This is a genomic window from Klenkia soli (assembly GCF_900103975.1).
Lineage (GTDB): Bacteria > Actinomycetota > Actinomycetes > Mycobacteriales > Geodermatophilaceae > Klenkia > Klenkia soli.
This window is the reverse complement of sequence record NZ_FNIR01000006.1, coordinates 1-112,055: the sequence shown is the minus strand read 5'-3', so window position 1 is coordinate 112,055 and position 112,055 is coordinate 1. Positions and strand designations below refer to the sequence as shown.

Sequence of the window (112,055 nt, the reverse complement as noted above, 5' to 3'; positions counted from 1 at the left end):
CCCCGGGCGCTGGTCCGGCTGGTCGTGCCGCTGCTGGTCTCGGTGCTGCAGCTGGCGCACACGGTGGGCGAGGCGCTGGACGCCCGCGGCGCCGACACGGCCTAGCCGACCGACTCCACCACGACCGCGACCCCCTGGCCCCCGCCGGCGGCGACCGCCGCGAGCCCGTACCGGCCGCCGGCCGCGCGGACGAGCTGGCTGAACAGCCGGACGACGAGCACCGCACCCGACGCACCCCACGGGTGCCCCAGCGCCAGTGCGCCGCCCTCCCGGCAGACCCGCTCGGGCTCCAGGTCCAGCGCCCGGCAGCAGGCAAGCACCTGCCCGGCGAACGCCTCGTTCAGCTCGACGACGTCCAGGTCGGCCAGGCCGAGCCCGGCGCGCTGCAGCGCCAGGCGGACGGCGGGCACCAGCGAGAGCCCGGGCAGCGCGGGGTCGGCACCCGCGGTGGCCGTGGCGAGCACCCGCAACCCCGGGACGCCGAGCCGGGCGTGGGTGGCCGCGTCGACCAGCGCCACCGCTGCCGCACCGTCGTTCACGCCGCAGGAGTTGCCGGCCGTCCCCGTGCCGCCCCACGCCGGCCGCAGCCGGGCCAGTCGCTGCTCGGTGAGCCCGGGCCGGGGCCGGTCGTCGCGGGTGGCCCCGCGCACCGGCACGATCTCGGCGTCGAACACGCCGGCCTGCTGCGCGGCGGAGGCCCGGGCGTGGGAGCGGGCGGCGTAGGCGTCCTGCTCGGCGCGGGTGATGCCGAACTGCCTGGCCAGGGTGTCGGCCGCCGGGCCCATGTCGGGGTCGCCGAGCTCCGCGGGGGCGAAGGAGGCACGCCCCGGCCGCGGCGAGGTGGAGGCCGACTCGACCCCGCCGGCCAGCACCAGCCCGGGCTCGGCACCCAGCAGCTGCGCGCCGAGGACGACGGCGGCCAGGCCGCTGGCGCACTGCCGGTCCACGGTCAGCCCGGGCACCTCGACCGGCAGCCCGGCGGTCAGCGCGGCCACCCGGGCCAGGTCGCCGCCGGGACCGGTGCAGTTGCCCAGGACCACCTCGCGCGGCAGTTCCGGCACCGCGGCGGCGACCGCGGCGAGGACCGGCGCGGCGAGCTCGGCGGCCGGGACGTCGGCGAAGGAGCTCCCCGCGGTGCCGATCGCGCTCCGCAGTGCGGCGACGACGACGGGCCCGCCGCTCACGCCCGCCCCTGCCGGGCCGTCATCCGACGGCAGGGACCCGTTCCCGGGCTCGAACGGGTCCTGGGCGTCATGTGACGCCTGCCGCGAGGCGCTCGAGGCGACCGTCGGCGGCCAGGTCGGCCACCGCGCGGCGGTCGACCTTGCCCGCGGCGGTCAGCGGCCACCGCGGCAGGTGGAACCACCGTCGCGGGCGCTGGGCCGCCGTCAGGTCCGCGACCCCGGCCCGGGCGGCGGCGAGGGCGGCCGCATCGGTGCCGACGGCGGCCACCAGCTGACCCAGCCGGGGGTGCGGTACCCCCACGACGACGACGTCCCCTCCCCCGGCCCGGCGCAGCGCCTGCTCCACCTCGGCCACCAGCACGGTCGCGCCGGCCGTGGTGACGGCGTCGGCCCCGCGCCCGGCGACCAGCAGCACGCCGTCCTCGGTGAGCGTCCCGCGGTCGCCCACCGTGGCCCAGCCGTCGGGAGCGGTGCGGAAGGGGCCGTCCTGCCCCGGGGCGTAGCCCGCCGACAGGTACGGCGACCGGGCCCAGACGACGCCGTCGCGGACGGACAGCTCGACACCGGGGAAGGCCCGCAGGTCGTCCTCGGCGGTGCCCCAGGCCAGGAAGGACAGCTCGGCGGCCCCGTAGTAGTGCCCGACCCGGGCGCCCGCGGCGATCGCCCGGTCGGCGAGCACACGGCCCAGCCGGTCGCCGGCCACGACCAGCTGCCGGCCGGCGAGCGGGACGCCGTCGTCCAGCGCCGCGGACAGCGCGGCCGGGGTGAGGACGGCGTGCGTAGCCGCGTCCGGGCCGTCCACGAGCAGGGCGCCCGCCCAACGGGCGTGCACGGCGGCGAACAGGTTCATGGACGCCTGCAGCGGGCCCGGCAGCCACAGGCGAGCTCCCGTCCCGAGCGCGGTCAGCTCGGACACCGCCGGGAAGGAGGTCCACCAGGACGCGGTGCTGCGGACCACGGCGCGCGGCTGCGAGGTGGTCCCCGAGGTGCGCAGGGCGATCGGTCCCCCGGCCGCGTGGGCGGCCAGCACCGCGGCGACCGGGTCCGCGGCGGCCAGGACGTCGACCGGTGCGGTCACCCCGCGGCCGGCTCGTCCAGCCACTGCTGCAGCCAGGCCTTCTCGTCGGGAGTGATCCGCCGGGGTCGGTTCAGCGCGAAGTCGAAGGGCACCAGCACGGTGCTCCCGGTGACCGCCAGGACGCCGTGGTCGAAGAGCTCGTAGTGGCAGGTCAGTGCGGCGGCCCGGACGGTGGACACCCAGATCTGCACGGTCAGCGGCTCGGCGTCGTAGACCACCGGCCGCTTGTACTGCACCTGGTGGGAGTGCACGACCAGGCCGCGGCGCATGCCGGTCTCGGCGTCGTGGGTGGGCTGGTCGAAGAACAGCGCCACGCGCGCGGACTCGAAGTAGCCGAGGAACGCGACGTTGTTGATGTGCTGGTAGGCGTCCATGTCCGCCCAGCGCATGGGCACCTGCACCGAGAACCTCACGGGAGGACACCCTGCCGTACGGGGGTCGTCCTACGGTGACCCGGTGAGCTGGCACCTGGGTGACGCCGGTGTCGTCGAGCTGCCCTCGGGCCGGCTGGTCCGCGGCCGCGGGCGCCGCGACCGGCTGCCCCCGGGGCCGCTCCCCCAGCTCGGGGTGTACCTGCTCGGCCGGCGACCCGACCCCGTCGACTGGGAGGAGCGGTGGGTGCGGTGGCCGGACTTCCGGCTGCCGGCCGAGCCGGAGCTGCTGCGCACCGTCCTGGTCGACGCGCTGGCCCGGTGCGCCGAGGAGCGGGTCGAGCTCGCCTGCCGGGGTGGCACCGGGCGGACCGGGACGGCGCTGGCCTGCCTGGCGGTGCTGGACGGGGTGCCGCCGTCCGGGGCCGTCGACTGGGTGCGCGCCCGCTACCGACCGCGCGCCGTCGAGACGTGGCCGCAGCAGCGCTTCGTGCGGCGGTTCATCGCCGGGTGACGGCTGAGGGGGCGTGCCCGACCGGTGCACGCCCCCTCAGCCGTCGCCCTCGCTCAGTCGCGGGTGAGCTTGCGGTAGGTCGCCCGGTGCGGGCGGGCCGCGTCGGCGCCCAGCCGCTCGATCTTGTTCTTCTCGTAGTCGTCGAAGTTGCCCTCGAACCAGAACCACTGCGAGTTGCCCTCGTAGGCCAGGATGTGCGTCGCCACGCGGTCGAGGAACCACCGGTCGTGGCTGACCACCACGGCGCACCCCGGGAACTCCAGCAGCGCGCTCTCCAGGCTGGTGAGGGTCTCGGTGTCCAGGTCGTTGGTGGGCTCGTCGAGCAGCAGCAGGTTGCCGCCCTGCTTGAGCGTCAGCGCCAGGTTCAGCCGGTTGCGCTCACCGCCGGAGAGCACGCCGGCCTTCTTCTGCTGGTCGTGCCCCTTGAACCCGAAGGCGGACACGTAGGCCCGCGAGGGCATCTCGACGTTGCCGACCTTGATGTGGTCCAGGCCGTCGGAGACGACCTCCCACAGGCTCTTGGTCGGGTCGATGCCGCTGCGGTTCTGCTCGACGTAGGAGATCTTGACCGTCTCGCCGACCTTGATGTCGCCGCCGTCGGGGGTCTCCTGGTCGACCAGCATCTTGAACAGCGTGGTCTTGCCGACGCCGTTGGGGCCGACGATGCCGACGATGCCGTTGCGCGGCAGCGAGAACGACAGCCCGTCGATGAGCACCCGGTCGCCGAAGCCCTTGACCAGCTTGTTCGTCTCGATGACCACGCTGCCCAGCCGCGGGCCCGGCGGGATCTGGATCTCCTCGAAGTCCAGCTTGCGGAACTTGTCGGCCTCCGCGGCCATCTCCTCGTAGCGGGCCAGCCGAGCCTTGCTCTTGGCCTGGCGGGCCTTGGCGCCCGAACGCACCCACTCCAGCTCGTCCTTCAGGCGCTTGGCGCGCTTGGCGTCCTTGGCGCCCTCGACCTTGAGCCGGGCGGCCTTGGTCTCGAGGTAGGTGGAGTAGTTGCCCTCGTAGGGGTAGGCCCGGCCGCGGTCGAGCTCGAGGATCCACTGCGCCACGTTGTCCAGGAAATACCGGTCGTGGGTGACGGCGACGACGGTGCCGGCGTACTTCTCCAGGTGCGCCTCGAGCCAGGCCACCGACTCGGCGTCCAGGTGGTTGGTGGGCTCGTCGAGCAGCAGCAGGTCCGGCGCCTCGAGCAGCAGCTTGCACAGCGCGACGCGGCGCCGCTCACCACCGGAGAGCACCTTCACGTCGGCGTCGCCGGGCGGGCAGCGCAGCGCGTCCATGGCCTGCTCGATGCGGTTGTCGAGCTCCCAGCCGTCGCCGTTCTCGATGACCTCCATGAGCTCGCCCTGCTCGGTGAGCAGCGAGTCGAAGTCGGCGTCGGGCTCGCCCATCGCCGCGCTGACCTCCTCGAAGCGGGTCAGCGCCGCGCGGAGGTCCTTGACGGCCTCCTCGACGTTGCCGCGGACGTCGAGGTCCTCGTTCAGCGGCGGCTCCTGCTGGAGCATGCCGACGGTGGCGTCGGGGGCCAGCGTGGTGTCGCCGTTGGAGGCGTGCTCGAGGCCGGCCATGATCTTGAGGACCGTCGACTTGCCGGCGCCGTTGGGGCCGACGACGCCGATCTTGGCGCCGGGCAGGAACGCCAGCGTGACGTCGTCGAGGATGACCTTGTCGCCGTGCGCCTTGCGGGCACGCACCATGGAGTAGATGTACTGGGCCACGGGAGCCTTCCGTCGGGATCGGGGATCGTGCTGGTCTCGTCGGCGGGGGCAACCCACCAGGGTCCGCACGCCACGCCTGGGGTCCAGTCTCCCAGCCCCGGGCAACCCCGACGGCGCCGGGACCGGGAGGCCCGGCCCCGGCACCTGGCTCAGAACGGGGCCGCGGCCGCGTCGGCGAGCTCGCCGGTGCGTGCGTCCACCTGCTCGCCGTCCTCGGTGACCACGTGCGAGGGCTCGTCGGCGGCCGGCACGGGGTCGGCCGTCGCGCGCGGGGTGCGCTTGAAGACCGCGCTGCCCCGGCTGAGGTCGTGACCCACCGCCGCGGCCTTGATCACCGGGCGGCTGCGCTTGGCGCCGTCGACCTCGTACTCGGAAGTAGCGATCTTGCCGACGACCACGACCGGGTCGCCCTTGAAGACGCTCGCCGACACGCTCGCACCCAGGGCGTTCCAGGCGTCGACGTCGACGTAGAAGGTGTCGCCGTCGACCCACTGACCGGCGGCCGAGTCGAAGTACCGGTCGGTGGCCGCCATCCGGAACTTCGTCACCTCCCCGGAGCCCGCTCGACGACGGATGGGCGAGTCGACGACGTTGCCGACGACGGTGATCTGGTTGCTCATGGCGCTCCTCCAGGGTGGGCCGGCGACGTCCGCCGGACACCGCTGACGGTCGCCGCCGGTGCCCTGCTGCGGGGCCCTCGGCGGTGATCTGTGGACGAGCACCCCGGATGTGGACGACGGCGAGCACGTCGCACCCGGAGCAGCTAGAGCGGATGGGATGATCGGCGCCGCCGAGCGCCCGTAGCTCAGCGGATAGAGCAGGGGCCTTCTAATCCCTTGGTCGCAGGTTCGATTCCTGCCGGGCGCACCACGCGGTCAGGACGGCGGGGCGAGCCGCCGGTCCCAGGCCGCCAGCAGACCGGTGAGCGCCGTGTCGCCGCCCGCAGCACCGAGCAGGGCCAGCCCCACCGGCAGGCCGTCGACCAGCGCCGCGGGGGCGACCGCCGAGGGCAGTCCGCCGACCCCGGCCAGGCAGGTCAGCCGGAGCGTCGCAGCACGGTAGGTCGCCTTGCGCTCGGCGGTCGCGCCCACCAGCGGTGCGGTCGAGCTGGCGGCCGGCAGCAGCACCGCCGTGCCCCCGGGCAGCCGCGCCCGGAGCGCCGCGCGACCCTCGGCGAGCACCGCCGCCGCCTCGACCAGGTCGTCCGAGCCGACCTTCGACCCGTCGACGAAGCGCTGGGCGATGCCCGGCCCCAGCACGCCGGGGTTCGCGGTGATCCACGCCCCGTGCGCCGCCCACGCCTGCGCGCCCTGCACGGTGCGGAACGCGGTGAACCACCGCGCGTGCTCCTCCGGCGTGACCAGCGCCTGCCGCGAGAGGGCGAGTCCCGACGCGGCGGCCAGCTCGGCAGCCGCCGCCGACAGCGCCGACGCCACCGCCTCGTCGGCCAGTGCCACCAGGTCGGAGGCCAGCACCAGCGCGGTGATCGGCGTGGCCGCCGGCAGCAGCTCCGACGCCACCCGGTGCAGCAGGCCGGCGTCCCGGGTCAGCCAACCCACGGTGTCGAAGGAGGGGGCCAGCGGCAGCACGCCGTCCAGGCTCAGCACCCCGTGGGTGGGCCGCAGCCCGTGCAGCCCGCAGTAGCTCGCCGGCACCCGGATCGACCCGGCGGTGTCGGTGCCCAGGCCCAGGTCGGCCTGCCCGCGCGCGACCGCCGACGCCGGGCCGTTCGTCGACCCACCGACCACGAGTCCGGCGCCCCACGGGTTGGCCGGGCTGCCGTGGTGCACGTTGGTGCCCGACAGGCTGTAGGCCAGCTCGTCGGTGCGCGCGATGCCCCGCACGTGCGCGCCCGCGGCGAGCAGGTCGGCCAGCACCGGGGCGTGCGCGCCCGCGGGCACGGCCTGCGCCAGCCGGACCGGGTTGCCCGCGCCGACCGGGTGCCCCGCGACGTCCACCAGGTCCTTGACCGCGATCGACACGCCGTCCAGCGGGCCACCCGAGGAGGGCGCGACCAGCGGCGAGCCGACCACCCGCCAGGTCGCCGGGTCGGCCCGCTCGCACGAGGCGTCGGCCGCCGTCCTCGTCGTGGGGGCCGGGCCGGAGCTGACGTGCGCCACCCGCACCTGCCAGCCCACCGCACCGCGCTCCCACACCTGGGTCTGCAGGCCGCGGGTGCCGTCCGGGCGCAGCGTCTCCGCCACCGCCGTCGCGAGGTCGCCGGTGTGCACGACGACGTGCAGCGCGGTCACCGTGCGCGCCGGGGCACCGCCCCGGCCGCGGCGGTAGTCGCTGATCGCGCCGTGCGAGACCAGCACTCCCCCGGCGTCGGCCCGCAGCGTCGTGTCCCCGGGGGCGAAGAGCGCGTCGAGCTCGGCCAGGTCGTCCGCGGCGAGCGCGGACTCGTACCGCCCGACGGCCGCGCGGACCTCGTCCTCGACGTCCCAGCCGCCGACGTCCGCGATGGTCACGCCGGGGTCAGGACGGCGCCGAGCACCGCGGCGTCCGCGGCGTCCAGGAAGGCCTCGGGGCCGGTCAGGATCAGGTCGGCGAAACCGCCGTCGTTCTCCATCACGGTGATCGTGTAGAGCCGCTCGGACTCCGACGTGTTGACGATGTGGTGCACCGAGGTGGCCGGCAGGACGATGACGTCGCCCGGGCCCAGGTCGGCCACGTGCTGGTCGCTGTGCGCCCGCGCCGTGCCGCGCAGCACCACGAAGGTCTCGGTGGAGGCCTCGTGCGAGTTGTCCGGCTGCGAACCGCCGGGCTCCCAGATCTCCAGGACGACGGTCGTGCCGGAGCCGTCGGCGGGACCGGAGAGCACGGCCAGCCGCACGGACCGGTTCTCGCCGATGTAGTGCGGGGTGATGTCCGCCAGGGACTTGACGACGGGGGCGAGGGCCACGGGGTCTCCTACGGGTGCAGGCCGGCGAGCAGCTCGGCCGAGGTGGTGGTGAAGCCGAAGCACTGCCGCACGTTGTAGAGGGTCGCGGCGGTGCAGAAGTCGGGGGACGTCGTGCCGCAGAGGTCCTCCACGAGGACGACGTCGTAGCCCAGGTTCGCGGCGTCCACCAGCGTGGCCAGCACGCACTGGTCGGTGTTGACGCCGGCGAACAGCAGGGTGTCCACCCGCAGGTTGCGCAGCACGGAGTCCAGCGGGGTGTCGGGGAACCCGCTCATCCGGTACTTGGCGACCTGCAGGTCACCGGGCTCGGGGACCAGCTCGTCGACCAGCCCGGCCGACCAGGAGCCGAGCTCCAGCACGCGCGAGCCACCGGGCAGCGGGTCGCCGATGCCGGTCGAGGCGCCGTCGGGGTCGTAGACGTGCCGGACGCCGGGTGGGAGGTTGGCCCGGTCGGGCCGGTTGCCCCAGTTCACCCACACGACGGGGACGCCGGCTGCGCGCAGCGGGGGCAGCGCGGTGGCCAGGGCACCGATCGGCCCGGCCGCCCCGGACACGTCGACCCCGATCGAGGCCAGCCAGCCCTCGGGGTGGCAGAAGTCGTTCTGCAGGTCGACCGCGACCAGGGCGGTGCGGGCCAGGTCCAGGGTCAGCCGCTGCGGCAGCGCGCCCACATCGACCGGCCGCGGTTCGAGGACCGGCCGGCGCAGGTCGACGGCGTCGCGGGACAGGGTCCAGTCGTTGCGGGTCAGTGGGTCACCATCCCGCCGGCCACGTTGAGCGCGTCGCCGGTCAGGTAGTCCGAGTCCGACGACGCCAGGAACAGCGCGACCCGGGCGACGTCCTCCGGTTCCCCGAGCCGGCCCAGCGGCGACTTCGTGGCCCACCGGGCGACGTCCGCAGGCGTGCGGGTGCCGGCGCCCATCTCGGTGAGCACGTACCCCGGGCACAGGCAGGTCGCGGTGATGCCCAGCGGGCCGAGCTCCTCGGCGGTGGCCCGGGTGAGGCCGATGACCGCGGCCTTGGACGCCGCGTAGTGCGCCTGCCCGGCCCCGCCGGCCTTGCCGCCCATCGAGGCGGTGTTGACGATCTTGCCGACGACGTCCCCCGGGTGCGCCGGTGCCCGCTCGGCCGCCATCGCCGTCGCGGCGACCTGGGTGGTCACCAGCATCGCGCGCACGTTGACCGCGAAGACCTCGTCCCACTCGTGCGGTTCGAGGTCCAGCAGCGAGGCGAACCGGAGGATGCCGGCGTTGTTGACCAGCACGTCGACCCCGCCCAGGGCGTCGATGGCCGTCGACGTCGCCGCCCGGGTGGCAACGACGTCGGCCAGGTCGACCTCGACCGCGTGCCCGCCGACCTCGGCGGCCAGCTTCCCGGCCTCGTCGGCGAGCCGGTCGAGCACCGCGACGACGGCGCCCTCGGCGGCGAAGGTGCGGACCATCGCCGCGCCGATCCCCCGGGCACCCCCGGTGACGACGACCCGCTTGCCGGCCAGCCTCACGCGCGGGGGCCGGGGTCGAAGGCGGCGACCTCGGCGAACGCCTCCCCGAGGTAGGCCAGCATCGCCTCGACCTTCTCCTTGCCGTGCTCGGCGGTGGCGGTGCTCGCGTCGCCGATCACGCCGTCGGGCCCGAAGTCGTCCGAGGTCCAGCCGAAGCTCACCGACCCGCCGAACCGCACGTGCCGGTACTCGGTGAGCTGCTCGGGCACCCAGCGCTGGGCCTTCTCCATGTCCACCAGCTCGGGGCGCAGGTGCAGCATCAGCGACGTCTCCTCGTGGCCGCCGTGGATGCCCAGGCCCAGCTCGCTCTCCGGGCTCTTCCCGCCGTGGTCGGCCGGCAGCGAGGGGTGCAGGGTGAAGGTGCGCAGGCCGTGGGCGATGCGCAGGTCGCGGGCGGCGACCTGGAGCAGCGCGGAGTTGCCGCCGTGCCCGTTGAGGAAGGCCAACCGGCGGGCCGGCGTCTTGACCATCGAGGCACCCAGGTCGTGCAGCACGCTCAGCATGGTCTGCGCCGAGAGCCAGAAGGTGCCGCAGCTCCAGTGGTGCTCGTTGCTCTTGGTGTAGGCCAGCGGCGGCAGCAGCCAGAGGTCCAGCTCCTCGCCGAACTCGGCGACGGCCAGCTCGGCCATGCTCTGGGCGGTGATCAGGTCGGTCGCGACCGGCAGGTGCGGACCGTGCTGCTCGATGGCCCCGGTCGGCAGCACCAGCACCGAGTCCGGGCCGAGCGCGTCGGCGATGGCGGGGGCGGAGAGCTCGGTGAGCAGTCGGACGGTCACGCCGGGGACGCTAGGGCCGGGTGATTGCGGCCGGGTGTCGGCGGCGTTCCAGCCGTCACCTGCGCGGAACACGGGGCTGCCAGGGTGCTGCGCATGCTGACCGTGCGAGGCGCCGTGGCCGTGCTGGGCGGGGACGGTGCCGGGGACATCACCTGCGGGGACGACGGCAGGTTCGGGCCGGCGTCCGGCGCCGAGGTGCTCGACGCGACCGGCTGCGTCGTCACCCCGGGCCTGGTCAACGCCCACCACCACCTGCTGCAGACCGCGTTCCGCACGCTGCCCGCGACCCGCGGCGTGCCGATGGCGCAGTGGCTGCCGACCATGGCCGCGGCCTACACCGCGGTCGGGGTGGACGCCGAGCTGGCGCACGCCGCTGCCTCGGCCGGGCTGGCCGAGGCGCTGCTGTGCGGGGTCACCACCGTCGCCGACCACCACCTGACCTGGCCCGCGCTGACCGACGGCGGGGTGGGCATCGCCTCGGCCACCGCGGCGGCCGCCCGGGAGCTGGGTGCCCGGGTGGCGTTCGTCCGCGGCAGCGCCCGGGACGACGCCGAGACCGCCGCCGCCTCGGCCGACGCGATCGCCGCGGCCCTGGTGCCGCACGGCGGGGTGTCCGACGACGGCGTCGTCCAGGTCGCCGTCGGCCCGGCCGGGGTGCACTCCGACTCCCCCGACACCTTCCGGCTGATGGCCGAGGTGGCCGCGGCCCGCGGCCTGCGCCGGCGCACCCAGGCCAACGAGCAGGTCGACGTCGCGATCGCCGTCGAGAAGTACGGACGGCGGCCGCTGGACCTGCTCGACGAGTGGGGTTGGCTGGCCCCCGACGTCACGCTGGCCCACCTGTGCGACCTCACCCCGGCCGAGCTCGAGCTGGTCGCCGGCTCCGGGGTCACCGCCACCCACGCGCCCGGCTGCGACCTGCCGATGGGCTGGGGCATCGCGCCGGTGGCCGCCCTGGCCGACGCCGGGGTCACCGTCGGGCTGGGCACCAGCGGCGGGGGGTCCAACGACGCCGGGCACCTGCTGGCCGACGCCCGGCTGGCCATGCAGGTCGCCCCGCTGGTCGGCCGGCCGGTGAGCGCGTGCGAGGTGCTCGGCTGGGCGACCACGGGTTCGGCGGACGGGCTGGGCCGGCCCGATCTGGGCCGCATCGCGCCCGGCGCCCGCGCCGACCTGGTCTGCTGGGACGTCACCGGGGTGGCCGACACCGGGGTCGCCGACCCGGTCGCCGGGCTGCTCTGGGCCTCGCCCGGGCGCCGCCCGAAGCACGTGGTGGTGGGCGGCCGGGTGGTGGTCCGCGACGGCCGGCTGGTCACCCGCGAGGAGTCCGACGTCGTCCGCGAGCTCACCACCCTCCTCGCGGCCCGCTCATGACGACGGTGGTGGTGGTCGGGGGCGGGCACAACGGGCTGGTCTGCGCGGCGTACCTGGCCCGGGCCGGGCTCGACGTCACCGTGCTGGAGGCCGGCCCGGACACCGGCGGCTGCGCCGCCACCGTCGACGCGCTGGACGGCGCCCGGGTCAACATCTGCAACTGCGACCACACGATGGTCCGGACGACGACCATCGCCGACGAGCTGGACCTGGCCGCGCACGGCCTGCGCTACCTGGACGTCGACCCGCAGGCGCTGCACGTGAGCTGGGACGACGCGGCGGGCCCGGCGTTCGTGCAGTTCCGCGACACCGAGCGCACCCTCGACGCCCTCGCGGTCACCCACCCCACCCAGGTCGCCGGGTACCGCCGCTACCTGGCCGACGCCACCCCGGTGGCCCGGCTGCTGGTCGAGCTCACCTCGACCCCGCCCACCCCCGGCCGGGTGCTGCGGAAGCTCGCCGACCGCAAGGCGCTCGCGCTCCCCCGGTTGCTGGACTGGTCCCGCCGCAGCGTCGCCGACGTGCTGGGCCGGTACCTCACCGACGAGTTCCTGGTGGCCGGTGCGTTCACCACCGGCCCCGCTGTCTGGGGCGTCGCGCCGTCCACCCCGGGCACCGGGCTGGGCGCGACCGGGATCGCGATGCGGCACCTGGTCGGGATCGGCCGCCCGGTCGGCGGGTCCGGCGCGCTGCCGACGGCCCTGCGCGGGGCGCTGGAGTCTGCGGGTGGCGTCGTCCGCACCGGCGCGCGGGTCGCCCGCGTGCTCGTGGAGGGGCCAGCCGTCCGCGGGGTGCTGCTGGACACCGGGGAGGAGGTCCGCGCCGACGTCGTCGTCAGCTCGGTCGACCCGCGCACCACCGTCGTCGACTGGCTGGGCCCGCACCCGCCGTCCGGTGCCGAGGCGATGGTCGCCCGGTGGACCGGCCGGCCGCAGCCCGACGGCTACGAGTCCAAGCTCGACGCCGTGATGGGCACCCTGCCGGTGCTCCCGCAGGTCGCCCGCCTGCAGGACCGGGTCGGCCCGTTCGACGGCCACGTGCCGACGACGACGCTCGCGCCGTCCCTGACCTCGATCGAGGCCGCACACGGCGCCGGGACCGTCGCGGCCCGCCCGATGGCTCTGGTCAACACCCCGTCGGTGCTGGACCCGACGATGCGCGTGGGCGCGGACCACCTGCTGTCCCTCGAGGTGCTCTGGACCCCGTACGCCGTGCCGGGCGGCTGGGCGTCCTCGGCGGAACCGCAGCGGTGGCTGGACCTGCTCGCCGCCCAGGTGGGTCCCGGGTTCGCCGCGGGCATCCGGCGGTGGCGGGTGGTCACCCCCGAGGACTACGAGCGCGACCTCGGCATGCCGCGGGGGTGGGCGCCGTCCTTCTCCGGCGGTCCGCTGGCCGCGCTGGTCGGCCGGGACCGCGAGCTCACCCGGTACGCGACCCCGGTCCGCGGGCTGTACCTCACCGGCGCCGGCACCTTCCCCGGCGCCGGCGTGTGGGGCGCCTCGGGTCGGAACGCCGCGGCCGTCGTCCTCGCGGGCGTGCAACGGGCCTGAAACGGTGCCGCAACCCGCGGAGGGCAGCGTGACCGCGGGGCCGCGCGAACCACGCGAGCGGCCCGTGCGAGACCAGGACGACCCATGACCGCACTGCAGGAGAACCGCGTCACCCGGCACGCCGGCCCCGACCACCTCGTGCTCTCCGAGCACCCCGTCTTCCGCCACTTCTGGTACGTCGTCTGCTCCGTCGACGACCTCACCACCGAGCCCGAGCCCGGCCGCCGCGGTGTCGCCCCGCTGCACCGCCGCGTGCTCGGCACCGACCTCGTCGTCTGGCGCCCGGACCCCGCCGGGCCGGTGAGCGTCGCGCACGACCGCTGCGCCCACCGGGACGCCCCGCTGTCGATGGGCTGGGTGACCGGGTGCCACCTGGTCTGCGCCTACCACGGCTGGGAGTGGGACGCCGACGGGACGACGAAGCGGATCCCGCAGTTCCCCGACTCCCCGCACCCCACGAAGTCCGGCCTGACGATGGTGGCCAGCGCCGAGCGCTACGGGCTGGTCTGGGTGTGCCTGGCCACCGAGGCCGAGGGCGGGCCGGTGGCCGGCATCCCCGAGGTCGCGGAGTGGGACGACCCGGCCTGGCGGCGGGTGCCCGAGGGCTCGTGGGACTTCGACTGCACCGCCATGCACCTGGTGGAGAACAACATCGACCCCGGCCACGTGGCCTTCGTGCACCGGAACTCCTTCGGCAACCCGGACAACCCCGAGCTGACCGACCAGAACGTCGAGCGCAGGCCGTACGGGCTCGTCACGTGGACCGACGTCCCGGTCGAGGGCCGGCCCGGTGAGGACGGCGCGACCGTGCGGCACACCTGGAGCCAGGTGCACCTGCCGTTCTTCATGCACCTGCTCATCCGCTACCCCGACGGACTGGGCCACGTGATGCTCAAGGCCATCACCCCGGTCGACGACCGCAGCTGCGTGATCCACCAGGTCGTGCTGCGCACCGACACCGAGGCCGACCGCCCGGCCGCCGACATCCGCGCCTTCGACCACCAGGTCGAGCTCGAGGACAAGGACCTGCTGGACCGGTTGCCCGACGAGTTCCCGCTGGCCCAGCACCTCAACGCGCACGCCAAGGCAGACAGGAACAGCCTGCTGCTGCGCCGCATGTACACCGAGCTGGTCACCGGCCAGTGGACCCCGGGAGCCTCTCAGTGACCACCAGCATGACCACCCTGCTCGTGCACGGCGCCACCCTGCTCACCGTCGACCCCGACCGACCGACGCCGTTCGTCGGCTGGTTCGCCGTCGGCGCCGACGGCCGGCTCACCGCCGTCGAGCCGGGGACGCCGACCCCGGAGCAGCTCGCGGACGCCGACGAGGTGCTCGACGCCACCGGCACCCTGATCGGCCCGGGCTTCGTCAGCGCGCACAGCCACCTGTTCACCTCGGGCAGCCGCGGCCTGGGCATGGACGAGACGCTGTACGGCTGGATCGAGGCGATGCTGCGCTACGTCATGCCGGCGACCCCGGAGGACATGTACTGGTCCACCCGGCACGGCGCCCAGGACTTCCTGCGCAACGGCATCACCACCGCCTACGACTTCACCGACGGCGGCCTGCAGTTCGACAAGACGATCGCCAGCTTCGGCGACCGGCTGCCCGACACCGCCCGCCAGGACGCCCAGCTCCGCGCCAAGCTCGACGCCGGCCTGCGCAGCCTGCACTCGGTGATGCTGGCCCAGGGTGCGGTCCCCCGGTCCGAGGCGCTGGCCCACGTGCAGGACGTCGTCGCGAGCGCCGCGGACGCCGATCCGTCGCTGCTGCTGGGGGTCGCGGTCAGCGGCGCCGTGCAGTGGGCACCGAGCCCGGACACCGCCGCCCTCGAGGTCCAGGTGATGCGCGAGTACGGGCTGGTCAACCAGGCGCACTTCCTGGAGACCGCGGAGATGCTGGAGCTGCAGCGGTCCAAGTTCGCCTGGTACGCCGACGCCGGCGCGCTCACCCCGCAGCTGGTGTTCGGCCACTTCATCCAGACCACCCCGGAGATCATCGCCGCGGCGGCCGCCGGGGGCTGCGGCATGAGCTGGCAGCCGATGAGCAACGGTCGCCTGGCCAGCGGGGTGGCCTCGATCCCCGAGCTGCGGGCCGCCGGGATGCGGGTGGGCATGGGCCTGGACGACCAGTCGTGCACCGACGTCGCCGACCCGTGGAACAACATGCGCACCGGCATCGCCATGCTCCGCGCGCAGTACAAGGACCCGCTGGCCGCACCCGTCGCCGACGTGCTGATGATGCACACCCGCGGCGGCGCCGAGGCCCTCGGGGTGGACGGCGACGTCGGCTCGCTGCGGGTGGGCCGGTTCGCCGACTTCTGCGTCGTCGACCCCCGCAACCCGGACACCGGGCCGGTCTGGGACGCCGTCGGCACCTACGTGCTGGCCTGCTCGCTGCGCAACCTGCGCTCGGTCTGGGTCGGGGGCCGGATGGTCGCCGACGGAGCCGTGCTGACCGACCCGCGGGCCGACGAGGTGGTCGACCAGGTGCACGAGCGCATGGCCCGGTTGGCCGCCGAGGTCGCGGCCCGGTGACGTCGGTCCTCCAGCCCGGGCGCGGGCCGATCCCGGCCGCCACCTACCTGCCCTCGACCCCCGAGCACGTGCTCTGGGGCCGGCTGCCGTGCGCCGCCGACGAGCCGGTGCTGACCGTGGAACCGGGCACGTCGGTCACCCTCGACACGGTCAGCCACGAGGGCATCCTGGAGGACCAGGGCCGCGACCCGGCGGCGTTCTTCGGCCGGCACGGCGTCGCCGAGGTGCTCGAGGACGCCGTCGCCCTCGCCGGCAGCGCCCACCCGCACCGGTTCGGCGTGGACGGTCCGCACGTGGTGAGCCGGCCGATCGCGGTGCACGGCGCCCGGGTCGGCGACCTGCTCGCGATGACGGTGCTCCACACCACCCCGCGGGTGCCCTACGGCGTCATCTCCAACCGGCACGGCAAGGGTGCCCTGCCCGGTGAGCACCCGCGGGACGGCGCCCCGCTGTTCAGCACGTTCGCCGCGGTGTCCGACGACGGCGAGCACGGCCTGCTCCCGCTCACCCCCGGCGCCCCGCCCACCGTGCGGTTCCCGCTGCGGCCGTTCCTGGGGATCATGGGCGTCGCCGTCCCGGGCCCCGACCGGCCGCACTCGGTACCACCCGGATCGCACGGCGGGAACCTCGACATCAACCTGCTGACCACGGGCGCCACGCTGTACCTGCCGGTCCAGGTCGACGGCGGGCTGGCCTACGTGGGCGACCCCCACTTCGCGCAGGGCGACGGCGAGGTGTCGCTGACCGCGATGGAGGCCAGCCTCCGGGCCACCGTCCGGTTCGACGTCGTGCCGCGGAAGGACGCGCTCGCCCGGTTCGGCGACCTCGCCGGACCGCTGGCGGAGACCGCGGAGTTCCTGGTGCCCACCGGGCTGGACGAGGACCTCGACGTCGCGGTCGCCGACTGCGTGCGGGCCGCCGTCGCCCTGCTGCAGGCCCGGTTCGGGATGGACCCGTCGCTGGCCTACGCCTACCTCTCGGCGGCCACCGACTTCCGGATCAGCCAGGTGGTCGACGTGGTCAAGGGCGTGCACGCCACCATCAGGAAGGCGGACTTCGGAAGGTGACCAGCCCGGCCTGCTCGGCAAGGCGGGCGACGGCGAGCGGGGTGCGGTCCTCCAGGTAGGCGCCCAGCAGCTGCGCCCCGACCGGCAGACCGCTGTCGGCACCGGGGCCCAGCGGGACCACGGTGGCCGGCAGCCGACCGAGGCTGGACAGCCGGGCCCAGTCGCACACGGTGTCGATCGGGACCCGGCGGCCGTCGACGTCCACGAGCTCCGGGGCCTTCCGGTCGGGCGTGTAGGCGGTGGCGGTGCGGGACACCGCCGGGCACAGGACGACGTCCACCCCGCCGAACACCTCGGCCCACCGGGCCGTCGCCGCGCGCTGGGCCTCCAGGTCGTGCAGCGCCGCCCAGACCGACTGGTGGTAGGCGGCCGGGGCGTCGGCGAGGTCCTGCGCGGTGAAGCCGTGCACCACCTCCGCCGCCTGCAGCCGCTGGTAGAGCGCGAGGTCGTCGGACCCGCCGACCGGCGGGGCGGCCAGCTCGGTGACCCGGGCGCCGGCGTCGGCCAGCCGGTCGGCGAAGCCGCGGATCGCCGTCCGCACCTCGGGGTCGACGGGCAGCGCCGGGTCGTCGGTCCACACCGCGACCCGGGTGCCGGCCAGGTCGGTGACCCGGGCCGGGGGCAGCCGCAGCTGCCAGCCCACGGCGTCCAGGCCGTCGGCGCCGAACAGCACCTCGCTGAACAGCTCGGCATCGGCCGCCGACCGGGTGAACGGGCCGATCGCGGACACCATCGGCTCCAGCAGGCCGCCGTCCGGCCAGGGCAGGTTGCCCAGCTTGGACACCGCGCCGTTGCTGGGTCGGTGCCCGAACAGCCCGCACCAGGCGGCCGGCACCCGCAGCGACCCGGCCAGGTCGCTGCCCAGGTCGGCCACCGCCAGGCCGGCGGAGACGGCCGCCGAGGACCCGCCGCTGGACCCGCCGCTGGACCGCGAGAGGTCCCACGGGTTGAGCGTCGCGCCGAACAGGTCGTTCTCGCTGTGCATGCTGGCCAGCCACACCGGCACGTTGGTCTTGCCGAGCACCACGCACCCGGCCTCCCGCAGCCGCCGGACCGCAGGCGCGTCGGCGACGGCCACCCGCCGGTCGTCGGCCCGGCCGTGCGAGCTGGGCAGCCCCCGGACGTCGACGGAGTCCTTGACCGTGATCGGCAGGCCGGCCAGCGGACCGGGCGGCCGACCGGCGGCCCGGTCGGCGTCGACGCGCCCGGCTGCGGCGAGCGCACCCTCGGCGTCGACCACCACGACGGCGTTCAGGGCGGCCCCCGGACCGGCGATCCGGTCCAGGTGCGCCCGGGTCAGCTCGACCGCGGACACCTCGCCGGACGCGAGGGCGGCCAGCATCGCGGTGGCCGGGGCATGCGTGTCGATCGTCGGCGTCCTCACGGTCGGGTGGCACGACTCCGGCGCCCCGTCGGGTGACGGGGCGCCGGAGGGGTGTGCGGGATCAGCTGGCGGGGACGCCGATGGAGTCGTCGATGAACTGGTTGGTCACCAGGTCGTCGGCGGTCAGGCCCTCCTTCGGGGGCGTGCCCTGCTCGTCGAAGATCGGCGTGGTCTGCTCGATCAGCGTGTCGACGCGGTCGGTGTCGAAGTTGCCGTGGGTGTCGTCCGGGCCGTTGCCGACCAGGCCGAGCTCCTGCTGGGTCTGCACCGAGTAGTCGGCCACGCCCTGGGAGTAGACCCAGCCAGTGTCGTACTGGTCGACCAGGTCGAGGATGATCCCCGTCGCCCGGGCCGGGTCGGCCAGGTAGTCGACGTCGGCCTGCTGCATGAGCGGCACCAGCGCGGTCAGGCAGTCCGACATGCCGTCCAGGTCGTCGGAGCGGACCGAGATAGAGCTCTGGTAGGGCTGGAAGCCGGCGTCGTAGACGAGCTGGTAGTCGACGTCCTTGCCCCAGTCGGCGACCTCGTTCTTGTAGATGTAGGGCTCGGCCGAGGCGAAGCCCTGCTGCGCGACCTCACCGCCGGCGGCCACGAAGCCGGCCGGGGTGCCGTCGTAGGAGCCGTCGACCTGGTCGGCGTCGAGGATCCCGGCACCGGTCAGGTAGGCCATGTAGGCCGAGCCGTCGAAGTAGCGGACCGTCGTGCCCGCGGCCTTCAGGTCGGCGATGCCCTTCACGTCGGGGTAGGTGGCCGGGTCCCACATGATCATGGTCGGCGACTTCTCGAGAGGTGCCAGCACCGCCGTCGTCGGCTGGTCGGCCGAGTTCTGGATGGCCTCATCGGTGGCGATGTAGCCCAGGTCGATGTCGGTGTCGGAGTACATCTGCGCGGTGACGGTCTGGAAGCCGATGGCCGGGCCGCCGGCCCGGATCTCCAGGGTGACCCCGGTGCTGTCGCCGTTGCCGTCGATGAGCGTCCCGCTGACGGACTTGTTGCTGGCGTCCACGACGTAGTCGTCGCCGAGGGACTCGTAGAGCCCGCCGTGCTCGGCCTCGGGGTTCCAGTCGGTCTGGACGACGATGTTGCTGGGGCACCCCGCGGCGGCGAGGTCGTTGCTGCCGACCTCGCCGGACGGGGCGGCCGCGGCCGAGTCGCCGTCGTCGCTGCCGCAGGCGGCCAGGGACAGGGCCAGCAGTGCCGTGGCCGCGAGGGCCGACGTGGTCCGGGTGATGCGCACACGTGCTCCTAGGGAGGGGTGGGGCCGGCACCTCAGGCTCGGGGTGCCGGTGGACCGGGGCCGACGGCGGCGGGGCTCCGGGTGGTGCAGTACAGGGGGGACGGGCGGACCGGCCGGCTCAGCCGGCGTCGCGGGACTGGTCGTACCAGCGGCCGACGGCGAGCTTCGCCAGCAGGCCGAAGAGGAAGAAGACCGCGAAGCCGAGCACCGCGGTGACCACGATGGTGAAGAACAGCGGAGCGCCCTGCAGCCGCGAGCTGAAGTTCGACAGCAGGATGCCCAGGCCCGGGTCGCCCTTCTTGAAGAAGAGGTCACCCACGATCGCGCCGACGACCGAGAGCCCGGCCGAGATGCGGAACCCGGCGAAGATGGCCGGCAGCGCGGCCGGCAGCTGCAGCTTCACCAGCCGGGTGATCCGGCCCGCCCGGTGCAGCGTGAACAGCTCGTGGTGCCCGCGGTCGACCGACTGGATCCCGAAGAGCGTGTTCGACACGATCGGGAACAGCGCGATCATCACGCAGACGATCACCCGGGACTCGAAGCCGAAGTCGAACCAGAACCCGATGAGCGGCACCAGGGCCAGGATCGGGATGCACTGCAGGGCTACGGCGTAGGGGTACAGCGACGCCTCGACCGCCTTGCTCTGGCTCATCGCGATCGCCCACAGCATGCCGATCACGATGGCGATGCCCAGCCCGGCGAAGCTGACCACGATGGTGCGGCCCAGCGCCGGCCAGACCTTGTCGGTGATGACCGGGTCGAGCAGCGCGTCGGTGATCAGGGTGTGCGGGGCCGGCATGAGGAACCGCTTGCCCGGCTCCAGGAACAGGTAGGTGATCGCGTACCAGACCCCGATGAGCGCCGCGAAGACGACGACCGGGAGCAGGTAGCTGGTCAGCTTGTTCCGGCGGCGCCGTCGCACCAGCGGGGCCGGGGTGGCACCGGCGGCCACCGGGGCCTGGGTCGGGCTCTCCAGGGTGGTCGTCACGCGGGTCTCCTCGGCGGTGGGCAGGGTGGCGGTCACGAGTGGCCCTCGCGCAGCGCGTGGGAGACCTCGCCGGCGAGCTTGGCGAACTCGGGGGTGAACCGGAGCTCGGGGGTGCGGTCGGTGCCGAACGGCACCTCGAAGGAGTCGACGATGTGGCCCGGCCGGCCGGACATCACCAGCACCCGGGTCGACATGTAGACGGCCTCCGAGACCGAGTGGGTGATGAACAGCGCCCCGAAGCCCTTGGCCACGAACAGCCGGATCAGCTCGTCGTTGAGGCGCTCGCGGGTGATCTCGTCCAGCGCGCCGAAGGGTTCGTCGAAGAGGAACAGGTCGGGGTCGAGGGTCAGCGAGCGGGCCAGCGAGGCACGCATCTTCATGCCCCCCGACAGCGCCCGGGGCAGCTTCTTCTCGTGCCCGCGCAGCCCGACCAGCTCGATCGCGTCGAGGGCGGCCTGGTTGGTGGCCGTCTTGCTCATGCCGTGCAGCTCGGCGAGCAGCTCGACGTTCTTCTGCACGCTGCGCCAGGGCAGCAGCGTGGCGTCCTGGAAGACGTAGCCGATCCGCCGGGCGTCGACCGTCGCGGTGCCGGCGGAGGCCTCGTCCAGTCCGGAGGCGATCCGCAGCAGGGTGCTCTTTCCGCAGCCCGAGGGGCCGACGACGGTGACGAACTCACCGCGCTGGATCGTCAGGTCCACGCCCTCCAGGGCGACGGTGCCGTCCGGGAACTGCCGGGCCACGTCGGTGAACTGCAGGACGGTGGTGCCGGTGGCGGCGGGCGGGGCGGTGGGCGCAGGAGCGCTCACGGTCACCTCCGGTGCGAAAAGGGAGTCGGTGCGCCCGGCGGTACCGGGCGATGTCGTCACGATGGGCCGGGTCTGTTTCGGTTGCGTGTGCCGTCGGTGAACGGAGTCGACCGTCTGGTCACGACTGGGCCACAGCCCTCGCGGGGAACACCCGCTGCACCGTCGTGCTCGCCACCACCCGCCCGCGGCTGATCACCGTGCGCGAGGTCCCGGCCCCGGCCACGGCCGCGTCGAGGCTCTCCGCCTCGACTGCGAGGAACTCGGCCACCGAGCCGATCGCGACGGCGGGCACCGGCAGGCCCATGCACCGCCGGGCACCGGAGCTCACGGCGTGCCAGGCCTCGCGGGTCGAGAGGTGACCCGAGGTGACCAGCAGGGATGCCGCCTCGCAGGCGTCGGCCCGGCCCATCGGGTTGAACGGGTCGCGCAGGTTGTCCCCGCCGGCGCCCAGCGTCGCCCCGGCGTCCAGCAGCGCCCGGACGGCGGTCAGCCCGCGCGGGGTGGCCACCGTGGACTCCCGGCCCTGCAGGTAGAGGTTGGTCTGCGGCAGCGCCACGACCCCGACCCCCGCCGCGGCCACCTCCGCCGCGGTGGCCCGGGCGACCTCGAGGGGGTGCACGCCGAGCGAGACGCAGTGGCTGGCCGTGGCCCCGTGCGCGAACCCCGTGGCCCGCACGCGCTGCGCCAGGTGCAGCAGGCCCTGCGCGGTGGGGTCGAGGGTCTCGTCGGTGTGCAGGTCCAGCGGCAGCCCGCGACGGGCGGCGACCTCGAAGGACAGCTCCAACCCGGCGGCCCGGTCGGGCCACATGTGGGGCGCCCCGCCGACCAGGTCGACGCCGAGGTCCACGGCCTCCTCCAGCAGCCGGGCGTTCGCCTGGGCCTCGCCCGGCGCCCACGGCGCGCTGGCCAGGGCGACCACCTGGACGTCGACCAGCCCGGCCAGGGCCTCGCGCACCTCGAGCAGTGCGCGCACGTGCCGGGTGCCCGAGTGGGCGCCGACGTCGGCGTGGGTGCGGATCGCCGTCGTCCCGTTCGCCAGGTACTCGTGCGCGGCGCGGGTGGCCCGGTCGACGAGGTCCTCGTGGGTGAAGGCCGCGGCGATCGTGCGGATGGCCTCGATCGCACCGGCCAGGTCACCGGTGCGGTTTGGCGCGCGGTGGCTGGTGAGCGCCTTGTCCAGGTGGGCGTGCGGCTCGGCGGGTGCCGGCAGCAGGTGGTGGCCGGCCAGGTCGTGCACCTCGTCGTCCGGGCGCACCTCCAACGCACCGGCCGGCGCGACGTCGGTGACGACGTCGTCGGTCCGGACGTCGAGGAGTCGTCCGTCCAGGTCGGTGACCGACCTCAGCAGCATGCTCAACTCAGTCGTCTCCCGATCTCGGCCAGGGCCGTGGCGGTGGTCAGCTCGGTGCCGGGGGCGGCCACCCCGGACAGGTCGACGCCGCGGACGCCGGGCACGGCCAGGTACTCCTCGGCGAGCGCGGTGGCCGCGGCGATGCCGGCCCGGGCCGGGTCGTGGGCGGACTCGATGCCGGCCAGGTAGCCCGCGGGCAGCCGCAGCCCGGTGAACCGGCGCAGCTCGGCGACCGACCCGGGGTCGGTCGCCACCGCTACGCAGGCGACGAACGGGACGTCGGCCCCCGCGTCGGTGGCCCGCTCGACGAAGTCGCGCAGCTCCTGCACCGAGCCGGTGTGGTTGACGAAGCAGACGTCGGCCCCGGCCCGGACCTTCTCCACGAGCCGGTGCGGACGGCGTTCTGCAGGCGGGCCGTGCGGGGTCTCCCCCACCGACACCAGCACGCCGGCCGCCCGGGCCGCGGCCGCCAGCTGGGTGGAGTCCCAGTCGAAGACCGGTCGGGCGTCGGGCCGGTCCCCGGTGGCCGTGTGGTCGCCGGTCACGCAGTGCACCGCGCCCACACCGAGGTCGGCCAGCCCCGCCAGCTCGCCCTCCAGCGCGACCCGGTTGCGGTCCCGGCAGTTGAGGCCCTGCCACACCGGGAGTCCGCGGGCCTGCACGACCGAGGCCCGGTAGGTGGGCGAGAACTGCACCCGCGCGGCACCGTGGTCACCCAGGAGCACGGCGTCGACGTGGCCCACGACCACGTCGGCGGACCGCTCGAGGGAGGCCCGGTCCAGCGCCACCGCCGGCAGGTCGGCGACGACCACCGGCCGTTGCCGCATGAGCGCCAGCAGGCGGGGTTCCGGCGCCGTGCGGACCGCCGTCGGACCGCTCCACCGCATCGTGGGCAGGGGCAGGAAGGAGCACGGCACGGGTGCGACCTCGCAGCGGCCGTCCTCGGCGACCCCGCCGCACGGCCCGTGGGTCATCGCCTTCGGGCAGGCCGGTGCGGTGAGCGGTGCCGTCACAGGTCGAGCACGAGCCGCGGGCCGGCGGCACGGGAGACGCAGACCATCATCGCGGTGTCCTCGGCCTGCTCGCCGGGGCTGAGCACGGAGTCGCGGTGCTCGACGGCGCCCTCCAGCACCGGGGTCTCGCAGGTGCCGCAGGTACCGACCCGGCACGAGGACAGGACGTCGACCCCGGCGCCGGCCAGCGCGTCGAGCACGCTGGTGCCCGGCTCGACGACCACGGAGGTGCCGGTCAGGGCCAGCTCGACCTCGAAGGGCCCGGGCCACACCGGTGCGCCGAACTCCTTGGCCTCGAACCGCTCGACGTGCAGCGTGCCCGCCCAGCCGGTGGCGGCGGCCTCGAGCGCGTCGAGCAGCTTGGCCGGCCCGCACGCGTGCACCGCGGTGGCGGCGTCGACCTCGAGGGTGGCGACGTCGAGCCGGTCGCCCTCGTCGGCGACGTGCAGCCGCACGCGCCCCGGGTACGCGGCGAGCAGCTCGTCGGCGAACGCCATGCGGCCCCGCGTGCGGCCGCAGTAGTCCAGCGACCAGTCGGCCCCGGCCGCGTCGGCGGCGGCCACCATCGCCCGCAGCGGGGTGATGCCGATGCCGCCGGCGACGAACCGGTGGCGGGTCCCGGGGGTCACCTCGAACACGAAGTGGTTCCGGGGGCCGCGCAGCCGCAACCGCTGGCCCACCTCGACCTCGTCGTGCAGGGCCACGGACCCGCCGGCGCCGCCGTCCTCGCGCAGCACCGCCAGCCGCCACCGCGACCGGTCGGCGACGTCGGAGCAGAGGGAGTACTGCCGTTCCAGGCCGGGGCGCAGCACGACGTCGACGTGCGAGCCGGGGGTCCAGCCGGGCAGGTCCCGGCCGTTGTGGGACACCAGGTCCAGGGCGAGGACCCCGTCGGCGAGCACGGTGCGGCCTGCCACGACGAGGTCCCGTTCGACGTCGGAGAAGAAGCTCACCGGCCGATCCTGCACATGCACGGGCCCGCGGGTGCAGATGACGCAGAAGGGTCACACGGATGTAACCGCAGCGGGTTCTCATCGAGTCGTGACCGCCACCGTGCCCGCCACTGCTCTGTCCGCGCTCGAGTCCGAGCTGGCCGCCCTCCTCGGCGAGCGCAACGTCAGCACCGAGCTGCGGGTGCGCGAGCGGGTCTCGGTCGACGGCTCGCGGATGAGCCCGATCATCAGCGAGCTGCTGCCGCTGGGCGTCGCCGACCTCGTGGCGTTCCCGACCACGGCCGACCAGATCGGGCTGGCCGTCGCCGCCGCCGTGCGCCTGGGCGTGCCGGTCACCCCGCGCGGCAAGGGCACGGGCAACTACGGCCAGGGCATCCCGATGTCCGGGGGCCTGGTCCTCGACCTGTCCCGGGCGCGGGCGGTGGTCGAGGTCGTCGACGGCCTGCTGACCGCGGAGGCGGGGACGCCGATGGTGACCTGCGAGCGGGCGGCGCAGGAGACCGGGCAGCAGCTGTGGATGTACCCCTCGACCGTGCAGAGCTCGCTCGGCGGCTTCCTCGCCGGCGGCTCGGGCGGCACCGGCAGCATCGTGCACGGCACCAACGACGCCGGCTTCGTCGCCGCCCTGGACGTCGTGTTCGCCGACGGCTCCGGCGAGCTGGTGCACGTCGAGGGCGAGGAGGCCCAGGCGTTCGTGCACAACTACGGCACCGCCGGCATCATCGCCCGGGCCACCGTGCGGCTGGAGCCGCTGCAGGAGTGGTGCGGCTTCTACGCCAGCTTCCCCGACTTCCACGGCGCGCAGTCGGTGCTGCGCGACCTCGGCGCGCTGCAGCCCACCCCGCGGCTGATCTCGGCCGACACCCCCGAGATCTCCGCCGCGCTGCCCGAGGACCCCGCGTTCCCGGCCGGGCGGGCCAGCGTCCGAGGCATCCTCGAGGTGTCCACGACGGCCCGGGCGACGCAGCTGGTCGAGGCCGCCGGCGGCCGGCTCGAGGACGTGCGCGAGGGCCCCCAGGTGCCGTTGTCGTTGAGCGTGCTCAGCTACAACCACCCCATCGAGTGGCTGCAGAAGAGCGCCCCCGGCGTCTACTTCCACCTGGAGGTCGGCGGCGAGGCGCTGATCGACCGGGTCGACGAGGTGCACGCGGTGTTCGAGGGCGGCCTGCTGCACAACGAGATCGGGCACTCCGGGCCAATCGGCATGCTCGCCGGGGTCTACCGGAGCCCCGAGCAGGTGGCCGCCGGCATCCTCGAGCTGAACGCGCTGGGCGTCGGCGTGCACGACCCGCACCAGTGGAACGTCGACTTCCAGCTCGAGCGGACCGTCGAGACCGCCCGGCGCACCGACCCGCAGGGCCTGCTGAACCCGGGCAAGCTGAACCCGGGGTACGGCGGCCCCACCAAGGGCGCCGTGCGGTGACCGCGGCGTTCGACCTGCACGCCGACGGCGCACCTCCCGCCGACCCCCTCGACCTCGCCCGCAGCTGGCTGCCCGCCGACGACGACCCCGACCGGCCGCAGGTCGTGCTGTCCACCGTCGGCGAGGACGGCTGCCCCGATGCCCGCACCGTGCTGCTCTCGGGCGTCGACGGCAGCGGGTTCGCCTTCCACACCTCGCGCGGCAGCCGCAAGGTGGCCCAGCTCGCCGCCGTCCCGCGGGCGAGCATGACCGTGCTGTGGCCGGGGTTCACCCGGCAGCTGGTGCTGCGCGGACCGGTCGTGGCCGAGGAGGCCGGGCCGCTGACCCGGGCCTGGTCGGCGCGCTCGGACCACCTGCGGCGGCTGGCGTGGCTGAACACCGACGAGCTCGCCGCGCAGGACCTCGCCGCGCGCCGGCTCGGCTGGGCCGCCGACGTCCCCGTGGACGCCGGATCCACCCCGGCGCCGTCCTGGGTGGGTTTCCGGCTGCGCCCGGTGGAGCTGACGTTCTGGGCCGGGGGCGCGGACACCGCCAGCCGCCGCCTGCGCTACGTGCGGCAGGACGACGGCTGGCGGTGGCAGCACCTGGCCGGTTAGGCCTTCGGCGTCCAGCCGATGGCGGGGGCGACCTCGCGGACGACGGTCTCGAGCAGCCGGGCGTTGTAGTCGACGCCGAGCATGTTGGGCACCGTGAGCAGCAGGGTGTCGGCCTCGCGCACGGCGGCGTCCTTGGAGAGCTCCTCGGCCAGCTGATCCGGCGGGCCGGCGTAGGTCTTGCCGAAGCGCGACCGCATGCCGTCCAGGATCCCGACCTGGTCCTCGCCCGACCGGTCGCCGAAGTACATCCGGTCCTCGTCGGTGGTCACCGGCATGACGCTGCGGCTGACCGACACCCGGGGCTCGCGACCGTGGCCGGCCGCGGCGAACGCGGCGCGGTAGCGCTCGATCTGCTCGGCCTGCAGCTCGTCGAACGGGATGCCGGTGTCCTCGGTGAGCAGGGTCGAGCTCATCAGGTTCATGCCCTGCTCGCCGGTCCACACCGCGGTGCCGCGGGTACCCGACCCCCACCAGATGCGCTCGGGCAGACCGTCGGAGCGCGGCTGGATGCCCAGCCGGCCCTCGACCCCGCCGGTCATGCGGGGATCGGCGTCGGCCACGCCCGCGCCGGCGATCGCGGCGCGGAACAGCTCGGTGTGCTGCCGGGCCAGGTCACCGCCGTCGTCGTCGAACCGGTAGCCGAATAACGACGCGCCGCGCAGGGCGGTCTCCGGTGACCCCCGGCTGATGCCCAGCTGCAGCCGCCCGTCGGCGAGCAGGTCGGTGATCGCCGCCTCCTCGGCCATGTACAGCGGGTTCTCGTAGCGCATGTCGATCACGCCGGTGCCGATCTCGATCCGCGACGTGCGGGCGGCGACGGCGGCCAGCAGCGGGAACGGGGCGGCCAGCTGGCGGGCGAAGTGGTGCACCCGGAAGTAGGCGCCGTCCAGCCCGAGCTCCTCGGCCGCCACGGCCAGCTCGACGCTCTGCACCAGGGCCTCCCGGCCGGTGCGCACCTGCGACCCGCGGCCGGGGTTCCAGTTCCCGAAGCTCAGGAACCCGATCTTCTTGTCCATGTGACCTCCTCGGTCTCCCGCTTGAACACTCAACCACCTGTCCGTGTTCCGGACGCGGACGGGCCCGACCGCGGGGTGCGGTCGGGCCCGTCGGGACGGTCGGAGCTCAGCTCTGCGAGAGGGCCAGCGTCGGGTAGTCGGTGTAGCCCTCGGCGCCGGCGCCGTAGAAGGTCGACCCGTCCGGGGTGTTCTCCGGGTGGCCGCCGACCCAGCGCTCGACCAGGTCCGGGTTGGCGATGACCGCGCGGCCCACGGCCACGACGTCGGCCTGGCCGGACTCGACGAAGCCGATGGCCTCGCCGCGCTCGGTCGGGGAGGCGAAGCCGGTGTTGGCCATCAGCGGCCCGCCGAAGCGGCGGCGCAGCTCCTGCACCAGCTCGCCGGCCGGGTCGGCGTGCAGCACCGACAGGTAGGCCAGGCCCAGCGGCGCGATGCCGTCGACCAGGGCGGTGTAGGTGGCGCGGACGTCGTCGGCGTCGGGCTCGACCACGCCCTGCACGCCGTGCTGCGGGGAGATGCGCAGGCCGACCCGGCCGGCGCCGATCTCCTCGGCCACCGCGGTGACGACCTCGACCACGAAGCGGGCCTGCGCCTCCGGGCTGCCGCCGTAGACGTCGGTGCGGGTGTTCGAGTCGGCGGCGAGGAACTCGTGCAGCAGGTAGCCGTTGGCCCCGTGCACCTCGACGCCGTCCAGGCCGGCGTCGACCGCACGCCGGGCCGCGGCCACGAACTCCGCCTTGACCGCGACGGCCTCCTCGGTGGTCAGCGCGTGCGGCACCGGGTAGGGCAGCTTGCCCTCGGGGGTGTGCGCCTCGCCCGGGACGGCGATGGCCGACGGCGCGACGATGCGGTCGGTGCCGGTGATCGCGGTGTGCGACACGCGACCGCCGTTCATCAGCTGCATGACCAGCCGGCCACCGCGGGCGTGCACGGCGTCGGCCACCCGGGCCCAGCCGGCGGCCTGCTCGTCGGTGACGATGCCGGGCTGGCCGGGGTAGGACCGGGACTCGTGGCTGGGGTAGGTGCCCTCGGTGACGATCAGGCCGAGGCCCGCGCGCTGCGCGTAGTGCTCGACGACGAGGTCGCCGGGGACGCCGGCGGCACCGGAGCGGGTGCGGGTCAGCGGGGCCATGACGACGCGGTTGGCGAGCTCGAGGTCGCCGAGCCGGACGGGGGAGAACAGATCCATGCCTGGCGCAGCGGCGACGGGTGGCCCACGATTCCGCCGACTCCTGCGACCCCTGCCACATCCGTGCTGGTCGGCTCACCGGTCCCAGTTGTCACTTCTGGGCGCAGGATCCCCATCCTGTGACGGAACATGCCGGTCCGATCGCGACGCACCCACCGGAGTTGCGGCGTCCTGGGGCTGCGATGGGCGACAGTGTGCCGGTGAGCCTCTCCGTCCCGCCGACCCCGCCGGCTGCGTCCGGCGACCCCAGCGGGCCGCGGGCGGTCGACACCCTGCTGGCCGACCGGGGCCAGCTGTTCCGCGCGCTGTTCCTCTCGGCCCCCATCGGCAAGGCCGTCGTCGCCACCGACGGCCGCCTGCTGGTGGTCAACCCCGCGCTGTGCACCCTCACCGGCCGCACCGCCGACGAGCTCATCGGCCGGCACCTGGACCTGCTCGCCCACCCCGACGACACCCCGGTGGGCGACCAGCCCGGCCTGCCCGTGCCCGGCCGGACCCCGCTGGACCCCCACCTCGAGGTGATGGGCGAGCGCCGGCTGCAGCGCGCCGACGGCAGCACGCTGTGGGTGCAGCAGGCCCGCGAGCTGGTGCACCGCACCAACGGCGACCCGCACTTCGTCGTCCTCTCGCTGGTCGACGTCACCGACCGCCGGCGCGCCGAGGAGGACCTCGTCCGCCGCGCGCTCACCGACCCGCTGACTGGGCTGCCCAACCGGCGTTCGCTCACCGACCGGCTGCAGCACGCCCTCAACATCTCCCGCCGTCGCGGTGGCCCGGTGGGCCTGGTCTACCTCGACCTCGACCGGTTCAAGGCGGTCAACGACTCCCTGGGCCACGAGGCCGGGGACCAGCTGCTGTGCCAGGTCGCCGACCGGCTGCGCTGGTCGACCCGCGTCGAGGACACCGCCGTGCGGCTGGGGGCCGACGAGTTCCTGGTGCTGGCCGAGGAGGTCGTCGACGTCGAGGGTCTGCGCACCCTGGCCGACCGGCTGATGCGCGTGCTGGACGACCCGTTCCACGTCAACGACCGCGAGATCGTGCTGTCGGCCAGCATGGGCCTGACCCTGACCCTGGGCCAGGACGCCGCCCCCGACGCCCTGCTCAAGCAGGCCCACGGCGCGCTCATCCGGGCCAAGGCCAACGGCGGGCGCGGGCGCATCGAGGTGCACGACGAGGCGCTGAGCGACGGGGACGTCGACCAGCTGCAGCTGGAGAGCGACCTGCGGCACGCCGTGGACGCCGGTGAGCTGCGGCTGTACTACCAGCCGATCGTGGCGCTGTCCGACGAGCGGCTGCTGGGCTACGAGGCGCTCATCCGCTGGCAGCACCCCACCCGCGGGCTGCTGCCCCCGGGCGCGTTCCTGGAGGCCGCCGAGAACAACCGGCTGACCTCGAAGCTGGGCGCCTGGGTGCTCCGCCGGGCCTGCACCGACGCCGCCGGCTGGGACGACGACCTGCGGGTGCACGTGAACATCTCCGCGCGGCACCTGGCCGAGCCCGGGTTCTCGGAGCTGGTCGCCGCCGCGCTCGAGGAGTCCGGGCTGGAGTCGGGCCGGCTGGAGCTGGAGATCACCGAGTCGACCGCGCTGTTCGCCGCCGAGGCCACCCTGCGCTCGGTCTCGGAGGTCACCGCCAGCGGGGTCACCCTCGCCCTGGACGACTTCGGCACCGGCTACTCGGCGATCACCGCGCTGCACCGGCTGCCGATCCACACCGTGAAGATCGACCGCTCGTTCGTCGCCGACGTGGTGACCGAGCCCTCGACGGCGGCGCTGGTCCAGGGCCTGCTGCAGCTCGGGCAGGGCATGGGGCTCGAGGTCATCGCCGAGGGCATCGAGGACGAGGAGCAGGCCACCTGGCTGCGTGAGCACGGCTGCACCATGGCCCAGGGCTACGCCTTCGGCCGGCCCGCCCCGCTGCCGGCCCCCAGCACCCCGGCGCTGCCCGCCGCCGGCTGAGGTCTCACACCGGCTGCAGCTGCGGCCGCTTCGCCGTCCGGCCGTCGCCCGAGGACCGGCCGCGCACCCGGCGGCCGACCCACGGGACGACGAAGGACCGCACCCAGGCGACCTCCGCGGCCAGCCGCGCGCGGCGCGGGAGCGCCGGGGCCGGGTCCAGCGGCACGGCCCAGCCGGGCTCGACGTCCACGCCGAGGACGGCGGCCGCAGCCAGCGCGGTGCGCCGGTGCCCCTCGGGTGCCAGGTGCAGCCGGTCGACGTCCCACATGCGGGGGTCGTGCACCCAGGCCGCGCCCCACTGGTCGAGCACGCGGGCGCCGTGCCGGGCCGCGATCGACCACAGGTGCGCGTTGTAGGTCGCCGACCGGCCGCGGGTGCGGCCGATCAGCGGGGTGGCCCGCGGGTCGACGCCGGTGGCCAGCAGCACGTCCGCCCCGGCACCGCGCAGCCGCACCACCGCGGCCTCCATGACGGCGGCCAGGGCGTCGGGGTCGGCCCCCGGGCGGAGCAGGTCGTTGCCGCCGGCCACGATGCTCACCAGGTCCGGGGCCAGCGCCAGCGCGGCGGGCACCTGCTCGTCGACGACCTGCTGCAGCAGCTTGCCCCGCACGGCCAGGTTGGCGTAGTCCAGCGCGCCCTGCGCCCGGCGGAGCTCACCGGCCAGCCGGTCGGCCCACCCGACGAGGTCACCGGGGTCGCCACCGGGGTCGCCACCGGGGTCGCCACAGGGGTCGCCCACGCCCTCGGTGAAGGAGTCGCCCAGGGCCACGTACCGGTGCCACGTCACCGGACCATCCTCACCCGGTGGGGCACGACACAGCGCGCCGGTTCGTCACCGGGGCGGTGCGGGCCGGATCATCAGCGCCCATGCGCACCGACGTCGCCTGCACCCTGACCATCTCCTCGCCCGTGCCGGCCACCGCGCTGCTGCAGGTGGCCGTCGCGACGCCCACCACCGAGGAGCTGACGATCGTGTCGGCGGGGCAGGCGCGCAGCGCGACCGAGACCCAGGTGCACGGCGCCCGGGTGCACGAGCTGCAGGTGGCCGCCGGCGAGACCACCATCGCCTACTCGGCGTCGGTCGAGTCCGGCGGCGCACCGCGCACGGTGACCGCGGCCGACCGCGCGGAGTACGTCCGGCCCTCGCGCTACTGCCCCTCGGACCAGGTCGAGGGCTTCGCCGCCGCCGAGTTCGACCAGACGATCGACCGCTCCGAGCTGGTCGCGCAGGTGGCGTCCTGGGTCAGCGGCCGGCTGGTCTACGTCGCGGGGGCCAGCCGCCCGGTCGACACCGCCATCGACACCCTGCTGGCCGGGTCGGGCGTGTGCCGCGACTACACGCACCTGACCGTGATGCTGCTGCGCGCGCTGGAGGTGCCGGCCCGGCTGGTCGCCGTCTACGCCCCGGGCCTGTCGCCGATGGACTTCCACGCGGTGGTCGAGGCCGACGTCGACGGCGTGTGGAGGACCGTCGACCCGACGCGGCTGGCCCCGACGTCCTCGCTCGTGCGGATCTGCCACGGCCGGGACGCCGCCGACACCGCGTTCCTCTCGCTGTTCGGCGGGCGGGCGACGCTGGGCCGGATGACGGTCACCGCCACGGTGGACGGCCAGCTCCCGGCGCCCTCCGACGAGCCGTTCGCCCTGGCCTGACCCGTCAGCCCGGGGTGGACGCGCCGCCGGGGTGCCGGCGGCGCAGCTCCTCGGGTACCAGCTCCAGCAGCTCCTCGGGCAGCAGCGGGAGGTCCAGCAACGAGAGCTTGACCCGGCTGCGGTCGGCGGCCACCGAGTCGTCGATGCGCACCAGCAGACCCGCCTCGGCGCGCGAGGACACCTCGAGCGCGTCACCGGGACCGCAGCGACCCGTGAGGAGGCCGTCGACCTCGACCGCCGGACGGCCCCCGGTGAGGTCGACCCGCACTGGCTCCCCCGGACCGAGCACGAGCGACCGGCTGATGCCGTTCATCGGCGCTGACGGCGTGACCAGGATGCCCTCGGCACCGGGGCTGACCACGGGACCGCCGGCGGCGTAGTTGTAGGCCGTCGAGCCCATCGGCGTGGCGATGATCAGCCCGTCGCAGCGGTAGTGGCCGTGGCGCCGTCCGTGCACCGACAGCGTGCCCTCGACCAGGCCCTCGCCGGGGACCCGGGCGAGGACGACGTCGTTGAACGCCACGGTCTCCCAGCCCGGCCCGCGCACCACCAGGCAGCTGCGCGACTCGGTGGTCGACCGCCCCGCAGCCATCGCGGCGAGCGCCTGCTCGAGCTCGCGGCCCTCGACCTCGGCGAGGAACCCCAGCCGGCCCAGGTTGACCCCGAGCACCGGCACGGGGCGGTCGACGACCAGCCGCATGGCACCCAGCAGGGTGCCGTCGCCGCCCAGGGCGATCAGCCCGTCGCAGTCCCCGGCCAGCTCGGCGACGTCGACCGCGCGCACCCCGGCCACGCCCAGGCGCTCGACGTCCGGGGCGGCCGCGACCAGGTCGACGTCGTGCGTGGTGGTCCAGGCCGCCACCTGCCCCGCGGCGGCCGAGCAGTCCCGCCGCGGGTGCAGGACCAGCCCGATCCGCCCGGAGGCGTGCACCCGGTCAGCCCTTCAGCGTCTCGAGCAGCCGCAGCCAGATCTCGTTCATCGTCGGGTAGGCCGGGACGGCGTGCCAGAGCCGGCTGATCGGCACCTCGCCGACGACGGCGATGGTGGCCGCCTGCAGCATCTCCGAGACCCCGGGGCCGACGAAGGTGACGCCGACCAGCACCTGCCGCTCGGTGTCGACCACCGCGACGGCCTTGCCTGCGTAGCCGTCGGCGAACAGCGCGGAGCCGGCCACGTTGCCCAGCTCGTACCGGACGACGGTGTGCGCGAGGCCCTGCTCCTCGGCCTGCGCCGCGGTGATCCCGACCGAGGCGACCTGCGGCACCGAGAAGGTGACCTGCGGGGTGGCCGCGGCGTCGGCGGTGGCCACGAACGGCGACCAGTCGGCCATCGACACCTGCTCGCCGGTGGCGCGGGCGACGATCGACGCCCCGGCCTGGCGGGCCTGGTACTTGCCCATGTGGGTGAGCAGCCGGCGGCCGTTGACGTCGCCGACGCCGTAGAGCCAGTCGACCCCGCGCACCCGCAGGGTGTCGTCGACGTCGAGGTACTCCCCCGCGGTCAGCCCGACGGTGTCCAGGCCGATGTCCTCGGTGCGGGCCCTCCGCCCGGCGGCCACCAGGAACTCGTCGCCGCGCACCTCGCCGGCGCTGGTCACCACGACCACGTCGTCGCCGTCCTTGCGGACCGCGGAGACCGACGTGTTGAGCTGCACGTCGACCCCGCGGCCGCGCAGCGACTCGGCCACGGCGTCCCCGGCCTCGGGCTCCTGCCCGGCCAGCAGCCGCCCGCCGCGCTGCAGCAGGGTGACCTGCGAGCCCAGCGCCGACCACGCGGTGGCCATCTCCACGCCCACCACGCCACCGCCGAGGATCACCAGCCGGCCCGGCACCTGCTGGGCGCTGGTGGCCTCGCGGGCGGTCCAGACCTCGACCTCGTCGATGCCCTCGAGGGGCGGGACGGCGGCGGCGGACCCGGTGCACACCGCCACGGCGTGCCGGGCGGTCAGCGTGGTGGTGCTGCCGTCGGCGGCGGTGACGACGACGGTCCTCTCCCCGGCCAGCCGCCCGGCGCCGCGCACGAGGGCGATGCCCGCGCCGTCGACCCACTGCGCCTGCCCGGAGTCGTCCCAGCCGCTGGTGAAGGAGTTGCGCCGCTCGAGGGTGGCCGCGACGTCCTGGTCACCGGTGACGGCCGCTGCGGCCCCCTTCACCGCGCGGGCCTCGTCGAGCACCTCGGTGCCGCGCAGCAGCGCCTTGCTCGGCATGCACGCCCAGTAGGAGCACTCGCCGCCGACGAGCTCGCTCTCCACGAGGGCGGCGCTCAGGCCGCCCTTCACGACGGCGTCCGCCACGTTCTCGCCGGTCGAGCCGGCGCCGATCACGATCACGTCGAAGGTCTGGTCCGCAGTCACCGGCCCAGTCTCGGGGTGTGGTCGACTGGCCGCATGCCGGTCGACCGCGGGGACTTCGCCCAGGCACTGCGCCAGTACGCCGCCGGGGTCGCGCTGCTGTGCGTGCAGGACGACATCGACGACGTCGGGACGACGGTCACCTCGGTGATGAGCGTCTCGGCCGACCCGCCCCTGGTGGCCCTGGCGCTGACCACCGGCGGCTACCCCCTCGAGGTGCTCGAGACCGTGGGCACCGGCGCGCTGACGTTCCTCGCCGCCGAGCACGAGATCGTCGCGAGCCGCTTCGCCTCGGCCGGTCGGCCCAGCGCCCGGCACCTGCTGGAGACCGTGCCGTGGCAGCGGGCGGGGCACAGCGGCGGCATCGTGCTGACCGGTGGGGTGGCGGCGCTGGACTGCCGGGTGGACCGGCTGGTCGGGGCCGGCGACCACACCCTGGTGCTGCTCGAGGTGGTCGACGTCCCGGTGCTGGAGGAGACCCGCGACCCGCTGCTGCGGCTGCGCGGCCGGTGGACCGACGGGGCGGGCCGCACCTTCCGCCGCTGATGGGGGTTGACTGGGCCTCGATGACCGAGGCCCCCTTCTCCGAGTCCGCCGTCCGCCGTGCCCTGGTCCGGGCCGAGCGCGGGGTGGCCCTGGACGCGCTGGAGGCGGAGACGCTGCTGTCGGCCCGCGGGCTGGCCGACGGCGACCCGCTGGACCGGCTGCTGACCGCGGCGTCCCGGGTGCGCGACGCCGGGCTGGTCTCGGCCGGGCGACCGGGGGTGGTCACGTACAGCCGCAAGGTGTTCATCCCGCTGACCCACCTGTGCCGCGACCGCTGCCACTACTGCACGTTCGTGACCACGCCGGGGCAGCTGCGGGCCGAGGGCAGGGCACCGTTCCTGTCCCCCGACGAGGTCGTGCAGATCGCCCGCGACGGCGCGGCACTGGGCTGCAAGGAGGCGCTGTTCACCCTGGGCGACCGGCCCGAGGACCGCTGGCCGGTCGCGGCGGAGTGGCTCGAGGCGCACGGCTACGAGTCCACGCTGGGCTACCTGCGGGCGATGGCGATCCGGGTGCTCGAGGAGACCGGGCTCCTGCCGCACCTGAACCCGGGCGTGCTGACCTGGGAGGAGATCCAGCGGCTCAAGCCGGTGTCGGCGTCGATGGGCATGATGCTGGAGACCACCGCCACCCGGCTGTTCACCGAGCCCGGCGGCCCGCACTTCGGCTCCCCGGACAAGGACCCCGCCGTGCGGCTGCGGGTGCTGGAGGACGCCGGGCGGTCCGCCGTCCCGTTCACCACCGGGGTGCTGCTGGGCATCGGCGAGACCCCGGCCGAGCGGGTGGACGCGGTCCTGCAGATCCGGGCGTCGGCGCAGCGGCACGGGCACGTGCAGGAGACGATCGTGCAGAACTTCCGGGCCAAGCGGCGCACGGCGATGGCCGCCGCCGACGACCTGGGGCTGCAGGAGTACCTGGCCGCGGTGGCCGTGACCCGGCTCCTGCTGGGCCCGAAGCACCGGGTGCAGGCACCGCCCAACCTCACCGACCCGGCCGAGCTGGGGTTGCTGCTGCGGGCCGGGGTCGACGACTGGGGCGGGGTCTCCCCGCTGACCCCGGACCACGTGAACCCCGAGCGGCCCTGGCCGCACATCGACACCCTCACCGAGCTCACCGCGCAGGCCGGGTACACCCTGCGCGAGCGGCTGGCAGCAGGGCCGGGCTACGTGCAGCAGCCCGAGCCGTGGCTCGACCCCCGGGTCCGTCCGCACGTGACCGCGCTGGCGGGCGCGGACGGGCTGGCGGTCGAGGGCCGGACCCCGGTCGGGCTGCCGTGGCAGGAACCCGACGACACCTGGGGCGCGTCGGGCCGGGTCGACCTGCACACCGAGATCGACACGACCGGGCGGACCGAGGACCGGCGCAGCGACTTCGACGCCGTCTACGGCGACTGGGCCGAGCTGCGCGACCGCACGACCGAGGCCCGCAGCGGCGTCTCCACGGCGATCGCCGCCGGCGACCCCGAGGTGCACGCCGCCCTCGCCCGCGCCGAGACCGACCCCGCCGGGCTCACCGACGCGCAGTACCTGGCCCTGCTGGGCGCCGACGGCCCCGACCTCGACGCGCTGGCCGCCATGGCCGACGCCGTCCGCCGCGACGTCGTGGGCGACGACGTCACCTACGTGGTGAACAGGAACATCAACTTCACCAACGTCTGCTACACCGGCTGCCGGTTCTGCGCCTTCGCCCAGCGGCGCACCGACGCCGACGCCTACACGCTGTCCCTGGAGCAGGTCGGCGACCGGGTCGACGAGGCCTGGGCCGGCGGGGCGACCGAGATCTGCATGCAGGGCGGCATCCACCCCGACCTGCCCGGCACCGCCTACCTCGACCTCGCCCGCGAGGTGAAGCGCCGGCAGCCGGACATCCACCTGCACGCCTACTCGCCCATGGAGATCGTCAACGGCGCCGCCCGCACCGGGCTCTCGTTCCGGGACTTCCTGCTCGCGGCGAAGGAGGCCGGGCTGGACTCGATCCCCGGCACCGCCGCGGAGATCCTGGACGACGACATCCGCTGGGTGCTCACCAAGGGCAAGCTGCCGACGGCGACCTGGCTGGAGGTCGTGGCCACGGCGCACGAGGTGGGCCTGCCGAGCACCTCGACGATGATGTACGGCCACGTCGACGCCCCGCACCACTGGGTCGGCCACCTGCGCACCCTCGCCGCGCTGCAGGACCGCACCGGCGGGTTCCGCGAGTTCGTGCTGCTGCCCTTCGTGCACCACAACTCCCCCGTCTACCTGGCCGGGGTCGCCCGCCCCGGGCCGACGATGCGCGAGAACCGGGCCGTGCACGCCGTCGCCCGGCTGCTGCTGCACGGCCGCATCGACCACGTCCAGACCTCCTGGGTCAAGCTCGGCGACGCCGGCACCCAGGTCGTGCTGCAGGGCGGGGCGAACGACCTGGGCGGCACGCTCATGGAGGAGACGATCAGCCGCATGGCCGGCAGCGAGAACGGCTCGCTGAAGACCGTCGAGCAGCTCGAGACGATGGCCGCGGAGATCGGCCGGCCGGCCCGCCAGCGCACCACCGACTACGGGACGCCGTCCCCCGAGCGGCTCACCACGGCCCGCACGGACGCCGGCCGCCGCGCGCTGACCCTGCGGATCAGCCCCGCCTGAGGGCATCCGGATCGTCACGAACGGTCACGGATGTGGCGACCGGCACCAACTTGTTGAACCCTGCAGCATCACGCGAACGCGCAGCGTGACGAGGGGTTTCGAGCCGCACGAGAATCCCTTGACAGCGGTGACGCTGGGTCACATCGTCACCTCTCGACGCGGCGAGGGTGCAGGTGCTCCGGTGCGTCCCCCGGGGTCGTCGATGCCCCCACCGTCAGCGTCGGACCCCACGCGGCCACCGGTCGCGATCGAAGGAGAACCACCCGTGCGGAGACCGCACCCCCGCCCAGGCCCACGGGCGACCCGCGCCCTCGCCGGGGTGATCGCCCTGCCCGTCTCGCTCGCCGTGCTCTCCGGGTGCTGGCTGCCCGACGTGAGCATGAGCACCGACCCCCGCGCGGCGGAGTCCACCGCGTCCACCACGACACCGGGCACCGCGGCCGCCCACGGCTCCGCGTCGGCCGCCGCCACCGAGGAGGCCGCCGCGCCCACCGCGGTGCGGGCATCCGGTGAGCTCGACGCCGGTTCGGTCACCCACCAGCAGTCCGCCGGCGACCGCACCCTGGTGATCGACTACTGGACCACCCAGCAGGCCGACGAGTGGACCCCGGCCAGCACCAAGACCATCCAGCTGTCGGCCCACCTGGAGGGTCAGGAGCAGACCGCCGCCAGCATCGCGGTCAACGTCACCCGGTTCACCGCCGTGCTCGACGACGGCAGCACCCGGGCCACCGTCGTCGACGACCAGGGCCAGTTCGCCCTCCAGCCGCCGTTCACCTACGGCACGGTCCTCGACCTCCCGGCCACCGACCCCGACGCCGGCACCGTGACCGTCACCGTCCAGTTCGACCTGCTGGTCGAGACCGGCCGAGGCACCGACGCCTTCTACCGGCAGACCGTCATCGACACCCTCCAGCTGCCCCTCGTCCTCCAGGAGACCACCCAGTGACCGACGTCGTCGTCCACGGCATGCGGCGGGCCACCGACCGCGTGAACCTGCTCGCCCGCAGCGGCGGCGAGGTCCCCGACATCAGCTCGCTGGTGCCCGAGGAGTTCGGCGGCCGGCACTCCGAGGAGCAGCGCCGGCACGCCACCATCAGCTGCGTCATCCCGGCCTACAACGAGGAGGGCACGATCGGCGCCGTCCTCACGTCGATCCTGTCGCAGACCCGGCCGCCGGACGCGATCCACGTCGTCATCAACAACACCGACGACGACACCCCGGAGGTGGTCGCGGACTTCGTCGGCCAGCACCAGCGGGTCGTCAAGGGCACGACGTACTCCACGACCGTCTACTGCCACGACATCGGCGAGAACCCCGACAAGAAGGTCGGCGCGCTGAACTTCGGCTACTACGTCAGCCGGGGCCACGACTACATCCTGGGCGTCGACGGCGACACCACCCTCGACCGCTTCTGCGTCGAGTGGCTGGAGAAGGAGATGGTCACCGACCAGCGGATCGGTGGCCTGTCGGCGATCTACACGTTCGACAAGTCGACGGTGAAGGGCCCGATGGCCAAGTTCCTGGTCGCCGGCCAGCGTGCGCAGTTCGCCGGGTTCAACATGGACAACCTCATCCGCGGCCGCAACATGGCCGTGCTCGGCGGGCAGTGCTCGCTGTTCAGCATGCGCGCGCTGGAGCGGGTGATGTACCTCAACCACCAGTCGGCACCCTGGGTGCGCGACTCCGAGGTCGAGGACTCCAAGCTCTCCCTGCAGATCAAGGACGCCGGCTTCAACACCAAGATCAGCGCCCGCGCCCGGGCGTTCGTGGGCCCGATGACCACCCTGCGGGCCCTGCACGGCCAGCAGGTGAAGTGGAACTTCGGCGGCATCGACCTGCTGTGGCCGGGCCAGCGCGGTGACACCAAGGGCCAGCCGATGCACCCGAACCTGCGGCTGCGCTGGTACGAGAACATCTCGATGGTCTTCAACATCACCACCCGCATGGCGTTCCTGCTGCTGCTGTCGGCGGCGCTGTCGATCGACGCGTTCGTCTTCAACCCGATCTGGCTGATCCCGCCCGCGGTGGCCACGATGCTCAACCTGCGGATCAGCGCCTCGATGCACGACAAGAGCGCCTCGGACATCTTCTACGCGCTGCTGGTGGCCCCCGCCGAGATCTACATGTGGATCCGCATGGGGCACTTCGTGACGGCCTGGGTGCAGTTCTTCGCCCGGTCGGACAAGGACAACTGGGCCGCCCAGGCCGCCGCCGAGCGCGGTCGCGGGTCGGCCTACGTGATGCCGCTGGTGTGCGCCGTCGCCACGTTCCTGGTGCTGATCTTCGCCTGGAGCCAGCAGAGCGTGGGCGTGCAGTCGGCGATCCTCTCGATCGGGTGGCCCGTGCTCTACCTGATCACCGTGCTGCAGACGCTGTTCATGATCAAGAAGCTGGTGCGTCGTCAGCGGGGCTTCACGGTCTGACCCCTGCACCACCCCTGACGGGGCCCGCGGTCGTCGACCGCGGGCCCCGTCGGCGTTCCTGGTCACCGCGTGTCCCGGCCGGGGCGAGCACGCACCCGATCGGGTGGAACCCGGTCCGAACCCACCCCTTCGGGTCTGCCCGCGGCCTCGGTTCCTTGACCCCGATGACGGGGGGTCACAGGGTCATGACCGACAGCCCACGGGACGACGGCGACCCTGGGCAGCCCCTTCGGACCGAGGCGACCCGCGTCGCCAGCCAGGAGACCTCCCGTGCGGCCACCCGCCCACACCCCCCGCCCCCGACGGACCAGGGCGCTGGTCGTCGGCGCCGTCCTCGTCGGCACCGCCACCCTCAGCGCCTGCCAGCTGCCGGACGTGAGCATGAGCCCGTCGCTGGCCGACCGGTCCACCTCCGCCGCCGCGACGACGTCGGCCACCGCGGAGCCGACCCCGGCCTCGGCCGTGGATGCGCTCCAGGCCGCCGAGACGGCCGCGCCCACCACCACCCCGCGCCCGGCCGGTGAGCTCGACCCCGGTTCGGTCACCCACGTGGTCGCCGCCGGCGACCGTCAGCTGGTCGTCGACTGGTGGACCACCGGGTCGCCCACCACCTGGACCGCCGCCGACGAGAAGACGCTGCAGCTGTCGGCGCACCTCGAGGGCGGCGACCCCGACGAGGAGCTCGAGGTGCTCGTCACCCGGTTCACCGCCGTGCTCGACGACGGCACGACCCGGACCACGGTGTCCGACGACCAGGGCCAGTTCGCCATCCAGGCGCCCTACACCTACGGGACGGCGCTGTCCCTGCCCGCCTCGACCGCCGGCGTCGCGTCGGTGACCGTCGACCTGCAGTTCGACCTGCTGGTCGAGACCGAACCCGGCTCGCAGCGCTACTTCCGCCAGACCGTCCTCGACAGCCTCGTGCTTCCCCTCGTCGTCCCGCAGGAGTCCGAATGACCGAGATCGCCATCCCCGACGTCGCGCGCGGCATGCGCCGCTCCACCGACCGCGTCACCCTGCTCGCCCGCAGCGGCGGCGACGTCCCCGACGTCAGCACGCTGGTCCCCGAGCAGTTCGCCGACTGGAGCAGCGCGTCCAGCCGCCGGCACGCCACGATCGCCTGCGTCATCCCCGCCTACAACGAGGAGGGCACGATCCGCGCCGTCCTCACCTCGATCCTGTCCCAGACCCGGCCGCCGGACACGATCCACGTCGTCATCAACAACACCGACGACGACACCGGCGAGATCGCCGGGGAGTTCGTCGGCGAGCACGAGCGGACCGTGAAGGGCGAGACCTACTCGACGGTCGTGCACGTGCACGACATCGGGGTGAACCCGGACAAGAAGGTTGGGGCCCTCAACTTCGGCTACTACGTCAGCCGCGGCCACGACTACATCCTCGGTGTGGACGGCGACACCACCCTCGACCGCTTCTGCGTCGAGTGGATGGAGAAGGAGATGGTCACCGACCAGCGCATCGGCGGTCTGTCGGCGATCTACTCCTTCGACAAGTCGACCGTGAAGGGCCCCATGGCCAAGTTCCTGGTGGCCGGCCAGCGTGCGCAGTTCGCCGGGTTCAACATGGACAACCTGGTCCGCGGCCGCAACATGGCCGTGCTCGGCGGTCAGTGCTCGCTGTTCAGCGTGCGCGCCCTCGAGCAGGTCATGTACCTGAACCACCAGGCCGCGCCCTGGGTGCGCGACTCCGAGGTCGAGGACTCCAAGCTCTCCCTGCAGATCAAGGACGCCGGCTTCAGCACGAAGATCAGCGCCCGCGCCCGGGCCAACGTGGGCCCGATGGAGACCCTCCGGTCGCTGCACGGCCAGCAGGTCAAGTGGAACTACGGCGGCATCGACCTGCTCTGGCCCGGCCAGCGCGGTGACACCAAGGGCCAGCCGATGCACCCGAACCTGCGGCTGCGCTGGTACGAGAACATCTCGATGGTGCTGAACATCTTCAGCCGCATGGCGTTCCTGCTGCTCCTGGCCGCCGCGCTGAGCATCGGGGCCTTCGTGTTCAACCCCGTGTGGCTCATCCCGCCGGCGGTCGCGACGCTGCTCAACCTGCGCATCGCCGCCTCCATGCACGACAAGAGCGGGTCGGACATCTTCTACGCGCTGCTGGTGGCCCCGGCCGAGCTGTACATGTGGCTGCGCATGGGGCACTTCCTCACCGCGTGGACCCAGTTCTTCGCCCGGTCGGACAAGGACAACTGGGCCGCCCAGGCCGCCGCGGAACGTGGTCGCGGGTCGGCCTACGTCATGCCGCTGGTCTGCGCCGTCGCCACCTTCGCGGTGCTGATCTTCGCCTGGAGCCAGCAGAGCGTGGGCGTGCAGTCGGCCATCCTCTCCATCGGGTGGCCGGTGCTCTACCTGCTGACGGTGCTCCAGACGCTGTTCATGCTCAAGAAGCTGGTCCGCCGCCAGCGCGGCTACCAGGTCTGACGTCGCCGGTCATCGGCCCACCCCCCTACGGTGGGCCGATGACCCCGTTGGAGCAGCTGGCCGACCGGTTCGTCGACGAGTACGCCGCCGCCGACCCGACGATGGCGACCTTCCTGGGCGTACCCGGGTACGACGACCTCTGGCCCGACCACTCCCCCACCGGCCGCGCGGCGCGGGCCGACCTGCTGCGGCGCACCCTGGCCGCGCTGCACGATTGCCCGGCCGCCGACCGCGGCGAGGAGGTCGCCCGGGCCGCCATGGTCGAGCGGCTGGAGTCCGAGCTGGCCCGGTTCGACGCGGGCTGGTCCGCGGCCGACCTCAACTCCATCGAGTGCCCGTTGCAGGACTTCCGGTCGACCTTCGACCTGATGCCGGTGGACACCGCCGAGCAGTGGGCCACCGTGGCCCGCCGGATCACCGCCCTGCCCGCCGCCGTCGACGGCTACCTGGCCGGGCTGGACGCCGCCGCCGACGACGGCAAGGTCGCCGCCGCCCGGCAGGTCCGGCTCACCGCCGCGCTGGCCCGGAAGTGGGCCGGCACGCCGCACCTGCCCGGCTTCTTCACCACCTTCACCGCACCTGCACCGGTCGAGCTGCGCGGCGAGCTGGACCGGGCAGCCGAGGGCGCGCACGACGCGTTCCTGCACTTCGCCGACCACGTCGAGCGGTCCCTGCTTCCGCGTGCACCCGAGGCCGACGGCGTCGGCCGCGAGCGCTACGCGCTGGAGTCCCGCTACTTCACCGGCGCCGACCTCGACCTGGACGAGACCTACGCCTGGGGCTGGGCCGAGCTGGCCCGGGTCGTGGCCGAGAAGGCCGCCGTCGCCGAGACCATCGCCCCCGGTCAGGGCGTCGCCGGTGCGATGGCCGTGCTGGACGCCGACCCCGCCCGGCTGGTCCGCGGCCGCGACGCGTTGCAGCGGTGGCTGCAGGACACCGCCGACGCGGCCATCGCCGCGCTGGACGGCGTCCACTTCGACATCCCCGAGCCGGTGCGCCGGATCGAGGGCCGGCTGACCCCCACCTCCGGCGCCGGCGTCTACTACTCCAGCCCGACCGAGGACTTCAGCCGGCCCGGCCGCATGTGGTGGTCGCTGCCCGACGACGTCGACGACATGACCACCTGGCGCGAGACCACGACGGTCTTCCACGAGGGCGTGCCCGGCCACCACCTGCAGATCGGCCAGACCGTGCACAACGCGGCGACGCTGAACCGGTGGCAGCGGCTGCTGAACTTCTGCTCCGCCCACGCCGAGGGCTGGGCGCTGTACTCCGAGCGGCTCATGGGCGAGCTGGGGTTCCTCGACGACGCCGGCGACCGGCTGGGCATGCTCGACGCCCAGGAGCTGCGGGCTGCCCGGGTGGTGCTGGACATCGGGGTGCACCTGGACCTCCCGATCCCGCCCGGGCACGGGCTCGACGCGACGCGGTGGAGCTACGACGTGGCCCTGCAGTTCCTCCGCGACCACGTGTCCATGGAGGACGCGATGCTGGTCGATGAGCTGCACCGCTACCTGGGGTGGCCCGGCCAGGCGCCGGTCTACAAGGTCGGCGAGCGGGTGTTCCTGCAGTGCCGCGAGGACGCCCGCGCCCGGCACGGCGAGGCGTTCGACCTGAAGGACTGGCACCGCCGGGTGCTCGACCTGGGCCCCCTCGGCCTGGGCCCGCTGGCGGAGGAGCTGGCCCGCCTGTAGGCAGGTGGTGTGCGAGCGATCACCTACACCGAGTCCGGCGGCCCCGACGTCCTCCAGCTGACCGAGCTGCCCACCCCCGACCCCGGCCCCGGCGAGGTCCGGGTGCGGTTGGCCCTGTCGGGGGTCAACCCCACCGACTGGAAGCGCCGCAGCACCGCGACCCCGGGGGGCACGCCGCAGACCCCGAACCAGGACGGCGCGGGCACCGTCGACGCCGTCGGCGAGGGCGTCCCGGCCGACCGCGTGGGCGAGCGGGTGTGGGTCTGGGAGGCCGCCTGGGAACGGACCGGCGGCACCGCGGCCGAGCACACCGTCGTCCGGGCCGAGCAGGCCGTGCCGCTGGGCGACCACCCCGTCGAGCTCGGCGCAGCACTGGGCATCCCCTTCATGACCGCGCACCGGTGCCTGACGGTGGCCGAGCACCTGCCCCGGCAGCTGTCCCCCGGGTCGCTGGCCGGCGTCCCGGTGCTCGTGCAGGGCGGGGCCGGGGCGGTCGGCAACGCCGCGATCCAGCTCGCGCACTGGGCCGGGGCCACCGTGATCACCACCGTCAGCTCCCCCGAGAAGGCGGCGCTGGCCCGGGCGGCCGGCGCCGACCACGTCGTGGACTACCGGACCGAGGACGTCGCCGCGCGGGTCCGCGAGATCGCACCGGACGGCGTCCGGGCGGTCGTCGAGGTGTCGATCCGGGCCAACGCCGAGGTGGACACGAAGGTGGTCGCCCAGCACGCCTCGATCGCGGTCTACGCCGACGACGGCGGACCCGAGTTCAGCGCGCCGACCCGCGCGTTCATGGCGTTGAACACCCGGTTCCAGTTCGTGATGGTCTACACCGCGCCGGCCGAGGCCAAGGCCCAGGCGGTCGCCGACATCACCGCGGCGCTGGCCGACGGCGCGATCCGGGTCGGCGAGGACGCCGGGCTGCCGCTGCACACCTACGCCCTGGCCGACACCGCCGCCGCGCACCAGGCCGTGCAGGACGCCGCCGTCGGCAAGGTGCTCGTCGACGTCACCGCCTGAGTGCGGCCCCGTCGCACCTCAGGCGCCGATGCCGAGGGACCTCGCGATGAGCATGCGCTGCACCTCGCTGGTGCCCTCGCCGATCTCCAGGATCTTGGCGTCGCGGTAGAACCGGCCGACCGGGAACTCGTTCATGAAGCCGTACCCGCCGTGCACCTGGGTGGCGTACCGGGCGTTCTCCATCGCCATCTCGGAGCTGTACAGCTTGGCGACGGCGGCCTCGCGCTTGAACGGCTCGCCGCGCAGCATCTTCTCGGCGGCCCGGTAGTAGGCCAACCGCGCGGTCGAGGCGCGCACCTCCATGTCGGCGATCATGAAGGCCACGGCCTGGTTGCGGCCGATGGCCTGGCCGAACGCCTCGCGCTCGGCGGCGTACTTCACGCTCTCGTCGATGCAGCCCTGGCACAGCCCGACGGCCAGCGCGGCGATGGCGATGCGGCCCTCGTCGAGGATCGAGAGGAACTGCGCGTACCCGCGGCCCCGCTCGCCCACCAGGTTCTCCTCGGGCACCCGGACGTCGGTGAAGGACAGCTCGCGGGTGTCCGAGGCGTTCCAGCCGACCTTCGAGTACCGCTGGCCGACGACGAAGCCCGGGGTGCCCGACGGCACGATGATCGCCGAGATCTCCTTGCCGCCGTCGGGCTTCGTGCCGGTGACGGCGGTGACCGTGACCAGCTCGGTGAGCTCGGTGCCCGAGTTGGTGATGAACGCCTTCGAGCCGTTGATCACCCACTGGCCGTCCTCGAGCTTCGCCGTCGTGCGGGTGGAGCCGGCGTCCGAGCCGCCGCCGGCCTCGGTCAGCCCGAAGGCACCCAGCGCCTCGCCGGCGCACAGCCGGGGCAGCCACTCCTTCTTCTGCTCCTCGGTGCCGAACCGGAAGATCGGCATGGCGCCGAGCGAGACCCCGGCCTCCAGCGTGATGGCGACCGAGGAGTCGACCCTGGCCAGCTCCTCGAGCGCGACGCACAGGGTGAAGTAGTCACCGCCCGAGCCGCCGTACTCCTCGGGGAAGGGCAGCCCGAACAGCCCGAGCTCGCCCATCTGCCGCACGATCGCGGTCGGGAACTCGTCGGCCTCGTAGAAGGCCCCGATCTGCGGGCGCACCACCTCGTTGGCGAACTCGCGGACCATCGTCCGCAGCGCCTCGGTCTCGGTGTCCAGCCGGTAGTCCAGCACCATCGCTCAGTCCCCCTCGGGCGCCCGTGGGGTCACCACGGCCACCTGCTCGTCCAGCCGGACCTGGTGGCCGACCGTCACCGGTAGCTCGGTGACCACGCCGTCCAGCGGCGCGACCAGCACGTGCTCCATCTTCATCGCCTCGACGACCAGCAGCGGGGTCCCCGCCACCACCTCGTCGCCCACCGCGGCCCGGACCACGGTCACCGTGCCCGGCATGGGTGCGGTCACCGCACCACCGGCCGAGGCCGCCGTCCCCGCGCCGGTGCTGCGCTCGACGAGCCGGAACGGCAGCGCGTAGCCCTCGGCGCCCAGCCAGACGGTCGAGCCGTCCCGCGCGTGGGCGTACCACGTGGTCACGTCGTCCAGCGCGACCGCGAGCCGGTCGCCCTGCAGCCAGGCCCGCGCGCGCTGCGGCTCGCCCTCGCCGACCCGCACCTCGCCGTCGCCGGCCCGGCCACGGGTGCGCACGACGACCGGCTCGCCGCCGGGCACCACCAGCGTGCGCGGGGTCCAGGCGTGCGCGCCGACCCGCCAGCCACCGGGCACCGACCACGGGTCCACGACGGCTGCCCCACCCTGCCCCCCGACCCCGCCGGGCTCGTCGGCCAGCAGCAGCGCCATCGCCACCGCGGCGTAGATTCCGGCCGGCGGGTCCTCGGCCCGGGTCAGCTGCTCGCCGCGCCGCTCGATCAGCCCGGTGTCCAGGTCGCCGGCCACGACGGCCGGGTCGCTGAGCAGCGCCCGCAGGAACGGCACGTTCGTGGTGACACCGAGGACGGCGGTGCGGCCCAGCGCCGCGACCAGCCGACCGCGGGCGGTCTCGCGGGTCGGGCCCCAGGCGATGACCTTGGCCAGCATCGGGTCGTAGTCCGAGCCCACCACCCCGCCCTCGACCAGGGAGCTGTCGACCCGGATGCCCTCGCCGTCGGCCTCGGTCAACGAGACGACCGTGCCGGCCTGCGGCAGGAAGCCCCGCGCGGGGTCCTCGGCGTAGACCCGGGCCTCGATGGCGTGGCCGCCGAGCTCGACGTCGGCCTGCTCGAAGGGCAGCTGCTCGCCCGCGGCCACCCGTACCTGCAGCTCGACCAGGTCCAGCCCGGTGATCGCCTCGGTGACCGGGTGCTCGACCTGCAGCCGGGTGTTCATCTCCAGGAAGAAGAAGTCGCGCGGGTTGTCGGCGTCCACGATGAACTCGACGGTGCCGGCCCCGGTGTAGCCGACGGCGGCCGCGGCGTCGACGGCGGCCTGGCCCATCGTGGCCCGCATGCGGGCCGACAGCAGGGGCGAGGGGGCCTCCTCGACGACCTTCTGGTGCCGGCGCTGCAGCGAGCACTCGCGCTCGCCGAGGTGGACGACGGCCCCGTGGCTGTCGGCCATCACCTGCACCTCGATGTGCCGGCTGTTGCCCACGTACCGCTCGACCAGCAGGGTGTCGTCGCCGAAGGAGGACCGGGCCTCCCGGCGGGCGCCGGCGATCTGCTCGGCCAGCTCGTGCTCAGCGGTGACCACCCGCATGCCCTTGCCGCCGCCGCCGGCCGACGGCTTGAGCAGCACGGGGAACCCGGCCTCGACGGCGGCCGCGGCGACCGCGGCGTCGTCCATGCCCGGCTCCGAGGACCCGGGGACGACAGGGACGCCGGCCGCGCGCACGGTCGCCTTGGCCCGGATCTTGTCGCCCATCGCCTCGATGGCGGCCACCGGGGGGCCGATGAAGGTGATGCCCGCGGCCTCCAGGGCCCGGGCGAACTCGACGTTCTCGGACAGGAAGCCGTAGCCGGGGTGCACGGCCTGCGCACCGGTGGCCCGGCAGGCCGCCACGATCCGCTCGATCGACAGGTAGCTCTGCGCGGCCGGAGCCGGACCGATGGGGACGGCGAGGTCGGCGACCCGCGTGTGCAGCGCACCGGCGTCGGCGTCGCTGTGCACCGCGACGGACCGGATGCCCATGGAGCGGAGGGTGCGGATGACCCGGACCGCGATCTCGCCGCGGTTGGCCACCAGGACGGTGGTGAACATCAGGCGCTCACCGCCGTCAGCAGGTCAGGCTGCGCGCCCCAGGACCTTGTCGGCCTTGACCAGCCGGCGCTTCTTGACGGTGTACCCCGGCGGCAGCGTGCCCTCGGCGAGTGCGCGGAGCGGGCAGCGCCCGCACCGCGGCTTGTCGACGCAGCACTTCTTCTTCGGCATGCGCTGCTTGGCCACGAACTGAGGTTAGCCATACCTGTCCGGGTTCGGTAGGGGCAGGTCGGTACGGTTCCTGCGACGTCCAGCCGCACCGAGGAGACCCCGTGGCCGCCGAAGCCTTCGTGAACCAGCTCAACGTGCAGATCGGCAACGAGTTCGCCGCGCACCAGCAGTACATCGCCTGCGCGGTCTACTACGACCAGCAGACGATGCAGCAGACCGCGCAGCTGTTCTTCGACCAGGCCGCCGAGGAGCGCAGCCACGCGATGATGATGGTGCGCTACCTGCTCGACGCCGACGCCGACGTGCGCATCCCGGCCCTGCCGGCCCCGATCAACGACTTCACCGACGTGGTCGCGCCGGTCGCCCTGGCCCTCGAGCAGGAGAAGCGCGTCACGGAGCAGATCAACGAGCTCACCGCGATCGCCCGGCGCGAGAACGACTTCGCCTCCGACCAGTTCATGCAGTGGTTCATCAAGGAGCAGGTCGAGGAGGTCAGCAAGATGAGCGACCTGCTGGCCGTCGCCAAGCGCAGCGCGCACGACGTCGAGCAGATCGAGGACTACGTGCAGCGGGAGGCGGCCGCCGGCGAGGGCGCCGACCCCACCGCACCGCGCATCGCCGGCGTCTGAGCCGGAGCCTGACTCACATCCGGAAGACGCCATAGCCGACCTCCTCGAGAGGGGCGTGCGAGCACGCCGAGAGCGCGAGACCGAGCACGGTCCTGGTGTCGGCGGGGTCGATGACCCCGTCGTCCCAGAGCCGGGCCGTCGCGTAGTAGGGGTGGCCCTGCTCCTCGTACTGCGCGCGGACCGGGGCCTTGAAGGCCTCCTCGTCCTCGGCCGACCACTCCTCGCCGCGGGCCTCCAGGCCGTCGCGGCGGACGGTGGCGAGCACGCCGGCGGCCTGCTCGCCGCCCATCACCGAGATGCGGGCGTTGGGCCAGGTCCACAGGAACCGGGGCGAGTAGGCCCGGCCGCACATCGAGTAGTTGCCGGCGCCGAACGACCCGCCGATGACCACCGTCAGCTTGGGCACCCGGGCGCAGGCCACCGCGGTGACCATCTTGGCGCCGTGCTTGGCGATGCCGCCGGCCTCGTAGTCGCGGCCGACCATGAAGCCGCTGATGTTCTGCAGGAACAGCAGCGGCACCTTGCGCTTGTCGCACAGCTCGACGAAGTGCGCGCCCTTGACCGCGGACTCGCCGAACAGGATGCCGTTGTTGGCCACGATGCCGACCGGGTGGCCGTGGATGCGGGCGAACCCGGTGACCAGGGTCTGCCCGTACAGGGCCTTGAACTCGTGGAACCGGCTGCCGTCGACCAGCCGGGCGATGACCTCGCGGACGTCGTAGGGCGTGCGGCTGTCCGGGGGGACGACGTCGTAGAGGCTCTCGACCGGGTAGGCCGGCTCCTCGGTGGGGACGACGTCCCAGGGCGCCGGCGTGACCGGACCGAGGGTGCCCACGATCTGGCGGAGGATCTGCAGGGCGTGCTGGTCGTCCTCGGCCAGGTGGTCGGTGACCCCGCTGACCCGGCTGTGCAGGTCTCCCCCGCCGAGGTCCTCGGCGGTGACGACCTCACCGGTCGCGGCCTTCACCAGCGGCGGGCCGCCGAGGAAGATCGTGCCCTGCTCGCGGACGATCACGGCCTCGTCGCTCATGGCCGGCACGTAGGCCCCGCCGGCGGTGCACGACCCGAGGACGGCGGCCAGCTGCGGGATGCCGCGCCGGGACAGCTGGGCCTGGTTGTAGAAGATCCGGCCGAAGTGGTCGCGGTCGGGGAACACCTCGTCCTGCCGCGGCAGGAACGCCCCGCCGCTGTCGACCAGGTAGAGGCACGGCAGCTCGTTCTGCAGCGCCACCTCCTGCGCCCGCAGGTGCTTCTTCACCGTCATCGGGTAGTAGGTGCCGCCCTTGACCGTGGCGTCGTTGGCCACCACCACGACCTCGCGGCCGGCCACCCGGCCGATGCCGGTGATGATGCCGGCGGCCGGGGCGTCGCCGTCGTAGAGACCGTGGGCGGCCAGCGGCGACAGCTCGAGGAACGGGGTGCCGGGGTCGAGCAGGGTGTCGACCCGGTCGCGCGGCAGCAGCTTGCCGCGGTCGGTGTGCCGCGTGCGCGCACGCTCGCCGCCGCCCACGGACACCGCACGCAGCTGCTCGGCCAGGTCGTCGGCCAGCGCTCGGTGCCGCTCCGCCCACCCCCTCGCGAGGTCGGGGTCGGGGGGCGGGGCACTGCTGAGCACCGGTGCGTCCACGTCGTCAGGTTAACCACGGTTCACGTCCGCGGTCCAGGGGTTCGGTGAACAACGGTTAACATCGTGGGCATGACCGCGGAGCCGGACAGCGCGTTGCACGCCGACGCCGCCCACCCCTCGCGCCGCGAGCAGATCCTGCAGGCCGCCGCGCGGCTGTTCGCCGAGCGCGGGTCGCGCAGCGTGGGGGTCGACGACATCGGCGCGGCGGTCGGGGTCACCGGCCCGGCCATCTACCGGCACTTCGCCGGCAAGGACGCGATGCTGGCCGAGATGCTGCTGCGGATCAGCGAGCGGCTGCTGGCCGGGGCCGAGCAGGTGCTGGCCGACGCCGGTGACGACCCGGCCGCCCAGCTGGCGGGCCTGATCGCCTTCCAGGTGGACTTCGCGCTGGACAACCCGGCGCTGATCACGGTGCAGGACCGCGACCTGGGGGCCCTGGCCGAGGCCGACGCGCGCCAGGTCCGGCGGCTGCAGCGCCGCTACGTGGAGCACTGGGTGGGCGTGCTGGCGGCGTTGTCGCCGGGCTCCTCCACCGCCGACTGCCGGGCCCGGGCGCACGCCCTCTTCGGCCTGATCAACTCGACCCCGCACAGCGGCGGTCGGTTGTCCCGCCCGGTGATGCAGGCCCGGTTGACCGCGATGGCCCTCGCCGCCGCCACCGCCTGAGCCACCGCCTGAGCCGCCGCGGCCGCCCGGGATCAGCGGGTCGGGGTCAGCTGCACCCCGTCGTCGGCCAGCTGCTGCAGGCCCGCCGGGTCGCCGGCGGCGTCGACCCACGACGTCTCGACGATGATCGCGACGTCGTCCTGCAGGTCGCTCTGGTACTTCGCGTCCGAGAGCGCCCCGGGGCCGCCGTCGTAGCGGGAGCCCTCGCGCAGCAGGTCGCTCACGTTGCCGGTGCCGGACACGTCGGTCAGCGACAGCAGGGCCTGCGCGCGGGCCGCGTCGGGCATGGTCACCCGGGAGACCGACACGACCGCGGGCACGCCGTCCACGTCGGCCGACCACAACGACCGGGACAGCCCGAGGCAGTCGGTCGTGGTGAAGAAGGAGGTGATGGCGCCGTAGGCGTGGCTCCGGCAGCTGCTGTCGTAGGCGGACACCTCGAGGGTGTACTCGGTGTCGCCGGCCACCTGCGTGGTGCCGACCGGGAGCCCGGCGGGGGTGGTCGGGCCGGCCGACGTCGGTGGGGCCGAGGAGGTCGGAGGGGGCTGCACGACGTCGTCCTCGCCGTCCGAGCCGCGGGTCAGCAGGAACCCGCCGACGCCGAGCACCACGACCAGCACGAGGGCGGCCAGCACGACCAGCAGCCCGCGGCGGGACCGCTGCGGGCGGGCAGGGGCCACCGGGGCGGCCGCGGGCGTCCAGGACGGGAGGTGCTCGTCGCGGCGCCGCGGGCCGGGGTCGTCGCCGAAGATGCCGCCGATGCCCCCGGTCTCGTCGACCTCGGCGGGCGGCGCGCCGCGGGGCACGATCGCCTGCGTCTCGTGCCACTCCGGCTGGGCCGGCTGCTCGTGGCGGAACGGCTGCTGGTGGGTCGGCTGCTGGCGGGTCGGCTGCTGGTGGGTCGGCTGCTGGTGGGTCGGCTGCTGGTGGGTCGGCTGCTGGTGGGTCGGCTGCTGGTGGGTCGGCTGCTGGTGGGTCGGCTGCTGGTGGGTCGGCTGCTGGTGGGTCGGCTGCTGGTGGGTCGGCGCGGCACCGGTCGTCGGGCCCCCGGTCAGCGCGACCGTGTCGTTGCCCGTGCGGGGGTGCCCGACCGGCGGGGCCGCGGGCTCGGCGGCGGCCGCGGCGGCGGCCAGTGCGGCCGCGGCCGCGGGGTCGACCAGCGGGCCGTTCGGCCCCCCGACCGGCGCGCCGGAGGAACCGGGGCCGGTGGCCGGCCAGTCGGGGGCGACGAGCGGGGCCTGGGCCGACGGGGTGCCGGTGGCCGTGGGCGCGGCGGTGCGCAGGGCCGGCTGGTTGGCCAGCGTGGCGGGGGCCAGCAGCTCGCGGCGCCGCAGCACGTAGGGCGAGTAGGGGAACCCCTCGCCGTTGAGCTCCTCGACCGCGGGGCTGCGCCCGCCGACGCCCAGCGCCTCGAGGGCGGCGCGGACGTCGGCCGTCGTCCACAGGCGGGGGTTGTCGGTGCCGGCGTACCGGCCGGCCCGGGCGATGCCCAGCAGCAACGAGCGGGACTCCAGCAGTGCCACCTGGTCGCCCTCGCCGAGGTCGCCGTCGGCCGGGACCAGGCCGGTGAGCTCGCCGTGCAGCACGGTGAGCCGGGCGATGCGGCCCGGCTCCAGCCCGGCCCGGCGCAGCCGGACGGCGGCCTCCATGCCGGCCCGCATCAGGCCGTCCAGCGGGGTCGACCCACCGCCGGCCAACCGCAGCACGTCGCCGGGACCGGCGCCGGGACCGATGGTCCAGGACCCCTCGGGGAGGACGGTGACCACGCCGGCCTGGCGGACGACCTCGACCACGCGGACCACCGCGATGCCCTCGGGCACGAGCACCACGGCGTCGCAGATCCGGCGGTCCATCGGGCCGTCGGACAGGGCGAGGGAGGCGACCAGCGCCCCGCGCACCGAGCCACCGGTGTCCCAGCTGCCCAGCTCGGCGAAGAAGGCGCGTTCGGCGGCGGTCTCCAGCCCCGAGGGCGTGAGGGTCAGCACCGCGCCTCCTGGGTCATCGGGTCGACGGTACTGGCATCCCCGCAACCCCGTCGGGACTCACCGTGCTGGCGCGCCGCCCGGGACCGGCGCAGCCCGCTCGTCCGTGGCCACCGCGACCTGCCAGCGCGCCCACCGGTCGGTGCGCCCGACCCGGTCGACCGCGGCCCACAGCAGGGCGAAGCCGATGCAGACGAAGGGGGCGACCTGCCACTCCCACGGCGGGATCACCGCGACGAACTCCTGCAGGAAGGCGGCGAGGAACACCGCAGCGGCGATCGGCACCCCGGCCAGCCAGCCCGGCACCCGCCAGGTGACCGCGCAGTCGACCAGCACCGCCCCGGCCAGCAGCATCACCGGCAGGACCGAGGGCGGGAAGCCGGTGGCGACCAGCAGACCCCAGACCACGGCCCGGTAGCCGAGGTAGGTGGCGGTGAGCAACGTCGCCGTCCAGCGGAGGCCGACCACCCTGCGGGCGACCACGAGGGCCAGCAGGCCGGCGCCGATCAACCACGCGGGGTGCACCCACGGCGGCACCGGCAGCATGAAGCTGGTGGGCGAGGACCCCTGCGCGGCGGCGAAGTCCAGCAGCTGCGGCTCGGCGGTGGTGTGCCCGTCGCGGTAGGCGGCCAACGACAGCACGCCGTACTCCTGGTGCTGGTTGGGGAACAGGATGTTCTCCAGGAAGAACAGCCACAGCCCGAGGTGGACGACGGTGCGGGCCCGGCCCGGTGCCGCGTACAGCCACCAGCCGCGGATCGCGCCGGCGAGCATGATGCCGGTGCCGACGTAGAGGAGCATGTGGCTGGGGCTCCAGCTGGTGATGTCCAGCCCGTTGATCCGGTGGTTCATGATGTCCACCGGGACGGCGACCAGGAAGGTCGCGGTGCCCACCTGCATCCAGCGCAGCGCCCGCCGGTCGACCCCCCGCCCGCTGCAGCTGTGCACCACGACCAGGGCCACGACGAGCACGGTGCCCGCGGAGTTCAGCAGGTGCGGCGGGGCGAGGTCGTCGCGCAACCACTTGAAGTGCCACGAGACGTCCCACGACGAACCGAGCATCTTCAGCGCGAAGGCCAGCAGCCAGCCGCCGTAGAGCCAGCGCAGCTCCTGCTGCGTGGTCGGCCGGCCCGGGGCGCCGGGGGTCATCGCGTAGGCCCAGAGCCAGCGCAGCGCGGCCACCGGGTGTCGGACGGCGGCGCGCACCGAGGCCGGTGCCGGACGGGGGCCGTCGGCCGGGCGTCGGGTGACCGGGTGGGTGTCCAGGGTCATGGGATGCACTCCTGCGGCAGGCGAGACCGCAGCGTATCGGCGCCGGGCCCGTGGGTCAGCCCTCCGCGCCACCGCGGTGCGGCGGGCGGGACGCCGGGTGCACGTGGTGCGTACTGTCGCGACCCGTGGCGAGCAGCGGACACAACCTGGTCTGGATCGACTGCGAGATGACCGGGCTGGACCTGACCAGGGACAAGCTCGTCGAGATCGCCGTGGTGGTCACCGACTCCGAGCTGAACGTGCTCGACGAGGGTCTGGACGTCATCATCCACGCCGACGACGAGGCCCTGGCCGGCATGGACGACGTCGTGGTGGCCATGCACGCCAAGTCGGGGCTCACCGAGGCGGTGCGCGCCTCGACGGTCACGCTGGCCGAGGCCGAGGAGCAGGTGCTGGCCTACGTGAAGCGGTTCGTGCCCGAGCGGCGCAACGCCCCGCTGTGCGGCAACTCGATCGGCACCGACCGCGGCTTCCTGGCGCGCGACATGCCCACCCTCGACGACCACCTGCACTACCGCATGGTCGACGTCTCCTCGATCAAGGAGCTGGCCCGCCGCTGGTTCCCCCGGGTGTACTTCAACCAGCCGGCCAAGGGCCTGGCGCACCGCGCGCTGGCCGACATCCTGGAGTCGATCCGCGAGCTGGCCTACTACCGGGGTGCGGTCTTCGTCCCCGCGCCCGGTCCGAGCACGGAGCAGGCGCAGGCCGCGGCCACCGCCGCGACCGACACGTACGCGGCCCTGCTGGCCCCTCCGCAGGACAGCTGAGCGCTCCGGTACTCTTCTCTCCGGTCCGTTCCGCGGGCCGATGGTGGGTGTAGCTCAGCTGGTAGAGCGCCAGGTTGTGATCCTGGATGTCGCGGGTTCAAGTCCCGTCACTCACCCCACCCGCCCCCCTGGTCAGCTCGCTGACCAGGGGGGTTCCTGCGTCCCGGGGTCACCACCTGGTCGACGTCCCGGACGCACGACGGGCCCCCGATCCCGTGGATCGGGGGCCCGTCATGACGGTGCGGGTCAGCCGAGCGCGCTGCCGGCCACCCACTGGTCCCACGGGATGGACCAGTCGTAGATGTCGCCGTCGGCGCGGGACAGCGTCGGGCCGACCGAGTTGACGACCTCGACGACGTCGCCGGGCTGGCTGAAGTCGTAGAACCACTGCGCCCGGTCGGTCGACAGGTTGATGCACCCGTGCGACACGTTGCTGGAGCCCTGCTGGTTCACCGACCACGGGGCGGCGTGCACGAACTCGCCGTTGTTGGAGATGCGCGTCGCGTACTCGACGTCGGTGCGGTACCCACCGGGGGCGTCGACGGCCAGGCCGAAGGTGGAGGAGTCCATGGTGATGTCGGCGAACTTCTCGAGCACCACGTGCGCCCCGTTGCGGGTCGGGTTCGCGTTGCTGCCGGCGCTCATCGGGTAGGTCTGCACGACCTGGTCGCCGGAGGAGACCGTGAGCGTGTGCGTGGCGGCGTCGGCCACCGACACGTGCTTGTCGCCGATGGAGAAGGAGACCGAGCGGTTCTTCTCGCCCCAGATGCCGTCGCCCAGGTCGACGCCGTACAGGTTGGCGTCGACGGTGACCTGGGTGTTGGCCGGCCAGTAGGTGGAGGGCCGGAAGTGCACCTCGGAGTCGCTGATCCAGCTCCACCGCCCGTCGGTGGGGGTCGAGCTGGTGACCACCAGGTTGCGCTCGACCTCGGCCTTGTTGGTGACCGGCTGGTCGAAGTAGACGCGGATCGGCATGCCGACCCCGACGGTGGTGCCGTCCAGCGGGCCGATGGACGGCGTGGAGACCGAACCCGGCGTGACGGTGGTGAACGACCCGCTGGCGTCGCTGCTGTCGCCGTCGGCGTTCTCGGCGGTGGCGGTGACCGTGTAGGTCGTGCCGTAGGCCAGCGGCGTGGACGGCGTCCACAGGCTGGTGACCCCGGCGTCGGCCGGGGCCGACGACGAGGCAGCGGCCGAGGACGACCCGGCCGAGGACGACGGCGCGGACGACGGCGCGGACGACGACGCGGCGGGGGTCGCAGCCGCGGTCGGGGCCACCTCGCTCAGCGTGCCGGCGACCACGGTGCCAGCCCCGTCGGTGACCGAGACCTGCTTGACCGTGCCGCCCACGACCGTCGCCTGCAGCGGCGTGGCCGGGGAGACGTCGGTGGCGCCGTCGGCGACGGAGAGCGAGACGACGGCGGGGTCGGCTGCTGCGGTGGTGGTGCCGGCCGCGCTGCCACCTCCCGAGGCCTCCGGGCCGCACCCGGCGAGCGCGACGAGCACCCCGGTGGCCCCCAGCGCCAGGACGGCACGACGGTTGAACTGCAACGACACGAAGATTCCCCTCACCCCACTGCCGGTCGCAGCGGATCGCGACCGGCGGTCACCCCAGTGTCCACCTTGGGTCTGACAACTCGCTGTCATGCAGGACACGCCACCCCGGGTCGTCGTGGGGCCGGGAGCCCGTGTATCTTTCTCCGAGTCGCTGGTCCACGGCGACGCCGCGCCATTAGCTCAATTGGCAGAGCAGCTGACTCTTAATCAGCGGGTTCGGGGTTCAAGTCCCTGATGGCGCACCCACACCAGTTCGGCCCCGTCCTCCCGGACGGGGCCGTTCTGCTGTCCGGACCGCCGGGAGGGCCCAGATGAGCACAGCCCAGGACGGGCACCGCCGCGCCGCCGAGTACCTGGCCCTGGTGGCCGCCGGCGACCAGGTCGCCGCCGACCGGCTGCTGGCCGGCACCACCGAGTTGGCCGACATGACCTACCTGGGTGCCGCGTTCACCGCGATCTCCCGCAGCGGTGCCCGCACCCTGTCCCCCGCGCACCGGGCGCAGGCCACCGGCCGGCACATGCGGATCACCGCCCTGCGGGACGCCGCCCGCCGCGACCCGGAAGCGCTGCGGGCCTGGCTGGCCGCTCTGGCCGGCGAGGCCGTGTTCGTCAGCGGCCTGCTGGACGTCGCCGCCGCGCGGGCCGCGGCCGGCACCGTCTAGCGCGTCACCCGGAACGCCAGCGGCACCACCAGCGCCACCGCGACGGCGAGCACGGCGTAGCTCCACGAGAGCCCCACGGCCGCCGCCAGCACGCCCACCAGCAGCGCCCCGAGGCCGACCCCGCCGTCGAACGAGGCGTTCCACACCGCGCTGGCCGTCGTCGTCCCCTCGTCCCCGGCCCGGGCCATCGCGACGACGATGGTCGTGTTCTGGGTCCCGCCGTAGCCGGCGCCGAACACCGCGGCACCCAACACCACCAGCAGGTCCGTCGACAGCCCGATGCCCAGCAGCAGCAACCCGGTGGTCGCCGCCAGCAGCGCCGGCACCAGCAGCACCCGCACCCCCATCCGGTCGGCGAGCACGCCACCGCCCCACCGGGTCAGCGCGGCGACGACGCCGAAGGCCAGCAGCGCCAGGGTGGCGACCGACCCGTCGGGACGGGCGATCGGCAGGAAGGTGACCAGGCCGGCGCTGGCCAGCGTCACGACCAGCAGGACCGCCGAGGGCGCCGCGGCCGCCCGGGCGGCCGAGCGCGAGGAGCCGCCGGACGCAGCGGTCACCGACGCCGGCACCGACCGCACGAGCGCCGGCACCACCAGCAGCCCCAGGACCGGCGCCGTCGCGACGGCGACGACCACCTCCACGTGGCCGGCGAGGGTCAGGGCCACGCCGGCCGGGGTGGCCAGCAGGGTGGGCAGCCCGAGGGCCAGCCCGTAGACACCCAGCGCCTCCCCCCGCCGGGAGGCCGGGACCGCCCGCGCGGCGATGGTCGAGCCCAGCACCGTGAGGACGCCGAACCCGGCCCCGCGCACGACGGACACCAGGCAGAGCCAGCCCAGCGCGTCGTCCACCAGGTACAGCGGCGACGGCGCCCCCAGGGCCAGCAGCCCGGCCCCCAGCACGGGGCCGAGGCCGAACCGCGCCACCAACCGGGGGACGGCGGCCTGGGTCAGCACCGTGACGACGAGGAAGACCGTCGTGACCAGGCCGGCGGAGCCGATCGCCGCACCGCCGGCGACCGCGTACGAGGGCAGGGCCGACAGGGTGACGGCGAAGCTGGTGAAGCCCAGGGCCGAGGCGGCGACGAGGGCGCGGATCGCCGGCGACCGCCAGACCGACCCCGTCAGACCCTCAGCCCCGTTGCTCACCGTCCACGGATCATGCCCGACCGGCTGCGTCACCTACGGTCGGGGCATGGCCGACACCGCTCCCCCGCCGACCACCGTCTCCGTCGTCGTGATGGGGGTGTCGGGCACCGGCAAGTCCACCGTCGGGGTGGGCATCGCGCAGGCGTTGGGCTGCGACTTCGTGGAGGGCGACGACCTTCACCCGGCGGCCAACGTCGAGAAGATGCGCTCGGGCACCCCGCTCACCGACGAGGACCGCTGGCCCTGGCTGCGGGCGGTGGCCGGTCGGATCGGCGAGCACGAGTCCGCCGGCACCGACCTGGTGATCACCTGCTCGGCGCTGCGGCGGGAGTACCGGGACCTGCTGCGCGACGGGCACCCCTCGGTGTGGTTCGCCCACATCGACACCCCGCGCGAGGTGCTGGTGCAACGCCTGCGGGAGCGGAAGGGCCACTACATGCCGGGCTCGCTCCTGGACAGCCAGCTGGCCACCCTCGAGCCGCTGGCCGACGACGAGCCCGGCCACGCGTACTCGGGCGAGGGCTCGGCCCAGCAGACGGTGGACGCCCTGCTGGCCGAGCTCGCCGAGGAGCGGGACCCGAGCCGCACCTCGTCCTGACGACGGGAGGGGCCCGAGGGACGAGGATCCCTCCCCGAGGAGGGACCGGACGCGCTCAGCGCAGCCGGGGGACGGCCGTTGGCCGCGGTGTGACCCGGAGGGTCACGATTGATAGGGGTACCGGTGGTCGCGCGGCGGGGCGAAGGTCTCCTTGATCACCCGCGTCGACGTCCAGCGCTGCAGGTTCTGCGCGGCACCGGCCTTGTCGTTGGTCCCCGAGGCCCGGGCGCCGCCGAAGGGCTGCTGGCCGACGACGGCGCCGGTGGGCTTGTCGTTGACGTAGAAGTTGCCCGCGGCGTTGCGGAGCACCCGCTGGGCGTGCGCGATCGCCGTCCGGTCCTGGGCGATGACCGCACCGGTCAGCGCGTACGGGGCCACCGACTCCATCTGGGCGAGGACGGCGTCGTGGTCGGCGTCCTCGTAGACGTGCACCGCCAGCACCGGGCCGAAGAACTCGGTGCGGAAGACGTCGTGCTCCGGGTCGGTGCCCTCCAGGACGGTCGGCCGGACGAAGTACCCCTCGCCGTCGTCGGCGGTGCCGCCGGCGACCACGGTGAGCGCGTCGTCGGTGCGGGCGCGGTCGAGCACACCGGACAGCTTTGAGAACGACTTCGCGTCGATGACCGCGCCCAGGAAGTTCGAGAAGTCCGTGACCGGTCCCATCGGCAGCGAGTCGACCAGGCCCGCGAGGTCGTCGCGGAGCTTGGTCCACAGCGAGCGCGGCACGTAGGCCCGCGAGGCCGCCGAGCACTTCTGGCCCTGGTACTCGAAGGCGCCGCGCACCAGCGCCGTGCGCAGCACCTCGAGGTCGGCCGAGGGGTGGGCGAACACGAAGTCCTTGCCGCCGGTCTCGCCCACGATGCGCGGGTAGGTGCGGTAGTCGGCGATGTTCTGCCCCACCGTGCGCCACAGGTGCTGGAAGACCGCGGTCGAGCCGGTGAAGTGGATGCCGGCCAGGTCGCGGTCGGCCAGGACGACGTCGGAGACCGCGACGCCGTCGCCGGGCAGCATGTTGATGACCCCGTCGGGCAGGCCGGCGGCCTCGAGCAGCCGCATCAGCTGGTGGGCGGCGAACTGCTGGGTCGGCGCGGGCTTCCACACGACCGTGTTGCCCATGAGCGCCGGCGCGGTGGGCAGGTTGCCGGCGATGGCGGTGAAGTTGAACGGGGTGACCGCGTAGACCACGCCCTCCAGCGGGCGGTGGTCGACGCGGTTCCAGACGCCGGGCGAGCTCAACGGCTGCTCGGCGTGGATCTGGCGCGCGAAGTGGACGTTGTAGCGCCAGAAGTCGGCCAGCTCGCAGGCGCTGTCGATCTCGGCCTGCTGCGCGGTCTTGCTCTGGCCGAGCATGGTGGCGGCGTTGAGCGTCTGCCGCCACGGCCCGGCGAGCAGGTCGGCGGCCTTGAGGAACACGGCGGCGCGGTCGTCCTGCGAGAGCTCGGCCCAGCCGGGGGCGGCGGCCTTGGCCGCGGCCATCGCCTCGGTGGCGTCGGCGGCCGTGGCGTGCGCCGACGTCCCCAGGACCTGGGCGTGGGCGTGCGGGGCGACGACGTCGAAGGCCGCGCCGCCGGCCCTCCGCTGCCGGCCGCCGATGGTGGCGGTCAGCTCCTCGGGGGACGCGGCGAGCCGGGTCAGCTCGGCCTGCAGCTGCGCGCGCTCGGGCGAGCCGGGCGCGTAGTCCAGCACCGGCTCGTTGCGGGGGGCGGGGACCTGGGTGATGCCGTCCACGGGGTGATCAGCCTTTCACGAGGGAGCGGAGGAAGAACTGGACGTTGGCGGGGCGCTCGGCCAGCCGGCGCATGAAGTAGCCGTACCAGTCGGCGCCGTAGGGCACGTAGGCCCGCACGGTGTACCCGGCGGCGGCCAGCCGCTGCTGCTCGCCGGTGCGGATGCCGTAGAGCAGCTGGAACTCGTAGCTGTCGGCCGACCGGGCGGTGCGGCGCACCAGGTCCAGCGCGAGGGCGATCATCGCGGGGTCGTGCGTGCCGACCATCGGGTAGCCGTCGCCGGTGAGCAGCACCTCCAGGCAGCGCCGGTAGGCGGCGTCGACCTCGGCCTTGTCGGTGAAGGCGACCGTGCGGGGCTCTGCGTAGGCGCCCTTGACCAGCCGGACCCGGGAGCCCGCGACCGCGAGGTCGCGGGCGTCGGCCTCGCTGCGGTGCAGGGCCGCCTGCAGGACGGCGCCGGTGCCCGGGTGGTCACGGCGCAGCTCGGCGAGGACGGCGAGGGTGGAGTCGACCGTGGTGTGGTCCTCCATGTCCAGGGTGACCGTGGTGCCGGCCGCGGTCGCCGCCTCGGCCACCGGGCGGACCAGCTCCAGGGCCAGGTCGTGCCCGCCGGGGAGGGCCTGGCCGAAGGCGGAGAGCTTCACCGACACCTCGGCGGCGCGGCCCAGCTGCTGCGGCGCCAGCCCCTCGAGCAGGGCCAGGTAGGCGTCGCGCGAGGCCACCGCCTCCGCGCGGGTGGTGATGTCCTCGCCGAGGTGGTCGAGGGTGACCGCGATGCCGTCGCGGCGCAGCGCGTCGACCGCCGCGAGGGCGTCGGGCAGGGCCTCGCCGGCGACGAAGCGGTCGACCACGCGCCGGGTGACCGGTGTGCCGACGACGACCTTGCGCAGGCCGGGGCGGCGGGACGCGACGAGCAGGGCCTGACCGAGCACCGGGACCTCCTGGGGAGCAGCGACTGGCTCGACCGTAGGAGTGAGGTGCGCACGGTCACCAGCGACAGCTGTCCGGAGTCCTTCGTACGATCGTCTGATGCGGGACGACCTCCAGGACCTCGTGGACGAGGTGTCCCGGCTGCTCGGCGCCCCCGCGACCCTGGAGGACCCCGAGTTCACCCTGCTGGCCTTCTGCGCGCAGGGCGACGAGGTGCTGACCGGGCTGGACGCCGTCCGCACCCGGTCGATCCTGACCCGCGGGTCGACCGCGGACACCCGCCGGTGGTTCACCGACTTCGGCATCGACCGGGCCACCGGCCCGCTGCGCACGCCGGCCGACCCGGCGGCCGGGATCCTCACCCGGCTGTGCCTCCCCGTGCGGCACCGCGGACGGCTGCACGGCTGGTTGTGGCTGCTGGACGAGGGCCGCACCGACCTGGCCGACCCCGACCCGCCCGGGCTCGCGCAGGCCTGCGCGCTGGCCGACCGGGCCGGTGAGCTGCTGGCCGGCCGGCCCGCCCCGGGCGACGTCTCCGGCGACCTGCGGGCCGCGCTCGGCGGGGACGACGCCGCGGCCGACCGGTTGGCCGGCCGGCTGGGCGCGGGCACCGCCGTGGCCGTCGTCGCGCTGCGCCCGTCCGGCGACGGCCCCCCGCCCGGCTGGGAGCCGCCCGGCGCGGGGGCGATCAGCGCGGTGCTCGGTCCGCTGGTCGCCGTCCTCCTCCCCCTGCCGCACCGGCGCGACGACCGGCCCGCGGTCGCGGTGTCCGCCGCTGCCCTGCACCGGCTCCCCCGCGGCAGCACCGCCGGCGTGGGCAGCCCGGCGGTGGGGTGCCGGGAGCTGCCCCGGCAGTGGCGCGAGGCGTCCGACGCCGCGCGGGTGGCGGCGGTCGACCCACGGCTGGCGCCGGTGGCCTCGTGGGCCGAGCTCGGTGCCTGGCGGCAGGTCGTGCGGCTCGGCGGCCCCGACCCCGCCCTGGCGGCGCTGCTGGCCGACCCGGTGCTCAGCCGCACCGCCGAGGTGTGGCTGGACCACGCGGGGTCCCCGCAGCGGGCGGCCGCCGAGCTGGTCGTGCACCGGCAGACGCTGTACTACCGGCTGGGCCGGATCGCCGAGCTGGGCGGGCTGGACCTGGCCGACGGCGGCGACCGGCTCGCCCTGCACCTGGCTCTCCGGTCGGCCCGGCTCGCGGCCGGACCCGGGCCCGGCTCGACTAGGATCGGTGAGCGATGACGGCGGACCCGATCGAGCACCCGCGTCCCGCCCCGGACGTGATGCTCCAGCTGCGCACCGCCACCGCGACCGAGCACCAGCAGCTCGAGGACACCCTCGACCTGCTCGACCCGGGCCTCACCCCGGCCCGGTTGATCGCCGTCCTCGGCCGCATGCACGCCTTCTGGACGACGGCCGAGGCCGGCCTCGACGCCTGGGCCGCGGCCCGCCCGGACGACGCCGCGGACGTCGACTGGTCCGCGCGCCGGCGGTCGGACCTCTTCGCCGCCGACCTCGACGCCCTCGACGCGCCACCGGGCCCTGGCCCGGGCCCCCACCTCCCCGCCCCGGCGTCCACCGCCGAGGCGCTGGGCACCATGTACGTGCTCGAGGGCTCGACGCTGGGCGGGGTGTTCATCGACCGGCACCTGGGCACCCTGCCGGCCCTGGCCGGGGTCGGTCGGTTGTCGGCCTTCAGCCCCTACGGCGACCAGACCGGGGCGCGGTGGGCGTCCTTCCGGCGCAGCGTGCGGGACCACGTGGCCCGCGGGGGCGATCCCGACGCGCTCGTGGCGGCCGCACGCCGTACCTTCGCCACGATGGCCCTGTGGTGCACCGACGTCGAGCAGCCGGCGTCGCGCGCCGCGGGCCGACCGACCGACCCCGGAGATGCATCCGCGTGACGGAGACCCAGCCCGGCCCGTGGTTGGCCCCCGGCACGCCGGTCGACCTGTCCAACTGCGAGCGCGAGCCGATCCACGTCCCCGGCAGCATCCAGCCCCGCGGGGCGCTGCTCGCGGTGAGCGAACCGGACCTCCTGGTCGAGCAGGTGTCGGAGAACCTCCTCGACGTCGTGGGCATCCCCTGGACCCAGGCGCTGGGCCGCCCCCTGGCCGAGGTGCTCGGCACCGTCCCCGCCCAGGCCGTGGCCCGCAGCGCGGCCGCCTTCGGCGACCTGCGCGAGCGCAACCCGGTCGAGCTGACCCTGGACCGCGACGGCACTCCCGTGCCGGTGGACGCGATCCTGCACCGCGCGGTGCACGGCGCGCCCGGCCACCAGCAGCTGAACTCGGCCGAGGTGCCCCTGGACGCCGCCGGCCGCCCGCTGGCCAGCAGCCTGGTGATCGAGCTGGAACCGGCCTTCGGCCCGCGGCCGTTCAGCTTCCCGAACACCTACCAGGCCGTGCGCGGCACCATCGCCGAGCTGAACCGGGCGACCGAGCTGCAGGACCTCTACGACATCACCGTCGAGGCGGTGCGCAGCCTCACCGGCTTTGACCGCGTGATGCTCTACCGCTACGACGAGGAGTTCAACGGCGAGGTCGTCGCCGAGGCCCAGCACGGCGGATTGGAGACCCTGCTCGGGCTGCACTACCCGGCCTCCGACATCCCGGCGCAGGCCCGGGCGCTGTACGAGAAGAACTGGATCCGGCTGATCTCCGAGGTGCCCTACGCACCGGCCCTCATCCACCCGGTCGACCACCCGGTCACCGGCAAGCCGCTGGACCTCACCTACTCCACGCTGCGCAGCGTCTCCCCCATCCACGTCGAGTACCTCGGCAACATGGGGGTGGCCGCCTCCATGTCGATCTCGCTGCTGCGCGACGACAAGCTCTGGGGCCTCATCGCCTGCCACCACTACGCCGGCCCGCACGCCCCGCCCTACGCCACCCGCGCCGCCGCCGAGTTCCTGGCCTCCACGCTGTCGCTGCGCCTGGTCGACCGCGCCGCCGAGGAGGAGGTCCGCCGCGCCCTGCGGGCCCGCTCCACCCTGGCCTGGCTGACCGCCGCGACCCTCGACGAGGAGCGGCCGCTGGCCGACTCCCTGCTGGGCACCCCCGACCTGCTCGACCTCGTCGACGCCGACACCGTCGCGGTCGAGCTGCAGGGCCACTCCGCCCTCCGCGGGACCCCGCTGGACCCCGCGGTCTGCGCGGCGGTGGCCGAGTGGGCTGCCGGCCAGTCGCGCGAGGCCGTCGCCACCGACTGCCTGACCGCCGACGCCCCCGCGCTGGGTGTGCCCACCGAGGTGGCCTGCGGCGTCCTCGCCGTCCCGCTGCCCGAGGGCCAGTACGTGCTGTGGGTCCGGCAGGAGAAGATCCGCACGGTCGACTGGGGCGGCGACCCCCACCGCAAGGCCGAGCTCGTGCCCGAGGGCGACCACGTGCGGATCAGCCCGCGCAAGTCCTTCGCCCGCTGGGAGGAGACCGTCCGGGGCCGCTCCGAGCCGTGGACGGCGGCCGAGGTCGCCGAGGCGGTCGAGCTGCGGCACAACCTGCTCGAGGCCCTGTACGCCCGCTCCCGCCGGGTGGCCCGCACCGCGGTGACGCTGCAGCGCAGCATGCTGTCCGAGCCGCCGCAGCCCGACCACGTGCAGATGGCCGTCCGCTACGTCCCCGCCGCCCGCGAGGCCCAGGTCGGCGGCGACTGGTACGACGCCTTCACCCAGCCCGACGGCGCCACCGTGCTGGTCATCGGCGACGTCGCCGGCCACGACATCGAGGCCGCCGCGGTGATGGGCCAGCTGCGCGGCCTGCTGCGCGGCATCGCCTACGACAGCGACCACGGTCCCGCCGGCGTCCTCAGCCGGCTCGACGCCGCCGTCGAGGGCCTGCAGCTGGGGGCCATCGCCTCGGTGGTGGTCGCCCGGCTGGAGCAGACCCCCGAGGAGGCCGAGCAGGGCATCACCCGCCTGCGCTGGTCCAACGCCGGCCACCCGCCGCCGGTCGTCCTGGACCCCGACGGCTCCACGCAGCTGCTCGACGGCGGCGGGCGGGCCGACCTGCTGCTCGGCGTCCTGCCGGGTGCCACCCGCCGCGACCACGTGGTCACGCTCTCGCGCGGCTCCACGGTGCTGCTGTACACCGACGGCCTCGTCGAGCGCCGCGACCAGGGCTTCGACGAGGGCATCGACGCGCTCCGGCAGCGGCTGCCCGGCATGGTGGGCACCCCGGTCGTCGAGCTGGTCGACACCCTGCTCGAGGAGTTCCTGCCCGAGCGGGCCGAGGACGACGTCGCCCTGGTCGCCGTCCGGCTGCACCGGCAGGACCGCCCGCGCCCCGACCGGTAGGCCGCTCAGCCCGCCAGCGTGGCCAGCAGCTCCTGCACGGCGGTCCGGCCGGCCCGGTTGGCACCGATCGTGCTGGCCGAGGGGCCGTAGCCGACCAGGTGCAGGCGCGGCTCGGCGACCACCCGGGTGCCGTCCACGACGATGCCGCCACCGGGCACGCGCAGGTGCAGCGGCGCGAGGTGGTCCAGCGCGGCGCGGAAGCCGGTCGCCCACAGCACGACGTCGACGTCCAGCTCACGGCGCGGGTCGTCCCAGCCGACGCCGGTCGGGGTCATCCGGTCGAACGCGGGCAACCGGTCGAGCACACCCCGCTCCCGCGCGCGGCGCACCTCGTCGGTGACCGGCAGCCCGGTGACCGACACGACGCTGCCCGGGGGGAGGCCGGCCCGGACGCGCTGCTCGACCAGGGCGACCGCCGCCCGGCCGGCGTCGGGGTCGAAGTCGGTGTCGCGCCAGACCGGTGGACGTCGGGTCACCCAGGTCGTGCGGGTGACCTCCGCGACCTCCACCAGCAGCTGCAGCGCCGAGATGCCGCCGCCCACGACCAGCACGTGCTGGTCGGCGAAGTCCGCCGCCTCGGGAAACTGCGCCGCGTGCAGCTGCCGACCGCGGAAGGTCCCGCGGCCCGGGTAGGCCGGCCAGAACGGCCGCGACCAGGTACCCGTGGCGTTGACCAGCCCGCGGGTGGTCCAGGTCCCCTCACCGGTGTCCAGGGCGAAGCCGTCGTCGGTGCGGGTGACCCGCCGGACGGCGACCGGGCGGCGCACCGGCAGGGCGAAGTGCGCCTCGTACTCGGCGAAGTACCGGGCCATCGCGGTCGAGGCCCGCTCGGCGGGGTCCCCGGTCAGCGGGAGCCCGGGCAGGTCCGCGATCCCGTTGGCCCGGTCCAGGCGCAGCGAGGACCACCGGTGCTGCCAGGCGCCACCGGGCGCGGCGTCGGCGTCGAGCACGACGAAGTCGGCGCCGGCCCGCTGCAGGTGGTGGGCGGCGGACAACCCGGCCTGACCCGCCCCGATGACCACCACGTCGGCATGCACACCGGCCCGAACGCCGGGGTCGTCGTCGACATGCCCCCGGCGGTGGGAATCACCCCGGGCCAGGGTTGCGCCCCGGTATCGCGGGCATGCAGGGATGGTGGCGACCAGCAGCGGGGGTCTGCGGTCACGGCGCGCGGAGGGTTACGTGCACGTGGCCCGGTTCGGCGTGCCCGGACCCGGCTCCGCCGAGGTGCTGCTGCCCGAGCTGACCGCCGGGCTCGAGGCCGGTGACACCGTCGTGCTCGCCTGCTCCTCCGGCCTGGGCACCGCGCTGCGGCAACGGCTTCCCGCCGAGGCCGTGCACACCGTCGACCCGGCCCTCCTCTCCGGGCGGGCGCCCGACGCCCTGGCCGGCTACACCGCGCTGCTGGACCGCTTCACCGGTACCCGGGTGCACCTGGTCACCGACAGCAGCGGCGTGCACGGCGCCGGCGTCCCGGCCTGGTTGCAGACCGAGGCCCTGCTGAACCACGTGCTCGCCGACCGGGCGGTCGACCACTACTGCGTCGTGGACGACCGTGCCCTGGGCGCCGCCGCCGACCAGGCGATGTCCTGCCACCCGTGGGTGCTCGCCGCGGACGGACCCGTGCTCAACCCGACCCGGCGCGACCCGGCCGAGGTCCTCCGCTCGCTGTGGTCGGCACCCGAGGCCGACCCGCTGGAGGCCACCCGCCCCACCCTGGAGGTCGAGGACGTCGGCAGCATGCGCGAGCTGCGCCGGGCGTTGACCAGCAGCCTGGCCGGTGGACCGCTCGACCCCGCCGGGGCCGAGGACCTGGTGCTGGCCATCGACGAGGTCGTGGCCAACGCCGCCGAGCACGGCGTGCCGCCGGTCGACGTCCGGTTGTGGGTGACCGAGCGCCGGGTGCTGTGCGTGGTGGCCGACCGCGGGCAGGGCTTCGACGAGCCGCTGGCCGGCTACGGCCCCGCCCACGGCGACGACCTCTCGGTCGGCGGCATGGGCCTGTGGCTGGCCCGGCGTGCGGTCGACCGCATGACCACCGCGCCGTTGGAGAACGGCGACGGCTGCGTCGTCCGGCTGGTCGTCGACCCGCGCGGCTGACCTACCGCAGCGCGCCCAGCAGCCCCGTCGTCTCGATCAGGTCGGCCTGCTCACGGCACCACGGCGACCAGGCGTCGCCCTCGGCCGCCTGCCGGGCCCGGAAGCCGGCCCAGTCCAGCACCTCCCACTCGGCCACCTCGGCGGCGGCCGGCTCCGGCCGGCCGCGGAAGGTGCCGAGGTACACCGGGCAGATCTCGTTCTCCACGATGCCCAGCAGCTCGGCGCGGTAGCGGTAGTCGGGGAGCGCCGGGCGCAGGTCGGCGACCTGCAGGCCCAGCTCGTCGGAGGCGCGGCGCGCGATCGCGTCGGCGTCGAGCTCGCCGGGCCCCGGGTGGCCGCAGACGGTGTTGGTCCACATGCCGGGGAACGTCTGCTTGTCCAGCGCGCGGCGGGTCACCAGCAGCCGGCCCTCGGCGTCGAACAGGTACGCCGAGAAGGCGCGGTGCAAGGGGGTGTCGCCGTGGTGGACCAACCGCTTGGGCATCGTGCCGATCTCGGTGCCGTCGTCGTCCAGCAGCACGATCAGCTCTTCGGGCACGGCGCCCAGGTTAGGCGTCGAAGTCGACGGTCACCTCGGCGGACACCGGCACCGTCTGGCAGGTGAGCACGTAGCCCTTGGCCACCTCGTCGGGGTCCAGGGCGTAGTTGCGGCGCATCTCGACCTCACCGGCGGTGACCTTGGCCCGGCAGGTGCCGCAGACCCCGCCCTTGCACGCGAAGGGCAGGTCCGAGCGGATCTGCTGCGCGCTGTCCAGCACGGGCACGCCCTGGGCCAGCGCCAGGGTGGTGCTGCGGCCGTCGAGCACGATGGTCACCTGGCTGGAGGGGCCGTCGACGGCCTGGTCGTCGCCGCGCACCGGCTCGGGTGGCGCGTCGTCGACGAAGAACAGCTCCTGGTGCACCCGATCGCGCGGCACGCCCAGCTCGGCGAGCAGCTCCTGGGCGTCGGTGACCATGCCGTGCGGCCCGCACAGCCACCAGTGCTCGACCTCGGGGACGTCGACCAGCGCCTCGACCAGGGTGCGCAGCCGCTCGCCGTCCAGCCGGCCGCTGGTGACCTCGGCGTCGCGGGGCTCGCGGGAGAGCACGTGCACCAGCTGCAGGCGCTCGCCGAAGCGGTCCTTCAGGTCGGCCAGCTCGTCGGCGAACATCACGGTGTTGGTGCGCCGGTTGCCGTAGAACACGGTCACGGTGGACTCGCCGTCGCGCAGCACCGTGCCGGCCAGGCTGAGCACCGGCGTCACCCCGGAGCCGGCGACGACGAACACGTGGTCGGCCGGGGTGGAGAGGTCGGCGGTGAAGGTGCCCGAGGGGGGCAGGACGTCGATCGTCTGGCCCGGACGCACCTCGTTGACCAGCCAGGCCGAGAAGTAGCCGCCCGGCACCTCGCGCACGCCCACCCTCGGGGCGGCACCCGTCGGCGCGCAGATCGAGTAGGAGCGCCGCTCGTCGCGGTCGCCGTCGACCCGGCGCAGGGTGAGCGCCTGGCCGGGGGCGAAGGCGTAGTCGTCGGCGAGGTCGTCGGGCACGTCGAAGGTGACGGCCACGGCGTCGTCGGTGAGCTGCTCGACCCGGGCCACCGTCAGCGGGTGGAAGGTCGGACGGGTGCGCGCCACTAGATCTCCTTGACGTGCTCGAACGGTTCGCGGCAGGTGCGGCAGCGGCGCAGCGCCTTGCAGGCGGTGCCGCTGAACTCGCTGAGCTCCTCGGTGTCGGCGCTGCCGCACACCGGGCAGGTGGCGGTGCGCATCGTGCGCCCGAGGCTGAGCGGGATGGGTCCGGTGTGCTTGGTGGCCCGGCCGGGCGGGGCGATGCCGCCCGCGGCGAGCTTGGCCCGGCCCTCGTCGCTGATCCAGTCCGTCGACCAGGGCGGCGAGAGCACGGTGCGGACGTCGACGTCGGCGAACCCGGCCCGGTGCAGCGCGTGCACCAGGTCGGCGCGCATGACGCCCATCGCCGGGCAGCCGGAGTAGGTGGGGGTGATGGTGACGACCACCGTGCCGTCGTCCTCGGTGCGCACGTCGCGCAGCACCCCGAGGTCGGCCAGGGTCAGCATCGGCAGCTCGGGGTCGGTGACGGTCTCGGCGACCGCCCGCGGGTCGGTCAGCGTGCTCACGGCCGGCTCACCAGGTGGCCGCCGGGTGCTCGCGGGCCAGCCCCTGCAGGGTGGCCAGCAGCGGGGCCAGCTCGTCCGTGTGCTCCCCCGCCCGGCCCGGGCTCGGCCGGTCGGCCGGCCACGCGGGCACGGTGAGGGTGGCCCGCTCGACGACCATGGTGAGGACGTCGCGCACCTCGTCGCGGGTGTCCGCGGGGTCCACCGCGACGCCCTGGGCGACCAGCCGCAGCTCGACGTCGGTGGCGGTGAACAGGTCGGCGGTCAACGGCCAGACGGCGTCGACGGCGACCTGCGCGCGACGGTGCGACTCGGGCGTGCCGTCGCCCAGCCGCAGCACCCAGCGGGCGGCGTGGTCGCGGTGGTAGGTCAGCTCGGGCACGCCCTTGGCCGCGATCGCGCTGACCACCGGGTCGCGGGACTCCCGCAGCTTCGCGACGAGGGCGAGCCGGTGCGTGCTGGCGACCAGCAGGCGGACCATCGTCTGCGCGAAGTCCCCGCCGTCGGCCTCGGCCAGGTGGTGGTTGGCGAACTCATCGACGTCGCGGAAGTAGGCCAGCGCGTCCTCGTCGGGGATGGAGTCGGTGGCGTGCTCGCGGGACCGGCCGAGCACACAGCAGGTGCCCGCGCGGGCCAGCAGCAGCCGGGCCTGGCCGAGCAGGTCCAGGCCGCAGTTGGCGATCGCGACCTCCTCCTCGAGCTCGGGCGCCCGGGTGGCCCACTCGGTGAGCCGCTGGCAGAGCACCAGGGCGTCGTCGCCGAGCATCAGGCAGTAGGCGCCCAGGTCGGCGGCGTCCACGCCGTCGGGGATCGTGGTGTCCACCCCAGCCAGCGGGTCGTCGAACCCCGTGCCGAAGGCCCACTGCCCCTCGCCCCCGTGCGCGTGGTCCAACGCGTCGTACACCGTCTCCTCGTGCGCCATCGCTCTCACTCCACCTCGGGGGCGTCATATGACGCTGACGAACCAGAACTCGGGAAAAGTGGTGCGTGACCGTCACATGACGGCCACCCTGCTTCAGATATGAGGGACGTTCTCGGGGATCTCGTAGAACGTGGGGTGGCGGTAGACCTTGTCACCCGCCGGGGCGAACATCGGGTCCTTCTCGTCGGGGCTGGACGCGGTGATGTCGCTGGCCCGCACGACCCAGATGCTCACGCCCTCGTTGCGGCGGGTGAACAGGTCGCGGGCGGCGTGCACGGCCATCTCGTCGTCGGGGGCGTGCAGCGACCCGACGTGCACGTGGTTGAGGCCGCGCTTGCCGCGGACGAAGCACTCGTAGAGCGGCCAGTCCCGGCGGGCGGTCGCCCTCGTCGGCTCGGCGCCGCTGGGGATCTCGGGCCCGGTTGGGACGGCGCCGTGGCCGCCCTCCGCTGTCGTCTCCGCCGCGGTCGTCTCGCTCACGACGCGTGCTTGTCGGCGTAGGCGGTGGCCGCCTCGGTCACCCAGGCGTTGTCGTCGCGGGCGGCGCGGCGGCGGGTGATCCGCTCCTCGTTGCACGGCCCGTTGCCCGAGATGACCTGCTTGAACTCGGCCCAGTCGATGGCGCCGAACCGGTAGCGGCCCGTGGCCTCGTCGAGGGCCAGCTCGGGGTCGGGCAGCGTGACGCCGAGCGCCTCCGCCTGCGGGACCGACATGTCGACGTAGCGCTGGCGCAGCTCGTCGTTGCTGTGCCGCTTCACGCCCCAGGCCATCGACTGCGCCGAGTTCGGGCTGTCGTCGTCCGGCGGGCCGAACATCATCAGCGAGGGCCACCACCAGCGGTCGACGGCGTCCTGCACCATCGCCCGCTGCTCGGCGGTGCCGCGCATCATCGTCATGAGCAGCTCGTAGCCCTGCCGCTGGTGGAAGGACTCCTCCTTGCAGACCCGGATCATCGCGCGGGCGTAGGGCCCGTAGCTCGAGCGGCACAGCGGCACCTGGTTGCAGATCGCCGCGCCGTCGACCAGCCAGCCGATGACGCCGCAGTCGGCGTAGGTCAGCGTGGGGTAGTTGAAGATCGAGGAGTACTTCTGCCGGCCCTCGATGAGCTTGTCGGTCAGGTCGGCGCGGTCGGCGCCCAGGGTCTCGGCGGCCGAGTACAGGTACATGCCGTGCCCGGCCTCGTCCTGGACCTTGGCGAGCAGCACGGCCTTGCGGCGCAGCGACGGGGCGGCCAGCAGCCAGTCGCCCTCGGGCTGCATGCCGATGATCTCGGAGTGCGCGTGCTGGGCGATCTGCCGCACCAGGCCCTTGCGGTAGGCCTCGGGCATCCAGTCGCGCGGCTCGATCCGGTGATCGGCGGCGATGGTGGCGTCGAACTGCGCCTGCAGCTCGTCCTCGGTGGGACGGGCGACGGTGGGTGCGGACATCCGGCGAACCTCCAGCGGTGCAATTACTGACCATCCGGTCGGTAATGAGTGTGCCCCGGATCCGCAGCCGGCACAACCCCGCCGTCGATGAGTTCCGGGTGGCCCGGTGGTCTCCACCTCGACGACCCCGCCCACCACCGAGGAGCACCCCATGGGCCAGATCCACCTCGAGCTGTTCGCCACCCTCGACCTCGTCGGGCAGGGCCCCGGCGGTCCGGAGGAGGACCCGTCGGACGGGTTCGCCTTCGGCGGCTGGCAGGCACCGCTCATGGACGACGTCGCAGGCGCCCAGGTCCAGGCCTCCTACGAGGGCACCGACGCGCTGCTGCTGGGCCGGCGGACCTACGACATCTTCGCCGCCTACTGGCCGCACCAGTCCGACCCCTTCGCCGAGCTGTTCAACGCCGTCCCCAAGTACGTGGCCTCGCGCGGTACGCCGGACCTGTCCTGGGCCGGGTCGACGCAGCTGGGCGCAGACCTGCCCGCCGCGATCCGGGAGGTCCGGGAGCGGCACGAGGTCGTCAAGGTGGTCGGCAGCCTCGGCCTGGTGCAGACCCTGCTGGGCGAGAAGCTCTTCGACGAGCTGCACCTCTGGCTGCACCCGCTGATGCTCGGCCAGGGCCGGAAGGTGTTCGCCGACGGCGCCGTGCCCACCAACCTGCGCCTGCTCGAGCCCCCGGTCGCGGCCCCCACCGGCAGCGTCCTGCTGCGCTACGGCCTGGTCGAGGGCACCCCCGGCACCGGGGACATGACCGCGGGTTGACAGCCGGCCTCCCGGAGCGCTTGCATGACTGACCGAACGGTCAGTAATCCTGCAGCTCCGGGAGTCCACGTGACGACGACGTCCGCACCGCAGCGCCTCGGCGAGGCCCCCGACCCGGCCCTGCTGGACCCCGCCGAGCGCATGGGGGTCGACGAGCTGCGCGCCCTGCAGCTCGAGCGCCTGCAGTGGACGCTGCGGCACGCCTACGAGAACGTGCCGCACTACCGCCGGGCCTTCGACGCGCACGGCGTGCATCCCGACGACTGCCGCTCCCTCGCCGACCTGGCGAAGTTCCCCACCACGAGCAAGGCCGACCTGCGCGAGAACTACCCGTTCGGCATGTTCGCCGTGCCGAAGGACCAGGTCGCCCGGGTGCACGCCAGCTCCGGCACCACCGGCAAGCCCACCGTCGTCGGCTACACCCGGAAGGACGTCGACACCTGGGCCACCGTCATGGCCCGCTCCATCCGTGCCGCCGGCGGGCGCAGCGGCGACATGCTGCACAACGCCTACGGCTACGGCCTGTTCACCGGCGGGCTGGGCGCGCACTACGGCGCCGAGGCGCTGGGCTGCACCGTCGTCCCGATCTCGGGCGGCATGACCCCGCGGCAGGTGCAGCTGATCGGCGACTTCGGCCCGCGGATCATCATGGTCACGCCCTCGTACATGCTCGCGCTGGTCGACGAGTTCGAGCGGCAGGGCGTCGACCCCCGGTCGTCGTCCCTGCAGATCGGCATCTTCGGCGCCGAGCCGTGGACCGAGCAGATGCGCCGCGAGATGGAGGACCGGCTCGACATCCACGCGGTCGACATCTACGGCCTGAGCGAGGTCATGGGCCCCGGCGTCAGCCAGGAGTGCGTGGAGACCAAGGACGGCCTGCACGTCTGGGAGGACCACTTCCTGCCCGAGGTCGTCGACCCGCTGACCGCCGAGCCGCTGCCCGACGGCGAGGAGGGCGAGCTGCTGTTCACCTCGCTGACCAAGGAGGCGCTGCCGATCATCCGGTACCGCACCCGCGACCTCACCCGGCTGCTGCCCGGCACCGCGCGGCCGGGCATGCGGCGGATGCAGAAGGTCACCGGCCGCACCGACGACATGATCATCCTGCGCGGGGTGAACCTCTTCCCGACCCAGATCGAGGAGGTCGTGCTGCGCACGGCGGGGCTGTCGCCGCACTTCGCGCTGGAGCTGTCGACCCGCGGCCGCATGGACCACCTGGTCGTCTCGGTCGAGGCCCGCCCCGACTGCCCGGCCGAGCGCCGCTCCCCCGCCGCAGCCGAGGTGCAGGTCGGCCTCAAGGAGACCGTCGGCACCAGCGTCGAGGTGGTCGTCGTCGACCCCGAGACCCTGCCCCGCTCGATGGGCAAGCTCCAGCGGCTGACCGATCGGCGAGCGCGGTGACCGCCCCGGTCCGGCGCGGTCGCCCGGGCCACTCGCTGGACTCCCTGCTCGACGTCGCCGTCGCGGTCTTCATCGAGCGCGGCTACGAGGCGACGTCGATGGACACCCTGGCCGAGCGGCTGGGGGTCACCAAGTCCGCGATCTACCACCACGTGCGCTCGAAGGTCGAGCTGCTGGAGCTGGCGCTGGACCGGGCGCTGGACGGGCTGTTCGCCGTCCTGCCCGCGGCGGACGAGCGACCGGCGATCGACCGGCTGGAGGCCGTCGTCCGCGGGTCGGTCGGGGTGCTCGTCGCCGAGCTGCCCTTCGTCACGCTGCTGCTGCGGGTGCGGGGGAACTCGCCGGTCGAGGCGCACGCGCTGGCCCGCCGACGCGAGTTCGACCGCGTGGTCACCGACCTGGTGCGCGACTGCGTCGCCGAGGGGTCCGTGCGCCCGGACGTCGACCCCGCGCTGACCAGCCGGCTGCTGTTCGGCACGGTCAACTCCCTCACCGAGTGGTACCGCCCCGGCGGTGGGCTCGGCGCCCAGGCCCTGGCCGACGGGCTGGTCACCACCCTGTTCGCCGGGCTGCGTGCGCCGTGACCGACCCCGGAGCCGAGTTCGTCGCGGCGCTGGCGGCCAAGGACACCGACCGGTTGCTCGCCGTCCTCTCCCCGTCGGTGGAGTTCCGCGGGATGACGCCGGGCCGGTTCTGGGAGGCCTCGACCGCCGGCGCCACCGTGCACGAGGTGCTCTACCGCTGGTTCGAGCCGACCGACGTGGTGGAGGAGGTGGTGTCGGTGGAGACCGCCGACGTCGCCGACCGGCACCGGGTCGACTACCGGCTCGTCGTGCGCAACGAGGACGGCCGGCACCTGGTCGAGCAGCGCGCCTACTACGACCTGGACGACGGGGGCCGGATCGCCCGGGTGCACGCGGTGTGCGCCGGCTTCCGCCCCCTCCCCTGACCCACCCCGCACCCCGAGGAGCACCGATGACCGCTGCACCCCTGCTCGAGAGCTACGTCGCCGGCCGCTGGTGGGCCACCTCCGACGAGGGCACCCCGCTCCCCGACGCCGTGACCGGCGAGACCGTCGCCCGCATCGGCAGCCGCGGGCTGGACGTCGGCGCCATGGTCGACCACGCCCGCACCGTCGGCGGGCCCGCGCTGCGCGAGCTGACGTTCCACCAGCGGGCCGCGCTGCTCAAGGCGCTGGGCCTGCACCTGATGGGCCGCAAGGACGAGTTCTCGGCGTTGTCGCACCGCACCGGGGCCACCGACGGCGACAACCTGGTGGACGTCGACGGCGGGTTCGGCACGCTGCTGTCCTACGCCTCCACCGGCCGCCGCGAGCTGCCCGACGACGTCCTGGTGCTCGACGGCCCGCCGACCCCGCTGGGCCGCCGCGGCACGTTCCTCGGCCAGCACGTGTACACGTCGCGGACCGGCGTCGCGGTGCAGATCAACGCCTTCAACTTCCCGGTCTGGGGCATGCTCGAGAAGCTGGCGCCGGCGTTCCTGGCCGGGCTGCCGACGATCGTGAAACCGGCCTCGCAGACCGCCTACCTCACCGAGGCGGTGTTCCGGGCGATCGTGGAGACCGGGCTGCTGCCCGAGGGCTCGGTGCAGCTGCTGGCCGGCTCGGCGTCCGGGCTGATGGACCACCTCGACGGCCAGGATCTCGTCGGGTTCACCGGGTCGGCGTCCACCGCGGCCCTGCTGCGCAGCCACCCCGCCGTCGTCGAGCGCGCCGTGCGGTTCAACGCCGAGGCCGACTCGCTGAACTGCTCGGTGCTGGGCCCCGACGCCGGCCCGGGCACGCCGGAGTTCGACCTGTTCGTCGACGGCGTGGTCACCGAGATGACGGTGAAGGCCGGCCAGAAGTGCACCGCGATCCGCCGCGCGATCGTGCCGCGCGACCACGCCGACGCCGTGGTGGAGGCGCTGAGGGCGAAGCTCGCGGACGTCGTCGTCGGCGCACCCGGGGCCGATGGCGTGACGATGGGCGCGCTGGCCTCCCGCGACCAGGTCGACGAGGTGCTCCGCGCGGTCGAGCGGCTGCGCACCCACGCGCAGCTGGTGGTCGGCGACCCCACGGACTTCGCGGTCACCGGCGCCGACCGCGAGCGCGGCGCCTTCCTGCCGCCGATGCTGCTGCGCTGCGACGACCCCGCCGCCCCCGAGCCGCACGACGTCGAGGCGTTCGGCCCGGTCTCGACCGTGCTCACCTACTCCGCGGTCGGGAAGCACGGGCTGGACGACGCGATCGCCCTCGCCCGCCGCGGCCAGGGCTCGCTGGTCGCCTCGCTGGTCACCCACGACCCCGCGGTGGCCCGGGCCTTCGTGCTGGGCGCGGGGTCGGCGCACGGCCGCGTCCACGTGCTGGACCGGGACGACGCCCGCGAGTCCACCGGGCACGGCTCGCCGCTGCCGGTGCTCGTGCACGGCGGCCCGGGGCGCGCCGGCGGCGGCGAGGAGCTCGGCGGGGTCCGCGGCGTGCTGCACCACATGCAGCGCACCGCCGTCCAGGGGTCGCCCGACGTCCTCACCGGGGTCGGCAACCGCTGGGTGACCGGCGCTGCCCGCAACGACGACGGCGTGCACCCCTTCCGCAAGTCGCTGGCCGAGCTGCGGATCGGGGACTCGGTGACCGCCGGGCCGCGGGAGATCACCCTGGCCGACGTCGAGCACTTCGCCGAGTTCACCGGTGACACGTTCTACGCGCACATGGACGAGGAAGCCGCTGCGGCCAACCCGCTGTTCGGCGGCCGGGTCGCGCACGGCTACCTGGTGCTGAGCTGGGCGGCCGGCCTGTTCGTCGACCCCGACCCGGGCCCGGTGCTGGCCAACTACGGGCTGGACTCGCTGCGGCTGCTCACGCCGGTCAAGCCCGGCGAGACCGTGACGGTGACCCTGACCTGCAAGCAGATCACCCCGCGCGGCGGGGCCGACCACGGCGAGGTCCGCTGGGACGCCGTCGTCGTCGACTCCCAGGACCGCCCGGTGGCGACGTACGACGTGTTGACGATGGTCGCGAAGATGTGGCCCCCCGCCACCTGACACCCCGGCCACCCCGGCATGGGAGCCCATGCACCCACCCACGGACCCCGCAGGTGGGGGCATGGGCTCCCATGCATGGTTCAGGTGACGGGTTCAGGTGGCCGCCGGGAGCTGCTCCACCGGCGGCAGGGTCCAGTCGACCGGCTCGGCGCCCTGCTCCGTCAGCAGCGCGTTCACCCGGCTGAAGGGCTTGCTGCCGAAGAACCCGCGGCTGGCCGAGAGCGGCGAGGGGTGCGGGGACGCCACGAACGGGACGCCGCCCAGGTGCGGCTCCAGCCCCTGGGCGTCCTTGCCCCAGAGGATCGCCGCCATGGGCTGACCGGCGCCGGCCCGCTCGACCAGGACCGCGATGGCGTGGGCGGTGATGTGCTCCCACCCCTTGCCGCGGTGCGAGGCCGGCGTGCCGGGCTGCACGGTCAGCGACCGGTTGAGCAGCATGACCCCGCGGTCCCGCCAGGGCGTGAGGTCGCCGTGCCGGGCGGGCTCGATGCCCAGGTCGTCGTGCAGCTCCTTGTAGATGTTCACCAGCGACTTCGGGATCGGGCGCACGTGCCGGTCGACGGCGAAGCTCAGCCCGATCGGGTGGCCCGGCGTCGGGTAGGGGTCCTGACCCACGACCAGCACCCGGACGTCGGCCAGCGGCGCCTGGAAGGCGCGGAACACGTGGTCGCCGTGCGGCAGGTACGGCCGACCCGCGGCCACCTCGTCGCGCAGGAACTGCCCCATCGCGGCGATCCGCTCGTCGACCGGGGCCAGCGCCTCGGCCCAGTCCGGCGCCATCAACCCGCGTTCGACCAACCCGCTCAGCGCGCCCACCCCCGGCACCCTACGAGTGACGGGGGTGAGCTGCTGGCGCGGCCTACTTGGGGGCGGACAGCTCGAGGGCGACGCCGTCGGGGTCGCGGAACTCGAGGATGTACATGATTCCGATGTCCTTGACCTCCTCGTGGGCGATCCCCAGCGAGTCCAGGTGCGCGGCAGCGGCGTCGATCGCCTCCTTCGACTCGACCCACACGGACAGGTGGTCCAGGCCGGTGCGGTCCTCGTCGAACGAGTCGTCGCCGACCGGTCGGAGGCCCCACAGCGTCTTCTCGTCGATCTGGTAGATCACGCCGCCGAATGCCCACTCCGGGTCGCCCTCGCGGCCGTCGACGGCCACGGGCAGACCGAAGACCGAGTCGTAGAACTGCTTCGAGCGGGCGATGTCGGTGACGGTGAGGCGGACGTGGGCGAACCCCGTGGGTGTGATCGGCATGGGCAGGGTGGTGCCCGATCCGACCGCGCTCAACCGGATGCGGGTGGACGCATCTGTTCCGACCGCCCGGCATGCTGGACCCCGTGGACTCCTTCACCCGCTCCGGTCTCACCTTCGACGTGCGCGACGCCGGCCCGGCCGACGGCGAGCCGGTCGTCCTGCTGCACGGGTTCCCGCAGCACGCCGGCAGCTGGGACCACGTGGTCCCCGTGCTGCACGAGGCCGGCCTGCGCACGCTGGCCCCCGACCAGCGGGGCTACTCCCCCGGCGCCCGGCCCACCGGGCGCCGCGCCTACGTGGTGCGCGAGCTGGTGGACGACGTCCGCGCGCTGCTCGACGCCGCCGGTCTCGAGCGCGCGCACGTGGTCGGGCACGACTGGGGCGCGATGGTGGCCTGGGCGCTGGCCGCCTGGCACCCCGACCGCGTCACGAGCCTGACCGCGGTCTCCGTGCCGCACCCGGCCGCGTTCACGACGTCCTTCGTGACCAGCTCGCAGGGCGTCAAGTCGGCCTACATGGCGTTCTTCCAGCTGCCCGTGGTGCCCGAGAAGCTGCTCACCCGCGGCAACGGAGCCTTCCTGGCCGACCTGCTGACCCGGGCCGGCCTGCCGCGACCCGACGCGCAGGAGACCGTGACCCGGCTGCGCCCCGCGGGTGCCCTGACCGCCGCGCTGAACTGGTACCGGGCCCTCCCGCTGGGGGCGAAGGACGCCGTCGGTCGGGTCGCCGTCCGCACCCTGCACGTGTGGAGCGACCGCGACGGCTTCCTCGGTCGCGCCGGCACCGAGGCCACCGCGCCCTACGTCACCGGCGACTACCGGCTCGAGGTGCTCCCCGGCATCACCCACTGGGTGCCCGAGACCGCCGGCGCCCGGCTCGGTGAGCTGGTCGCCGAGCACGTGCGGGGATGACCACCGGGACGACCACCTGGACCCGGGACGACGTCCTGGCCCACCGCGTGCGCGCCCACCAGCTCGACCGCGACACCGGCGGCACCGTGGCCGACACCGCGGTGCTCGACCTCGGCGTGCAGGAGACCGGGCCGGCCGGCGCCGGCCGCTGGGCGCTGCAGGTCCGCGGCCTGCTCGACCCGGCCGACGACGACCTGGTGACCGCGTGGACGCTCCGCGGCGCCCCGCACACCTACCGCCGCGCCGACCTCGCGGGGGTCGCGGCGGCCACGTGGCCGTGGTCGGAGGCCGACGCCGCCAAGCGGATCTTCGACGGCGCCCGGCCGCTGCGGGCCGCGGGCATCCCGGTCCTCGACGCCCTCGACCACGTCGCCGCCGAGATGCGCGACGTCGCCGCGGCGCCGACCGTCAAGGGCGACATGTCCGGCGCGCTGCGCCACCGGCTGCCCGAGCCCTACCTGCGGTTCTGCACGCCGTGCGGCGCGGTGCACGCCTACGAGCAGACCTTCCGGCTGGCGGCGCTGCACGCCGGGCTGGTGCTGCGGCCGGGCACGTCGCCGCCGGTCCTGGAGCAGACCGGTGTGCGGCCGGCCGCCGCGGTGCCCGAGCAGCTGGACGTCGTCCGGGCCCACCTCCGGTTGTTCGGGCCGTCCACCCCGAAGCAGGTGGCGGCCTACGTCGACTCCACCGTGGCGGAGGTGGAGCGGCGCTGGCCGGCCGACGCCGAGCCGGTGACGGTCGACGGCGAGCAGCGCTGGGTGCTGCCGGGCGCGGAGCCCCCGGACCGGGTGCGCACCACGCGGCTGCTGGCCCCCTTCGACCCCTACCTGCAGGTCCGGGACCGCGAGCTGCTGGTGCCCGACCGGCCGGTGAAGGAGCTCTGGCCGGTGCTGGGCCGACCGGGCGCCGTGCTGGTCGACGGCGAGGTCGCCGGTACCTGGCGGCCGACGACCAAGGGCGGCCGGCTCTCCCTCGCGATCACCCGGTGGCGCCCCGTCGAGCAGGCTGCGGTCGAGGAGCAGGCCGAGGCCATGGCCGCCGCGCGCGGGCTGGCCCCGGGCGGCGTGAGCCTGGATCCGCCCGGGTAGGGCGACCAGGTGACCACATCTGCCGAACCCGGCCACCTCGACGGCCAGACCGTCGCCGTCACCGGCGCCACCGGCAACCTCGGCACGGCGTTCCTCCGCCAGCTCGGTCTGACCGGCGTGCACCAGGTCCGCGGCCTGGCCCGTCGGCAGCCCCCGGACACCGCCCCCTACGGCGCGGTGTTCTGGACCCACACCGACCTCGGGACCGTGGAGTCCGCCGGCCCGCTGCGGGAGTTCCTCGCCGGCGCCACCACGCTGGTGCACCTGGCCTGGGCGCTGCAGCCCGGCCGCGAGCCCGACCTGCTGCGCGAGATCAACGTCGGGGGCACCCGCCGCGTGCTCGAGGCCGCCGCCGACGCCGGGGTGGGCCACGTGGTGGTGATGTCCTCGCTGGGCAGCTACGCGCCGGGCAACCCGGCCGACCGGGTCGACGAGGACTGGCCGACCACCGGCGTGCCCAGCTCGCAGTACAGCCGCGACAAGGTCGAGGTCGAGCGGCTCGTCGAGGAGTTCACCGCCGCCCACCCGGGCACCGCGGTGACCGTCGTCCGGCCGACGCTCGTGCTGCAGCCCGACGCCGCGAGCGAGATCGGCCGGTACTTCCTCGGGCCGCTGCTGCTGCGCGGCGCCCGGGCCCTGCCTGCCTCCGTCGCCGGCTCGGTGCCGCTCCCCCTGCCCGACGACCTGCACCTGGGGTTCGTGCACGCCGACGACGTCGCCGACGCCCTGCTCCGGATCGTCGACCGGCGGGCCGGGGGCGCGTTCAACCTGTCCGCCGAGCCGGTGCTCGACCCGGCCGGGTTCGCGGCGGCGCTGGGCAGCCGACGGGTGCCGATCCCGCGGGCGGTGCTGCGGGCCGGGCTGGCGGCGGCCTTCCACGCCCGGCTGGTGCCCACCGAGCCCGGCTGGCTGGACCTCGGCCTCGACGTCCCCGCGCTGGACACCACCCGGGCCCGCCAGGTGCTCGGGTGGCACCCGCGGCACCGCGGCGACCGCCTGCTGGCCGACTTCGTGGCGGCGCTGGGCCGCGGTGACGGCGGCGAGGGCCCGCTACTGCGCCCCTAGGGTCGGGCGGTCCAGGCCTCGGGCGCATGGCTGACCCCGGCGAACGTGCTGGCCGCGGCCTCGGGGCGCAGCGCGACGAAGAGGCCCTCGCCCTCGGCCAGCACGGTGTCCGGGTCGTCGGCGGCGACGATCCGGGCCCGGGCGGTCGAGCGTCGCCCGTCCAGCTCGCCCACCTCGGCGACCAGCAGGTGCTCGACGCCCAGGCGCACCGGGCGCCGGTAGGTCACCGTCAGGGTCGCGGTCAGCCCACCACGCCCGGCCGACCGCAGCGCCCGGGCCAGCACGTGGTCCAGCAGCGTGGCGATGGTGCCGCCGTGGGTGAGCCCCGGCGGGCCCTCGTGCGCCTTGGGCACCGTCACCCTGGCGGTGACCCGTCCACCACCCTCGGCCTCGACCGTGAGCGGCGGCGCGACCGGGCTGCCCGGCCCGTAGACGGGTGAGTACCAGCGCTCGCCGGCCACCGGGTCGTCCACCGCGGCGACGTCGAGCAGCCCGCGGCCCCCGACCCGCAGCCGGGCCGCCAGTTCGCGGGCGCCGGCGGCCACCGCGGCGAGCTCGGCGGCGTCGACCTCGGTGCGCACGCAGGCGTCGACCAGCTCGCGCATCGCGGCGCCGAGGTCCCCCACCGCGTCGCGCCGCTCCTCCCGGGCGGCACCGCTGAGGAGCTCAGCCACGAGCCATGCCGGCCGCGCGGAGGAGCCCGGAGCCGACGATGACCCGCTGCACCTCGCTGGTGCCCTCGTACAGCCGGTAGAGCCGGGCGTCGCGGTAGAAGCGCTCGACCGGCGTCGTCCGCAGGTAGCCGAGGCCGCCGTGCACCTGCACCGCCCGGTCGGTGGCCCGCCCGACCATCTCCGAGCAGAACAGCTTCGCCGCCGACGGACCGATCGAGGTGTCCTCGCCGGTGTCGTACCGGGCCGCGACGTCGACCACCATCGCCCGGGCCGCCAGCAGCTCGGCGTGCATGTCCGCGATCATCGCCTGCACCAGCTGGAACCGGCCGATCGGGGCGCCGCCCTGGCGAGCGGTCGCGGCGTAGGCCACCGACTCGTCGAGCACCCGCTGGGCCATGCCGACGCACAGCGCCGCGACGTGCAACCGACCGCGCGAGAGCACGGTCAGCGCCTTGCTGTACCCACGGCCCTCCTCACCGACCAGGGCGTCGGCCGGCACCCGGACGTCGTCGAGGAACACCTCGGCGGTCCACGCACCCGCCTGCCCGGTCTTCCGGTCGTGCGGCCCCACCGCCACCCCCGGCGTCGCGGCGGGCACCAGGAACGAGGAGATGCCCCGGCCGCCGGTCTGCTCGGGCTCGGAGCGGGCGAAGACGACGAACAGGTCGGCGATCGGGGCGTTGGTGATGTAGCGCTTCCCGCCGGTGATGACCCAGTCGTCCCCGTCGCGGCGGGCCGTCGTCCGCAGGCCCGCGGGGTCGGAGCCGGCCTCGGCCTCGGTGAGCGCGAACGAGCCGATCAGGTCCCCGGCCGCCAGCCCGGGCAGCCACGCCTTCTGCTGCTCCTCGCTGCCGAACCGGGCGATGACCTGGCCGGCGATGCCGTTGTTGGTCCCGAACAGCGAGCGGAACGCCGGCGAGGTGTAGCCGAACTCGAACGCCAGCTGCACGTCCTCGCTCATCGTGACGCCGAGGCCGCCGAACTCCTCGGGCAGCGCGTAGCCGAACAGCCCCATGTCGGCCGCGGCCCGGCGGAGCTCGTCCGGGACGGCGTCGGTCTCCTCGATCTGCTCCTCGAGGGGGACCACGCGCTCCCGGACGAGCTCGCGGACGGCGGTGCGGACCTGGGTGAAGACGTCGGCGTCCATGCCCGCAGGTCTATCAGGCCCGCCGGGCCCCCGTTCCCGGGCGGGGAGGAAGCTGACCGGCGATGGCCACGGGGGGACTGACGACGACGCGCGCGGCGGTGCCGGGCCTCCTGCTGGCCGGGGTGCTGCTGGTCGCGCTGAACCTGCGCGGCCCGCTGATCGCGGTGGCCCCGGTGACCGGCGAGCTGCGCAGCGACCTCGCGGTCGGCGCCGGCACGGTCGGGCTGCTCACCTCGATCCCGGTGCTGCTGTTCGGCCTGGCCGCCCCGCTGGCGTCGTGGGTCATCGCCCGCGCCGGCACCCACCGGGCGGTGCTGGTGTCGATGCTGGGCGTGCTGGCCGGCACGCTGCTGCGCTCGGTCGGCGACGTCCGCACCGCGCTGGCCGGCACGGTGGTGCTGGGCCTGGCGATCACGGTGGGCAACGTCGTCGTCCCCGTCGTCATCGGGCGCGACTTCCCCGGCGTCACGCACGTGGTGACCGCGGCCTACACCTCGGCGCTCAACATCGGCGCCACGCTGACCACCACCCTCACCGCCCCGCTGGCCGACCTGGTGGGCTGGCGCTGGGCGCTGGCCTCGTGGGGCCTGCTGGTCGGGGTCGCCTGCCTGGTCTGGACGGCGGGGCTGCGCCGGCAGGCCGCCCGCGCGGGCGAGGCACCCCCGCCCCCGCCGCCCGCCGCCGACGTCCGCCCGGTGTGGCGTCAGCCGGCCGTCTGGGGTCTCACCCTGGCCTTCGCCGCGCAGGCGTTCAGCTACTACGGGGTCACCGCCTGGCTGCCCACGCTGCTGGCCGACGAGCAGGGCCTCACCCGCAGCGTCGCCGGGGTGAGCAGCTCGCTGTTCCAGGTGTTCGCCGTCGCCGGGGCCTTCGCCGTCCCGGCGCTGGTGGCGTGGTGGCGCCGCCCGTCGGCGGTGCTGCTGGCCGTGACCGCCGCCTGGGCGACCCTGCCGGTCGGGCTGCTGGCCGCGCCGGGCCTGTGGCCGCTGTGGTGCGCGCTGGCCGGGGTGGCCCAGGGCGGCGGCCTGACGATCGTGTTCATCGCGATCGTGGCCCGCTCGCGCGACCTGGTGGAGAACCGGCGCACCTCGGCGATGGTGCAGGGCGGCGGGTACGCCGTCGCCGCGACCGGACCGCTGGTCGTGGGCGCCGCGCACGACCTGTCGGGCGGCTGGACCGTGCCGATGCTCGTGGTGCTGGGTGCGATCGTGGTGATGGCGGTGGCCGGCGGGGCGTCCGCCGGGGGCCGCCCGAGGGAGGGGAACGCACAGGCATGAGCGCGACCGGTGAGATCGTCGTCGTCCGGCACGGGCAGACGGAGTGGAGCCTGAGCGGGCAGCACACCGGGGTGACCGACCTGCCGCTGCTGCCCGAGGGCGAGACCCAGGCCCGGGCGCTGCGCGGTCCGCTGGCCGGCCGCACGTTCGTCGAGGTCCGGGTCAGCCCCCGCGAACGGGCCCGGCGCACCGCGGAGCTGGCCGGGCTGCCCACCGACACCGTCGACCCCGACCTGGTCGAGGTCGACTACGGCCGGTGGGAGGGCCGCACCACCCCCGACATCTCGGCCGAGCTCGGTCGCACCTGGTCGTTGTGGACCGACGGCACCGAGCCCGGCGACACCCCCGGCGAGACGCTGGCCCAGGTCGCGCAGCGCTGCGACCGGGTGCTGGCCGGGGTGCGGCCCCGGCTCGAGGACGGCGACGTCGCCCTGGTGGCGCACGGCCACGTGCTGCGCATCCTCACCGCGCGCTGGCTGGGCCTGGCGCCCGAGGCGGGCGCGCTGTTCGCCCTGCACGCCGGCTCGTTCGGCGCGCTGGGCCACGAGCACGACCGCCCCGCCCTCACCGGCTGGAACCAGGCCGGCTGACCGGGTCAGCCGGCCAGCAGCTCGGGGGCGACGCGGGCGGGGCGGCCGAACAGCCAGCCCTGGCCGAGGTCCACGCCGAGCTGACGGGCCTGGTCGGCACGGGCCTGGGTCTCCACGCCCTCGGCGACGACCACCGCCCCCAGCGAGTGGGCCACCTCGACCAGCCCGCCCACCACGGCTCGGGCAGCCGCGCTGTCCAGCCGGTTCACCAGCGCCTTGTCCAGCTTGACCACGTCCGGGCGCAGCGCCGACACCAGCGCCAGGCTCGACCAGCCGACCCCGACGTCGTCCAGCGCGACCCGCCACCCCTGCGCGCGGTGGTGCTCGAGCACGGCCAGCAGGTGGCCGCGGTCGCGGGCCGCGTGCGCCTCGACGACCTCGAACACCAGCTGCTCGGGTGCCAGCCCGGCGTCGGCGACGGCCTGCTGGGTGCCGGCCAGGCACACCTCCGGCCGGTAGACCGCCTCGGGGCTGCTGTTGACGAACAGGTCGGCGGCCCCCAGCCAGGGTCCGGCACCGGCGATGGCCGCCTCGCGGGCGAAGCGGTCCAGCCGGTCGGCCCAGCCCGCGGCCGCGGCGAGGAAGAACAGGTCGCCGCCACCCACCTCGCGACCGTCCACCCGCCCCCGCAGCAGCGCCTCGTAGCCGGTGGTGCGGCCGTCGGCCAGGTCCACGACCGGCTGGTAGACCGGGTACAGCTCGGCCTCGGCGAGCACCCCGACCTCGGCGGTCACCCCCCGGCGGGCCAGCTCGACCGACAGCGTGGGGGCCGCCATCAGCTGGGCGGCGAACGCGATGCCGTCGTCGTCCCCGGGGTCGGTCGCCACCCGCACCGCGTCGGTCTCGGCGGGGCTGAGGTCCAGGGCCAGCCGGGCGAGGAGCCGGTCGAACCGGGTCGCGTCCAGCGGGCTGCTGTCGTCGACGACGTCGACCAGCCCGGGCACCACCTCGGCGTTGAGCCCGAGCTCGGTGGCCGCCCGGGCCACGAGCGGCAGCACGTGGGCCACCGGGCTGGCCAGCAGCAGCCGGGACAGCCGACCGGGCAGCGGGAAGTACGGGTGCTCCACCAGGTCCCCTCCGCCGGCTCCGGTCGCGTGCACCGAGCATCACCCAGGACGGCGACGGCGCGGGCCAGGCGCGCGGCACCACCTACGCACCGTCGCGGTACCGGAACGCACATGGCATTCCTAGGGCACAACCTGCTCGTCCCCAACAGGCAACAGTCTAAAGTTGTAGTCATGGCAACATCGACGCTCGAAACCGACGGGCGCCCCAACCGCGGTGGCCGCCCCCGGGACCCCTCCCGGGACGGCGTCATCCGCGCCGCGATCCTGCGCCTGCTGGCCGAGGTCGGCTACAACGCGCTCACGATGGATGCCGTCGCGGCCGAGGCCGGGGTGGGCAAGGCCACCATCTACCGGCGGTGGCGCACCAAGTCCGACCTCGTCGTCGACACCATCGCCGAGATGAACCGGGAGGAGACCCCCACCCCGGACACCGGCGCCCTCGACGAGGACCTCCGCGTGCTGCTGCGCTCGCTGGTGGCGGCGATCAACGGGCCGACGGGAGCGGCGTCCCACTCGCTGCTGTCCACGTTGCCCCACCAGCCGGCCCTGGCCGAGGCGTTCCGGCAGGGCCCGCTCGCGCAGTGGCGCACCGCGCTGGCCACGGTGTGGGAGCAGGCCGAGGCCCGGGGCGAGGTCGGGCCGGGCACCGCGCACTCCGCGGTGGCCCAGGCCGCGTCGGGCCTGGTCGTGCAGCGGTGGCTGCTGACCGGCGAAGCGCTGGACGACGAGTACGTGGAGTCGGTCCTGCAGACCGTCGTCCTCCCCCTGGCCCGCGCCGCCGCGCGGACCTGACCCCGGCGGGGCCACGACCCCGCCCCACCGACCGGGCGCACCCGTCCTCTCCCCCCGGAGGGCGGGTGCGTCCTCCTGTCAGCTCGGGGTGAACCGCCGCAGCCGGAGGCTGTTGGTCACCACGAGCACCGACGACGCCGCCATGGCCAGCCCCGCCAGCAGCGGGTTGAGGAAGCCCAGCGCGGCCAGCGGGATCAGCGCCACGTTGTAGCCGAACGCCCAGCCCAGGTTGACCTTGATGGTGGCCAGCGTGCGCCGGGACAGCCGCACGGCGTCGGCGGCGGCCGCGAGGTCGGCCCGCACCAGCGTCACGTCGCCGGCCTCGATGGCGACGTCGGTGCCGGTGCCCATCGCCAGGCCGAGGTCGGCGAGGGCCAGGGCCGCGGCGTCGTTGACGCCGTCACCGACCATCGCCACCACCCGGCCACGGGCCTGCAGGTCACGGACGACGTCGACCTTGCCCTCGGGGAGCACCCCGGACACCACCTCGCCGGCGTCGGGGTCCAGCCCCACCTCCCGGGCGACGGCGGCCGCGGCCCCGGCGTTGTCGCCGGTCAGCAGCACCGGCGACAGACCCAGCCGGCGCAGGGCCGCGATCGCTCCGGCGCTCGAGGGGCGCACCGTGTCGGCCACGACCAGCACGCCGCACGGGGCCCTGTCGACGGAGACCAGGACGGCGGTCCGCCCCGCCAGCTCGGCGGCGGCGATCGTGCCGGCGAACCGGTCGGGCACGTCGGCGGCGCGGCCCACCCGCACGCGGTGGCCCTCGACGGTGCCGGTCACGCCCGAGCCGGCCTCGGCGGCGAAGTCCTCGACAGCGGGCAGCGGGTCGGGGTGACCGGCCACGACGGCCCGGGCCACCGGGTGCTCGGAGGCCGACTCGACCGCGGCGGCCAGCCGCAGGGTGCCGGGGTCGCCGACCACCTCGACCAGCGCCATCTGCCCGGTCGTGACGGTGCCCGTCTTGTCCAGCACGACGGTGTCGACCGCCCGGGTGGACTCGAGCACCTCGGGGCCCTTGATGACGATCCCGAGCTGGGCGCCGCGGCCGGTGCCCACCAGCAGCGCCGTGGGGGTGGCCAGGCCCAGCGCGCACGGGCAGGCGATCACCAGCACGGCCACCGCCGAGGTGAACGCGGCGGACACGTCGCCGGTGAGCAGCAGCCAGCCGGCGAGCGTGCCCAGGGCGACCACGAGCACGACCGGCACGAAGACGGCGGACACCCGGTCGGCCAGCCGCTGCACCGGGGCCTTGCCGCTCTGCGCGGCGGTGACCAACCGGCCCAGCGCAGCCAGCGTGGTCGCCGCACCCACCCGGTCGGCCTCGACGACCAGCCGACCTCCGGCGTTGACCGACGCACCGGTCACCCGGTCACCCGGGGTGACCTCGACGGGCACCGACTCCCCGGTGAGCATCGAGACGTCGACCGCCGAGGACCCCGAGACCACCACGCCGTCGGCGGCGACCTTCTCCCCCGGCCGGACGACGAACCTGTCGCCCACGGCGAGCTGGTCCACCGGCACCCGCACCTCGACGCCGTCCCGCAGCACCGCGGCGTCCTTGGCCCCCATGGCCAGCAGGGCACGCAGGGCGGCACCGGACCGGCGCCTGGCCCGGGACTCGGCGTACCGGCCGGCCAGCAGGAACACGGTGACCGCACTGGCCACCTCGAGGTAGATCTCGTCGCTGCCCGCCCCCTGGTCGGCGAGCAGGTGGAACTCCATGCGCATGCCGGGCGCCCCGGCCCCGCCGAGGAACAGCGCGTACAGCGACCACAGGTAGGCCGCGACGATGCCGATCGAGACCAGCGTGTCCATCGTGCTGGCACCGTGCCGGGCGTTGACCACCGCCGCGCGGTGGAAGGGCCAGGCGCCCCAGACCGCCACGGGGCTGGCCAGGGTGAGCGCCAGCCACTGCCAGTCGTCGAACTGCAGCGGCGGCACCATCGACAGCACCAGCACGGGCAGGGCGAGCACTGCGGAGACGACCAGCCGGTGCCGCAGGTCGCGGTCCTCCACGGGCTCGTCGAGCTCGTCGCCCGGCTCCTCGGCGGGGGGCGCCGGGAGGCTGGCGGAGTACCCGGCGGCGGCGACGGCCGCCAGCAGCGTGCCGGTGTCGACGGCGGTCGGGTCGTACCGGACGGTGGCGGCCTCGGTGGCGTAGTTGACGCTGGCCTGCACGCCCTCGACCTTGTTCAGCTTGCGCTCGATGCGGTTCGCGCAGCTGGCGCAGGTCATGCCGGTGATGTCGAGCCGGACCTCCTCGCCGGCGCCGGCGGGGGCGGTCACGCCGGGGTGGCGGAGTACCCGGCCTCCACCACGGCCGCCTGCACCTGCGCGGGGTCGACGTCGGAGCCGGTGACCCGCAGGGCGCCGCTGCCGAGGTCGACGTCGACGTCGGTGACGCCGGCGACCTCGGAGACCTCCTCGGTGACGGAGGCGACGCAGTGCTGGCAGGTCATGCCGGAGACGGTGTAGTCGAGCGTGGTCACGGGGTCCTCCTCAGGATCGGACGAGCCGGGCGATGGCGGCCGAGGCCTCGGCGATCTTCGCGTCGGCGGCCGCGCCGTCGTCGTCGGCGCTGCTGGCGACCGCGTGCCGCACGCAGTGGCCCAGGTGGTCGTCGAGCAGCCCCAGGGCGACGGCCTGCAGCGCCTTGGTCGCCGCGGACACCTGGGTGAGGACGTCGATGCAGTACACGTCCTCCTCGACCATGCGGGAGATGCCGCGCACCTGGCCCTCGACGCGCTTGAGCCGCGCGAGCACCTGCTCCTTGTTGCCCTCGTACCCGACCATGCCCTCGAGGGTACCCCTAGGGGGTAGGGGTTACCACCCGCGTGTGCCGGCCTCGCCCTTGAACGGGCCCACGACCTCGTCGGTGATCCAGCCGCCGTAGAAGTCGCCGGCCTGGGCGCGCACCACCTCGCCGTCGACCGTGGCCCGGTCGAGCTTGGAGGGGTAGAACGCCACGGCGCCGCGCAGGTGCCGGTAGCCCTCGGTGGGGTTCTCGTAGGACCAGCCGACCGCCGGGTGCCGGACGCCGTCGACGACGGCGTCCCAGTAGGTGGCCACGCCCTTCCACTCGCACCAGCTGGCACCCTCGGCGCGCTGCAGGACGCCCTCGGCGACGTCCTCGCGGGGGACGTAGAACACCGGGGGGTGGCTGGTCTCGCAGACGCGGGCCGCGCGCGTGGTGCGGGCGACCACCTGACCGCCGAGCACCACCTCGACGCTGCGCGGGGTGACGTCGGCCGAGGGCGGGCGGGGGTAGTCCCAGACGGACTCCTGACCGGGGCCGACGGGGTCGGGCTTCGGGTGCATCACCCGACCCAGTGTGCGCGTCTAGCGGTGGCGGTGCCGGACCTTCTGGACGACGACGAACGTGACGAACAACCCGGCGGCCGCCAGCGTCGCCTGACCGGCCGGTGTGGTGATCCAGTGCTGCACCCGGGCCTTCGCCTGCTCCGACAGCCGGCCCGGGCTGCCCCGGAAGACCAGCTGGTCGAGGGTGGCCGCCAGGGACTCGCGGGCGGCGTCGATCTCCTGCTGGATCTGCTCGGGGCTGCGTGGCACGCCGACAGCCTGCCACGTCGCCCGCGGACCCACCGCTCCTAGACTCCCCGGTGCGCGGGAGTGGTGTAACGGCAGCCACGCCAGGTTTAGGTCCTGGTGCCTTCGGGCGTAGGGGTTCGACTCCCCTCTCCCGCACGGGCCGGGGCGGTTCACCCACCCGGGTGACACCCGGGTGACCCCGCTCGGGTGAGGTGCCGGCGCTGCCGAAGGCCCTCGTGTGACCAGTGGCCTGCAGCAGAGCCCGGTCGGGCGACATCCGGACCCGACCGCCGTCGGTGCACGCCCCGCGGTGGCCGAGCGACGGCTGGGTGACGTCCTCCTCGAGACCGGCGTCATCACCCCCGAGCAGCTGACCGAGGGCCTGGCCCAGGCCCGCCGGATCAGCGAGCCGCTGGGCTCGGTGCTGCTGGCCAAGCAGTGGATCACCCGCCGTCAGCTCTACGTCGCCCTCGCCGACGTGTGGGGCACCGAGATGGCCTTCGTCGACCCGGTCGAGGTCGACCCCGACCTCGCCCAGCTCTTCCCCTACCCCCAGCTGGCCCGCGAGATGTGGGTCCCGCTGCGCACCGAGCGCACCGACGACGGCGAGCTGCAGGTCGTCGTCGCGTCCTCGGGCCGGCCCAACGAGCACATCGAGCAGGAGGTCCGCGAGCGCACCGGCATCCACCGGGTGCACCAGCTGGTCACCACCGACTGGGACGTCCAGCGCGCCCTGCGCACCGTGTGGCGCGAGGAGGTCGTGCACGAGGCGGTGTCCTCGCTGGCCGAGCGCCGGCCCGAGGAGTCCGCCTCCACCGTCTTCACCTGGCCGCAGGTGGCCAGCGCCGTCGTGGCCGCGGTCGCCGTGGTCGTCGGGCTGGTGCTCGACTTCCCCACCACGGTCGTCGTCCTGCTCGGGATCATCAACGTCACCATCGGCCTCGCGGTCGGCGCGAAGGCGGTGATCAGCACCGTGGGCACCGCTTCGGAGACCGTCGAGCAGGTCACCGACGAGGAGGTCGCGGCGCTCACCGACGCCGAGCTGCCGCACTACACGATCCTGGTCCCGGTCTACAAGGAGGCCGGGATCGTCGGCCTGCTGATGCGCAACCTGTCGTCGCTGGACTACCCCCGCGAGAAGCTGGAGATCCTGCTCCTGCTGGAGGAGGACGACCCGGAGACCCTGCAGGCCGCCCTCGCCGCCGCCCCGCCGGACATCGTGCGCATCCTGGTCGTGCCGCACTCGATGCCGAAGACCAAGCCGCGTGCGTGCAACGTCGGGCTGTCCTTCGCCCGCGGTGACCTGGTGGTCATCTACGACGCCGAGGACCGCCCCGACCCCGACCAGCTCAAGAAGTCCGTCGTCGCGTTCGCCAAGGGCGGTCAGGACCTGGTCTGCGTGCAGGCTGCGCTGAACTACTTCAACGCCGAGGAGAACCTGCTCACCCGCATGTTCACCCTCGAGTACTCGTCGTGGTTCGACTACACGCTGCCCGGCCTCGACGCGATGCGGCTGCCGATCCCCCTGGGCGGCACCAGCAACCACTTCCGGGCCGACATGCTGCGCGAGCTCGGTGGGTGGGACCCCTTCAACGTCACCGAGGACGCCGACCTGGGCGTGCGCGCCTCGGCCCGCGGCGGCCGCGTGGCGGTGGTCAACTCGACCACCTACGAAGAGGCCAACATGGCCGTCGGCAACTGGCTCCGCCAGCGCAGCCGGTGGATCAAGGGCTACATGCAGACGTTCCTGGTGCACAGCCGGCACCCGCTGAAGCTGGTCCGGGCCATCGGCCTGCGGCAGACGATCGGGTTCCTGCTGACCATCGGCGGCACGCCGGCCACGTTCCTGCTGACCCCGATCCTGTGGGTGCTGTTCATCCTGTACCTGGCCTTCCCCCGCCAGTTCAGCCCGGCGCTGCCGCCGTGGCTGGAGTACGTCAGCCTGGCCAACCTGCTCATCGGCAACGGCCTGATCGTGTACCTCAGCCTGCTGGCCGGCTTCAAGCGGCGCAGCTACGGCCTGGTCGCGTACGCGCTGCTGTCGCCGCTGTACTGGATGCTGCACTCGATCGCCTCCTACAAGGCGGCCTGGCAGCTGGTCACGAAGCCCTTCTACTGGGAGAAGACCCAGCACGGGCTCACCAGCCACACCCAGGACGACGAGCCGGTCGACGACCCCGCGCTGACCCGGCCGGCGGAGGCCTCCCCCGCCGTGGCCTCCCCCGCCGTGGCCTCCCCCGCCGTCGCCGCCGCCCCGGCCGGTCCCGCCCCGGTCGCGTCCACCCACCAGCGGGTGCCCGCCGCCGTGGCGCTGGCCGAGCTCGCCGGCGCCGCCGTCCGGTCCGACCAGCCCGATCCCCACCCGCTGCCCGCCCCCGAGCCCGACCCCACGGAGGACCCGATGCCACCCCTGGACCTCGACGACCTCGCCGCGCTGCAGGCCGAGCTCGAGGTGCTCGACGAACGCGACCTGATCGCCGAGCTGGCCCCGACGCGGGTGTCGCCTCGTCCGGTCCCCCGGGTCGCCCCGCCGACGGGTGTGCACCCCGCTGCCCTCCCGGTGCCCCGGGTGGTCGCGCCGCCGGTCACCGCGATGCCCGTGCCGCCGGTGGTCCCGCCCCCGACCGGTCCGACGACCGACCCCGGACCGACCACCCGGCCCCCGGTCCGTCGGCTGCCCCCGGTGCCCGCACCGGTCGACCGCCCGGTCCGCCGGACAGGCCCGCTGCCGGACCTCCTCCCGACCAGGGACGCCGCCGAGACGGCCGCGGTCGACGAGGCCACCCCGGCTCGGGCGGTGCACACCCGTCCCCCGGTGCCCGGGATGACGGTCGTGCGGGTGCTGCCCACGGTGCCGGCCGTCGCGGCCGGCGACCTGGGCACCCGGGTCGCACGCGGACCGCGGCACGCCGCCCTGCCCCCGGCCGGCGAACCGGTCGGTCGTGGCCTGCTGTCCTGGGCCGTCGACGGCACCACGGACGGGGCCGGCCGGTGAACGCCGTCGTCGACGACCTGCCGACCGCCGATGCGGGCCGGCCGGGACCGGTGGCGGAGGGCCCCCGCGACCCGATCCGGATCCCGATGAGCTCGGTGCTGCTGGTCACCGTCGCGGTGCTGGTCGTCGAGCTGGTGACCGGCCTGCTCACCCGCACCGACCTGCACCTGCTCTGGCTGGGCATGAGCGTCTCGGCGGCCGTGCTCTTCGGGCTGGTCTTCTCCCTCGGCGCGATCACCATCGCCGGCTTCGCCGCCGGGGCCGCGTCCGCCGGGGTCGTCGTGCTCGAGCCCGGTCACCTCGTGACCGTGCTGCTCGTGCTCGTGGTCACGGCCGTGGTCTGCGGGCTCGCCCCCGGGTGGGCCCGGGTCGAGGCCTGGCAGGCCGTGCGCTCGACCCCGTTGAGCGCCCGCGAGGAGGGTGCCGTCGCGCAGGTCCCCCTGGTGCAGCAGCAGCGGGCGTCGCTGCCTTCGCGGCTGCGGGTGCGCTGGCGCAGCGACCGCGTGTTCGCGGCGTTCCTGGTGCTGGCCTTCCCGCCGGTGTTCGTCACCGCCGCGATCGCCTTCGTCACCTGGACCGAGAACCGCTAACCGCCCAGCAGCTCCTGCACGACGGGCAGGAGGGCGGCGAAGGCCTGGCCGCGGTGGCTGACCGCGTCCTTCTCGGCCGCGTCGAGCTCGGCCGAGGTGCGGTCGAGACCGTCGGGCAGGAACACCGGGTCGTAGCCGAACCCGTTGGTCCCCCGCGGCTCGTGGACGACGACCCCGCGCCACTCGCGGCGCAGCACCCGCTCGGTGCCGTCGGGCAGCACGAGCGCCGCGGCGCAGACGAACCCCGCCCCGCGGCGGTCGTCGGGCACGTCGGCGAGCTGGCCGAGCAGCAGGGCCGTGTTGGCGGGGTCGTCGCCGTGCCGGCCCGACCAGCGCGCGGACAGGATCCCCGGCATGCCGTTCAGGGCGTCGACGGCGATGCCGGAGTCGTCGGCGACCGAGGGCAGGCCGGTGTACCGCACCGCTTCCCGCGCCTTGAGCAGCGCGTTCTCCTCGAAGGTCGCGCCGGTCTCGGGCGCCTCCGGGTACTCGGGGACGTCGCGCAGCCCGAGCACCTCGACCCCGGGGACCGCGGTGGCCAGCAGCCGCTGCAGCTCGGCGAGCTTGCCGGCGTTGCGGGTGGCCAGCAGGAGCTGGGTCACCGGCCCAGCGCCTGCGCCTGGGCGCGTGCCAGGTCGGCGCACCCGGCCACGGCGAGGTCGAGCAGCTGGTCCAGCGTCGCGCGGTCGAACACCGCGCCCTCGGCCGTCCCCTGCACCTCGACGAACCCGCCGTCCCCGGTGCAGACGACGTTCATGTCGGTGCCGGCCCGCACGTCCTCCTCGTAGGCGAGGTCCAGGCGGGGCTCGCCGTCGATCACCCCCACGCTCACCGCGGCCACCGACTGCACCAGCGGCTCCTTCTTCGCGAGCTTGCCGCGCTCGCCCAGGTGGGCGACGGCGTCGGCCAGGGCCACGTAGGCGCCGGTGATGGCCGCGGTGCGGGTGCCGCCGTCGGCCTGCAGCACGTCGCAGTCCAGCGCGATAGAGTTCTCGCCGAGCGCGGAGAGGTCGATCGCCGCCCGCAGCGAGCGGCCGATGAGCCGGCTGATCTCGTGCGTGCGGCCGCCGACCTTGCCCTTGACCGACTCGCGGTCGTTGCGGGTGTGGGTGGCCCGCGGCAGCATCGCGTACTCGGCGGTCACCCAGCCCAGGCCCGACCCCCGGCGCCAGCGCGGCACGCCCTCGGTGACGCTGGCGGCGCACAGCACGCGGGTGCGGCCGAACTCGACCAGCACCGACCCCTCGGCGTGGTCGAGCCAGTTGCGGGTGATGGTCACCGGACGGAGCTGGTCGGCCGCACGGCCGTCGGGGCGGGTCACGTGGGACGAGGGTAGTGGGCCGGGGCGGGAGCGGTCCCCCGCGGCGTCCCTGTGCGCGAGCCATGGCCCGGCTGCGCCCCCCGGGCCACCCAGCCGGTTACCGTCCGCGCGCCCGCGTCGGACCGCCCGACGCACCGCGCCGAGAACGAGGCCGACCGACCGATGTCCCAGCACGCCGACCAGACCGACGACGTGACCCCCGCCCGAGACCGCCGAGACCCCGGCGGAGCGCAAGCACCGGTTCCTCGAGCTCGGCGCCGCCCTCGTCCTGGGCCTGGCGGCCACCGCCACCGCGTTCGCCGCCTACGAGAGCGGCTCCCTGGGCGGCGACGCCATCGCCGGCTACAGCGAGGCCAACAACCTCACCAGCCAGGCGGCCGACGTCTACGGCGACGCCAACGGCCAGTTCAACTACGACCGCGGGCTGTTCCTCACCTACGCGGGCTACCTGGTCACCGGGGACACCGAGACCGCCGACGTCTTCCGCGACCAGTTCATGAGCGAGAACCTGCAGACCACCATCGACTGGTACGACCAGACCGGCGACGAGGTCACCGACCCCTTCGACACCGACGCCGGGTCGCCCTACGCGCTGGAGGAGTACGCGCAGGGCAACGACCTCACCGAGCAGTCCGAGAGCGTGTTCGCCGCGGCCCGGGCCGCCGACGAGCAGGGCGGGCAGTTCGACGTCGCCACCGTGTTCCTGGCGCTGTCGCTGTTCTTCGCCGGCATCGCGTCGGTGTTCAAGAGCCTGGTCCCGCAGGCCGTGATGCTCGGCGTGGGCACCGTCGGGCTGGTGGTCGGGCTGGTGCAGCTGATCGTCGCGCTGTAGCCGGGGCACGATGGGGCCATGCGATCGGAACTGCGCCAGGTGCGCACCGGCGGGGTGCCCGTCGTCGTCGACCTGACCGACGAGTGCGCCGCCTTCGTCCGCGCCGAGGGCGACGGGCTGCTCCAGGTGTTCGTGCCGCACGCGACCGCCGGCATCGCGATCATCGAGACCGGTGCCGGCAGCGACGACGACCTCCTGGCGCAGCTGGACGTCCTGCTGCCCACGGACGGTCGGTGGCGGCACCGGCACGGCTCACCCGGGCACGGCCGGGACCACGTGCTGCCGGCGTTCGTCCCGCCGCACGCCACCGTCCCCGTGCTCGAGGGCCGGCTGGCGCTGGGCACCTGGCAGCGGATCTGCTTCGTCGACACCAACGGGGACAACCCGACCCGGCACGTGCGGTTCAGCTTCCTGCCGGGCTGACCGCGCGTGGGTCCCGTCGGCCGGTCTGCCACCATGCCCGCATGACCGAGAGCGCCGCCGCGACCCGCCTGTCCCCCGGTGACCAGGCTCCGGACTTCACGCTGCCCGACGCCGACGGCACCCCGGTGTCGCTGAGCTCGTACCGCGGTCGCCGGGTCGTCGTCTACTGCTACCCGGCGGCGTTGACCCCGGGGTGCACCACCCAGGCGGTCGACTTCACCGCCGCGGCCGGCGAGTTCGCCGAGGCCGGGCTGGACATCATCGGCATCTCGCCGGACGCGCCGGACAAGCTCGGCCGCTTCCGCGAGCAGGAGTCGCTGTCGATCACCCTGGTCTCCGACCAGGACAAGGCGGTGCTGGGCGCCTACGGGGCGTTCGGGCCGAAGAAGCTGTACGGCAAGGAGGTCGTCGGGGTCATCCGGTCGACCTTCGTGCTCGACGCCGAGGGCAAGGTGGAGCGGGCGGCCTACAACGTCAAGGCCACCGGCCACGTGGCCAAGCTGCGGCGCGACCTGGGTCTCGGTTAGCCCGACGACCGGTAGGGCACAACCTGTCCCATGAGTGGACAGATCGGGGTCACCGGCCTCGCGACCATGGGAGCCAACCTCGCCCGCAACCTGGCCCGGCACGGGCACCAGGTCGTGGTGCACAACCGCACGCAGGCGAAGACCGATGCGCTGCTGGAGGCGCACGGCGACGAGGGCGACTTCGTGCCCGTCGGCTCGCCGCAGGAGCTGGTCGACGCCCTCGAGCAGCCCCGGAAGATCATCGTCATGGTGGCGGCCGGCGACCCCACCGACGCGGTGATCGACGAGATCGCCCCGCTGCTGGCCGAGGGCGACGTCCTGGTGGACGGCGGCAACGCCCGGTTCACGGACACGATCCGCCGCACCGAGGCCCTCTCCGGGCGGGGCATCCACTTCGTCGGCTGCGGCATCAGCGGCGGCGAGGAGGGCGCGCTCGAGGGGCCCAGCATCATGCCCGGTGGGTCCGACGAGGCCTACGCGATCATCGGTCCGCTGCTCGAGGACATCTCCGCGCACGTGGACGGCGAGCCGTGCTGCACGCACGTGGGCACCGACGGCGCCGGGCACTTCGTGAAGATGGTGCACAACGGCATCGAGTACGCCGACATGCAGCTCATCGCCGAGGCCTATGACCTGCTGCGCCAGGGGCTGGGCATGACGCCGGCCGAGATCGGGGACGTGTTCGCCACCTGGAACGAGGGCGACCTGCAGTCCTACCTGATCGAGATCACCGCCGAGGTGCTGCGGCACACCGACGAGAAGACCGGCCAGCCGTTCGTGGACGTCGTGCTGGACGAGGCCGAGCAGAAGGGCACCGGCCGCTGGACCGTGCAGTCGGCGCTGGACCTGGGCACCCCGGTGTCCGGGATCGCCGAGGCCGTCTTCGCCCGCGCGCTGTCCGGGCACGTGGACCAGCGGCACGCCGCGCAGAAGGTGCTGCCGGGCCCGGGCCGCGACTGGGACGACCAGGTCGCCGACCGCGACGGGTTCGTCGAGAGCGTGCGGCAGGCGCTGTACGCGGCGAAGGTGGTCGCCTACTCGCAGGGCTTCGACCAGATCGCGAAGGGCGCCGAGGAGCACGGCTGGGACGTCGACCGAGGTGCGCTCGCCGCGATCTGGCGGGACGGCTGCATCATCCGGGCCGCCTTCCTGGACCGGGTGCGGCAGGTCTTCGCCGACGAGCCCGACCTCACCACCCTGCTGACCAACGAGTACTTCCGGGACGCCGTCGCCGACGCCCAGGAGGGCTGGCGCCAGGTCGTGGCCGGCGCCGCCCGGCACGGGGTGCCGGCCCCGGGCTTCGCCAGCGCGCTGGCCTACTACGACGGCCTGCGCGCCGAGCGCTCCCCCGCCGCGCTCATCCAGGGCCTGCGCGACCGGTTCGGTTCGCACTCCTACAAGCGCGTCGACGCCGAGGGCTCCTTCCACACGATGTGGTCGGAGGACCGCCGCGAGGTCGACGCCTGATCCCGCCGGGCCGCGCCGGTCGTCGCACGGTCGACCGGCGCGGCCCGTCTGCTCGCCGCGACCCGCATGCCGATCCTCAGAACGGTGGTGGGTCGGCGGCGGGGTCGTGGAGCGGTGCCGGTTCGGTGATGAGGTCGAGGACCTCGCCCATGGCCGGTGGCCTGGTCGTGCGGGTGGTGCCGCCCGGGGTGGTGACGCGCAGGGTGCCGTCGGCGTCCACGACGAACCGCCAGCCAGGGGAGTGGGTCTTCAGGCGGTGGTGTCGCCGGCACAGCATGGCCAGGTTCCGGACACAGGTGGGCCCGCCCGCGGTGGGGTTGTGGTGGTCGTAGGGGACGACGTGGTCGGCGTCGCAGGCCCGGGCGACCTGACGGCAGCCGGGGAACCGGCACGCCCGGTCACGGGCGCGCAGGTACCGGTACTGCGCCGCGGTCGGGGTGTACCCGGTTGCCGCCGGCGGTGGCCCGACCCCGCGGCCGGCCTCGGCCGCGGCGGTCAGTTCCTCGGGGGTGGCCACGGCCAGCAGCCGACCGCCCCGGCCGGTGATGGTGAAGGCGAGCTCACCGCCGCCGTCGGGGTGGGTGAGCCCCAACGCGTCGATCCAGGTGAGCAGGGACCGGACCGCGGTCGGGGTGACCGGCAGCCCGCCCACGTGCCCGACCTGCGCACCCCCGGCAGCCAGCAACCCGCCGGCGGGCAGACCGGTCCCGTCGCCGGGCAGACCGATCCCGTCGTCGGGCGGACCGGTCCCGTCGTCGGGCGGACCGGTCCTCGCTGATGACGCCTCAGGGCGCCTGAGCTCGGAGGTGTCGGCGGCAGTCGCGCCCTCGGTTGAGACATCCCCGGCAGCCTCGACCGCGGTCTCGGCCGGGGCATCGGCGCTGGCCTCGGGCTTGGCCTCGGCATCGGCCTTGTCGTCGGTGTCGGCTTCGGTCTTGGTTCCGGGGTCGTCCCCGGCCCCGGCGGCGGCGCTGCGGGCTTCTGCGTGGGCTTGAGCGATGAGGCCGCTGAGGTCGGGGACCAGCAGGTCGGCCAGGTCGGCGTTGACCGTCAGGTGTGCGATCGCGGGGTTCAGCTGCTCCCACGGCCGGGTCAGCAACGTGACGACCAGCTCGGTCTCGATCTCCCCGGACGGGCGGGTGTCCCCGTCGGCCTTCAGCTTCCGCACGAACGCACCCAGCTGGGCCTTCACCAGCTTGGCGTCGGCGGCCTCCAGGTTCGTCGCCCGCAGATCGGCCAGCCCGTCGCCGGTTCCCTGCACCCGCACCCCGGCCTCCCGCTTGCGCAGCGTCTTCCGCCGGTCAGCAGCCTCGGGATCGGCCGCGATCAGCGCGGCGTCGATCCGCTCCTTCAGCGTGGTGGGTGGGCACCCGGCCGCTGCCCACTCCACCCCGCGGGCGGCGATCGCGTCGATCACCGCGTCGTCGACCGGCCCACCCCACGAGGCGGCCTGGTAGCGCAGGGCCTTCACGACCACCTTCGCCCGCGCCTCGTCGATCCGGCCGTCGGCCAACGCATGCCACACCACCGGGAACTGCCGCACAAGCGCCAGGTCGTCGTCCACGAGGTACCGGGCCGAGGCCACCGACATGTTCACCAGGACGGCCACCTCGTCGGGCAGGAAGTCATCCGCCGCCTGCAGCGACGGGTCATCGACATCGGCGTCCGGGCGGGTGTCGGTGCGAGCACCAGGTGCGAACGGCAACGGGTGCTGAGCCCCCTGGGTGGCCTTGCGCTCCACCAGACCGGCCCGGTACGCCGCCAGCGCCGACATCTGCCGGTGCACCGACGCGAGTTCGGCGTCCAGCTCGGCACCCTCCAGACCTGCCGCGACGGCCAGGCCGGTCAGCCGCGGCAGCACCGTCGGACCCTCCGCGCGGGACGCGGCACGGCGCGGGGTGATCTCCACCCAGAACCGCTCCGCCGTCACCGTCATGGGCTCACTCCACCAGAGGGGTACGACATTTCCGGGCCCGTGAACAGGCCGCTGAGCAGGTCATGTTCGGTCACCGGCCGCCTGCGCACGGTCAAGCCTGCTCAGCGCTCCAGCACCGCGAAGGCGTTCTCGGGCCGGTCAGCGCCGGAGCGCCCCGACCAGGCGCCGGCACACCCACGCGCCGACACCGGTGCCGACCGCCACCAGCACGGCACCCACCGGCCACAGCCCGTCGCCGTCCGGCGCGGTCGCGGCGGACACCGACCAGGCCACCGTGAACACCACCGGGACGACGGCGACCAACCACGCCGGGCCCCGCCACGACGCGGCCAGCCCCAGCAGCAGGAGGAGCACCCCCACCAGCACCACCTGCCAGACCGCGTAGGGCCCCGAGACCTGGCCGGTCGTCGCATCGACGTCGTACCCGGTGTCCCACCCGAGGACGGCGAGGTGGAACGCCGCGGTCAGCACGGCCAGCAGGGCAGCGGCCACCGCCGTGGGCAGCCGCCTCACCGACCCTCCTCGGCCGCCTTCTTGCGGCGCTTGCCCTCGTGCATCGCGGCGACCCGGGCGACCGGGATGGTGTGGCCCTCGGCGACCAGGTCGGCCGGCAGCGTCTGCGGCTCCGGCAGCGCATCCGCCCACGGGTCGCCGGAGATCCGGTCGGCGGCATCGGTGACGGTGAGCCCGCGTGGGGTGGCCCCGTCGAGGTCGTCCCAGCCGACCGGCGCCGAGATCGGCAGGCCGGGTCGGGCACGGGGTGAGTAGGCGACGGCGATCGTGCCGCGACCCGATCGGGTGGAGTCCACGAACACCCGCTCGCCGCGCTCGGCCACCACGTACTCCACGGTCGCCAGCGCAGGGTCCAGGGCCGCGGTCCGGGAGGCCAGCGCCCGGGTGGCCGCGGCGACGTCCTCGTGGGAGGACCCGTGCACCGGGACGACGAGGTGCAGCCCGCTGGACCCGGTGGTCTTCACCGCCGCGGCCAGCCCCGCGTCGGCCAGCGCCCGGCGGGCCAACCGGGCCACCGCCACCACCGCCGCGAAGTCGCCGTCCTCGGGCGGGTCGAGGTCGAGGACCAGCCCGGTGGGCTCGGCGAAGGCGCCGTCGACCACCGGCGAGAACGGCACGTGCAGCTCGACCGCCCGCTGGTTGGCCAGCCACAGCAGGGTTCGGCGGTCCTCGGCCAGCACCTGGTGCACCTCGCGCCGCGTGCGGTCGGACCACGTGGCCACCGTGCGCACCCAGTCGGGCGCGCCCTTGGGGATGTCCCGCTGCACGAACGCCGCGGCGCCGGGCCGGATGCGGACCATGGTCAGCGGCCGGCCTGCCAGCAGCGGCACCAGTCGGTCGGCGAACGCGTCGTAGTGGTCGAGCAGTGCCCGCTTGGTCACCCCGAGCCCGTCGCCGACCTCGGCGTCCAGCGAGGAGAACGTGACGCCGTCGCGTTCCTCCCGGGCGGGCGCCATCAGACCTCGTACACCGCGAGCGGGCCGACGAGCTCGGTCGCCGGGAAGACCGCACGGGCGTCGGCCAGCTGGGCCTGCGGGTCCACCCAGGAGGGCACGTGGGTGAGCAGCAACCGGCCCACCCCGGCATCCCGGGCGTGCTCCCCGGCCTCGCGGCCGGTGAGGTGGAGATCCGGCGGCAGGCCGGGGACGTCGGGGTGCGCCGCCTCGGCCAGCAGCAGGTCGGCGCCGCGGGCCAGCTCGACGACCGCCGGGCAGACCCCGGTGTCGCCGGTGTAGACCAGCGACCGGCCGCCTGCGGTGAGCCGGAAGGCGTAGCACTCGACCGGGTGCGCGGTGCGTGCCGTCTCGACCCGGAAGGGCCCGAGCTCCCACGACCCCGGGCCGATGCCGAACACCTCGAAGACGTCGTCGATCGGCCCGTCGGACAGGTCGTAGGCCAGCCGCAGCCGCCGGTCGGCGCCCACCGGTGCGTACAGCGGAACCGGCCCGCGGGTGGTCAGCCCCGAGTACCGGCGCCAGACCACGAACGGGGCGACGTCCAGGCAGTGGTCGGCGTGCAGGTGGGACAGCAGGACGGCGTCCACGTCGTCCGGGGGCAGCACCTTCTGCAGCGTGCCGAACGCCCCGCTGCCCAGGTCCAGCACCAACCGGTGGCCCTCGTGCTCGACGAGGTAGCAGGAGGCGGGCGAGTCGGGCCCCGGACCCGAGCCGGAGCAGCCGACGACGGTGAGCCTCATGCCGCCACCACGGTGTCGACCACCGGGCCGAGGAACCGCCGGCCCAGCCGGGCGAAGGGCTCGGGGTCGCCCGTGGCCAGGAAGGCGTGCCGCGGGGGCAGCGCGTCGTCGGGCCGGAGCAGGTCGGCACCGGTGAGCACCCGGTAGACGTCCTGGGCGGTCTCCTCGGCGCTGGACACCAGCGTCACCTCCGGGCCGAGCACCAGCGACAGCACGCCGGTCAGCAGCGGGTAGTGGGTGCAGCCCAGCACGACGGTGTCGACGTCGGCGGCCAGCAGCGGCTCGAGGTAGGACTGCGCCAGCCCCAGCAGCTGACGGCCGCTGGTGACCCCGCGCTCGACGAAGTCCACGAAGCTCGGGCAGGCGGCGCTGGTCACCGTGATGTGCGGGGCGGCGGCGAATGCGTCGGCGTAGGCCCCGGAGGTGACCGTGGCGGTCGTGCCGATGACCCCGACCCGGCCGCTGCGGGTGGCGGCGGTCGCGCGCCGGACCGCCGGCAGCACGACCTCCACCACCGGGACGTCGTACCGCTCGCGGGCGTCGCGCAGGCAGGCCGCGCTGGCCGAGTTGCAGGCCACCACCAGCATCTTCACGCCGGCCTCGACCAGGTCGTCCATGACGGCCAGGGAGTGCCGGCGGACCTCGGCGATGGGCAGCGGTCCGTAGGGCCCGTTGCGGGTGTCCCCGACGTACCGGACCGCCTCGTGCGGCAGCTGGTCGAGGATCGCCCGGACGACGGTCAACCCGCCCACCCCGGAGTCGAACACCCCGAGGGGCGCGTCGGCGCTCGGTGCGGTCCCCATCGGGGGGAAGGCTAGTGCCCCGTGGGCCCGCGCAGCACGGTGGCCGCGGGCAGCAGCAGGCCGTCACCGGCCCAGCGGACCCCGGCCAGGTCGCGGACGACGACCGGTGCGGCGCTGTCCAGGGCCTCCTCGCCGATGCCGAGCACGGGGCTGCCGGCGGCCAGCCCCGCCGCGATCCCGCTCGGGCTGTCCTCGAGGACCAGGGCGTGCGCCGGGTCCAGGCCCAGACCTGCGGCCGCGGCCAGGTAGCCGGCCGGGTCGGGCTTGCCGGCCGCGACGTCGTCGGCGGTGACGAAGACCTCGGGCACGGGGATGCCGGCGGCCCGCAGCCGGGCGGTGGCCAGGGTGCGGGTGCCGGAGGTGACGACGGCCCACGACCCCGGCGGCAGCGACGCCAGCAGCGCGGGGACGCCGGCCATCGCGGCCACGACGTCGGCGTCCTCGATCTCGAAGTCCTCGATGAGCTGCGCACCGGCGGCCCGCTGCCCCTCGGGGAGCAGCAGCGCCACGGTGTCGACGGCGCGGCGACCGTGCACGATCGAGAGCGCCTGGTGGGGCTCGAGGTCGTGCGCGTGGGCCCAGCGGGTCCACGCGCTCTCGACGGCGGCCAGCGAGTCGACCAGCACCCCGTCGTTGTCGAACAGCAGCCCCCGGGCCGGGACGTGCAGGTCAGGATCAAGCTCGGCAGTCACGCCCACAGCTGGCCCTCCAGGGCGGCGGTGGCCTCGTCGAGGGTGCCCGCGTAGGCGCCGGTGGACAGGTACTTCCAGCCGCCGTCGCAGACGATGAAGCAGATGTCGGCCCTGCGCCCGGCGGCCACCTCCTTGTCGGCGATGCCCAGCGCGGCGTGCAGGATCGCGCCGGTCGAGATGCCGGCGAAGATGCCCTCGCGCTCGACGAGCTGGCGGGTGCGGTGCACGGCGTCGTCCGGGCCGACGGAGAACCGGCCGTCGAGCATGGCCGGGTCGTAGAGCTCGGGGATGAACCCCTCGTCGATGTTGCGCAGCCCGTAGACCAGCTCGCCGTAGCGCGGCTCGGCGGCGATCACCTGGACGCCGGGCTTGTGCTCGCGCAGGTACCGACCCACGCCCATGAGCGTGCCGGTGGTGCCCAGGCCAGCCACGAAGTGCGTGATGGAGGGCAGGTCGGCGACGATCTCGGGCCCGGTGCCGGTGTAGTGCGCCTCGGCGTTGGCCGGGTTGCCGTACTGGTAGAGCATCACCCAGTCGGGGTTGGCCGCGGCCAGCTCCTTGGCCTGCGCCACCGCCTGGTTGCTGCCGCCGGCGGCGGGCGAGCTGATGATCCGCGCGCCGTACATCTCCAGCAGCTGGCGCCGCTCGACCGAGGTGTTCTCGGGCATGACGCAGATCAGCCGGTACCCGCGCTGCCGGGCGACCATGGCCAGCGAGATGCCGGTGTTGCCGCTGGTCGGCTCGAGGATGGTCGACCCGGCCTGCAGCCGGCCCTCCTTCTCGGCGGCCTCGATCATCGCGATCGCCGCACGGTCCTTGATCGAACCGGTCGGGTTGTGGTCCTCGAGCTTGGCCCAGAGCCGGACGTCGGCCGTCGGGGACAGTGACGGCAGCCCCACCAGGGGCGTGCCGCCGAGGGAGTCGACGAGGGAGGCGAACCGGGCCATCGGGTCAGCCGCCGGCGACCGCGGGCAGGATGGTGACGGAGTCGCCGTCCTTGAGGGCGGTGTCCAGGGCGCCGGTGAAGCGGACGTCCTCGTCGTTGACGTAGACGTTGACGAAGCGGTGCAGCTTGCCCTCGTCGGTGACCAGGCGGCCCTTGATGCCGGGGTGCTGGCCGTCGATGTCGTCGACCAGCGCCGACAGCGTCTCGCCCGAGCCGGTGACGACCTTGTTGCCGCCGGTGTGGGTGCGCAGGATGGTGGGGATCCGGACCTCGATGGCCATGGTGGTGCCTTTCGTGGGGTGGGGTCACCTCGCGCAGCAGGCAGCGAGGGTGGTCTCTACGGGAGCGAACGGTCAGCGCGTGACCGGCATTCCGGTTCAGTCGTAGACGACGGTGGTGGGCGAGTGCCCGAACAGGTAGGACTCGACGACGTCGACGTCCTCCTCGGTGACGACGCCGTCGACGATCCGGAAGCTGCGGAACTCGACGACGTCGCCGACCAGCCCGGTCTGGTCGCCGTGCTCGCGGGTGGAGACCAGCACGTAGTGCGCGAACGGCTCGGACGCGTAGCTGATGTCGGTGCGCGAGGGGTGGGCCTCGGTGGCGGTGTGGGAGTGGTAGACGACCACGGGGACCTCGTCCCGGTCGTCCATCTCGCGGTACAGCCGCAGCAGGTCACCGCTGTCGAACTCGTAGAACGTGGGCGACCGCGCAGCGTTCAGCATCGGGATGAACCGCTCGGGGCGGTCGCTGCCCTCGGGACCGGCCACGACGCCGCAGGCCTCGTCCGGGTGGTCACGCCGGGCGTGCGCGACGATCGCGTCGTAGGACGCCCGGTCGATGCGCAGCACGCCGGGCAGTCTACGGCCCGCACACCCCTCCTCGGCACACGGTGGCCGGGGCCGGGGTCGCGCAGACGGTACGGTCCCGGATCGTGGTGCGCTCGTGGTGATCCAGGTCCTGATGGCCGTCGTCGTCGCGCTGGTGGCGCTGCCCGCTCTGGTGGTCGGCGGTCGCCGGCTCACCCGGCGCGGTCCGCGCAGCCTGCGCACGGTCGGCGGCAGCCGCTCGGAGTTCGTGGTCGTGGTCGTCGGCCGCACCCTGGGGCTGCTGCTGATCCTGGCGCTGTCGGCCCTGGTGCTGGTCGCCACGATCGGGGCCGTGGTCCGCGACCTCCACGACCTGCCGAGCCTGGTCTACGTGGCGTTCGTGCTGGACCTGCTGCTCGCCGCCCTGGTCGTGCTCACGTCCGGCGGGCCCCGCCGGCCACGAACGCGTCGACGAGCGAGCCCTGCACCGCGGTGAGCCACTGGTAGACCGACATCTCCTGCGACGGGTCGTCGGGGTCGGGCGGTCCGGTCTGCGCCGTGATGCCCATCCGGGTGCCCAGGGCAAGCCGGAGGTCGTTGGTCGTGCGCAGCCAGGCGCGGGCCTGGTCGTCGTCCAACCGGACGCCCCCGCCGTCGGGCACCGAGGCCCGGACGAGCGCGAGGTCGCCGGTCTTGCCCTCGCGCAGCGACGACTCGGTGAGGTCGCGGTAGTCCGCGGCGATGTCGGCGTCGGAAGCGTGGCCGGCCGGGAACAGCCGCTCGCGGACGGTGTCGCCGGGGGCGTCGTCGGCCAGCACCTGCTCGAGCTGGTCGAGCAGCAGCGTGAGCACCTGGCACTCGGCGGGCGACAGCCAGGCGTCGACGTGGTCGCCCTGCCGGCGGAACGGCCTCATGAGTCCTTCTGGTAGGTGGCCCACAGGCCGTAGGCGTGCAGCCGGCTGGTGTCGTGCTCCATCTTCTCGCGCGGGCCGGAGCTCACGACCGCCTTGCCCTCGTGGTGCACCTGGAGCATGAGCGTGGTCGCCTTCTGCTCGTCGTAGCCGAAGAGGTCCTGGAGCACGAAGGTCACGTAGGTCATCAGGTTGACCGGGTCGTCCCAGACCACCGTCACCCACGGGCGGTCGAGCTCGTGCTCGGCATCCGTGGTGGTCTCGGTCGTCCGCTCGGGCGCCATCGGTCCGGCCACGCAGCCCACTCTAGGCTCCCCTCCCATGTCCTCCAGCCCGGTGTTGCTGACCGACCGGTACGAGCTGACCATGGTGGCCGCCGCGCTCGCCGACGGCACCGCCGACCGGGACTGCGTGTTCGAGGTGTTCGCCCGCCGGCTCCCCCACGGCCGGCGGTACGGCGTGCTCGCCGGCACGGGCCGGCTGCTGGAGGCGCTGGCCGACTTCCGGTTCGGGGACGACGACCTGGCCGCCGTGCGGGCCCAGGGCATCACCGACCCGACCCTGCTGGCCTGGCTGGCCGACGTCGAGTTCACCGGGGACGTCGACGGCTACGCCGAGGGCGAGTTCTACTTCCCCGGCTCCCCCGTGCTCACCGTGCGCGCACCGTTCGGCCAGGCGGTGCTGCTGGAGACGCTGGTGCTGTCGGTCCTCAACCACGACAGCGCGATCGCCTCGGCCGCCACCCGGATGATCGGCGCCGCCGGGGGTCGACCCTGCATCGAGATGGGGTCCCGCCGCACCCACGAGGAGGCCGCGGTCGCCGCGGCGCGGGCGGCGTGGTTGGTCGGGTTCGGCTCGACCTCCAACCTGGCCGCCGGCGCCCGCTACGGCGTGCCCACGGCGGGCACCAGCGCGCACGCCTTCACCCTGCTGCACGACGACGAGGCCGCCGCCTTCCGCGCCCAGGTCGACACCCTGGGCACCGGGACGACGCTGCTCGTGGACACCTACGACACGCTGCAGGGCATCCGCACGGCGATCGAGGTGGCCGGCCCCGAGCTGGGCGCGGTCCGGCTGGACTCCGGTGACCTGGGCTCGCTGGCGGTGCAGGCCCGGGAGCTGCTGGACTCCCTCGGCGCCCACCGCACCCGGGTCACGGTCACCAGCGACCTCGACGAGCACGCCATCGCCGCCCTGGCCGCCGCCCCCGTCGACGGCTACGGGGTGGGCACCTCCCTGGTCACCGGCTCGGGCTCCCCCACCGCCGGCATGGTCTACAAGCTGGTCGAGCGGGACGGCGTCCCGGTGGCCAAGACCGCCGAGGGCAAGCGGTCGGTGGGCGGCCGCAAGTCCGCCGTCCGGCGGCACGACGCCGCCGGCACCGCCACCGCCGAGGTGGTCGTGCCCGGCGACGTCGCCCGCCTGGACGGCGACCGCGACCTGCTGGTCCCCCTCGTCCGGGCCGGCCGACCCGTCGCCGACCTCGACCCGGTGGCCTGGCTGCGCGCCGCCCGCGACCACCACGAGCAGGTGCGGACGACGATGCCGCCCGAGGCGTGGTCGCTGTCCCGGGGCGAGCCGGCGATCGATACGGTCGACGCGTGACCAAGGCGCTGATCGTGGTGGACGTGCAGAACGACTTCTGCGAGGGCGGCAGCCTGGCCGTGGCCGGCGGCGCCGCGGTGGCCCGGGCCATCACCGCCCACGCCGGGCAGGGGCTCGAGCGCGGCGAGTACGCGCACGTCGTCGCCACCCGCGACCACCACGTCGACCCCGGCGACCACTTCTCCGACACCCCGGACTTCACCGACACCTGGCCGCGGCACTGCGTCGTCGGCACCTCCGGCGTGGAGCTGCACCCCGACCTCGACCGCGGCACCCTGCGGGCGGTCTTCGACAAGGGCGAGCACGCCGCCGCCTACTCGGGCTTCGAGGGTTCGTCCGATGGCGTCGGCCTGGCCGACTGGCTCCGCCGGCACGACGTCGACGAGGTCGACGTCGTGGGCATCGCCACCGACCACTGCGTCCGCGCCACCGCCCTCGACGCCGTGGACAACGGTTTCACCACCCGCGTCCTCCTCCCCCTCACCGCCGGCGTCGCCGAGCAGACCACCCGGACCGCCCTCGACCAGCTGGCCGCCGCAGGCGTGCACCTGGAGGGCGAACCGCAGCACTTCTAGCCGGCGTCGAGGACCTCGTCGCGGGTGAACCCGAGCACCTGCAGCACGGCGTCCAGGTAGGGCTGGTTCAGGGCGGTGTGCGCCTGCTCCCGCACGAAGGGCTTGGCGTTGAACGCGATGCCCAGCCCGGCGGTGGTCAGCATGTCCAGGTCGTTGGCGCCGTCGCCGACGGCCACGGTCTGGTCCAGGGGGATGCCGTGCTCCGCGGCGAACCGGGCCAGCGCCCGGGCCTTGCCCGGGCGGTCGACGATCTCGCCGACCAGGCCGCCGGTGAGGACGCCGTCGGCGACCTCCAGGGTGTTCGCCGCGGCGAAGTCCAGCCCCAGCGAGGCCGCCAGCGGGTCGGTGATCTGCGTGAACCCGCCGGAGACGATCCCGCAGCGGAACCCGAGCCGCTGCAGCGTGCGGATCAACGTGCGGGCACCCGGGGTGAGGACCAGGTGCTCGCGCACCTCGTCGAGCACCCCGACCGGGAGCCCCGCCAGGGCCGCCACCCGGGCCCGCAACGACTGCTCGAAGTCCAGCTCGCCGTTCATCGCCGCGGCGGTGATGCGGGCGACCTCGGCCGCCCGACCGGCCCGGGCCGCCAGCTCGTCGATGACCTCGCCGCGGACCAGCGTCGAGTCGACGTCCAGCACGATCAGCCGCTTGCTGCGCCGGGCCAGCCCGACCTGCTCGACGGCGATGTCCGCGCCGGTGGCCGCGGCGACCGCGCCCAGGGCGGCCCGCAGCGCGGCGGCCTCGGCGCCGGACACCGTGAGCTCGAAGCTGGTCACCGGGTAGTCGGACAACCGGCGGATGGCGTCGATGTTGCCGCCGACGTCGGCGATCGCCCGGGCGGCGCCGCCGACGGCGTCCGGCGGGACCGGCCGGCCCAGCACGATCACGTGGTGCCGGCGCACGCCGTCGGCGGCCAGTCCGCTGGCCCCGGCCGCCGGCTCCACCTCGACGTGCACCCCGGTGGCCGCGCCGACCTGCGCGGCCAGCGGTGCCAGCCGCGCGACCAGGACGTCGTCGTCGGTGCTGCCGTGCTCGTGGACCACGACGCCGAGCACCAGCTGGCCGTGCACCACCACCTGCTCGACGTCGGCCACCTCCAGGGCGGGCAGCTCGGCGAGGGCGGCGAACAGCCGGGCGGTCACACCCGGCCGGTCGGCCCCGGTGATCGTCAGCAGGGCCCCGGCGTGCGGGACATCGGTCACGGGGGCGTCCTGCACGGGGCCGGTCACGGCGGACATGGTGCCCGACGCCGCGGTGCGGTCCCGCACACACCCCGGGCACGACGACGCCCCGCGGGCCGGTGGCCTGCGGGGCGTCGTCGTGCGGTGCTGGGGTGCTGCCCGGATCAGAACGGGTCGGGGTCGGTCGCGCCCTGACGCTTGCCGGTGCCGTCGAGGATCTCGCTGGCGTAGGGGCCGTGCTTCTTGCCGGCGTGGGCTTCGGCTTCGAGGCGGTCGCGCAGGTGGGGGTAGTGCAGCTCGAAGGCGGGGCGTTCGGAGCGGATGCGGGGGATCTCGATGAAGTTGTGCCGCGGCGGGGGGCTGGAGGTGGCCCATTCCAGGGAGTTGCCGTGGCCCCAGGGGTCATCGCGCAGGGCGAGCTGCCCGTACTTCCAGGACTTCACCACGTTGTACAGGAACGGGATGGTGGAGGCCCCGAGGATGAAGGACCCGATGGTGGAGATCGTGTTCAGCGTGGTGAACCCGTCCGTGGGCAGGTAGTCGGCGTAGCGGCGGGGCATGCCCTCGTTGCCCA

The 112,055-nt window shown here is 74.5% G+C and carries 111 protein-coding genes, 4 tRNA genes and 1 pseudogene (1 of these 116 running past the window's edge); 52 read left to right on the top strand and 64 right to left on the bottom strand.

Going from position 1 to position 112,055, the window contains the following annotated elements:
- Positions 1–105 carry the final stretch of a CbiQ family ECF transporter T component gene (locus BLS67_RS10790; RefSeq protein WP_091244550.1) on the top strand. 513 nt of this gene lie to the left of the window's left edge, so the window shows 105 of its 618 coding nt (coding positions 514–618); its start codon lies off the left edge, out of view; it ends in the stop codon at positions 103–105.
- On the opposite strand, the gene BLS67_RS10785 is transcribed toward BLS67_RS10790, so the two are convergent.
- From BLS67_RS10785 to BLS67_RS10775, 3 genes are all read right to left on the bottom strand, one after another.
- The gene (locus BLS67_RS10785) at positions 102–1,184 is read right to left on the bottom strand and encodes a thiolase family protein (protein WP_242653982.1); all 1,083 of its coding nucleotides are present in this window, start codon (positions 1,182–1,184) and stop codon (positions 102–104) included. The two genes, BLS67_RS10790 and BLS67_RS10785, sit on opposite strands and share 4 nt — an antisense overlap.
- Before the next feature lie 67 nt (positions 1,185–1,251).
- Positions 1,252–2,262, bottom strand: a complete 1,011-nt coding sequence (locus BLS67_RS10780; RefSeq protein WP_091244547.1) for an acyl-CoA synthetase family protein — start codon at positions 2,260–2,262, stop codon at positions 1,252–1,254.
- Entirely contained in the window at positions 2,259–2,675 is a 417-nt protein-coding gene (locus BLS67_RS10775) for an acyl-CoA thioesterase (RefSeq protein ID WP_091244544.1), read from the bottom strand. The genes BLS67_RS10780 and BLS67_RS10775 overlap by 4 nt, the downstream gene beginning before the upstream one ends.
- 43 nt (positions 2,676–2,718) lie before the next feature.
- Here BLS67_RS10775 and BLS67_RS10770 point away from each other — a divergent pair, with 43 nt between their 5' ends.
- Positions 2,719–3,147: a protein-tyrosine phosphatase family protein gene (locus tag BLS67_RS10770; protein ID WP_091244540.1), complete on the top strand. Its 429-nt coding sequence runs from the start codon at positions 2,719–2,721 to the stop codon at positions 3,145–3,147.
- A 53-nt stretch (positions 3,148–3,200) separates the two neighbouring features.
- On the opposite strand, the gene ettA is transcribed toward BLS67_RS10770, so the two are convergent.
- Positions 3,201–4,871, bottom strand: coding sequence for an energy-dependent translational throttle protein EttA (gene ettA / locus BLS67_RS10765; RefSeq protein ID WP_091244536.1), 1,671 nt, complete (start codon positions 4,869–4,871; stop codon positions 3,201–3,203).
- 149 nt (positions 4,872–5,020) lie between these two features.
- The gene (locus tag BLS67_RS10760; protein ID WP_091244535.1) at positions 5,021–5,491 is read right to left on the bottom strand and encodes a single-stranded DNA-binding protein; all 471 of its coding nucleotides are present in this window, start codon (positions 5,489–5,491) and stop codon (positions 5,021–5,023) included.
- Positions 5,492–5,665: 174 nt separating this feature from the next.
- Between BLS67_RS10760 and BLS67_RS10755 the strand changes: the two genes are divergently transcribed.
- Positions 5,666–5,741 (top strand) — tRNA-Arg (locus BLS67_RS10755).
- 5 nt (positions 5,742–5,746) lie between these two features.
- Here the strand turns inward: BLS67_RS10755 and BLS67_RS10750 are convergent.
- From BLS67_RS10750 to BLS67_RS10730, 5 genes are all read right to left on the bottom strand, one after another.
- Positions 5,747–7,342 carry an AtzH-like domain-containing protein gene (locus BLS67_RS10750; protein WP_091244532.1) on the bottom strand — a complete coding sequence of 532 codons (1,596 nt, stop codon included), beginning with the start codon at positions 7,340–7,342 and terminating at the stop codon, positions 5,747–5,749.
- Positions 7,339–7,776: a cupin domain-containing protein gene (locus BLS67_RS10745; RefSeq protein WP_091244528.1), complete on the bottom strand. Its 438-nt coding sequence runs from the start codon at positions 7,774–7,776 to the stop codon at positions 7,339–7,341. Before BLS67_RS10745 ends, BLS67_RS10750 begins: the two co-directional genes overlap by 4 nt.
- Before the next feature lie 8 nt (positions 7,777–7,784).
- On the bottom strand, positions 7,785–8,447 hold the full coding sequence (locus BLS67_RS10740; RefSeq protein ID WP_242653981.1) for a cysteine hydrolase family protein: 663 nt from the start codon (positions 8,445–8,447) through the stop codon (positions 7,785–7,787).
- 74 nt (positions 8,448–8,521) lie between these two features.
- Positions 8,522–9,277 (bottom strand): SDR family NAD(P)-dependent oxidoreductase, encoded by a 756-nt coding sequence (locus tag BLS67_RS10735; RefSeq protein ID WP_242653980.1) that lies wholly within the window; start codon positions 9,275–9,277, stop codon positions 8,522–8,524.
- Positions 9,274–10,053 carry a creatininase family protein gene (locus BLS67_RS10730; RefSeq protein WP_242653979.1) on the bottom strand — a complete coding sequence of 260 codons (780 nt, stop codon included), beginning with the start codon at positions 10,051–10,053 and terminating at the stop codon, positions 9,274–9,276. Before BLS67_RS10730 ends, BLS67_RS10735 begins: the two co-directional genes overlap by 4 nt.
- A 93-nt stretch (positions 10,054–10,146) precedes the next feature.
- Between BLS67_RS10730 and BLS67_RS10725 the strand changes: the two genes are divergently transcribed.
- From BLS67_RS10725 to BLS67_RS10705, 5 genes are all read left to right on the top strand, one after another.
- The gene (locus BLS67_RS10725) at positions 10,147–11,427 is read left to right on the top strand and encodes an amidohydrolase family protein (protein WP_091244996.1); all 1,281 of its coding nucleotides are present in this window, start codon (positions 10,147–10,149) and stop codon (positions 11,425–11,427) included.
- Positions 11,424–12,977: a phytoene desaturase family protein gene (locus BLS67_RS10720; protein WP_091244522.1), complete on the top strand. Its 1,554-nt coding sequence runs from the start codon at positions 11,424–11,426 to the stop codon at positions 12,975–12,977. Before BLS67_RS10725 ends, BLS67_RS10720 begins: the two co-directional genes overlap by 4 nt.
- 84 nt (positions 12,978–13,061) lie before the next feature.
- The gene (locus BLS67_RS10715; RefSeq protein ID WP_091244519.1) at positions 13,062–14,144 is read left to right on the top strand and encodes a Rieske 2Fe-2S domain-containing protein; all 1,083 of its coding nucleotides are present in this window, start codon (positions 13,062–13,064) and stop codon (positions 14,142–14,144) included.
- Entirely contained in the window at positions 14,141–15,517 is a 1,377-nt protein-coding gene (locus tag BLS67_RS10710) for an amidohydrolase family protein (RefSeq protein ID WP_207500483.1), read from the top strand. The genes BLS67_RS10715 and BLS67_RS10710 overlap by 4 nt, the downstream gene beginning before the upstream one ends.
- Positions 15,514–16,584 (top strand): acetamidase/formamidase family protein, encoded by a 1,071-nt coding sequence (locus BLS67_RS10705; RefSeq protein WP_091244516.1) that lies wholly within the window; start codon positions 15,514–15,516, stop codon positions 16,582–16,584. Before BLS67_RS10710 ends, BLS67_RS10705 begins: the two co-directional genes overlap by 4 nt.
- Here BLS67_RS10705 and BLS67_RS10700 read toward each other — a convergent pair.
- The 7 genes from BLS67_RS10700 to BLS67_RS10670 all read right to left on the bottom strand — a co-directional run bounded on the left by BLS67_RS10700 (position 16,559) and on the right by BLS67_RS10670 (position 24,316).
- Positions 16,559–17,968, bottom strand: a complete 1,410-nt coding sequence (locus tag BLS67_RS10700) for an amidase family protein (RefSeq protein ID WP_131801718.1) — start codon at positions 17,966–17,968, stop codon at positions 16,559–16,561. The genes BLS67_RS10705 and BLS67_RS10700 overlap by 26 nt on opposite strands.
- A 61-nt stretch (positions 17,969–18,029) precedes the next feature.
- Positions 18,030–19,205, bottom strand: a complete 1,176-nt coding sequence (locus BLS67_RS10695) for a nitrate ABC transporter substrate-binding protein (RefSeq protein ID WP_091244510.1) — start codon at positions 19,203–19,205, stop codon at positions 18,030–18,032.
- Between the two features lie 118 nt (positions 19,206–19,323).
- Positions 19,324–20,229: an ABC transporter permease gene (locus BLS67_RS10690; RefSeq protein ID WP_091244505.1), complete on the bottom strand. Its 906-nt coding sequence runs from the start codon at positions 20,227–20,229 to the stop codon at positions 19,324–19,326.
- The gene (locus BLS67_RS10685; protein WP_207500482.1) at positions 20,226–20,999 is read right to left on the bottom strand and encodes an ABC transporter ATP-binding protein; all 774 of its coding nucleotides are present in this window, start codon (positions 20,997–20,999) and stop codon (positions 20,226–20,228) included. Before BLS67_RS10685 ends, BLS67_RS10690 begins: the two co-directional genes overlap by 4 nt.
- A 118-nt stretch (positions 21,000–21,117) precedes the next feature.
- Positions 21,118–22,350, bottom strand: coding sequence for an amidohydrolase family protein (locus BLS67_RS10680; RefSeq protein ID WP_091244499.1), 1,233 nt, complete (start codon positions 22,348–22,350; stop codon positions 21,118–21,120).
- A gap of 2 nt (positions 22,351–22,352) precedes the next feature.
- Positions 22,353–23,363, bottom strand: a complete 1,011-nt coding sequence (locus BLS67_RS10675; RefSeq protein WP_091244495.1) for a methylenetetrahydrofolate reductase C-terminal domain-containing protein — start codon at positions 23,361–23,363, stop codon at positions 22,353–22,355.
- Positions 23,360–24,316, bottom strand: coding sequence for a PDR/VanB family oxidoreductase (locus BLS67_RS10670; RefSeq protein ID WP_091244492.1), 957 nt, complete (start codon positions 24,314–24,316; stop codon positions 23,360–23,362). Before BLS67_RS10670 ends, BLS67_RS10675 begins: the two co-directional genes overlap by 4 nt.
- Before the next feature lie 88 nt (positions 24,317–24,404).
- Between BLS67_RS10670 and BLS67_RS10665 the strand changes: the two genes are divergently transcribed.
- The gene (locus tag BLS67_RS10665) at positions 24,405–25,739 is read left to right on the top strand and encodes an FAD-binding oxidoreductase (RefSeq protein WP_242653978.1); all 1,335 of its coding nucleotides are present in this window, start codon (positions 24,405–24,407) and stop codon (positions 25,737–25,739) included.
- Positions 25,736–26,335, top strand: a complete 600-nt coding sequence (locus tag BLS67_RS10660) for a pyridoxine/pyridoxamine 5'-phosphate oxidase (protein WP_091244490.1) — start codon at positions 25,736–25,738, stop codon at positions 26,333–26,335. The genes BLS67_RS10665 and BLS67_RS10660 overlap by 4 nt, the downstream gene beginning before the upstream one ends.
- Here the strand turns inward: BLS67_RS10660 and BLS67_RS10655 are convergent.
- Positions 26,332–27,351 (bottom strand): LLM class flavin-dependent oxidoreductase, encoded by a 1,020-nt coding sequence (locus BLS67_RS10655; RefSeq protein WP_091244486.1) that lies wholly within the window; start codon positions 27,349–27,351, stop codon positions 26,332–26,334. The genes BLS67_RS10660 and BLS67_RS10655 overlap by 4 nt on opposite strands.
- A gap of 106 nt (positions 27,352–27,457) precedes the next feature.
- Entirely contained in the window at positions 27,458–28,540 is a 1,083-nt protein-coding gene (locus BLS67_RS10650) for an alkene reductase (protein WP_091244483.1), read from the bottom strand.
- A 200-nt stretch (positions 28,541–28,740) separates the two neighbouring features.
- On the opposite strand from BLS67_RS10650, the gene BLS67_RS10645 reads away from it, so the two are divergent.
- Positions 28,741–30,498, top strand: coding sequence for a putative bifunctional diguanylate cyclase/phosphodiesterase (locus tag BLS67_RS10645; protein ID WP_242653977.1), 1,758 nt, complete (start codon positions 28,741–28,743; stop codon positions 30,496–30,498).
- 4 nt (positions 30,499–30,502) lie between these two features.
- Here BLS67_RS10645 and BLS67_RS10640 read toward each other — a convergent pair whose 3' ends face one another.
- Entirely contained in the window at positions 30,503–31,285 is a 783-nt protein-coding gene (locus BLS67_RS10640) for an SGNH/GDSL hydrolase family protein (RefSeq protein ID WP_091244477.1), read from the bottom strand.
- A gap of 80 nt (positions 31,286–31,365) precedes the next feature.
- Here BLS67_RS10640 and BLS67_RS10635 point away from each other — a divergent pair, with 80 nt between their 5' ends.
- Positions 31,366–32,151 (top strand): transglutaminase-like domain-containing protein, encoded by a 786-nt coding sequence (locus tag BLS67_RS10635; protein ID WP_091244474.1) that lies wholly within the window; start codon positions 31,366–31,368, stop codon positions 32,149–32,151.
- 4 nt (positions 32,152–32,155) lie between these two features.
- Here the strand turns inward: BLS67_RS10635 and BLS67_RS10630 are convergent, their stop codons facing one another.
- Entirely contained in the window at positions 32,156–33,082 is a 927-nt protein-coding gene (locus tag BLS67_RS10630; RefSeq protein WP_091244470.1) for an NAD(+)/NADH kinase, read from the bottom strand.
- Positions 33,083–33,086: 4 nt separating this feature from the next.
- On the bottom strand, positions 33,087–34,505 hold the full coding sequence (locus tag BLS67_RS10625; RefSeq protein ID WP_091244467.1) for a dihydrolipoyl dehydrogenase family protein: 1,419 nt from the start codon (positions 34,503–34,505) through the stop codon (positions 33,087–33,089).
- 33 nt (positions 34,506–34,538) lie between these two features.
- Between BLS67_RS10625 and BLS67_RS10620 the strand changes: the two genes are divergently transcribed.
- The 8 genes from BLS67_RS10620 (at position 34,539) to BLS67_RS10585 (ending at position 45,257) form a co-directional block, all read left to right on the top strand.
- Entirely contained in the window at positions 34,539–35,048 is a 510-nt protein-coding gene (locus BLS67_RS10620; protein ID WP_091244464.1) for a flavin reductase family protein, read from the top strand.
- A gap of 20 nt (positions 35,049–35,068) precedes the next feature.
- On the top strand, positions 35,069–37,669 hold the full coding sequence (locus BLS67_RS10615; protein WP_091244989.1) for a bifunctional FO biosynthesis protein CofGH: 2,601 nt from the start codon (positions 35,069–35,071) through the stop codon (positions 37,667–37,669).
- A gap of 319 nt (positions 37,670–37,988) precedes the next feature.
- Positions 37,989–38,618 (top strand): hypothetical protein, encoded by a 630-nt coding sequence (locus BLS67_RS10610; RefSeq protein WP_091244461.1) that lies wholly within the window; start codon positions 37,989–37,991, stop codon positions 38,616–38,618.
- A complete protein-coding gene (locus BLS67_RS10605; protein ID WP_091244458.1) occupies positions 38,615–40,096 on the top strand; it encodes a glycosyltransferase family 2 protein in 1,482 nt (493 codons plus the stop codon). The genes BLS67_RS10610 and BLS67_RS10605 overlap by 4 nt, the downstream gene beginning before the upstream one ends.
- A gap of 270 nt (positions 40,097–40,366) precedes the next feature.
- Positions 40,367–41,053: a hypothetical protein gene (locus tag BLS67_RS10600; protein ID WP_091244455.1), complete on the top strand. Its 687-nt coding sequence runs from the start codon at positions 40,367–40,369 to the stop codon at positions 41,051–41,053.
- Positions 41,050–42,543, top strand: a complete 1,494-nt coding sequence (locus BLS67_RS10595) for a glycosyltransferase family 2 protein (RefSeq protein ID WP_091244451.1) — start codon at positions 41,050–41,052, stop codon at positions 42,541–42,543. Before BLS67_RS10600 ends, BLS67_RS10595 begins: the two co-directional genes overlap by 4 nt.
- A gap of 38 nt (positions 42,544–42,581) precedes the next feature.
- Positions 42,582–44,237: a DUF885 domain-containing protein gene (locus BLS67_RS10590; protein WP_091244448.1), complete on the top strand. Its 1,656-nt coding sequence runs from the start codon at positions 42,582–42,584 to the stop codon at positions 44,235–44,237.
- A 9-nt stretch (positions 44,238–44,246) separates the two neighbouring features.
- On the top strand, positions 44,247–45,257 hold the full coding sequence (locus tag BLS67_RS10585) for an NADPH:quinone reductase (protein ID WP_091244445.1): 1,011 nt from the start codon (positions 44,247–44,249) through the stop codon (positions 45,255–45,257).
- An 18-nt stretch (positions 45,258–45,275) separates the two neighbouring features.
- Here the strand turns inward: BLS67_RS10585 and BLS67_RS10580 are convergent, their stop codons facing one another.
- The 3 genes from BLS67_RS10580 to BLS67_RS23780 are packed head-to-tail and all read right to left on the bottom strand — an operon-like array spanning position 45,276 to position 48,638.
- Complete coding sequence (locus tag BLS67_RS10580) at positions 45,276–46,436, bottom strand: acyl-CoA dehydrogenase family protein (RefSeq protein WP_242653976.1); 1,161 nt, start codon at positions 46,434–46,436, stop codon at positions 45,276–45,278.
- A gap of 3 nt (positions 46,437–46,439) precedes the next feature.
- The gene (locus tag BLS67_RS10575; RefSeq protein ID WP_091244442.1) at positions 46,440–48,452 is read right to left on the bottom strand and encodes an acetyl/propionyl/methylcrotonyl-CoA carboxylase subunit alpha; all 2,013 of its coding nucleotides are present in this window, start codon (positions 48,450–48,452) and stop codon (positions 46,440–46,442) included.
- Between the two features lie 24 nt (positions 48,453–48,476).
- On the bottom strand, positions 48,477–48,638 hold the full coding sequence (locus BLS67_RS23780; protein WP_165617540.1) for a hypothetical protein: 162 nt from the start codon (positions 48,636–48,638) through the stop codon (positions 48,477–48,479).
- A gap of 86 nt (positions 48,639–48,724) precedes the next feature.
- Between BLS67_RS23780 and BLS67_RS10570 the strand changes: the two genes are divergently transcribed.
- Entirely contained in the window at positions 48,725–49,252 is a 528-nt protein-coding gene (locus BLS67_RS10570; RefSeq protein ID WP_091244438.1) for a ferritin, read from the top strand.
- A gap of 13 nt (positions 49,253–49,265) precedes the next feature.
- Here the strand turns inward: BLS67_RS10570 and BLS67_RS10565 are convergent, their stop codons facing one another.
- Positions 49,266–50,879, bottom strand: coding sequence for a carboxyl transferase domain-containing protein (locus BLS67_RS10565; RefSeq protein WP_091244436.1), 1,614 nt, complete (start codon positions 50,877–50,879; stop codon positions 49,266–49,268).
- 69 nt (positions 50,880–50,948) lie between these two features.
- Between BLS67_RS10565 and BLS67_RS10560 the strand changes: the two genes are divergently transcribed.
- Positions 50,949–51,545, top strand: a complete 597-nt coding sequence (locus BLS67_RS10560; protein ID WP_091244983.1) for an SACE_7040 family transcriptional regulator — start codon at positions 50,949–50,951, stop codon at positions 51,543–51,545.
- Positions 51,546–51,577: 32 nt separating this feature from the next.
- On the opposite strand, the gene BLS67_RS10555 is transcribed toward BLS67_RS10560, so the two are convergent.
- Positions 51,578–53,530: a hypothetical protein gene (locus BLS67_RS10555; RefSeq protein ID WP_091244433.1), complete on the bottom strand. Its 1,953-nt coding sequence runs from the start codon at positions 53,528–53,530 to the stop codon at positions 51,578–51,580.
- A gap of 57 nt (positions 53,531–53,587) precedes the next feature.
- A complete protein-coding gene (locus tag BLS67_RS10550) occupies positions 53,588–54,799 on the bottom strand; it encodes a hypothetical protein (protein WP_091244431.1) in 1,212 nt (403 codons plus the stop codon).
- A gap of 125 nt (positions 54,800–54,924) precedes the next feature.
- Between BLS67_RS10550 and orn the strand changes: the two genes are divergently transcribed.
- Together orn and BLS67_RS10540 are read left to right on the top strand one after the other, a co-directional pair.
- Entirely contained in the window at positions 54,925–55,566 is a 642-nt protein-coding gene (gene orn / locus BLS67_RS10545; RefSeq protein WP_091244428.1) for an oligoribonuclease, read from the top strand.
- Between the two features lie 43 nt (positions 55,567–55,609).
- A tRNA-His gene (locus BLS67_RS10540) sits at positions 55,610–55,685 on the top strand.
- 127 nt (positions 55,686–55,812) lie between these two features.
- Here BLS67_RS10540 and BLS67_RS10535 read toward each other — a convergent pair.
- A complete protein-coding gene (locus tag BLS67_RS10535) occupies positions 55,813–57,123 on the bottom strand; it encodes a L,D-transpeptidase (RefSeq protein WP_242653975.1) in 1,311 nt (436 codons plus the stop codon).
- A 169-nt stretch (positions 57,124–57,292) separates the two neighbouring features.
- Between BLS67_RS10535 and BLS67_RS10530 the strand changes: the two genes are divergently transcribed.
- Together BLS67_RS10530 and BLS67_RS10525 are read left to right on the top strand one after the other, a co-directional pair.
- Positions 57,293–57,365, top strand: a tRNA-Lys gene (locus BLS67_RS10530).
- A 69-nt stretch (positions 57,366–57,434) separates the two neighbouring features.
- The gene (locus tag BLS67_RS10525) at positions 57,435–57,785 is read left to right on the top strand and encodes a hypothetical protein (protein ID WP_091244425.1); all 351 of its coding nucleotides are present in this window, start codon (positions 57,435–57,437) and stop codon (positions 57,783–57,785) included.
- Here BLS67_RS10525 and BLS67_RS10520 read toward each other — a convergent pair.
- A complete protein-coding gene (locus BLS67_RS10520) occupies positions 57,782–58,933 on the bottom strand; it encodes an MFS transporter (RefSeq protein ID WP_091244422.1) in 1,152 nt (383 codons plus the stop codon). The genes BLS67_RS10525 and BLS67_RS10520 overlap by 4 nt on opposite strands.
- Before the next feature lie 46 nt (positions 58,934–58,979).
- On the opposite strand from BLS67_RS10520, the gene BLS67_RS10515 reads away from it, so the two are divergent.
- On the top strand, positions 58,980–59,531 hold the full coding sequence (locus tag BLS67_RS10515; protein WP_091244419.1) for a gluconokinase: 552 nt from the start codon (positions 58,980–58,982) through the stop codon (positions 59,529–59,531).
- A gap of 102 nt (positions 59,532–59,633) precedes the next feature.
- Here the strand turns inward: BLS67_RS10515 and pruA are convergent, their stop codons facing one another.
- Both pruA and BLS67_RS10505 read right to left on the bottom strand, forming a co-directional pair.
- Positions 59,634–61,259 (bottom strand): L-glutamate gamma-semialdehyde dehydrogenase, encoded by a 1,626-nt coding sequence (pruA, locus tag BLS67_RS10510; RefSeq protein WP_091244415.1) that lies wholly within the window; start codon positions 61,257–61,259, stop codon positions 59,634–59,636.
- 7 nt (positions 61,260–61,266) lie between these two features.
- Positions 61,267–62,190 carry a proline dehydrogenase family protein gene (locus BLS67_RS10505; protein WP_091244411.1) on the bottom strand — a complete coding sequence of 308 codons (924 nt, stop codon included), beginning with the start codon at positions 62,188–62,190 and terminating at the stop codon, positions 61,267–61,269.
- Between the two features lie 97 nt (positions 62,191–62,287).
- Here BLS67_RS10505 and BLS67_RS10500 point away from each other — a divergent pair, with 97 nt between their 5' ends.
- Genes BLS67_RS10500 through BLS67_RS10490 form a run of 3 tightly spaced genes read left to right on the top strand, consistent with a single transcriptional unit; the run spans position 62,288 to position 66,473 of the window.
- Positions 62,288–63,424, top strand: a complete 1,137-nt coding sequence (locus tag BLS67_RS10500) for a PucR family transcriptional regulator (protein ID WP_091244408.1) — start codon at positions 62,288–62,290, stop codon at positions 63,422–63,424.
- The gene (locus tag BLS67_RS23775; protein ID WP_165617542.1) at positions 63,421–64,086 is read left to right on the top strand and encodes a biliverdin-producing heme oxygenase; all 666 of its coding nucleotides are present in this window, start codon (positions 63,421–63,423) and stop codon (positions 64,084–64,086) included. Before BLS67_RS10500 ends, BLS67_RS23775 begins: the two co-directional genes overlap by 4 nt.
- Complete coding sequence (locus tag BLS67_RS10490; RefSeq protein ID WP_091244403.1) at positions 64,083–66,473, top strand: SpoIIE family protein phosphatase; 2,391 nt, start codon at positions 64,083–64,085, stop codon at positions 66,471–66,473. Before BLS67_RS23775 ends, BLS67_RS10490 begins: the two co-directional genes overlap by 4 nt.
- A 5-nt stretch (positions 66,474–66,478) precedes the next feature.
- Here BLS67_RS10490 and BLS67_RS10485 read toward each other — a convergent pair whose 3' ends face one another.
- Positions 66,479–67,510, bottom strand: coding sequence for an FAD-dependent oxidoreductase (locus tag BLS67_RS10485; protein WP_091244400.1), 1,032 nt, complete (start codon positions 67,508–67,510; stop codon positions 66,479–66,481).
- 97 nt (positions 67,511–67,607) lie between these two features.
- Here BLS67_RS10485 and BLS67_RS10480 point away from each other — a divergent pair, with 97 nt between their 5' ends.
- A complete protein-coding gene (locus BLS67_RS10480) occupies positions 67,608–68,573 on the top strand; it encodes an ATP-binding protein (protein ID WP_165617541.1) in 966 nt (321 codons plus the stop codon).
- Between the two features lies 1 nt (position 68,574).
- Here the strand turns inward: BLS67_RS10480 and idi are convergent, their stop codons facing one another.
- The 6 genes from idi to paaA form a co-directional block, all read right to left on the bottom strand.
- The gene (gene idi / locus BLS67_RS10475) at positions 68,575–69,111 is read right to left on the bottom strand and encodes an isopentenyl-diphosphate Delta-isomerase (RefSeq protein WP_091244393.1); all 537 of its coding nucleotides are present in this window, start codon (positions 69,109–69,111) and stop codon (positions 68,575–68,577) included.
- A gap of 10 nt (positions 69,112–69,121) precedes the next feature.
- Complete coding sequence (gene paaE, locus BLS67_RS10470) at positions 69,122–70,189, bottom strand: 1,2-phenylacetyl-CoA epoxidase subunit PaaE (RefSeq protein ID WP_242653974.1); 1,068 nt, start codon at positions 70,187–70,189, stop codon at positions 69,122–69,124.
- Positions 70,189–70,689, bottom strand: a complete 501-nt coding sequence (gene paaD, locus BLS67_RS10465; protein WP_091244390.1) for a 1,2-phenylacetyl-CoA epoxidase subunit PaaD — start codon at positions 70,687–70,689, stop codon at positions 70,189–70,191. The genes paaE and paaD overlap by 1 nt, the downstream gene beginning before the upstream one ends.
- A 7-nt stretch (positions 70,690–70,696) precedes the next feature.
- Positions 70,697–71,608 carry a 1,2-phenylacetyl-CoA epoxidase subunit PaaC gene (gene paaC / locus BLS67_RS10460; protein WP_091244387.1) on the bottom strand — a complete coding sequence of 304 codons (912 nt, stop codon included), beginning with the start codon at positions 71,606–71,608 and terminating at the stop codon, positions 70,697–70,699.
- Between the two features lie 93 nt (positions 71,609–71,701).
- Positions 71,702–72,088 carry a 1,2-phenylacetyl-CoA epoxidase subunit PaaB gene (gene paaB / locus BLS67_RS10455; RefSeq protein ID WP_479723813.1) on the bottom strand — a complete coding sequence of 129 codons (387 nt, stop codon included), beginning with the start codon at positions 72,086–72,088 and terminating at the stop codon, positions 71,702–71,704.
- Positions 72,085–73,035: a 1,2-phenylacetyl-CoA epoxidase subunit PaaA gene (paaA, locus tag BLS67_RS10450; RefSeq protein WP_091244384.1), complete on the bottom strand. Its 951-nt coding sequence runs from the start codon at positions 73,033–73,035 to the stop codon at positions 72,085–72,087. Before paaA ends, paaB begins: the two co-directional genes overlap by 4 nt.
- Before the next feature lie 106 nt (positions 73,036–73,141).
- Between paaA and BLS67_RS10445 the strand changes: the two genes are divergently transcribed.
- The 5 genes from BLS67_RS10445 to paaZ all read left to right on the top strand — a co-directional run bounded on the left by BLS67_RS10445 (position 73,142) and on the right by paaZ (position 78,241).
- On the top strand, positions 73,142–73,798 hold the full coding sequence (locus BLS67_RS10445) for a dihydrofolate reductase family protein (protein WP_242653973.1): 657 nt from the start codon (positions 73,142–73,144) through the stop codon (positions 73,796–73,798).
- A 69-nt stretch (positions 73,799–73,867) separates the two neighbouring features.
- On the top strand, positions 73,868–75,199 hold the full coding sequence (gene paaK, locus BLS67_RS10440; RefSeq protein ID WP_242653972.1) for a phenylacetate--CoA ligase PaaK: 1,332 nt from the start codon (positions 73,868–73,870) through the stop codon (positions 75,197–75,199).
- Positions 75,196–75,783 carry a TetR/AcrR family transcriptional regulator gene (locus BLS67_RS10435; protein WP_091244378.1) on the top strand — a complete coding sequence of 196 codons (588 nt, stop codon included), beginning with the start codon at positions 75,196–75,198 and terminating at the stop codon, positions 75,781–75,783. Before paaK ends, BLS67_RS10435 begins: the two co-directional genes overlap by 4 nt.
- Complete coding sequence (locus BLS67_RS10430; RefSeq protein ID WP_091244375.1) at positions 75,780–76,148, top strand: hypothetical protein; 369 nt, start codon at positions 75,780–75,782, stop codon at positions 76,146–76,148. The genes BLS67_RS10435 and BLS67_RS10430 overlap by 4 nt, the downstream gene beginning before the upstream one ends.
- Positions 76,149–76,174: 26 nt before the next feature.
- Positions 76,175–78,241 carry a phenylacetic acid degradation bifunctional protein PaaZ gene (gene paaZ, locus BLS67_RS10425; protein ID WP_091244372.1) on the top strand — a complete coding sequence of 689 codons (2,067 nt, stop codon included), beginning with the start codon at positions 76,175–76,177 and terminating at the stop codon, positions 78,239–78,241.
- A gap of 93 nt (positions 78,242–78,334) precedes the next feature.
- Here the strand turns inward: paaZ and BLS67_RS10420 are convergent, their stop codons facing one another.
- Entirely contained in the window at positions 78,335–79,057 is a 723-nt protein-coding gene (locus BLS67_RS10420) for a uracil-DNA glycosylase (RefSeq protein ID WP_242653971.1), read from the bottom strand.
- Positions 79,058–79,100: 43 nt separating this feature from the next.
- Positions 79,101–79,496, bottom strand: coding sequence for a VOC family protein (locus BLS67_RS10415; protein ID WP_091244369.1), 396 nt, complete (start codon positions 79,494–79,496; stop codon positions 79,101–79,103).
- Positions 79,497–79,579: 83 nt separating this feature from the next.
- On the opposite strand from BLS67_RS10415, the gene BLS67_RS10410 reads away from it, so the two are divergent.
- From BLS67_RS10410 to BLS67_RS10400, 3 genes are read left to right on the top strand one after another with little or no spacing between them, the layout of a single operon-like run.
- On the top strand, positions 79,580–80,407 hold the full coding sequence (locus BLS67_RS10410) for an alpha/beta fold hydrolase (protein ID WP_207500479.1): 828 nt from the start codon (positions 79,580–79,582) through the stop codon (positions 80,405–80,407).
- Positions 80,404–81,495 (top strand): DNA glycosylase AlkZ-like family protein, encoded by a 1,092-nt coding sequence (locus tag BLS67_RS10405; RefSeq protein WP_091244360.1) that lies wholly within the window; start codon positions 80,404–80,406, stop codon positions 81,493–81,495. The genes BLS67_RS10410 and BLS67_RS10405 overlap by 4 nt, the downstream gene beginning before the upstream one ends.
- A gap of 9 nt (positions 81,496–81,504) precedes the next feature.
- The gene (locus BLS67_RS10400; protein ID WP_091244357.1) at positions 81,505–82,560 is read left to right on the top strand and encodes an NAD-dependent epimerase/dehydratase family protein; all 1,056 of its coding nucleotides are present in this window, start codon (positions 81,505–81,507) and stop codon (positions 82,558–82,560) included.
- Here the strand turns inward: BLS67_RS10400 and BLS67_RS10395 are convergent.
- Positions 82,557–83,234, bottom strand: coding sequence for a PaaI family thioesterase (locus BLS67_RS10395; protein WP_091244354.1), 678 nt, complete (start codon positions 83,232–83,234; stop codon positions 82,557–82,559). The genes BLS67_RS10400 and BLS67_RS10395 overlap by 4 nt on opposite strands.
- Positions 83,227–84,381 (bottom strand): acyl-CoA dehydrogenase family protein, encoded by a 1,155-nt coding sequence (locus BLS67_RS10390; protein ID WP_091244352.1) that lies wholly within the window; start codon positions 84,379–84,381, stop codon positions 83,227–83,229. The genes BLS67_RS10395 and BLS67_RS10390 overlap by 8 nt, the downstream gene beginning before the upstream one ends.
- Before the next feature lie 62 nt (positions 84,382–84,443).
- Here BLS67_RS10390 and BLS67_RS10385 point away from each other — a divergent pair, with 62 nt between their 5' ends.
- Together BLS67_RS10385 and BLS67_RS10380 are read left to right on the top strand one after the other, a co-directional pair.
- Positions 84,444–85,658 (top strand): MFS transporter, encoded by a 1,215-nt coding sequence (locus tag BLS67_RS10385; RefSeq protein ID WP_091244349.1) that lies wholly within the window; start codon positions 84,444–84,446, stop codon positions 85,656–85,658.
- Positions 85,655–86,248, top strand: coding sequence for a histidine phosphatase family protein (locus tag BLS67_RS10380; protein WP_091244346.1), 594 nt, complete (start codon positions 85,655–85,657; stop codon positions 86,246–86,248). Before BLS67_RS10385 ends, BLS67_RS10380 begins: the two co-directional genes overlap by 4 nt.
- A 5-nt stretch (positions 86,249–86,253) precedes the next feature.
- Here BLS67_RS10380 and BLS67_RS24730 read toward each other — a convergent pair whose 3' ends face one another.
- Positions 86,254–87,348 (bottom strand): EAL domain-containing protein, encoded by a 1,095-nt coding sequence (locus BLS67_RS24730; protein WP_278247125.1) that lies wholly within the window; start codon positions 87,346–87,348, stop codon positions 86,254–86,256.
- A gap of 138 nt (positions 87,349–87,486) precedes the next feature.
- On the opposite strand from BLS67_RS24730, the gene BLS67_RS10370 reads away from it, so the two are divergent.
- Complete coding sequence (locus tag BLS67_RS10370) at positions 87,487–88,107, top strand: TetR/AcrR family transcriptional regulator (protein WP_091244343.1); 621 nt, start codon at positions 87,487–87,489, stop codon at positions 88,105–88,107.
- A gap of 78 nt (positions 88,108–88,185) precedes the next feature.
- Here BLS67_RS10370 and BLS67_RS10365 read toward each other — a convergent pair whose 3' ends face one another.
- Genes BLS67_RS10365 through BLS67_RS10345 form a run of 5 tightly spaced genes read right to left on the bottom strand, consistent with a single transcriptional unit; the run spans position 88,186 to position 91,680 of the window.
- Positions 88,186–90,396: a heavy metal translocating P-type ATPase gene (locus BLS67_RS10365; protein WP_278247124.1), complete on the bottom strand. Its 2,211-nt coding sequence runs from the start codon at positions 90,394–90,396 to the stop codon at positions 88,186–88,188.
- The gene (locus BLS67_RS10360) at positions 90,393–90,599 is read right to left on the bottom strand and encodes a heavy-metal-associated domain-containing protein (RefSeq protein ID WP_207500477.1); all 207 of its coding nucleotides are present in this window, start codon (positions 90,597–90,599) and stop codon (positions 90,393–90,395) included. Before BLS67_RS10360 ends, BLS67_RS10365 begins: the two co-directional genes overlap by 4 nt.
- A 10-nt stretch (positions 90,600–90,609) precedes the next feature.
- The gene (locus BLS67_RS10355) at positions 90,610–90,903 is read right to left on the bottom strand and encodes a metal-sensitive transcriptional regulator (protein ID WP_091244339.1); all 294 of its coding nucleotides are present in this window, start codon (positions 90,901–90,903) and stop codon (positions 90,610–90,612) included.
- Positions 90,904–90,933: 30 nt separating this feature from the next.
- On the bottom strand, positions 90,934–91,428 hold the full coding sequence (locus tag BLS67_RS10350; RefSeq protein ID WP_091244962.1) for a DUF427 domain-containing protein: 495 nt from the start codon (positions 91,426–91,428) through the stop codon (positions 90,934–90,936).
- Between the two features lie 21 nt (positions 91,429–91,449).
- Positions 91,450–91,680, bottom strand: coding sequence for a DUF3618 domain-containing protein (locus BLS67_RS10345; RefSeq protein WP_091244337.1), 231 nt, complete (start codon positions 91,678–91,680; stop codon positions 91,450–91,452).
- Positions 91,681–91,734: 54 nt separating this feature from the next.
- On the opposite strand from BLS67_RS10345, the gene BLS67_RS10340 reads away from it, so the two are divergent.
- The 3 genes from BLS67_RS10340 (at position 91,735) to BLS67_RS10330 (ending at position 95,244) form a co-directional block, all read left to right on the top strand.
- Positions 91,735–91,815 (top strand) — tRNA-Leu (locus tag BLS67_RS10340).
- A gap of 154 nt (positions 91,816–91,969) precedes the next feature.
- Positions 91,970–94,654, top strand: a complete 2,685-nt coding sequence (locus BLS67_RS24725) for a glycosyltransferase (protein ID WP_091244333.1) — start codon at positions 91,970–91,972, stop codon at positions 94,652–94,654.
- Positions 94,651–95,244 (top strand): hypothetical protein, encoded by a 594-nt coding sequence (locus BLS67_RS10330; RefSeq protein ID WP_091244330.1) that lies wholly within the window; start codon positions 94,651–94,653, stop codon positions 95,242–95,244. The genes BLS67_RS24725 and BLS67_RS10330 overlap by 4 nt, the downstream gene beginning before the upstream one ends.
- Here BLS67_RS10330 and rdgB read toward each other — a convergent pair.
- Together rdgB and rph are read right to left on the bottom strand one after the other, a co-directional pair.
- Complete coding sequence (rdgB, locus tag BLS67_RS10325; protein ID WP_091244327.1) at positions 95,241–95,846, bottom strand: RdgB/HAM1 family non-canonical purine NTP pyrophosphatase; 606 nt, start codon at positions 95,844–95,846, stop codon at positions 95,241–95,243. The two genes, BLS67_RS10330 and rdgB, sit on opposite strands and share 4 nt — an antisense overlap.
- Complete coding sequence (gene rph, locus BLS67_RS10320; protein WP_091244324.1) at positions 95,843–96,565, bottom strand: ribonuclease PH; 723 nt, start codon at positions 96,563–96,565, stop codon at positions 95,843–95,845. The genes rdgB and rph overlap by 4 nt, the downstream gene beginning before the upstream one ends.
- A 496-nt stretch (positions 96,566–97,061) precedes the next feature.
- Here rph and BLS67_RS10315 point away from each other — a divergent pair, with 496 nt between their 5' ends.
- Genes BLS67_RS10315 through gndA form a run of 4 tightly spaced genes read left to right on the top strand, consistent with a single transcriptional unit; the run spans position 97,062 to position 99,814 of the window.
- The gene (locus BLS67_RS10315; RefSeq protein ID WP_091244320.1) at positions 97,062–97,397 is read left to right on the top strand and encodes a DUF4337 family protein; all 336 of its coding nucleotides are present in this window, start codon (positions 97,062–97,064) and stop codon (positions 97,395–97,397) included.
- 18 nt (positions 97,398–97,415) lie between these two features.
- Positions 97,416–97,820, top strand: a complete 405-nt coding sequence (locus tag BLS67_RS10310; protein ID WP_091244317.1) for a YjbQ family protein — start codon at positions 97,416–97,418, stop codon at positions 97,818–97,820.
- A 41-nt stretch (positions 97,821–97,861) separates the two neighbouring features.
- Entirely contained in the window at positions 97,862–98,347 is a 486-nt protein-coding gene (gene bcp / locus BLS67_RS10305) for a thioredoxin-dependent thiol peroxidase (protein WP_091244314.1), read from the top strand.
- Between the two features lie 30 nt (positions 98,348–98,377).
- Complete coding sequence (gndA, locus tag BLS67_RS10300) at positions 98,378–99,814, top strand: NADP-dependent phosphogluconate dehydrogenase (RefSeq protein WP_091244312.1); 1,437 nt, start codon at positions 98,378–98,380, stop codon at positions 99,812–99,814.
- Between the two features lie 76 nt (positions 99,815–99,890).
- On the opposite strand, the gene BLS67_RS10295 is transcribed toward gndA, so the two are convergent.
- The 9 genes from BLS67_RS10295 to BLS67_RS10255 form a co-directional block, all read right to left on the bottom strand.
- Complete coding sequence (locus BLS67_RS10295) at positions 99,891–101,750, bottom strand: HNH endonuclease signature motif containing protein (RefSeq protein WP_091244309.1); 1,860 nt, start codon at positions 101,748–101,750, stop codon at positions 99,891–99,893.
- Positions 101,751–101,888: 138 nt separating this feature from the next.
- Positions 101,889–102,263, bottom strand: a complete 375-nt coding sequence (locus BLS67_RS10290) for a hypothetical protein (protein WP_091244306.1) — start codon at positions 102,261–102,263, stop codon at positions 101,889–101,891.
- The gene (locus BLS67_RS10285) at positions 102,260–103,219 is read right to left on the bottom strand and encodes a DNA polymerase domain-containing protein (protein WP_091244303.1); all 960 of its coding nucleotides are present in this window, start codon (positions 103,217–103,219) and stop codon (positions 102,260–102,262) included. Before BLS67_RS10285 ends, BLS67_RS10290 begins: the two co-directional genes overlap by 4 nt.
- Complete coding sequence (locus BLS67_RS10280; RefSeq protein ID WP_091244300.1) at positions 103,219–103,959, bottom strand: MBL fold metallo-hydrolase; 741 nt, start codon at positions 103,957–103,959, stop codon at positions 103,219–103,221. The genes BLS67_RS10285 and BLS67_RS10280 overlap by 1 nt, the downstream gene beginning before the upstream one ends.
- Positions 103,956–104,762 carry a glutamate racemase gene (gene murI, locus BLS67_RS10275; protein WP_091244296.1) on the bottom strand — a complete coding sequence of 269 codons (807 nt, stop codon included), beginning with the start codon at positions 104,760–104,762 and terminating at the stop codon, positions 103,956–103,958. Before murI ends, BLS67_RS10280 begins: the two co-directional genes overlap by 4 nt.
- Positions 104,763–104,773: 11 nt before the next feature.
- Positions 104,774–105,454: an HAD-IA family hydrolase gene (locus BLS67_RS10270; RefSeq protein ID WP_207500473.1), complete on the bottom strand. Its 681-nt coding sequence runs from the start codon at positions 105,452–105,454 to the stop codon at positions 104,774–104,776.
- Positions 105,451–106,401, bottom strand: coding sequence for a PLP-dependent cysteine synthase family protein (locus BLS67_RS10265; protein WP_091244293.1), 951 nt, complete (start codon positions 106,399–106,401; stop codon positions 105,451–105,453). The genes BLS67_RS10270 and BLS67_RS10265 overlap by 4 nt, the downstream gene beginning before the upstream one ends.
- Before the next feature lie 4 nt (positions 106,402–106,405).
- Positions 106,406–106,681 carry a MoaD/ThiS family protein gene (locus tag BLS67_RS10260; protein ID WP_091244289.1) on the bottom strand — a complete coding sequence of 92 codons (276 nt, stop codon included), beginning with the start codon at positions 106,679–106,681 and terminating at the stop codon, positions 106,406–106,408.
- A gap of 96 nt (positions 106,682–106,777) precedes the next feature.
- Positions 106,778–107,251 carry a M67 family metallopeptidase gene (locus tag BLS67_RS10255; protein WP_091244286.1) on the bottom strand — a complete coding sequence of 158 codons (474 nt, stop codon included), beginning with the start codon at positions 107,249–107,251 and terminating at the stop codon, positions 106,778–106,780.
- Positions 107,252–107,345: 94 nt separating this feature from the next.
- Between BLS67_RS10255 and BLS67_RS10250 the strand changes: the two genes are divergently transcribed.
- Entirely contained in the window at positions 107,346–107,705 is a 360-nt protein-coding gene (locus BLS67_RS10250; RefSeq protein WP_091244283.1) for a hypothetical protein, read from the top strand.
- On the opposite strand, the gene BLS67_RS10245 is transcribed toward BLS67_RS10250, so the two are convergent.
- A complete protein-coding gene (locus BLS67_RS10245) occupies positions 107,644–108,123 on the bottom strand; it encodes a DUF2017 family protein (protein WP_091244281.1) in 480 nt (159 codons plus the stop codon). The genes BLS67_RS10250 and BLS67_RS10245 overlap by 62 nt on opposite strands.
- Complete coding sequence (gene clpS / locus BLS67_RS10240) at positions 108,120–108,416, bottom strand: ATP-dependent Clp protease adapter ClpS (RefSeq protein ID WP_207500471.1); 297 nt, start codon at positions 108,414–108,416, stop codon at positions 108,120–108,122. The genes BLS67_RS10245 and clpS overlap by 4 nt, the downstream gene beginning before the upstream one ends.
- Before the next feature lie 25 nt (positions 108,417–108,441).
- On the opposite strand from clpS, the gene BLS67_RS10235 reads away from it, so the two are divergent.
- A complete protein-coding gene (locus tag BLS67_RS10235) occupies positions 108,442–109,725 on the top strand; it encodes a nicotinate phosphoribosyltransferase (RefSeq protein ID WP_091244276.1) in 1,284 nt (427 codons plus the stop codon).
- Positions 109,722–110,300 carry an isochorismatase family protein gene (locus BLS67_RS10230; protein WP_091244275.1) on the top strand — a complete coding sequence of 193 codons (579 nt, stop codon included), beginning with the start codon at positions 109,722–109,724 and terminating at the stop codon, positions 110,298–110,300. The genes BLS67_RS10235 and BLS67_RS10230 overlap by 4 nt, the downstream gene beginning before the upstream one ends.
- Here BLS67_RS10230 and serB read toward each other — a convergent pair.
- Together serB and BLS67_RS10220 are read right to left on the bottom strand one after the other, a co-directional pair.
- Complete coding sequence (gene serB / locus BLS67_RS10225; protein ID WP_242653970.1) at positions 110,297–111,529, bottom strand: phosphoserine phosphatase SerB; 1,233 nt, start codon at positions 111,527–111,529, stop codon at positions 110,297–110,299. The two genes, BLS67_RS10230 and serB, sit on opposite strands and share 4 nt — an antisense overlap.
- A gap of 116 nt (positions 111,530–111,645) precedes the next feature.
- Positions 111,646–112,055: pseudogene (locus BLS67_RS10220) on the bottom strand (cytochrome ubiquinol oxidase subunit I); the annotation flags it as partial.

What these genes read in the sequence shown, in the direction of transcription:
- BLS67_RS10760 (WP_091244535.1), bottom strand. Translation starts at nt 5,491, where the DNA reads ATGAGCAACCAGATCACCGTCGTCGGCAACGTCGTCGACTCGCCCATC.
- BLS67_RS10725 (WP_091244996.1), top strand. Translation starts at nt 10,147, where the DNA reads ATGCTGACCGTGCGAGGCGCCGTGGCCGTGCTGGGCGGGGACGGTGCC.
- BLS67_RS10720 (WP_091244522.1), top strand. Translation starts at nt 11,424, where the DNA reads ATGACGACGGTGGTGGTGGTCGGGGGCGGGCACAACGGGCTGGTCTGC.
- BLS67_RS10715 (WP_091244519.1), top strand. Translation starts at nt 13,062, where the DNA reads ATGACCGCACTGCAGGAGAACCGCGTCACCCGGCACGCCGGCCCCGAC.
- BLS67_RS10680 (WP_091244499.1), bottom strand. Translation starts at nt 22,350, where the DNA reads ATGCTGCTGAGGTCGGTCACCGACCTGGACGGACGACTCCTCGACGTC.
- BLS67_RS10655 (WP_091244486.1), bottom strand. Translation starts at nt 27,351, where the DNA reads ATGGACAAGAAGATCGGGTTCCTGAGCTTCGGGAACTGGAACCCCGGC.
- BLS67_RS10650 (WP_091244483.1), bottom strand. Translation starts at nt 28,540, where the DNA reads ATGGATCTGTTCTCCCCCGTCCGGCTCGGCGACCTCGAGCTCGCCAAC.
- BLS67_RS10635 (WP_091244474.1), top strand. Translation starts at nt 31,366, where the DNA reads ATGCGCACCGACGTCGCCTGCACCCTGACCATCTCCTCGCCCGTGCCG.
- BLS67_RS10620 (WP_091244464.1), top strand. Translation starts at nt 34,539, where the DNA reads ATGCCGGTCGACCGCGGGGACTTCGCCCAGGCACTGCGCCAGTACGCC.
- BLS67_RS10615 (WP_091244989.1), top strand. Translation starts at nt 35,069, where the DNA reads ATGACCGAGGCCCCCTTCTCCGAGTCCGCCGTCCGCCGTGCCCTGGTC.
- BLS67_RS10595 (WP_091244451.1), top strand. Translation starts at nt 41,050, where the DNA reads ATGACCGAGATCGCCATCCCCGACGTCGCGCGCGGCATGCGCCGCTCC.
- BLS67_RS10590 (WP_091244448.1), top strand. Translation starts at nt 42,582, where the DNA reads ATGACCCCGTTGGAGCAGCTGGCCGACCGGTTCGTCGACGAGTACGCC.
- BLS67_RS10580 (WP_242653976.1), bottom strand. Translation starts at nt 46,436, where the DNA reads ATGGTGCTGGACTACCGGCTGGACACCGAGACCGAGGCGCTGCGGACG.
- BLS67_RS10575 (WP_091244442.1), bottom strand. Translation starts at nt 48,452, where the DNA reads ATGTTCACCACCGTCCTGGTGGCCAACCGCGGCGAGATCGCGGTCCGG.
- BLS67_RS10560 (WP_091244983.1), top strand. Translation starts at nt 50,949, where the DNA reads ATGACCGCGGAGCCGGACAGCGCGTTGCACGCCGACGCCGCCCACCCC.
- BLS67_RS10550 (WP_091244431.1), bottom strand. Translation starts at nt 54,799, where the DNA reads ATGACCCTGGACACCCACCCGGTCACCCGACGCCCGGCCGACGGCCCC.
- BLS67_RS10525 (WP_091244425.1), top strand. Translation starts at nt 57,435, where the DNA reads ATGAGCACAGCCCAGGACGGGCACCGCCGCGCCGCCGAGTACCTGGCC.
- BLS67_RS10515 (WP_091244419.1), top strand. Translation starts at nt 58,980, where the DNA reads ATGGCCGACACCGCTCCCCCGCCGACCACCGTCTCCGTCGTCGTGATG.
- BLS67_RS10500 (WP_091244408.1), top strand. Translation starts at nt 62,288, where the DNA reads ATGCGGGACGACCTCCAGGACCTCGTGGACGAGGTGTCCCGGCTGCTC.
- BLS67_RS23775 (WP_165617542.1), top strand. Translation starts at nt 63,421, where the DNA reads ATGACGGCGGACCCGATCGAGCACCCGCGTCCCGCCCCGGACGTGATG.
- paaC (WP_091244387.1), bottom strand. Translation starts at nt 71,608, where the DNA reads ATGGCGCACGAGGAGACGGTGTACGACGCGTTGGACCACGCGCACGGG.
- paaA (WP_091244384.1), bottom strand. Translation starts at nt 73,035, where the DNA reads ATGTCCGCACCCACCGTCGCCCGTCCCACCGAGGACGAGCTGCAGGCG.
- paaZ (WP_091244372.1), top strand. Translation starts at nt 76,175, where the DNA reads ATGACCGCTGCACCCCTGCTCGAGAGCTACGTCGCCGGCCGCTGGTGG.
- BLS67_RS10415 (WP_091244369.1), bottom strand. Translation starts at nt 79,496, where the DNA reads ATGCCGATCACACCCACGGGGTTCGCCCACGTCCGCCTCACCGTCACC.
- BLS67_RS10405 (WP_091244360.1), top strand. Translation starts at nt 80,404, where the DNA reads ATGACCACCGGGACGACCACCTGGACCCGGGACGACGTCCTGGCCCAC.
- BLS67_RS10390 (WP_091244352.1), bottom strand. Translation starts at nt 84,381, where the DNA reads ATGGACGCCGACGTCTTCACCCAGGTCCGCACCGCCGTCCGCGAGCTC.
- BLS67_RS10385 (WP_091244349.1), top strand. Translation starts at nt 84,444, where the DNA reads ATGGCCACGGGGGGACTGACGACGACGCGCGCGGCGGTGCCGGGCCTC.
- BLS67_RS10380 (WP_091244346.1), top strand. Translation starts at nt 85,655, where the DNA reads ATGAGCGCGACCGGTGAGATCGTCGTCGTCCGGCACGGGCAGACGGAG.
- BLS67_RS10370 (WP_091244343.1), top strand. Translation starts at nt 87,487, where the DNA reads ATGGCAACATCGACGCTCGAAACCGACGGGCGCCCCAACCGCGGTGGC.
- BLS67_RS10355 (WP_091244339.1), bottom strand. Translation starts at nt 90,903, where the DNA reads ATGGTCGGGTACGAGGGCAACAAGGAGCAGGTGCTCGCGCGGCTCAAG.
- BLS67_RS10350 (WP_091244962.1), bottom strand. Translation starts at nt 91,428, where the DNA reads ATGCACCCGAAGCCCGACCCCGTCGGCCCCGGTCAGGAGTCCGTCTGG.
- BLS67_RS10315 (WP_091244320.1), top strand. Translation starts at nt 97,062, where the DNA reads ATGAGCGAGAACCTGCAGACCACCATCGACTGGTACGACCAGACCGGC.
- BLS67_RS10310 (WP_091244317.1), top strand. Translation starts at nt 97,416, where the DNA reads ATGCGATCGGAACTGCGCCAGGTGCGCACCGGCGGGGTGCCCGTCGTC.
- bcp (WP_091244314.1), top strand. Translation starts at nt 97,862, where the DNA reads ATGACCGAGAGCGCCGCCGCGACCCGCCTGTCCCCCGGTGACCAGGCT.
- gndA (WP_091244312.1), top strand. Translation starts at nt 98,378, where the DNA reads ATGAGTGGACAGATCGGGGTCACCGGCCTCGCGACCATGGGAGCCAAC.
- BLS67_RS10295 (WP_091244309.1), bottom strand. Translation starts at nt 101,750, where the DNA reads ATGACGGTGACGGCGGAGCGGTTCTGGGTGGAGATCACCCCGCGCCGT.
- BLS67_RS10285 (WP_091244303.1), bottom strand. Translation starts at nt 103,219, where the DNA reads ATGGCGCCCGCCCGGGAGGAACGCGACGGCGTCACGTTCTCCTCGCTG.
- BLS67_RS10280 (WP_091244300.1), bottom strand. Translation starts at nt 103,959, where the DNA reads ATGAGGCTCACCGTCGTCGGCTGCTCCGGCTCGGGTCCGGGGCCCGAC.
- murI (WP_091244296.1), bottom strand. Translation starts at nt 104,762, where the DNA reads ATGGGGACCGCACCGAGCGCCGACGCGCCCCTCGGGGTGTTCGACTCC.
- BLS67_RS10265 (WP_091244293.1), bottom strand. Translation starts at nt 106,401, where the DNA reads ATGGCCCGGTTCGCCTCCCTCGTCGACTCCCTCGGCGGCACGCCCCTG.
- BLS67_RS10260 (WP_091244289.1), bottom strand. Translation starts at nt 106,681, where the DNA reads ATGGCCATCGAGGTCCGGATCCCCACCATCCTGCGCACCCACACCGGC.
- BLS67_RS10245 (WP_091244281.1), bottom strand. Translation starts at nt 108,123, where the DNA reads ATGAGGCCGTTCCGCCGGCAGGGCGACCACGTCGACGCCTGGCTGTCG.
- BLS67_RS10235 (WP_091244276.1), top strand. Translation starts at nt 108,442, where the DNA reads ATGTCCTCCAGCCCGGTGTTGCTGACCGACCGGTACGAGCTGACCATG.